The 115,343-nt window shown below is 51.7% G+C and carries 109 protein-coding genes and 1 pseudogene (2 of these 110 only partly in view); 54 read left to right on the plus strand and 56 right to left on the minus strand.

From position 1 onward, the window contains the following. From IB286_RS03205 to IB286_RS03220, 4 genes are all read left to right on the plus strand, one after another. On the plus strand, positions 1-439 hold the 3' end of the coding sequence (locus tag IB286_RS03205) for an acyl-CoA dehydrogenase C-terminal domain-containing protein (protein WP_190762346.1). It extends 1,349 nt beyond the left edge of the window; only the last 439 of its 1,788 coding nucleotides appear in the window; the start codon falls outside the window, past its left edge; the stop codon is at positions 437-439. 144 nt (positions 440-583) lie between these two features. After that, positions 584-772, plus strand: coding sequence for a DUF3094 family protein (locus tag IB286_RS03210; protein WP_190762348.1), 189 nt, complete (start codon positions 584-586; stop codon positions 770-772). 25 nt (positions 773-797) lie between these two features. Continuing rightward, a complete protein-coding gene (gene cobB, locus IB286_RS03215; protein ID WP_190762350.1) occupies positions 798-1,529 on the plus strand; it encodes a Sir2 family NAD+-dependent deacetylase in 732 nt (243 codons plus the stop codon). Beyond that, entirely contained in the window at positions 1,526-2,320 is a 795-nt protein-coding gene (locus IB286_RS03220) for a PhzF family phenazine biosynthesis protein (RefSeq protein WP_317889686.1), read from the plus strand. Before cobB ends, IB286_RS03220 begins: the two co-directional genes overlap by 4 nt. Before the next feature lie 4 nt (positions 2,321-2,324). Here IB286_RS03220 and IB286_RS03225 read toward each other — a convergent pair whose 3' ends face one another. Continuing rightward, positions 2,325-2,951 (minus strand): YbhB/YbcL family Raf kinase inhibitor-like protein, encoded by a 627-nt coding sequence (locus IB286_RS03225; protein ID WP_190762353.1) that lies wholly within the window; start codon positions 2,949-2,951, stop codon positions 2,325-2,327. 151 nt (positions 2,952-3,102) lie between these two features. Between IB286_RS03225 and IB286_RS03230 the strand changes: the two genes are divergently transcribed. The 6 genes from IB286_RS03230 (at position 3,103) to IB286_RS03255 (ending at position 10,074) form a co-directional block, all read left to right on the plus strand. After that, a complete protein-coding gene (locus tag IB286_RS03230; RefSeq protein WP_190762355.1) occupies positions 3,103-3,621 on the plus strand; it encodes a shikimate kinase in 519 nt (172 codons plus the stop codon). 42 nt (positions 3,622-3,663) lie between these two features. Continuing rightward, complete coding sequence (locus tag IB286_RS03235) at positions 3,664-4,164, plus strand: 6-pyruvoyl trahydropterin synthase family protein (RefSeq protein WP_190762358.1); 501 nt, start codon at positions 3,664-3,666, stop codon at positions 4,162-4,164. 6 nt (positions 4,165-4,170) lie between these two features. Then, entirely contained in the window at positions 4,171-4,887 is a 717-nt protein-coding gene (locus IB286_RS03240; RefSeq protein ID WP_190762360.1) for an SDR family NAD(P)-dependent oxidoreductase, read from the plus strand. A gap of 494 nt (positions 4,888-5,381) precedes the next feature. Beyond that, complete coding sequence (locus IB286_RS03245) at positions 5,382-7,304, plus strand: PrkA family serine protein kinase (protein WP_190762361.1); 1,923 nt, start codon at positions 5,382-5,384, stop codon at positions 7,302-7,304. Between the two features lie 11 nt (positions 7,305-7,315). Then, positions 7,316-8,539: a YeaH/YhbH family protein gene (locus IB286_RS03250; protein WP_190762363.1), complete on the plus strand. Its 1,224-nt coding sequence runs from the start codon at positions 7,316-7,318 to the stop codon at positions 8,537-8,539. Continuing rightward, complete coding sequence (locus IB286_RS03255; RefSeq protein WP_190762365.1) at positions 8,536-10,074, plus strand: SpoVR family protein; 1,539 nt, start codon at positions 8,536-8,538, stop codon at positions 10,072-10,074. Before IB286_RS03250 ends, IB286_RS03255 begins: the two co-directional genes overlap by 4 nt. Positions 10,075-10,127: 53 nt before the next feature. On the opposite strand, the gene IB286_RS03260 is transcribed toward IB286_RS03255, so the two are convergent. After that, the gene (locus IB286_RS03260; RefSeq protein ID WP_190762367.1) at positions 10,128-10,943 is read right to left on the minus strand and encodes an enoyl-CoA hydratase-related protein; all 816 of its coding nucleotides are present in this window, start codon (positions 10,941-10,943) and stop codon (positions 10,128-10,130) included. A 114-nt stretch (positions 10,944-11,057) separates the two neighbouring features. On the opposite strand from IB286_RS03260, the gene IB286_RS03265 reads away from it, so the two are divergent. After that, entirely contained in the window at positions 11,058-11,846 is a 789-nt protein-coding gene (locus tag IB286_RS03265; RefSeq protein WP_190762369.1) for a polyphosphate kinase 2 family protein, read from the plus strand. Here the strand turns inward: IB286_RS03265 and IB286_RS03270 are convergent. Continuing rightward, entirely contained in the window at positions 11,843-12,655 is an 813-nt protein-coding gene (locus IB286_RS03270) for a queuosine precursor transporter (RefSeq protein WP_190762371.1), read from the minus strand. The two genes, IB286_RS03265 and IB286_RS03270, sit on opposite strands and share 4 nt — an antisense overlap. Before the next feature lie 47 nt (positions 12,656-12,702). Between IB286_RS03270 and IB286_RS03275 the strand changes: the two genes are divergently transcribed. Then, positions 12,703-13,488, plus strand: coding sequence for an SDR family oxidoreductase (locus tag IB286_RS03275; protein WP_190762373.1), 786 nt, complete (start codon positions 12,703-12,705; stop codon positions 13,486-13,488). A gap of 20 nt (positions 13,489-13,508) precedes the next feature. Continuing rightward, the gene (gene pgi / locus IB286_RS03280) at positions 13,509-15,083 is read left to right on the plus strand and encodes a glucose-6-phosphate isomerase (protein WP_317889687.1); all 1,575 of its coding nucleotides are present in this window, start codon (positions 13,509-13,511) and stop codon (positions 15,081-15,083) included. A gap of 41 nt (positions 15,084-15,124) precedes the next feature. Here pgi and IB286_RS03285 read toward each other — a convergent pair whose 3' ends face one another. Next, positions 15,125-15,910 carry an amidohydrolase gene (locus IB286_RS03285; RefSeq protein WP_190762377.1) on the minus strand — a complete coding sequence of 262 codons (786 nt, stop codon included), beginning with the start codon at positions 15,908-15,910 and terminating at the stop codon, positions 15,125-15,127. 46 nt (positions 15,911-15,956) lie between these two features. Here IB286_RS03285 and IB286_RS03290 point away from each other — a divergent pair, with 46 nt between their 5' ends. The 7 genes from IB286_RS03290 (at position 15,957) to IB286_RS03320 (ending at position 23,788) form a co-directional block, all read left to right on the plus strand. Beyond that, positions 15,957-16,841, plus strand: a complete 885-nt coding sequence (locus tag IB286_RS03290) for an alpha/beta fold hydrolase (RefSeq protein WP_190762379.1) — start codon at positions 15,957-15,959, stop codon at positions 16,839-16,841. Between the two features lie 87 nt (positions 16,842-16,928). Further along, entirely contained in the window at positions 16,929-17,330 is a 402-nt protein-coding gene (locus IB286_RS03295) for a c-type cytochrome (RefSeq protein WP_223826054.1), read from the plus strand. A 25-nt stretch (positions 17,331-17,355) separates the two neighbouring features. Continuing rightward, positions 17,356-18,744 carry a D-arabinono-1,4-lactone oxidase gene (locus IB286_RS03300; RefSeq protein ID WP_190762381.1) on the plus strand — a complete coding sequence of 463 codons (1,389 nt, stop codon included), beginning with the start codon at positions 17,356-17,358 and terminating at the stop codon, positions 18,742-18,744. Beyond that, complete coding sequence (locus IB286_RS03305; protein WP_223826055.1) at positions 18,737-20,053, plus strand: DSD1 family PLP-dependent enzyme; 1,317 nt, start codon at positions 18,737-18,739, stop codon at positions 20,051-20,053. Before IB286_RS03300 ends, IB286_RS03305 begins: the two co-directional genes overlap by 8 nt. A 61-nt stretch (positions 20,054-20,114) precedes the next feature. Then, positions 20,115-21,308 carry a 1-acyl-sn-glycerol-3-phosphate acyltransferase gene (locus IB286_RS03310; RefSeq protein WP_317889688.1) on the plus strand — a complete coding sequence of 398 codons (1,194 nt, stop codon included), beginning with the start codon at positions 20,115-20,117 and terminating at the stop codon, positions 21,306-21,308. A 17-nt stretch (positions 21,309-21,325) separates the two neighbouring features. Continuing rightward, complete coding sequence (dinG, locus tag IB286_RS03315; protein ID WP_190762383.1) at positions 21,326-23,449, plus strand: ATP-dependent DNA helicase DinG; 2,124 nt, start codon at positions 21,326-21,328, stop codon at positions 23,447-23,449. A gap of 18 nt (positions 23,450-23,467) precedes the next feature. Beyond that, positions 23,468-23,788 (plus strand): YqcC family protein, encoded by a 321-nt coding sequence (locus IB286_RS03320; RefSeq protein ID WP_223826056.1) that lies wholly within the window; start codon positions 23,468-23,470, stop codon positions 23,786-23,788. A 39-nt stretch (positions 23,789-23,827) separates the two neighbouring features. On the opposite strand, the gene fixJ is transcribed toward IB286_RS03320, so the two are convergent. Further along, entirely contained in the window at positions 23,828-24,448 is a 621-nt protein-coding gene (gene fixJ, locus IB286_RS03325) for a response regulator FixJ (RefSeq protein WP_223826057.1), read from the minus strand. Between the two features lie 155 nt (positions 24,449-24,603). Between fixJ and IB286_RS03330 the strand changes: the two genes are divergently transcribed. Genes IB286_RS03330 through IB286_RS03340 form a run of 3 tightly spaced genes read left to right on the plus strand, consistent with a single transcriptional unit; the run spans position 24,604 to position 30,004 of the window. Continuing rightward, on the plus strand, positions 24,604-27,651 hold the full coding sequence (locus IB286_RS03330) for a cache domain-containing protein (protein WP_190762385.1): 3,048 nt from the start codon (positions 24,604-24,606) through the stop codon (positions 27,649-27,651). 9 nt (positions 27,652-27,660) lie between these two features. Then, complete coding sequence (locus IB286_RS03335) at positions 27,661-29,199, plus strand: ATP-binding response regulator (RefSeq protein WP_190762387.1); 1,539 nt, start codon at positions 27,661-27,663, stop codon at positions 29,197-29,199. Next, positions 29,192-30,004, plus strand: coding sequence for a M48 family metallopeptidase (locus IB286_RS03340; RefSeq protein WP_190762389.1), 813 nt, complete (start codon positions 29,192-29,194; stop codon positions 30,002-30,004). Before IB286_RS03335 ends, IB286_RS03340 begins: the two co-directional genes overlap by 8 nt. Here IB286_RS03340 and IB286_RS03345 read toward each other — a convergent pair. Next, positions 29,993-30,646, minus strand: a complete 654-nt coding sequence (locus IB286_RS03345; protein WP_190762391.1) for a TetR/AcrR family transcriptional regulator — start codon at positions 30,644-30,646, stop codon at positions 29,993-29,995. The genes IB286_RS03340 and IB286_RS03345 overlap by 12 nt on opposite strands. Before the next feature lie 235 nt (positions 30,647-30,881). On the opposite strand from IB286_RS03345, the gene IB286_RS03350 reads away from it, so the two are divergent. Beyond that, complete coding sequence (locus IB286_RS03350; protein ID WP_190762734.1) at positions 30,882-32,492, plus strand: GMC family oxidoreductase; 1,611 nt, start codon at positions 30,882-30,884, stop codon at positions 32,490-32,492. Here IB286_RS03350 and traF read toward each other — a convergent pair. Next, entirely contained in the window at positions 32,489-33,616 is a 1,128-nt protein-coding gene (traF, locus tag IB286_RS03355; protein ID WP_190762393.1) for a conjugal transfer protein TraF, read from the minus strand. The genes IB286_RS03350 and traF overlap by 4 nt on opposite strands. Before the next feature lie 243 nt (positions 33,617-33,859). On the opposite strand from traF, the gene IB286_RS03360 reads away from it, so the two are divergent. Continuing rightward, a complete protein-coding gene (locus tag IB286_RS03360; protein ID WP_190762395.1) occupies positions 33,860-34,510 on the plus strand; it encodes a lysophospholipid acyltransferase family protein in 651 nt (216 codons plus the stop codon). Here IB286_RS03360 and IB286_RS03365 read toward each other — a convergent pair. Next, entirely contained in the window at positions 34,507-34,794 is a 288-nt protein-coding gene (locus IB286_RS03365) for an anti-sigma factor family protein (protein WP_190762397.1), read from the minus strand. The genes IB286_RS03360 and IB286_RS03365 overlap by 4 nt on opposite strands. After that, positions 34,788-35,534 (minus strand): RNA polymerase sigma factor, encoded by a 747-nt coding sequence (locus IB286_RS03370; RefSeq protein ID WP_223826058.1) that lies wholly within the window; start codon positions 35,532-35,534, stop codon positions 34,788-34,790. The genes IB286_RS03365 and IB286_RS03370 overlap by 7 nt, the downstream gene beginning before the upstream one ends. Before the next feature lie 91 nt (positions 35,535-35,625). On the opposite strand from IB286_RS03370, the gene IB286_RS03375 reads away from it, so the two are divergent. After that, positions 35,626-36,483 (plus strand): DMT family transporter, encoded by an 858-nt coding sequence (locus IB286_RS03375; RefSeq protein ID WP_190762399.1) that lies wholly within the window; start codon positions 35,626-35,628, stop codon positions 36,481-36,483. 8 nt (positions 36,484-36,491) lie between these two features. Here the strand turns inward: IB286_RS03375 and IB286_RS03380 are convergent, their stop codons facing one another. The 11 genes from IB286_RS03380 to IB286_RS03430 form a co-directional block, all read right to left on the minus strand. Next, entirely contained in the window at positions 36,492-38,213 is a 1,722-nt protein-coding gene (locus IB286_RS03380) for a BatD family protein (protein WP_190762401.1), read from the minus strand. 20 nt (positions 38,214-38,233) lie between these two features. Continuing rightward, positions 38,234-40,138: a vWA domain-containing protein gene (locus tag IB286_RS03385; protein ID WP_190762404.1), complete on the minus strand. Its 1,905-nt coding sequence runs from the start codon at positions 40,136-40,138 to the stop codon at positions 38,234-38,236. Next, entirely contained in the window at positions 40,131-40,937 is an 807-nt protein-coding gene (locus tag IB286_RS03390) for a VWA domain-containing protein (protein ID WP_317889690.1), read from the minus strand. The genes IB286_RS03385 and IB286_RS03390 overlap by 8 nt, the downstream gene beginning before the upstream one ends. 277 nt (positions 40,938-41,214) lie before the next feature. Beyond that, on the minus strand, positions 41,215-41,748 hold the full coding sequence (locus IB286_RS03395; RefSeq protein ID WP_190762406.1) for a DUF4381 domain-containing protein: 534 nt from the start codon (positions 41,746-41,748) through the stop codon (positions 41,215-41,217). Then, complete coding sequence (locus IB286_RS03400) at positions 41,745-42,701, minus strand: DUF58 domain-containing protein (RefSeq protein WP_190762408.1); 957 nt, start codon at positions 42,699-42,701, stop codon at positions 41,745-41,747. Before IB286_RS03400 ends, IB286_RS03395 begins: the two co-directional genes overlap by 4 nt. 26 nt (positions 42,702-42,727) lie before the next feature. Then, on the minus strand, positions 42,728-43,705 hold the full coding sequence (locus tag IB286_RS03405; protein WP_223826059.1) for an AAA family ATPase: 978 nt from the start codon (positions 43,703-43,705) through the stop codon (positions 42,728-42,730). Positions 43,706-43,718: 13 nt separating this feature from the next. Beyond that, positions 43,719-44,573, minus strand: a complete 855-nt coding sequence (locus IB286_RS03410) for a putative RNA methyltransferase (RefSeq protein ID WP_190762410.1) — start codon at positions 44,571-44,573, stop codon at positions 43,719-43,721. A 55-nt stretch (positions 44,574-44,628) separates the two neighbouring features. Further along, a complete protein-coding gene (locus IB286_RS03415) occupies positions 44,629-46,047 on the minus strand; it encodes a wax ester/triacylglycerol synthase family O-acyltransferase (RefSeq protein ID WP_190762412.1) in 1,419 nt (472 codons plus the stop codon). An 83-nt stretch (positions 46,048-46,130) separates the two neighbouring features. Continuing rightward, positions 46,131-46,430, minus strand: a complete 300-nt coding sequence (locus tag IB286_RS03420; RefSeq protein WP_190762414.1) for a hypothetical protein — start codon at positions 46,428-46,430, stop codon at positions 46,131-46,133. Next, entirely contained in the window at positions 46,427-46,810 is a 384-nt protein-coding gene (locus tag IB286_RS03425; RefSeq protein WP_190762417.1) for a PH domain-containing protein, read from the minus strand. Before IB286_RS03425 ends, IB286_RS03420 begins: the two co-directional genes overlap by 4 nt. A gap of 54 nt (positions 46,811-46,864) precedes the next feature. Next, positions 46,865-47,320: an acyl-CoA thioesterase gene (locus tag IB286_RS03430; protein ID WP_190762419.1), complete on the minus strand. Its 456-nt coding sequence runs from the start codon at positions 47,318-47,320 to the stop codon at positions 46,865-46,867. Positions 47,321-47,734: 414 nt separating this feature from the next. Between IB286_RS03430 and IB286_RS03435 the strand changes: the two genes are divergently transcribed. The 3 genes from IB286_RS03435 (at position 47,735) to IB286_RS03445 (ending at position 51,164) form a co-directional block, all read left to right on the plus strand. Beyond that, complete coding sequence (locus IB286_RS03435; RefSeq protein WP_190762421.1) at positions 47,735-48,976, plus strand: hypothetical protein; 1,242 nt, start codon at positions 47,735-47,737, stop codon at positions 48,974-48,976. Between the two features lie 198 nt (positions 48,977-49,174). Beyond that, a complete protein-coding gene (locus IB286_RS03440) occupies positions 49,175-50,428 on the plus strand; it encodes a hypothetical protein (RefSeq protein ID WP_190762423.1) in 1,254 nt (417 codons plus the stop codon). 166 nt (positions 50,429-50,594) lie between these two features. Further along, positions 50,595-51,164 carry a PhnA domain-containing protein gene (locus IB286_RS03445; RefSeq protein ID WP_190762424.1) on the plus strand — a complete coding sequence of 190 codons (570 nt, stop codon included), beginning with the start codon at positions 50,595-50,597 and terminating at the stop codon, positions 51,162-51,164. Positions 51,165-51,195: 31 nt separating this feature from the next. Here IB286_RS03445 and IB286_RS03450 read toward each other — a convergent pair whose 3' ends face one another. After that, positions 51,196-52,056 carry a flagellar motor protein MotB gene (locus IB286_RS03450; RefSeq protein WP_190762426.1) on the minus strand — a complete coding sequence of 287 codons (861 nt, stop codon included), beginning with the start codon at positions 52,054-52,056 and terminating at the stop codon, positions 51,196-51,198. A gap of 6 nt (positions 52,057-52,062) precedes the next feature. Then, positions 52,063-52,839, minus strand: coding sequence for a flagellar motor protein PomA (gene pomA, locus IB286_RS03455; RefSeq protein WP_190762428.1), 777 nt, complete (start codon positions 52,837-52,839; stop codon positions 52,063-52,065). A 261-nt stretch (positions 52,840-53,100) separates the two neighbouring features. On the opposite strand from pomA, the gene IB286_RS03460 reads away from it, so the two are divergent. Beyond that, on the plus strand, positions 53,101-53,688 hold the full coding sequence (locus IB286_RS03460; protein ID WP_190762431.1) for a hypothetical protein: 588 nt from the start codon (positions 53,101-53,103) through the stop codon (positions 53,686-53,688). Between the two features lie 20 nt (positions 53,689-53,708). Here the strand turns inward: IB286_RS03460 and IB286_RS03465 are convergent, their stop codons facing one another. After that, the gene (locus IB286_RS03465) at positions 53,709-54,191 is read right to left on the minus strand and encodes an FKBP-type peptidyl-prolyl cis-trans isomerase (protein WP_190762433.1); all 483 of its coding nucleotides are present in this window, start codon (positions 54,189-54,191) and stop codon (positions 53,709-53,711) included. A gap of 119 nt (positions 54,192-54,310) precedes the next feature. Between IB286_RS03465 and IB286_RS03470 the strand changes: the two genes are divergently transcribed. Beyond that, positions 54,311-54,496: a hypothetical protein gene (locus IB286_RS03470; protein ID WP_190762435.1), complete on the plus strand. Its 186-nt coding sequence runs from the start codon at positions 54,311-54,313 to the stop codon at positions 54,494-54,496. Between the two features lie 61 nt (positions 54,497-54,557). Here IB286_RS03470 and IB286_RS03475 read toward each other — a convergent pair whose 3' ends face one another. Further along, entirely contained in the window at positions 54,558-54,809 is a 252-nt protein-coding gene (locus IB286_RS03475; RefSeq protein ID WP_190762437.1) for a hypothetical protein, read from the minus strand. Positions 54,810-54,972: 163 nt separating this feature from the next. Here IB286_RS03475 and parC point away from each other — a divergent pair, with 163 nt between their 5' ends. Next, positions 54,973-57,228: a DNA topoisomerase IV subunit A gene (gene parC, locus IB286_RS03480; protein WP_190762438.1), complete on the plus strand. Its 2,256-nt coding sequence runs from the start codon at positions 54,973-54,975 to the stop codon at positions 57,226-57,228. 53 nt (positions 57,229-57,281) lie between these two features. On the opposite strand, the gene IB286_RS03485 is transcribed toward parC, so the two are convergent. Next, positions 57,282-58,460: a hypothetical protein gene (locus IB286_RS03485; protein ID WP_190762440.1), complete on the minus strand. Its 1,179-nt coding sequence runs from the start codon at positions 58,458-58,460 to the stop codon at positions 57,282-57,284. Between the two features lie 145 nt (positions 58,461-58,605). On the opposite strand from IB286_RS03485, the gene serB reads away from it, so the two are divergent. Then, positions 58,606-59,850: a phosphoserine phosphatase SerB gene (serB, locus tag IB286_RS03490; protein WP_317889691.1), complete on the plus strand. Its 1,245-nt coding sequence runs from the start codon at positions 58,606-58,608 to the stop codon at positions 59,848-59,850. Positions 59,851-59,854: 4 nt separating this feature from the next. On the opposite strand, the gene IB286_RS03495 is transcribed toward serB, so the two are convergent. The 3 genes from IB286_RS03495 to epmB all read right to left on the minus strand — a co-directional run bounded on the left by IB286_RS03495 (position 59,855) and on the right by epmB (position 64,866). Further along, positions 59,855-61,855: an EAL domain-containing protein gene (locus IB286_RS03495; protein WP_190762442.1), complete on the minus strand. Its 2,001-nt coding sequence runs from the start codon at positions 61,853-61,855 to the stop codon at positions 59,855-59,857. Positions 61,856-61,958: 103 nt separating this feature from the next. Further along, positions 61,959-63,752: a hypothetical protein gene (locus tag IB286_RS03500; RefSeq protein WP_190762444.1), complete on the minus strand. Its 1,794-nt coding sequence runs from the start codon at positions 63,750-63,752 to the stop codon at positions 61,959-61,961. Positions 63,753-63,822: 70 nt separating this feature from the next. After that, entirely contained in the window at positions 63,823-64,866 is a 1,044-nt protein-coding gene (gene epmB / locus IB286_RS03505) for an EF-P beta-lysylation protein EpmB (protein WP_223826060.1), read from the minus strand. A gap of 47 nt (positions 64,867-64,913) precedes the next feature. Here epmB and efp point away from each other — a divergent pair, with 47 nt between their 5' ends. Next, a complete protein-coding gene (efp, locus tag IB286_RS03510; RefSeq protein WP_190762448.1) occupies positions 64,914-65,483 on the plus strand; it encodes an elongation factor P in 570 nt (189 codons plus the stop codon). An 11-nt stretch (positions 65,484-65,494) separates the two neighbouring features. Further along, complete coding sequence (gene epmA / locus IB286_RS03515; protein WP_190762450.1) at positions 65,495-66,457, plus strand: EF-P lysine aminoacylase EpmA; 963 nt, start codon at positions 65,495-65,497, stop codon at positions 66,455-66,457. Positions 66,458-66,466: 9 nt separating this feature from the next. Here epmA and IB286_RS03520 read toward each other — a convergent pair whose 3' ends face one another. Then, the gene (locus IB286_RS03520; protein ID WP_190762452.1) at positions 66,467-67,594 is read right to left on the minus strand and encodes a beta-ketoacyl-ACP synthase III; all 1,128 of its coding nucleotides are present in this window, start codon (positions 67,592-67,594) and stop codon (positions 66,467-66,469) included. 219 nt (positions 67,595-67,813) lie between these two features. On the opposite strand from IB286_RS03520, the gene IB286_RS03525 reads away from it, so the two are divergent. Continuing rightward, on the plus strand, positions 67,814-70,306 hold the full coding sequence (locus IB286_RS03525) for an acylase (RefSeq protein WP_190762454.1): 2,493 nt from the start codon (positions 67,814-67,816) through the stop codon (positions 70,304-70,306). On the opposite strand, the gene IB286_RS03530 is transcribed toward IB286_RS03525, so the two are convergent. Together IB286_RS03530 and IB286_RS03535 are read right to left on the minus strand one after the other, a co-directional pair. After that, entirely contained in the window at positions 70,303-71,559 is a 1,257-nt protein-coding gene (locus IB286_RS03530; RefSeq protein WP_190762456.1) for an NADH:flavin oxidoreductase, read from the minus strand. The genes IB286_RS03525 and IB286_RS03530 overlap by 4 nt on opposite strands. 86 nt (positions 71,560-71,645) lie before the next feature. Then, positions 71,646-72,545 (minus strand): LysR family transcriptional regulator, encoded by a 900-nt coding sequence (locus tag IB286_RS03535; protein ID WP_190762457.1) that lies wholly within the window; start codon positions 72,543-72,545, stop codon positions 71,646-71,648. Positions 72,546-72,650: 105 nt separating this feature from the next. Between IB286_RS03535 and IB286_RS03540 the strand changes: the two genes are divergently transcribed. Then, on the plus strand, positions 72,651-72,941 hold the full coding sequence (locus IB286_RS03540) for a DUF2218 domain-containing protein (protein WP_190762459.1): 291 nt from the start codon (positions 72,651-72,653) through the stop codon (positions 72,939-72,941). Between the two features lie 31 nt (positions 72,942-72,972). After that, positions 72,973-74,190 carry a multidrug effflux MFS transporter gene (locus IB286_RS03545; RefSeq protein ID WP_190762460.1) on the plus strand — a complete coding sequence of 406 codons (1,218 nt, stop codon included), beginning with the start codon at positions 72,973-72,975 and terminating at the stop codon, positions 74,188-74,190. A gap of 113 nt (positions 74,191-74,303) precedes the next feature. Here the strand turns inward: IB286_RS03545 and IB286_RS03550 are convergent, their stop codons facing one another. Further along, positions 74,304-74,807 carry a TIGR00645 family protein gene (locus IB286_RS03550; RefSeq protein ID WP_190762461.1) on the minus strand — a complete coding sequence of 168 codons (504 nt, stop codon included), beginning with the start codon at positions 74,805-74,807 and terminating at the stop codon, positions 74,304-74,306. Between the two features lie 139 nt (positions 74,808-74,946). Here IB286_RS03550 and IB286_RS03555 point away from each other — a divergent pair, with 139 nt between their 5' ends. Continuing rightward, the gene (locus tag IB286_RS03555; RefSeq protein WP_223826061.1) at positions 74,947-76,836 is read left to right on the plus strand and encodes a DUF3604 domain-containing protein; all 1,890 of its coding nucleotides are present in this window, start codon (positions 74,947-74,949) and stop codon (positions 76,834-76,836) included. A 1-nt stretch (position 76,837) separates the two neighbouring features. Here IB286_RS03555 and IB286_RS03560 read toward each other — a convergent pair whose 3' ends face one another. From IB286_RS03560 to IB286_RS03580, 5 genes are all read right to left on the minus strand, one after another. Beyond that, positions 76,838-77,167, minus strand: coding sequence for a type II toxin-antitoxin system RelE/ParE family toxin (locus IB286_RS03560; RefSeq protein WP_190762462.1), 330 nt, complete (start codon positions 77,165-77,167; stop codon positions 76,838-76,840). After that, positions 77,139-77,372, minus strand: coding sequence for a TA system antitoxin ParD family protein (locus IB286_RS03565; RefSeq protein WP_190762463.1), 234 nt, complete (start codon positions 77,370-77,372; stop codon positions 77,139-77,141). The genes IB286_RS03560 and IB286_RS03565 overlap by 29 nt, the downstream gene beginning before the upstream one ends. 128 nt (positions 77,373-77,500) lie before the next feature. Beyond that, positions 77,501-79,786: a TonB-dependent receptor gene (locus IB286_RS03570; RefSeq protein WP_190762464.1), complete on the minus strand. Its 2,286-nt coding sequence runs from the start codon at positions 79,784-79,786 to the stop codon at positions 77,501-77,503. A gap of 24 nt (positions 79,787-79,810) precedes the next feature. Then, positions 79,811-80,089 (minus strand): hypothetical protein, encoded by a 279-nt coding sequence (locus IB286_RS03575; protein ID WP_190762465.1) that lies wholly within the window; start codon positions 80,087-80,089, stop codon positions 79,811-79,813. A gap of 12 nt (positions 80,090-80,101) precedes the next feature. Beyond that, complete coding sequence (locus IB286_RS03580; protein WP_190762467.1) at positions 80,102-80,647, minus strand: hypothetical protein; 546 nt, start codon at positions 80,645-80,647, stop codon at positions 80,102-80,104. Between the two features lie 138 nt (positions 80,648-80,785). Here IB286_RS03580 and IB286_RS03585 point away from each other — a divergent pair, with 138 nt between their 5' ends. Continuing rightward, a complete protein-coding gene (locus tag IB286_RS03585) occupies positions 80,786-81,349 on the plus strand; it encodes a TetR/AcrR family transcriptional regulator (RefSeq protein WP_190762469.1) in 564 nt (187 codons plus the stop codon). 45 nt (positions 81,350-81,394) lie between these two features. Here IB286_RS03585 and IB286_RS03590 read toward each other — a convergent pair whose 3' ends face one another. Genes IB286_RS03590 through IB286_RS03625 form a run of 8 tightly spaced genes read right to left on the minus strand, consistent with a single transcriptional unit; the run spans position 81,395 to position 89,699 of the window. Continuing rightward, a complete protein-coding gene (locus IB286_RS03590) occupies positions 81,395-82,765 on the minus strand; it encodes a cytochrome P450 (RefSeq protein ID WP_223826062.1) in 1,371 nt (456 codons plus the stop codon). A 34-nt stretch (positions 82,766-82,799) separates the two neighbouring features. Then, complete coding sequence (locus IB286_RS03595; protein WP_190762473.1) at positions 82,800-83,168, minus strand: DoxX family protein; 369 nt, start codon at positions 83,166-83,168, stop codon at positions 82,800-82,802. A 2-nt stretch (positions 83,169-83,170) separates the two neighbouring features. Next, complete coding sequence (locus IB286_RS03600; RefSeq protein ID WP_190762475.1) at positions 83,171-84,721, minus strand: long-chain-fatty-acid--CoA ligase; 1,551 nt, start codon at positions 84,719-84,721, stop codon at positions 83,171-83,173. Positions 84,722-84,758: 37 nt separating this feature from the next. Further along, positions 84,759-85,859, minus strand: a complete 1,101-nt coding sequence (locus IB286_RS03605) for an acyl-CoA dehydrogenase family protein (protein WP_190762477.1) — start codon at positions 85,857-85,859, stop codon at positions 84,759-84,761. Between the two features lie 10 nt (positions 85,860-85,869). Further along, entirely contained in the window at positions 85,870-87,051 is a 1,182-nt protein-coding gene (locus IB286_RS03610; protein ID WP_190762479.1) for an acyl-CoA dehydrogenase family protein, read from the minus strand. A 31-nt stretch (positions 87,052-87,082) separates the two neighbouring features. Then, a complete protein-coding gene (locus tag IB286_RS03615) occupies positions 87,083-87,460 on the minus strand; it encodes a DUF6285 domain-containing protein (RefSeq protein ID WP_190762481.1) in 378 nt (125 codons plus the stop codon). Next, a complete protein-coding gene (locus tag IB286_RS03620; RefSeq protein ID WP_190762483.1) occupies positions 87,457-88,488 on the minus strand; it encodes a phosphotransferase family protein in 1,032 nt (343 codons plus the stop codon). The genes IB286_RS03615 and IB286_RS03620 overlap by 4 nt, the downstream gene beginning before the upstream one ends. Continuing rightward, positions 88,488-89,699: an acyl-CoA dehydrogenase family protein gene (locus IB286_RS03625; protein ID WP_190762485.1), complete on the minus strand. Its 1,212-nt coding sequence runs from the start codon at positions 89,697-89,699 to the stop codon at positions 88,488-88,490. The genes IB286_RS03620 and IB286_RS03625 overlap by 1 nt, the downstream gene beginning before the upstream one ends. Positions 89,700-89,840: 141 nt before the next feature. Here IB286_RS03625 and IB286_RS03630 point away from each other — a divergent pair, with 141 nt between their 5' ends. Next, the gene (locus IB286_RS03630) at positions 89,841-90,401 is read left to right on the plus strand and encodes a VOC family protein (RefSeq protein WP_190762488.1); all 561 of its coding nucleotides are present in this window, start codon (positions 89,841-89,843) and stop codon (positions 90,399-90,401) included. A 35-nt stretch (positions 90,402-90,436) separates the two neighbouring features. Here the strand turns inward: IB286_RS03630 and IB286_RS03635 are convergent, their stop codons facing one another. Continuing rightward, positions 90,437-90,886 carry a MarR family winged helix-turn-helix transcriptional regulator gene (locus IB286_RS03635; RefSeq protein WP_190762490.1) on the minus strand — a complete coding sequence of 150 codons (450 nt, stop codon included), beginning with the start codon at positions 90,884-90,886 and terminating at the stop codon, positions 90,437-90,439. Positions 90,887-91,046: 160 nt separating this feature from the next. Between IB286_RS03635 and IB286_RS03640 the strand changes: the two genes are divergently transcribed. Then, the gene (locus IB286_RS03640; protein WP_190762492.1) at positions 91,047-92,219 is read left to right on the plus strand and encodes an alpha/beta hydrolase; all 1,173 of its coding nucleotides are present in this window, start codon (positions 91,047-91,049) and stop codon (positions 92,217-92,219) included. Positions 92,220-92,273: 54 nt separating this feature from the next. Here the strand turns inward: IB286_RS03640 and IB286_RS03645 are convergent, their stop codons facing one another. From IB286_RS03645 to IB286_RS03655, 3 genes are read right to left on the minus strand one after another with little or no spacing between them, the layout of a single operon-like run. Beyond that, the gene (locus IB286_RS03645) at positions 92,274-92,798 is read right to left on the minus strand and encodes a VOC family protein (protein WP_190762493.1); all 525 of its coding nucleotides are present in this window, start codon (positions 92,796-92,798) and stop codon (positions 92,274-92,276) included. A gap of 15 nt (positions 92,799-92,813) precedes the next feature. Continuing rightward, positions 92,814-93,449, minus strand: coding sequence for a carboxymuconolactone decarboxylase family protein (locus IB286_RS03650; protein WP_190762495.1), 636 nt, complete (start codon positions 93,447-93,449; stop codon positions 92,814-92,816). Between the two features lie 53 nt (positions 93,450-93,502). Then, positions 93,503-95,914, minus strand: a complete 2,412-nt coding sequence (locus tag IB286_RS03655) for a TonB-dependent receptor (protein ID WP_190762497.1) — start codon at positions 95,912-95,914, stop codon at positions 93,503-93,505. Positions 95,915-96,105: 191 nt separating this feature from the next. On the opposite strand from IB286_RS03655, the gene IB286_RS03660 reads away from it, so the two are divergent. The 8 genes and pseudogenes from IB286_RS03660 to IB286_RS03695 all read left to right on the plus strand — a co-directional run bounded on the left by IB286_RS03660 (position 96,106) and on the right by IB286_RS03695 (position 102,250). Next, positions 96,106-96,834, plus strand: a complete 729-nt coding sequence (locus IB286_RS03660; protein ID WP_190762499.1) for a glutathione S-transferase family protein — start codon at positions 96,106-96,108, stop codon at positions 96,832-96,834. After that, positions 96,831-98,051 carry a CaiB/BaiF CoA transferase family protein gene (locus IB286_RS03665; protein WP_190762501.1) on the plus strand — a complete coding sequence of 407 codons (1,221 nt, stop codon included), beginning with the start codon at positions 96,831-96,833 and terminating at the stop codon, positions 98,049-98,051. Before IB286_RS03660 ends, IB286_RS03665 begins: the two co-directional genes overlap by 4 nt. Further along, the gene (locus IB286_RS03670) at positions 98,051-98,968 is read left to right on the plus strand and encodes a hydroxymethylglutaryl-CoA lyase (protein ID WP_190762503.1); all 918 of its coding nucleotides are present in this window, start codon (positions 98,051-98,053) and stop codon (positions 98,966-98,968) included. Before IB286_RS03665 ends, IB286_RS03670 begins: the two co-directional genes overlap by 1 nt. Before the next feature lie 54 nt (positions 98,969-99,022). After that, positions 99,023-99,316, plus strand: a complete 294-nt coding sequence (locus IB286_RS03675) for a BrnT family toxin (protein WP_190762505.1) — start codon at positions 99,023-99,025, stop codon at positions 99,314-99,316. Continuing rightward, positions 99,291-99,533, plus strand: a complete 243-nt coding sequence (locus tag IB286_RS03680; protein WP_190762507.1) for a BrnA antitoxin family protein — start codon at positions 99,291-99,293, stop codon at positions 99,531-99,533. The genes IB286_RS03675 and IB286_RS03680 overlap by 26 nt, the downstream gene beginning before the upstream one ends. Before the next feature lie 183 nt (positions 99,534-99,716). Then, entirely contained in the window at positions 99,717-101,102 is a 1,386-nt protein-coding gene (locus tag IB286_RS03685) for a WS/DGAT/MGAT family O-acyltransferase (protein ID WP_190762509.1), read from the plus strand. Between the two features lie 123 nt (positions 101,103-101,225). Next, positions 101,226-101,735 (plus strand): annotated as a pseudogene (locus tag IB286_RS15775) (hypothetical protein); the annotation flags it as partial. A gap of 155 nt (positions 101,736-101,890) precedes the next feature. Further along, on the plus strand, positions 101,891-102,250 hold the full coding sequence (locus tag IB286_RS03695; RefSeq protein WP_317889695.1) for a GGDEF domain-containing protein: 360 nt from the start codon (positions 101,891-101,893) through the stop codon (positions 102,248-102,250). Positions 102,251-102,315: 65 nt separating this feature from the next. Here the strand turns inward: IB286_RS03695 and IB286_RS03700 are convergent, their stop codons facing one another. After that, positions 102,316-102,960 (minus strand): TetR/AcrR family transcriptional regulator, encoded by a 645-nt coding sequence (locus IB286_RS03700; protein WP_190762516.1) that lies wholly within the window; start codon positions 102,958-102,960, stop codon positions 102,316-102,318. A gap of 81 nt (positions 102,961-103,041) precedes the next feature. Between IB286_RS03700 and IB286_RS03705 the strand changes: the two genes are divergently transcribed. The 3 genes from IB286_RS03705 to IB286_RS03715 are packed head-to-tail and all read left to right on the plus strand — an operon-like array spanning position 103,042 to position 107,697. Then, positions 103,042-103,632 carry a YtfJ family protein gene (locus IB286_RS03705; RefSeq protein ID WP_190762518.1) on the plus strand — a complete coding sequence of 197 codons (591 nt, stop codon included), beginning with the start codon at positions 103,042-103,044 and terminating at the stop codon, positions 103,630-103,632. Positions 103,633-103,671: 39 nt separating this feature from the next. Continuing rightward, positions 103,672-105,123 (plus strand): cytochrome P450, encoded by a 1,452-nt coding sequence (locus tag IB286_RS03710; RefSeq protein ID WP_190762520.1) that lies wholly within the window; start codon positions 103,672-103,674, stop codon positions 105,121-105,123. A 60-nt stretch (positions 105,124-105,183) separates the two neighbouring features. Next, positions 105,184-107,697: a TonB-dependent receptor gene (locus IB286_RS03715; protein WP_190762523.1), complete on the plus strand. Its 2,514-nt coding sequence runs from the start codon at positions 105,184-105,186 to the stop codon at positions 107,695-107,697. A gap of 32 nt (positions 107,698-107,729) precedes the next feature. Here the strand turns inward: IB286_RS03715 and IB286_RS03720 are convergent, their stop codons facing one another. The 4 genes from IB286_RS03720 to IB286_RS03735 all read right to left on the minus strand — a co-directional run bounded on the left by IB286_RS03720 (position 107,730) and on the right by IB286_RS03735 (position 113,644). Continuing rightward, a complete protein-coding gene (locus IB286_RS03720; RefSeq protein WP_190762525.1) occupies positions 107,730-108,713 on the minus strand; it encodes a response regulator in 984 nt (327 codons plus the stop codon). 4 nt (positions 108,714-108,717) lie between these two features. Beyond that, entirely contained in the window at positions 108,718-111,426 is a 2,709-nt protein-coding gene (locus tag IB286_RS03725) for an ATP-binding protein (protein WP_190762527.1), read from the minus strand. Between the two features lie 241 nt (positions 111,427-111,667). Next, positions 111,668-112,675, minus strand: coding sequence for a metal-dependent hydrolase (locus tag IB286_RS03730; RefSeq protein WP_190762529.1), 1,008 nt, complete (start codon positions 112,673-112,675; stop codon positions 111,668-111,670). A gap of 72 nt (positions 112,676-112,747) precedes the next feature. Continuing rightward, a complete protein-coding gene (locus tag IB286_RS03735; protein ID WP_190762531.1) occupies positions 112,748-113,644 on the minus strand; it encodes a sterol desaturase family protein in 897 nt (298 codons plus the stop codon). A gap of 257 nt (positions 113,645-113,901) precedes the next feature. Here IB286_RS03735 and IB286_RS03740 point away from each other — a divergent pair, with 257 nt between their 5' ends. Continuing rightward, positions 113,902-114,267, plus strand: a complete 366-nt coding sequence (locus IB286_RS03740) for a group I truncated hemoglobin (RefSeq protein ID WP_223826063.1) — start codon at positions 113,902-113,904, stop codon at positions 114,265-114,267. A gap of 25 nt (positions 114,268-114,292) precedes the next feature. On the opposite strand, the gene mtnC is transcribed toward IB286_RS03740, so the two are convergent. Together mtnC and IB286_RS03750 are read right to left on the minus strand one after the other, a co-directional pair. Then, positions 114,293-114,988, minus strand: a complete 696-nt coding sequence (gene mtnC / locus IB286_RS03745; protein ID WP_190762535.1) for an acireductone synthase — start codon at positions 114,986-114,988, stop codon at positions 114,293-114,295. 1 nt (position 114,989) lies between these two features. Then, positions 114,990-115,343, minus strand: the 3' portion of a protein-coding gene (locus IB286_RS03750; protein ID WP_190762537.1) for a 1,2-dihydroxy-3-keto-5-methylthiopentene dioxygenase. The gene runs 192 nt beyond the window's last position; the window shows 354 of its 546 coding nt (coding positions 193-546); its start codon lies beyond the right edge, outside the window; its stop codon occupies positions 114,990-114,992.

Below are 115,343 nucleotides of genomic sequence, written 5' to 3' on the forward strand. Positions count from 1 at the left end.
GATGGGCCGTAAAGTTGCGGCTAACGGCGGCAAAACTGCGATGCTGTTAATCGAAGAAATGCGCGAGTTTGCCAAGGCAGAAGCGGGTGTTGCGGGCGTTGAAGAATTTTTGTCTGCGCTGAGCCGTTCGGTCGATACACTCGAAGACGTGACGCGCTTTGTGCTTGAGCAAGCTGGTGGTGATGCCAATGTTATCGGCGCCTCTGCCAACGAATATCTGCACCTGATGGGCTTCACTCTGTACAGCTATATGTGGGCGAAAATGGTGGTGACGGTATTGAAGTCAGAGAGTGGTCAGGGCGAAGCCTTTGATACCGCTAAGCTGCAAACCGCACGCTTCTTTGTGCAGCGCCTGTTGCCACAGATTCAAGCATTGAGCGAATCCATTAAAAACGGCAGTGCTACTCTGATGGAAATCAGTGAAGAGGCGTTTATTTAAGATTCAGGCTTGAATCTCTATTTGAAAAACCGCAGCTTGCTGCGGTTTTTTTATGCCTATGAATCCTGCGCGATAATCATTGCATTGGCCTCTCAGCTTGCAATAATACGGCGATCAAGCCCACGGGCATTTTGTAGGTGAACAATGGAAAACGAACACAATAAACTGTTTCCTGAAGATCAGGCGCGAGTCGATGCCTATCTTAAGCGTGGTTATAACGAAACAGAGCGCAAGCCTTTCCGGCCACTGCGGCTGCTCTTTATTCTGTTCCTGATGGTGACGTTCTTTACCTTGTTCAGTCTCGGGCTGGCGCGCTGGTTTGGAGTGTATTAAGGCATTGAACGCGTAGAGGCTCGGCATGAGTTATCAATCCATTGTGGTGTTAACCGGGGCGGGTGTCTCTGCAGAGTCCGGTATTAAAACCTTTCGCGCCAGCGATGGGCTTTGGGAAGATCACCGGATTGAAGAGGTGGCGACACCAGAAGGCTTTGAAGCCAATCCCGAGCTGGTGCAGCGCTTTTATAATCAGCGTCGGCAACAGTTATTAAGTGGCGACGTTCAGCCAAATCCCGCCCATATTGCCTTGGCAAAACTGGAGGCGGAATTTACCGGCGAAGTTTTGCTGGTGACTCAGAATGTGGATGATCTCCACGAGCGGGCCGGCTCTAAAAACCTGATTCATATGCACGGCGAGTTACTGAAAATGCACTGCCGTTACAGTCAGCAGGTTTTTGATATTCACACTGATATTCAAACCCGCGATCGCTGCCCTTGCTGTGGTTTGCCGGGTGCATTGCGCCCACACATTGTCTGGTTTGGCGAAATGCCCTTGGAAATGGATCGAATCGCCAATGCGCTGGATAACTGCGATTTGTTTATTGCGGTGGGAACTTCAGGCCATGTCTATCCCGCTGCGGGGTTTGTGCAGCAGGCGCGAATGGCCGGGGCGGAAACACTAGAGCAGAATCTCGAGTCCTCCGTGGTCGGCTCTGCGTTTAGTTATGGTTTATACGGCCCGGCAGGGGAGACCTTGCCGGATTTTGTTGCGGGGCTTCTTGAGGGAAAAAGCCTAGTTGAGGTATTGAAGTGATTCCGTACTACATTGTTGATGCGTTTAGCGACAAGCCATTTGCCGGCAATCCGGCGGCGATCTGTCTACAGCCTGCAGAATTGAATGAGGCGGAGCTACAGCGTATCGCGGCGGAATTTAATCTCTCTGAAACGGCATTTCTAAGGCCCTTGGATGAGGTGGGCGAGCACTGGTCACTGCGCTGGTTTACTCCGGCAACAGAAGTGAAATTGTGTGGTCATGCAACCTTGGCGGCGGCCCATATTTTATGGACAGAATGCGAAATTGATGCGCAGCAATTACGCTTTGAAACCCTCAGCGGCCAGCTCTGCGTAAGGCGTTTGGGCGTGGGCTATCAACTTCAGTTTCCGCTGATTGAAACGGTGTCGGATCAGGGCGATTGGGCGCAGGGCTTGGCCGAGGAAATACGGGGCACGGCTGTTGCAGGTGAGGACTTACTTATTGAATTGCCCACTGCTGATCAAGTGAAATCGTTTAAAGCCGAGCTTTTGCGAATCGCCCAATTACCGTCCCGAGGTTTGATCGTAACCGCTGCTGGCGAGGCCGGCGTTGATTTTGTGTCGCGTTTTTTTGCGCCTCAGTTTGGCATTGATGAAGATCCGGTAACGGGGTCGGCGCACTGTGCCTTGGCGCATTACTGGTCTACAAAGTTAGGCAAATCTCAGTTTGTAGCGGTGCAGTGTTCTGCGCGGGGTGGTGAGCTGGCAGTGCAGATTGAGGGTAGTTTGGTATTGATTGCCGGCAATGCGGTAACGGTAATGGCGGGGCAGCTGTACTACCCCGCAGCGTGAAGTGTTATCTCAATTTAGGGTTTAGGCTGTACTGCACTGATATGCTGGCCGAGCCCAGAACATGACCTTCGATGGCGGCCATCACCTCCTCGCCCGTGAACTTGCCCTCTACGGCGCAGCGCGCAACGTCCAGCGCATACAGTTCAAAGTGATAGTTGTGCATACGGGCATCGTTCCACGGCGGGAATGGGCCGTCGTAACCGAAATATTCGCCGCCCATGTCCGGGTCGTCACCAAACCATTCGCGGTAATTATTAATGCCCTGACGGGTATTGAGTGGGCCTTCTGGTCCGGTCTTGCCGCCGGGAATAAAGCCGTCAGCGAACTGCGCTTGTTCCAGACTTGATAGCTCGGGTGACAGATCGACCATAATCCAGTGGTAGAAATTAACTCGGGGCAAATCGGCGGGCACTTCTCGGCCTTCCTGATTTACGTCATCGCCGACCGAGGGCACATCTTTATCCACGCAAATCAGTACCAGTGATTGGGTGCCTGTGGGCAGCTCTGACCACGACAGTGGTGGGCTGATATTGCGGCCCATGGTGGCGTGTTGTTCGGCATCGGGAATGCCGGCGCAGAATTCAGCGGGCATAAATTGGCCGTCGCTAAAGGCGGAACTGCTCAGTTTCATGGGTTTGGCTCCGAATGTGGTCAATGGAAATGGTAAAGCTGTATCTGAAACACAGCTTGGAGATTGATAGACTAGCAGCTTAACTGCTGTAGCTTGAGTGCTCAACAGATTGGATTTGTAGATTAACGGTGATGTGTTGAATAGGACGGGAATGAACAGCGACGACGCCATAATCTTGATTGGAATGCCGGCCTCGGGTAAGTCGACTCTTGGGCGCATGTTGGCAGCTCGGTTGCGGCGTAAATTTGTGGATACTGACACTCTGATTGAAACCGCCACCGGCGAGCCTTTGCAGCATACCCTGGATCGTGAGGGATATTTAAAACTTCGCGACTTGGAAGAGCAGGCGATCTTGGCGGAAGACTTTCATTCAGCAATTGTGGCCACGGGTGGTAGCGCAGTTTACAGCGAAGCGGCCATGGCGCATTTGCGACAATTCGGCCCGTTGGTGTTTTTGGATGTGCCGCTTACAGAATTGAATATTCGCCTGAGTAATTTTGGCAGTCGTGGCATTGCCAGTGCGCCGGGCTCGGGTTTGGCTGATATTTATGCTGATCGGCAGCCGCGCTATTTGCGTACAGCAGATTATCAAATCAATGTCACCGAAAGGTCGGAAACCGAAGCGGTGAATGCTATTCTTGAGATGCTCGGGCTGACACCATCGGTTTGAGAAGTAATCAACAATAGTGATTAAAGAAGGATTGCTGGCGCAATGCCGATCAAGCCCAATACCTGTATCGAAATCAGCAAGGAAGATATTAAATTTTCCGCCGCACACTTCACCATTTTCTCGGCCACCGAGCGTGAACGTCTGCATGGTCATAATTTTAAAGTCAGCCTGTGCCTGACCGCTGAGGTGGGTGAAAACGGCATGTGTTTCAGCTATGTAGAGATCAAGCGCCGCCTGCGAACCTTGGTCGATACGCTGGATGAATACACGCTGTTGCCGCAGTTATCTCCCTATCTGGAGATTGCGCAGGAGGGGGATCAGTACCGTGTGAATTTTAATGGTCGCTCACTGTTTTTCCCTGTCGAAGATACCCAGCTTTTACCGCTGCGTAATACCACGGTGGAAGAGTTTGCCCGCTATCTGCTCGAGCGTTTGTTGGGCGATGATTTTTTCTCGGCGGACAAGGGCATTACCGAGCTGGTCGTTAAGGTGTCTTCTGGGCCGGGGCAGTGTGGCTCCGCGTGTTGGACACGGGAGGCCTAAGCCGGCATGGCCAATACGAGCGGTAAATTATTAGTCATAACCGGTGCCAGTCAGGGCATTGGTTTTTACACGGCGCAGCGTTTTCTTGAGCAGGGTTATCGGGTGCTGAACCTTTCGCGCCGCCCCTGTGCGCTTGACGGTGTGCAAAATATTCCGGTCGATTTGCAAGATCCGAGTGGTCTGTCATCGTGTCAGCAAGAGCTAGTGACGCTCTGTACTGGCGCTGAAAAAATCGTTGTGATTCACAATGCCGCGAGCCAGCAATCGGATACCGTGGAAAGCCTAAGTGCGGCCGATTTTCAGCGCGTGTTGCAGGTCAATCTGATTGCGCCGCAACAGCTGAATCAACTGCTGATCCCGTTGATGGGCGCAGGGTCGGCGATCATCTATGTTGGCAGTACCTTGGCAGAAAAAGCCGTGGCGGGCTTCGCCTCTTACGTGGCTAGCAAACACGGCCTGATCGGTTTAATGCGGGCGACGGTGCAAGATTTAGTCGGGCGCGGTATTCACAGCGCCTGTGTATGCCCCGGTTTTACCGGAACGGATATGCTGCATTCACAGATTGCCGGTAACGCTGAAGTGATGGCGGCGATCACTGGAATGGTGTCCTTTGGGCGCTTGATTGAGCCGGGTGAAATTGCGGAGACCTTGTGGTTTTGCGCGCAAAATCCGGTGATCAACGGAGCGGTCATTCACGCTAATCTCGGTCAGATTGAGCGATAAATTATTTTAAAAAATATCGTCGTTTCTTATCGTATTCTCTATTTGTTTATCCTGTTTCTGCTAAGCTGAATCCAAGTGTTGGAATTTTGGCGATTTTGTTTGTCTAAGATTTTCCGCGCCATCGACTTGTCGTCGCAAAGTTATTACGCCTTGTTTGATTGTTTAATGTCTAGGTGGCTAGACGTAAACAACTAGGCGTAACTAGAAGGCAAGATAGGTAAATGCCTCGATGATACTGCTGCTTTGCTGAGCATAATATCGAGGTGAGCAAAATGGTGGCGCGTGTTTTGCAAGTTCTAAAATGTGCGGTTTGCAATGCATGATTTTTCCACGGAAGGTCAGATTTTTGTCAAACGTAATAATCCGATTGGCAGAGTCAACGAGTTGAGTGCCATCAACGTAAGGGAGTAAATTGGAGTAGCAAACACCGCGACTGTTTCGCAAATCGTGACGGCGTCATAGCCTACGCGGTCACACAGACAGGAGATTGCAGAATGGGCTTACTTGAGAACGTTCGTGAGCAATACCTCAAGGCACGTGATGAAGAGATGTCTTTAATGGACTATCTCGAAATGTGCCGAAATGATCCCCTTGCTTACGCCACCCCCGCCGAGCGTATGCTGGCCGCCATCGGCGAGCCGGAAATGATCGACACCCGCAACGACCCGCGCCTTTCGCGCATATTTTCTAACCGAACCATTCCACGCTACCCCGCTTTTGCCGAATTTTACGGCATGGAAGATGTCATCTCGCAAATCGTGGCCTACTTCAAGCACGCGGCGCAGGGCTTGGAAGAGCGCAAACAGGTACTCTACCTGTTGGGGCCGGTAGGTGGTGGTAAATCCTCTATCGCTGAACGCCTGAAAAAATTGATGGAGGCCTACCCCATCTATGCCTTAAAGGGCTCGCCGATTCACGAATCGCCTCTGGGGTTGTTTGATCCCCAGCGCGACGGTCGCCAGTTGGAAGAAGAGTTTGGTATAGCGTCTCGCTACCTGACTGGTCTAGCGTCGCCTTGGGCATTGAAGCGCCTTGAAGAATTTGAAGGCGATTTGACTCAGTTCCGTGTGGTGCGGGTACAGCCTTCGGTATTGCGGCAAATTGCGATCACTAAAACTGAGCCCGGTGATGAGAACAACCAGGATATTTCCAGCTTGGTGGGCAAGGTTGATATTCGCAAACTGGAGGCTTTCTCCCAAGACGACCCGGATGCCTACTCTTATTCGGGCGGCCTGTGTCAGGCCAACCAAGGCTTGCTTGAATTTGTAGAAATGTTCAAAGCGCCAATCAAAATGTTGCACCCCCTGCTGACCGCGACGCAGGAAGGCAACTACAAGGGCACTGAAGGTTTTTCCGCTATTCCTTTCCAAGGTGTGATTCTGGCTCACTCCAACGAATCTGAGTGGCAGAGCTTCCGCAACAACAAACACAATGAGGCCTTCCTAGACCGGGTTTATATCGTCAAGGTGCCCTACTGTTTACAGGTGTCGGAAGAGGTCAAAATTTATCAGAAGTTGCTGCGCCACAGTTCGCTGTCTGATGCGCCCTGCGCGCCCGGTACACTGGAAATGCTGGCCCAGTTCTCAGTGCTCAGTCGTTTGAAAGAACCGGAAAACTCCAGCATCTATTCCAAGATGCGGGTGTATGACGGTGAATCTTTGAAAGACACCGATCCGGCAGCCAAGTCCTTTCAAGAATACCGCGACTACGCCGGTATTGATGAGGGCATGAACGGTATGTCGACCCGCTTTGCCTTCAAAGTGTTGTCGGCGGTGTTTAACTACGACAATTCCGAAATTGCCGCCAACCCGGTACACCTGATGTATGTGCTGGAGCAGCGCATTATGCGTGAGCAGTTGCCGGAAGATGTGCAGCGCCATTATCTGGAGTTCATCAAAGGTTGGCTGGCTGTGCGCTACGCCGAGTATGTGGGCAAGGAAATTCAAACCGCCTATCTCGAGTCGTATACCGAGTACGGTCAGAATATTTTTGATCGCTATGTGACCTTTGCCGATTACTGGATTCAAGACGAGGATTATCGCGATCCCGAAACCGGGGCGATTTTTGACCGCGCGACCCTTAATAGTGAGCTGGAGAAAATCGAGAAGCCTGCGGGCATTGCCAACCCCAAAGACTTCCGCAACGAGATCGTCAACTTTGTACTGCGTTCACGGGCGCAGAACGAAGGTCGCAATCCCAAGTGGACCAGTTACGAAAAGCTGCGTGAAGTGATCGAGAAGAAAATGTTCTCGAGCACCGAGGAGTTGTTACCGGTTATCTCCTTTAATGCCAAAGCCTCAGTGGAAGACAAGCGCAAACACGAGAATTTCGTAACGCGTATGGTGGAAAAGGGCTACACCCCTAAACAGGTGCGGCTGCTTTCCGAATGGTATCTGAGGGTACGTAAGGCAGGTTAAGGAGACGGCCTATGTCAATGATCATTGACCGCCGTCTGAATGATCGCAATAAAAATGCGACCAATCGCCAGCGCTTTATCAGGCGGTATAAAAAGCAACTCAAGCGCGCGGTCTCCGATATGGTGGCCGAGCGCTCCATCACCGATATGTCCCGCGGTGGTGAAGTGGGTATTCCGGTTAAGGATATTTCTGAACCGCGCTTTCGCGTGGGGCAGGGCGGTGACCGAGAAATGGTTCACCCCGGCAACCGGGAATTCACCAAAGGCGATTTAATTCAGCGCCCCCAAGGTGGCGGTGGTGGCGGCAGTGGAGAAGGCGGTGGCGGCGAAGGTGGCGGCGGCCAAGATAGCTTTATGTTCACCCTGTCGAAAGACGAGTTTATGAGCTTGTTTTTTGATGACCTCGAACTGCCGCGTTTGGCTCGCACCGTGCTCGGCGATTCCAATCAATTCAAATACCGGCGCGCGGGTTACACGCCCAGTGGTGTGCCGGCCAATTTATCGATTCCCCGTTCACTGAAAAATGCCATGGCTCGGCGTATTGCTTTGCAAGCGCCACTGAAGCAACAGCTTCGTGAGCTTGAGCAAGGCGAGGGTAACGAAGATGATATCGAAGCCTTGCAAGAACGCATTGAGCGCGTTCCTTTTCTCGATGAATACGATCTGCGTTTCCGGCATCGGGTAAAAGAGCCTAAGCCAATTAGTCGGGCAGTGATGTTCTGCTTGATGGACGTGTCGGCATCAATGTCTGAGCAGAAAAAGGATTTGGCCAAACGCTTTTTCACCCTGCTCTATATGTTTCTCAGCCGTAAATATGAGCAAGTGGAGCTGGTGTTTATTCGCCATACTTCCAATGCCGAAGAGGTGGATGAAGAAGCCTTTTTCCACGACCCGCAAACCGGCGGCACTGTGGTTATGTCGGCCCTCAATATGATGGTGGATATTATTGAGGAGCGTTACAGCGGAAACGATTGGAATATCTATGGCGCTCAAGTGTCGGATGGCGATGCCTTCGGCAGCGATCCGCAACGCAGCTGTGCGCGTTTAAGCAAGGATATTCTGCCGCTGTGTCGTTACTTTGCCTATGTGGAAGTGCCCGACAGCCCCAATGCCATGACGCCGCTTGGCGGTGCTTACAGCCAGATCACCAATGCTAATTTCGCAATGAAAACCGTCATGCACCGCAGCGATGTGTATCCGGTATTGCGCGATTTATTCCAGAAGGAAGCTGCATGACGAAATCTTCGCCCAGCAGTGATAAAGCGCTGTCACATGGTGGTGACTGGAATTTTGAACTGCTTCAGGAATACGATCAGGAAATCGGTAAGATCGCCCGAGAGTTTGGGCTGGATACCTATCCCAATCAGATTGAAGTGATTTCCTCTGAGCAAATGCTCGATGCGTATGCTTCGGTGGGCCTGCCAATCAGCTATACCCACTGGAGCTACGGTAAAGAGTTTATTCGTAACGAAGAAGGCTATCGGCGCGGTATGCGTGGCCTAGCCTACGAGCTGGTAATCAACTCCGATCCCTGTATCGCGTATCTCATGGAAGATAACAGCATGCCCATGCAGGCGCTGGTTATTGCCCATGCTTGCTATGGACATAACTCTTTCTTTAAGGGGAATTATCTTTTCAAGCAATGGACTAGTGCGGATGCCATTGTTGACTATATGGTATTTGCGCGGAAATACATTTTTGAATGCGAACAAAAGTACGGCATCGATCGGGTGGAAGAAACCATTGATGCCTGCCATGCCTTGATGGATCACGGCGTGGATCGCTTTCATCGCCCCTCTCCATTGTCAGCTTTTGATGAGTTGCAGCGTCAGCATGAGCGCGCCGAACATGCGCGCAAACAATACGATGATATCTGGCGTACCTTGCCTAAAAAAGCAAAGCGCGAAGATGAGGCGGGCAAGGTTGATAAGGAGCGTTTTCCGCCAGAGCCACAGGAAAATCTGCTCTACTTTATCGAAAAATATTCGCCGACATTAGAAACGTGGCAGCGGGAAATTGTCCGCATAGTCAGAAAGTTAGCACAGTATTTTTATCCTCAAGGGATGACCAAGGTCATGAACGAGGGCTGGGCGACGTTCTGGCATTACACCCTGCTTAATACCATGTATGACCGTGGCTTGGTTGATGATGGCTTTATGTTTGAGGTGCTGCAATCACATACCAATGTGGTGATGCAGCCGGGTTTTGATTCTCGCTATTATTCCGGCATCAATCCCTATGCGCTGGGCTTTAGCATGATGCGCGATATTCGTCGTATCTGTGAAAATCCTGACGATGAAGATCGCCACTGGTTCCCAGATATTGCCGGCAGTGATTGGCGCGAGACGCTGGACTTTGCCATGCGCAACTACAAGGATGAATCCTTTATCGGCCAGTTTCTGTCGCCTAAACTGATCCGCGAGTTTCACCTGTTTGCGATTGCCGATATCCAAAAAGATGAACACCTGCGGGTGGCGGCGATACACGATGAAGAAGGCTACCGCGAAGTGCGGCGGCTCCTCTCGCGTCAGTACAACCGCGATATGTTGGTGCCCGATATTCAAGTCTATAAATACGACCATATGGGCGACCGCTCTCTTACATTGCGCTACAACCGTTTGCGCGAACGGCCCTTAACGGAAGATGCTGCCGAAGTTTTGAAACACCTCAGCCTGTTGTGGGGCTTTGAAGTCAAAATGGAAGTGTTTGACGATAAGGAAGGCGTGGTCGATGAAATGGTAGTGCAGTCTGCACGGCAGATGCGACATTAAACCGAGCCACTTCTAACCGCCGGCTTTTTTGTAAAGCCGGCGGCTTATCCGCATTAGTCGCCCTTAAATTCTGGCGTGGTTTTATTCAGAAATGCATCCAGCGCCCGCTGGTGATCTTGGGTGTGATGACACTGGCTCTGCACATCGGCGCAGACATCCAGAAAATCCTCTAACTCCTGACGCTGCGCCAGTTTCATTAAGCGTTTAGTGGCGCGCAAAGCCTGCGGTGGTTTGCTGGCGTAGAGTGCGGCGTAGGATTCGGCTTTCTCTAACAAGGTTTCGCTGCTAACAAGATCGAGCAGCAAGCCAATCTCTTTGGCTTCTTGAGCATCAATAATACGACCGCTGAAGCTCATTTCTGCTGCGCGCTGATAGCCGACTAAGCGCTGTAAAAACCACGCGCCACCATCGCCGGGGATTATGCCGAGATTGATAAAGGTCTCGCCAAAGCGGGTGTGTTCACAGCCGATGCGCAAATCACTCATGCTGCATAAATCAAAACCGGCGCCTACTGCCGCGCCATTGACGGCGGCAATAGTTACCACTTCCGAGCTGTGCATCAGCTTGGACATGCGCTGGATGCCACGGCGATAGTTCTGGGCGATTTCAGATGGGCTGCCGCCAAACATGCCGGTACGTTCCTGCATTTCTTTCACATTGCCGCCAGAGCTGAAGGCTTTGCCTGCGCCGGTAATAATCAGGCAGGAAATGCTGTTTTCGGCATTGGCCCATTCCAGCGTGGCACAGAGATCGTCCAGAATGCCGGTGCCGGTCAAGGCATTGCGAACGTCATCGCGCTCAAAACGCAAAATGGCATAGCCGGATTTCAGGGTCAGCGTGGCGTCAGTTAAGCTGGGAATGGCGGGCATGAATTTATCCTTATTGGCTTAAAGGTGTCTGCTTCGTGAAAAATGGATTCTATCAGTGACCGGTATAGGGTGCGATTTGTTATTCTCTGTTGAGGAATGACGAAGGATTGTGTGATGTCCAAAAATAAAACGGAAAGTCAGTTGGTGTCTGTGGCCAAGCTGGAGCATCCAAAGCTAGATGAGGCCAGCTATAAGGCCCAGTTGGCGAGTTTGCAGCTTGAGTTGATGCACTACCACTTTTGTCTGTTTCGGCAGCAAAAACGGGTGGTTGTGGTTTTTGAAGGCCCCGACGCGGCGGGCAAGGGCGGCGCGATTCGGCGCGCTGTGCGCCATCTCGATCCCCGTGGCTTGCGGGTACATTCTATTGGTCCGCCAAACAGTATTGAGCTTCAGCAACATTATCTACAGCGGTTTTGGTCGCGCTTGCCTAAAAACGGCCAGATGGCAGTATTCGATCGCTCTTGGTATGGGCGGGTTTTGGTCGAGCGGGTTGAGCTGGGTTTAAAAAACTGGAACCAGTATTACCGTGAGATCAGTGAGTTTGAGCGAATGTTGGTGGATGACGGTATCGTGGTCATCAAAATCCTGCTGTATATCGACAAAAAAGAGCAGCGCCAGCGTTTGCGAGCGCGCTTAGAAAATGTCGAAAAGGCGTGGAAGATTGGCCCCGCCGATTTGCAAAGCTATGGTTTTCACAAAGAGTACGAAGCGGCCTTCGATGAAATGCTCAACAAGACTTCCTTGACAGTGCCGTGGCAGGTGGTTGCTGCGAATGATAAACGCCATGCGCGAATCGCCGTGTTAAAGGCGATGATTAACTCATGGCGCGAAGCGCTGGGGGAGCCGCAGCTGGGTATTATGTCGCCGGAATTTGCGGAAAAAGCCTATCGGATTTTGAGCTAGCTCTCTGCGAGAGCGGCGGCTTTTAGTTCGCTGGCTTGCTCCTTACCAAGATAGGCTTCAATGGCCATGCGCGCCAGATAAAGGCAGGGCGTCAGCGCTATGGCCATCACAAATTTATAAATGTAATTGACCACGCCGATGGCCAATACCAGCGACAGCGACCAGTTGGCGCCAATATAAAAAGCGATAAACAACACCACAAAGCTATCGATAAACTGACTGATTAAAGTTGAGCCGGTGGCGCGCAGCCAGATAAACCGATCGCCGGTCATTCGCTTAATACGGTGGAAGACTTTAACGTCGATAATTTGGCCGATAAGAAAGGCGATCAGCGAGCCGATAATAATCCATAGTCCCTGACCAAATACCAAGCGGTACGCGTAGTCGTAGTCGCTGACTTTGCTCAGAATCGCCTGTTTGCCGGTTTCATCCAGCTCCGTTGGAATATGGGATTGCGGCCAAAAGTCGGCGGGCGTGAGATGAATGCCAAAGTAAAACATGACAAAGGCGTAGGCGATCAGTCCAGCGGCCAGCCATGAAAGTAGCCGTACCCCGCGCATTCCGTAGTATTCGTTGATAATATCGGTCATAACAAATACCACTGGCCACAACAGCACCCCGGCGGTGAGGTTGAAAGACAGATTATCGACGCCGAAAAACGAGAAATTCGCCGGTGTCAGGCCCAGAGTTTTTTCCAATGAAAAAATCTTAACGCCAATAAATTCAGCGATAAGCGCATTGGCAATAAAAAAGCCACCGAGCAAAATAAAGAGTTTAATTGGGCGGTTATTTACAATCGTCTGTATCATCGTTTTTCTTACACAATCATTCGTTACCATCCGACAAGACTAAGAACATGACAGGAAGCCAAGCGGAACTCAAGCCAGTCCGGGTACTGATTACCGGTGCCTCTCAGGGAATTGGCGCAGCAATTGCTAAAGTATTTTCTAAAGAGTTTTCTAAAGAGTTTTCTAGGGAGCTTTCTAAAGAGTTTTCTACTGCCCGGCCCGAGGTGGAGCTGGTGCTGGTGGCCCGGCAGCGAGAGAAGCTGTTACAGGTGGCTCAGGATTGCGCCCGACCAGAACAGGTGCATTGTTATGCCTGCGATGTGAGTGATGCTGAGCAGGTGGCGGCCTTAGGCAAGCGGGTGCAGGCTGAGCTTGGCACGGTGGATGTACTGATTAATAATGCCGGCGCTTGGTTGGGGATGCCGGTAGTGGATATGCCGGTCGCCGAGTTTGACCGGATTGTGGCGGCGAATTTGCGCAGCGTTTATCTGATGTGCCACCAGTTTTTGCCGGGCATGATTGCCCAATCGCGGGGCGATATTTTTAATATGGCCTCAACCGCCGCCTATGAGGGTTATGCCGGTGTTTCCGCCTACTGCGCGGCAAAACATGCGGTGCTTGGCTTTAGTAAGGCGCTGCGAGAAGAAGTGCGCGAACACAATATCCGTGTGAGTTGTGTATCGCCGGGCCCAACCTGGTCACCTTCTTGGGATGGCTCAGGAGTAGATAAAGCGCAATTGATGCCGGCAGAAGATGTGGCGCGGGCATTTTTAAATATTTATCAGATGTCGGCCAATGTAGTGACCGAAGACATCGTGCTGCGTCCCGTGGTGGGTCATATCAGCAGCAATTAATGGAATAAATGGAAGGGAATGTGAGTCAGTCAGGTTTTAATCCCAGCGCAACGGAAAGCTGGAAGACGCTGAAAAATGCGGCGGCAAAGATGTCCGCTTTTGGTATTGCAGACGCCATGACCGATGAGCGGGTCAGCCGCTATCAGGCGCAGTGTGCTGGTATTTACTTGGACTTTTCCAAAAACCGTATCGACGATGCGGCTCTAGCAGGCCTGTTTGGCTTGTTGAATGACTCCCCGTTTGCTTCATTGCGAGCCGCCATGTTTGATGGCGAGGCGATCAATAACACCGAACAACGTGCGGTATTGCATACCGCATTGCGGGCAAGCAACGCTGAGCTTGGGGCACGGGGTTTGGCCGCTGAGGCGCAACAGATCGCCGAACAAAAACAGCACATAAAAACCCTCAGTGAAAAAATTCGTGCCGGTCAGTGGCTTGGTGCAACGGGTAAACCGATCACCGATATTGTGAATATGGGAATTGGCGGTTCTGATCTCGGCCCTAAATTGGCCAGCGAAGCGCTGAAGGAATTTGCCCAGCCGGGATTGCGCTGCCATTTTGTGGCCAATGTGGATGGCGAGTTGATTCGCTCTACACTGACCGACTTGAACCCGGAAACCACCGTGGTGATTGTGGCCAGCAAAACCTTTACCACTCAGGAAACTTTGCTTAATGCCAATACCGCTGCCGCGTGGTTTACGGAGCGACTCGGTCTTGCGCAGCCGTTTAGCTCTCCGCATTTTATTGGTGTGACTGCTGCTCCAGATACGGCAATTGAATTAGGCTTTCTTCCTGAGCAACTTTTGCAGTTCTGGGATTGGGTCGGCGGCCGCTATTCCATGTGGTCGAGCATCGGCTTGAGTATTGCCATTAGTATTGGTTTTGAGCGGTTTGAGGCTATGCTCGACGGCGCGCGGGAAATGGATCAGCATTTTCTGACTGCGCCACTTGAGCAAAATATGCCGGTAATTTTGGCCCTGCTCGGTATTTGGTATCGCAATTTTCTCGGCGCGCCGAGCCTTGCGGTGATTCCATACTGCGAGCGCTTGGAGCAATTTCCTTTCTATCTGCAACAGTTGGATATGGAAAGTAATGGCAAGGGTGTTAACCGGGAAGGCGCTAAGCTGGATTACCAAACCGGGCCAGTGGTATGGGGATTAACCGGCACTAATGGTCAGCACAGTTTTTTCCAGTTATTGCACCAAGGTGATCATGTGGTGCCGGTAGATTTTATTGGCTTGATTCGCGATTCGCTGAGTTTGCCCGAGCATCACAAGGTATTGCAGGCCAATATGTTGGCTCAATCGGCGGCCTTAATGAGCGGTAAAAAGGCCAGCTCCGCAGAGCCGTATCGCAACTACCCCGGAAATCGCCCTTCAAATACATTGCTGCTGGACGAGCTCACGCCTAAGAGCTTTGGCGCTTTGGTGGCGCTGTATGAGCACAAGGTGTTTGTGCAGGGCGCGGTGTGGAATATTAATTCCTTTGACCAATGGGGCGTTGAATTGGGTAAGGGCATTGCTAAGGACTTACTTAGTGGAGACGCTAACTTGGATGCGTCTAGCCGAAGTTTGATTGGCAAAATGGGCTGGTAGCGCTCTGCTAGAAAATTCAGCCTAGTGTGCCGGCTGGTGGGCTAATGAATCTCGAAATGGTCGGCATCCAGCCCAACCGGAAATTGCTCCCGAAATTTTTCTAGGGCGCGAGGCGAGAGCGCCGCGCGAAGGGTTTTGCGCGGCTCTGTTTCGGCAAGGGCCAAGGGTTCACCTAAAAAATCGTGGATGGCGCTGTCGCCGGTAAAGGTATTGCCGCGGCTGTCTTCGCCACTGCGATTTACACCGATAACGTAGGCTTGATTCTCGATCGCGCGGGCGGGAAGTAATTGCTGCCAAGCGCGGCGGCGCAGATCAGGCCAGCAGGCAACATACAAAATAACATCGTAATCGCCGCATGGGTCGGTTTGAAAGTTGCGCGAAAACACCGGGAAGCGCAGGTCGTAACACACCTGCAGCAAAAAACGCAGACCACGCCAAGTGATGATTTTGCGCTTATCTCCAGCGGCGTAACGCTTGTGTTCGCCGGCCATACGAAATAAATGACGCTTGTCGTAATATTCAATACCGTCTGGGGTAACCCAGTACATGCGGTTAAAACAATCTTCGCCAATTTGAATAGCCAGCGAGCCGGTAATCGCGGCGTTATGCTGCTTTGCCATCGCTTGCATCCACTGCAAGCTGGGGCCGGATTCTGGCTCAGCGATGGATTTTCCGGAAAGTGCAAAGCCGGTGGCAAACATCTCGGGCAATACGAAGACATCAGCGCTTCCCGCTTCGGCTATTTGCTGGGCGAATTGAGCGCGATTTTGCTCGGGGCTGTCGCCGTCCAGCGGTGATTGCAGCGCACAAACGATGATGTCAGTCATGGAGAATTCTGCCTTTGTTCGAACGTAATACAGTAACATGTGCGCTATGAAGATAAGCAAACACATCGAAGATTTTGGTCGTGGCCTCGCCTGCTGGTATGAGCTTGGTGACAGCGATCAGGAATGTTTTTTTCTCGCGGCCAATGGTTTCCCTGTGGCGAGTTATCAGTTCATGCTCGCTGAATTTGGTGAGCAATACCGTATTACCGCCTTGGAAAATCGGGGTGCTTGGCCCGGCCAAGCCCTACCCAAAGGACGTGGCGGTTGGCGCCGCCACGCCGAGGACTTGCTGCGGTTTTTGGAGTATCGGCGGGACACCGGCAAGACCACTTTGCCAGTCACCACCATCGGTCATTCTATTGGTGCTGCGGTCAGTTTGCTGGCGGCATCCATGAAGCCAGAGTGGTTTAAGGGCGTTATTCTAATTGATCCCGCTACCTTGCCCGGCCGGCACTTGCATAAGCTGAATCGCATTACCCCACTGCTTATGGGGCGCTCGGGCTTGGTGAAAAGCACGGCGTCGCGGCAGCCGCAATGGGAAAGCAGTGAGGCTTTTGCCCGCTATCACGAAAACAAAAAAGTGTTCCGGCGCTTTAAGCCAGAGGCGATGCGCGATTATGCGGCGGCTGCGGTATTGGCTGATGAGGGCGGAAGGCTGCGCTATCAGCGTGAATGGGAAGCGTGGAATTTTCGGCACACGCCATCGCTGTGGCAGTTGTTGGAAAAGGTAAGCTGCCCGGTTCATCTCTTGCGCGCAGAATATTCCAATTTATTGCCTGCGCGAGTGTTTAATCACTATAAGAAAGACTTTGCCGCGAACGTAGTTCACCGAGATATTTTGGGTGTGGGCCATATGGCACCGCAGGAAGATCCGGCACAGGTGGCCAGCTTGGTACATCGGTCGCTCACTCAAATTTTGTCGGTGGCATAACTACCCGCTCAATACCCTTAATGGCGTTGGGCTTGCATTTCGGTGGCAAACCCGGTTGTATTCACCGAACACACTAAGGAGAGTTCTATGAATAACTGGATAAAAATGATGGCTCTCAGCGTGATCGCTTTCACAGTGGTCGGCTGTTCCAAGCCAGCGGATGAAGGGATGTCATCTGCGGTTGTTAACACGGCACAAGCCAACAACCTGCCCAGTACCAAGCAATTTCCCGCCGATCCTGATCTTAAAGCCCTGTACACCCAAAGCTGCTATAGCTGTCACGCTATGGGGACAGGTGGCGCACCGCGCACGGGTAGCGCTAAAGATTGGCAGCCGCGTTTTGAGCAGGGCATTAATACCTTGCTTGATCACACCATACAGGGTTTTAAAGGCATGCCGCCGCTCGGTATGTGCATGGATTGCGGCGAAGAAGAGTTTCTCGCGCTGATCGAATTTATGGGTGGATCTGCGGCCACTGCCGGAGAGTAGTGACTATTGCTGGAGAGTAGTGACTATGAAACGACGCAATTTTACTCGGGCGGCCCTGCTGGGTGCAGTGGCTGCCGGTCAGTTTGCTATCCGTCCAAGCGATGTGCTGGCGCTGACTGAACCGCAAAGCACCAGTCCCCGTCGAGCCATTCCCTGGCAAAATTGGTCGGGTTATCAAAAAGCGACCCCGGCCCAGCGTGTTACGCCCAAATCAGAGCAAGAGCTAGCCGACTATCTTAAACAGGCTACGTTACCTGTGCGGCCAGTGGGGGCCGGGCATTCTTTTACGGCCTTGGTGCCTACGGATGGCTGTGTATTATCAACGCGCCATTTTAATCAGATACAGGCAACGGCAGATTTAAAGGCGAGGGTGGGAGCCGGTGTTCGCTTGGGTAGTCTGGCTCAGCAGCTTCATGAGTTAGGGCAGGCCTTGCCGAATATGCCGGATATCAATCAGCAGACGGTGGCCGGTGCATTTTCAACTGGCACCCACGGCACCGGCGTGAATTACAGCGCCATGCACCACTATGTTGATGGCCTGCGCCTGGTTACTCCGCGCGGTGAAATACTCGATTGCAGCCGCGCTAAAAATCCTGAGTTGTTTGACGCTGCACGGGTTTCACTGGGAAGTCTCGGTGTTATCACGGAATATCAGTTGGCGAATGTGGCGCCGTACAAGCTCAAGCGGGTAACGCAAATGTTGCCCTTGGATGAGGTGTTGGAAAACTTCCATCAGCTTGCTGCCCAGCATCGCAATTTTGAAATGTACTACATCCCGCACTGCGATTCGGCACTGCTTATTACCACTGATTACACCGACGAAGCCATAAAGCCGCGCGGCGAAGATACCGACAATGATTCTGTGCGCGATTTGCAAAAACTGCGCGATTACACCGCGTGGTGGCCGGGACTGCGGCGTAAATTAATCAGCACCGTGGCTGCCGCCACGGAGAAAGAAGAGCACGTTGATTGGTGGTGGAGTATTTACCCCTCTGAGCGCGCCGTGCGCTTTAATGAAATGGAATACCACCTGCCGCAACAGGATATTGTTCCGGCCTTGCGTCAAGTTCGCGAGATTGTCGAACAGCGTCATCCCGATGTGTTTTTCCCAATAGAAGTGCGAGTGGTGCAGGAAGACGATGCCTGGTTGAGTCCTTTTTATAAACGCCCCACTGCCTCGCTTGCGGTGCACCGTTATTACGCCGAATCCTTCGAGGCTTACTTTGCCGAGATCGAGCCTGTTTATCAGGCCATGGCGGGGCGACCACACTGGGGTAAATTGCATACCCTCAATGCCGATGTCCTCTCTCAGCGCTATCCCAAGTGGAAGGAATTTAGCGAGCTGCGAGCGGAGCTCGATCCGAATGGTGTGATGTTAAATCCTCATTTGCGGGAGGTGTTTGGCCTTGCCTGAGCAAATTAATCGCGGCCGCCGCAAGCTGTTGTGGGCGGGCGGTGCACTTGGAGCGGGTTTACTCGCGGCTGGCGCACTTAGGCCAAGAGATATGGGAGGTGCCCACGGCGCCTATTTTCAACAGTTGCAGTTTGCGTTGGCCGAGGCGGGTTTATATCGCCCAACCCTTGTACTGGACAGGCAGCGACTCGATGAAAATACCGTGCGTCTGATTCAGCATCTCAACGGCAATTTTGACTACCGGATTGTGGGTAAATCTCTGCCCAGTTTGCCACTGATTGAACGGGTGCGAGCGGCTACTGCTAGTAATCGGGTGATGGTGTTTCACCAGCCGTTTTTGAATTTATTAGCCGCGAAAATGCCCGATGCCGACTTGTTAATGGGCAAGCCGATGCCGGTGCAAATGGCGCAACGCTTTTATCAATATCAAGTGGGGCAATCCGATTTCAGTCCTGAGCATCAATTGCAGTGGCTTATTGATTCTCCGCAGCGCCTAAAAGAATATCGGCAATTGGCCGAGGCGCGTCAGCAGCCAATGCAGCTTAATTTTGAGTTGGATGTGGGCCTGCATCGGGGCGGTTTTAAGAAAGCCTCGGAATTGGCGCGCTGTATTGCCGACGTTCAAGGACACCCGCTGCTGCAATTTTCAGGTTTTATGGGCTATGAAGCTCATGTCTCGAAAATGCCGGGCGTTGTCGGTGGCCCGGAAAAAGCCATGGCGCAGGCCATGGGCTTTTATCGCGAATGTGTTGCCGCCGCAAAAACGGTATTGAAGGATCAGTGGAATCCGGCGACGCTCACTTTGAATGCGGGTGGTAGCTCAACGTATCAGATGTATCAGCCACAAATGCAGGGCAGCGCCGCGCCCTGTAACGAGATTGCCACGGGTTCAGCGCTGGTGATGCCAACCGACTTTGATGTGCCCAGTTTGGCGGATCACCTGCCTGCTGCTTTTATCGCTACGCCGGTTTTAAAAGCTTTGGATAGCACCGAAGTGCCGGGGCTAGAGGGGGCGAGTGGTGCGATTGCGGCTTGGGATGTGAATACGGAGCGCACCTTTTTTACCTATGGTGGGTATTGGAAAGCGCGACCAGAGTCCCCTGCCGGTTTGCAGAATAATGGCTTGTATGGCCGCTCGACCAATCAGGAAATGCTAAATGGTTCGCGCAATGTGAAATTGGCGCAGGGCGATTTTGTGTTTCTGCGGCCATCCCAAAGTGAGTTTGTATTTCTGCAATTTGGCGATATTGCGGTGTTTGACGGCCGGCAGATCAGTGAAACATGGCCGGTGTTTCAGCAGGGCGCCTAGGGCGGCGAAAATTGCCGCCGATCTTATCCGGCTGTATCTCTCCCTGATCTGGCATTAGAATGTGCGCCTTAATTTAAAAGCGCGCTTCAGGCCAGTAAACCCCATGGATAAATTTGCCGATATTCGACCCTATGCCGACGACGAGGTAGCTGATGTGATCCAGCGCCTGCTCGATGAGCCGGAAATGCTCGGTGCGGTGGCGGCGCTGCGGATTCCGCGAATCTATAAATGGCTACCGAAACTGATTCGTCCGGCGCTGCGCTTTATGCTGCGTCGAGAATTTAAAGATGTGAGTAGCGTGCGCGGTTTCCAAGTGTTTGTTAAACACTATATGGACCAAATGATTGAGAGCAGTACCCGTGAATTTACCGTGTCGGGTTGCGATCAATTGAAGCCTCGGCAAGCCTACCTGTTTATCAGCAACCATCGGGATATCGCCCTTGATCCAGCCTTTGTGAATTACGCCCTGTATCACAATGGCGGCGACACGGTGCGCATCGCCATCGGCGATAATCTGCTCACCAAGCCGTGGGCTTCAGATTTAATGCGGCTAAATAAGAGCTTTATTGTACGGCGCAGTGCCAAAGCGCCGCGCCAAATGCTGGCGGCGTTTCGCCAGCTCTCGGAATACATTCGCTATTCATTGTTGGAAGATAATGAATCGGTCTGGATTGCCCAGCGCGAAGGTCGAGCCAAGAACGGCAATGATCGCACTGAGGCGGCAATGATCAAAATGATCGGCATGGCGCAGGACAAAGCGACTGAAAGCTTTGCCGACTACATTAATAAGCTGAATATTATTCCGGTATCCATTTCCTACGAATGGGACCCACTGGATGAGGCCAAGGCCCAAGAGTTGACCGCTATTGAGCGCGATGGCGCCTATCAAAAAGCCGAGCATGAAGACCTGAAAAGTATCGCCTCGGGGATTACCGGTAATAAGGGCCACGTGCATGTGCATTTTGCTGCGCCGCTGCAAGGCGACTTTGCCGATGCCAATGCGGTGGCGGCGGCATTGGATAATGCGATTATCAGCAATTACCGCCTGCACCCTAGCAACCTATTAGCCTATGCGGCACTCAATCAGGATGAGGGCTGGAAAAACCTAGCGGAGGCGAAGGTGATTAGCGAGGCGGATCAGCAGCAATTTAATCAACACTTTGAGGCGATGCCGGCGTCCTATCGCCAAAAAGCCATGGAAATTTACGCGCGCCCGGTTGCCAATAAACTGGCTCAGCTGGCGCAAGCGGCGTAGGTCGGGGTTGCTGTTGCGTGCTAAGTGACACGGTAAAGGATGAAATTCAGCAGGCTTACCGCCAATTTCTCGGGGCAAAAAAACTAAACCCCCGTTACGGTCAGCGCCTGATGATTGCCCATATTGCGCGCTGCCTTGGCGGCGTTAAGCGCAATCAGGACGGCCATCGCGTGGGTGGCGATCATCTCTGCGTGGTTGAGGCGGGCACCGGCACCGGTAAAACCTTGGCCTATGCCTTGGCCGCGATTCCCATTGCGCGCGAGCGCAATAAAACCCTCGTGATTTCCACCGCCACGGTGGCCTTGCAAGAACAAATTCTCTATCGCGATCTGCCCGATGTTTTGGCGCACAGCGGTCTGCATTTCTCGCTGGCGCTGTCCAAGGGCCGGCGGCGCTATCTCTGTTTGAATAAACTCGACCAGCTAATGTCTGGTGGCAGTGGTGCGTTTCCCTTGTTTACTGATGAGCAGGCAGGCAATCCCGATGATCACAGCCTGAATTTGTACCGCCAGTTTGTTGAGTCGTTGGGTACTGGCGAATGGGATGGCGATCGGGATAGCTGGGAAACGGTGATTCCCGAGAACCAATGGCTGCCGGTTACCACCGATCATGCGCAGTGCACCGGGCGGCGTTGCAGCCATGTGCGTCAATGCAGTTTTTTTCGCGCCCGCGAATCGCTGACGCAGGCTGAAGTGGTTGTGGCCAACCACGATCTGGTCTTGGCTGATTTAGCGCTGGGCGGAGGCGCTATTCTGCCGCCGCCGGAAGATTGCATTTATATTTTTGACGAAGCCCATCATCTGCCAGACAAGGTCATTAATCATTTCAGCGCGAATTTACGCTTGGGTGCTAGCGAGCGCTGGCTAGAACAAAGTGAGCGCGGTTTGGCTACGATGATTGGCATTCCCGATCTCGATTTGGATTTAAAGCTCAAGCTGGAAAGTCTGCACACCTGCATGGGTGTGCTGCGCAAAAACCTGCCCTTATTGCGGCCAGTGCTCGAGCGGTATTTGGAAGACTGCGAAGAAAAGCAGGGCCGAAAAACCTATCGTTTTTCCGAAGGGCAGGTGCCCGATGAACTTTCCCGTTTGGCGGCGGATTTGCGTATCGCCACGGCGGCAATGGTGGAGCAGGCTGAAAATGTGGTCGAGCTGTTTCAAGAGCGTATGGATAAAGAGCGCGTCAGCCTAAGCCGGGAAGATTTGGAGAACGGCCTGGCCAGTGCCTCGGCGGTAAGATTTCGGGGTGAGGCTATGTTGTCGCTTTGGCAGTCTTACTCTATTGCCGATCAGGCCGGTCGGCCACCGCTGGCGCGTTGGCTGATCTTGGCGGAATCGGGGCAGGGCTTATTTGATATTGAGCTTAATAGCAGCCCGATTCTCGCCTCAAATACCTTAAAGTCGGTGTTGTGGTCGCGCTGTCATGCGGCGGTAATGACCTCGGCGACACTGACCGCACTCGGTAAGTTTGACCGCTTTAGTATGCGCGCCGGACTTTACGAAGATGCCTCCTTTGAGGTGGTGCCCAGCCCCTTTAAACACGCCGAAGCTGGGGAATTGTATATTCCGGCCATGAGTTGCGATGCCGGCAATGCCGAAGCGCATACCGACGCGATTATTGAATTATTGCCGACATTATTAGATCGGAGCGCAGGTAGCTTGGTGCTGTTCTCCTCGCGCCGCCAGCTCAATAATGTGCTGGAAAACCTGCCTGCTGATTGGGCGTCGCTGATTCTGGCTCAAGACCTGCTGCCCAAGGCTGAAATTTTAAAAACCCATTGTGAGCGCATTGATAGCGGTGTGGGCAGTGTGATTTTTGGATTGGCGAGCTTTGCTGAAGGTGTGGATTTACCGGGTAAGTACTGCTCCCATGTGGTGATTGCCAAAATTCCTTTTGCGGTGCCGGAAGATCCGGTGGAAGAAGCGCTAGCCGAGTGGATAAGTCAAAATAACGGCAATCCCTTTATGGAAATTACCGTGCCCGATGCCGCCATTAAATTAGTGCAGGCCAGTGGCCGCTTGCTGCGCAATGAAGCGGATACGGGGCGTATCACTATTTTGGATCGGCGCATTGTCACTCGGCATTATGGCCGCAAAATGTTGGCCTCATTGCCGCCGTATAAACAAAGTATTGAAAACTAGAAGCGCAAAGAAGTGGATTTGAATATCAAATTAGCGGCCGCGCTAATCGACCTAAAGGCGGAAATGCGCCGCATTGGTCATTGGGATAGTGAGTCACCAAGCCCTGAAGCGCTGCGCAGCGAGCAGCCTTTTGCGGTAGATGCGTTGGAGTTTTATCAGTGGCTTCAGTTTATTTTTATTCCGCGGCTGCGTTTTCTGCTTGAGGGCAAGCACGCGTTGCCCGATCGTTGCGGCATTACGCCTATGGCGGAAGAATACTACCGCGCCAAACAGCTACCCGTAAGCGGATTGCTAAGCGCATTAAGTGAGATTGATCGGCTGTTGAATGGCCCGGCCTAAACCGGGCGAGAGCTGGGTTTGATACTTTGAATTGAAGGCTTAGCTGCCGGCGTTTTCATTCACGGCCATCACCATGCGAACCAAATGTGCCAGTGAGCGCACACCCATTTTTTCCATCACCCGAGCGCGGTGAATTTCTACAGTGCGCTGACTGATGTCCAGATCGTAGGCGATAACCTTGTTGGCTTTGCCTTCAATCATCAGATCCATAACCTGCTTTTCACGGGGTGTTAGCTCGGAAAGGCGTTCGGCAATTTTGTGTTTTTCATCCAGCGCGGCACGGTTTTCGGTGTCGGCAGTGATCGCTTGCTGAATTTTGCTAAGCAGCTCTTCTTCACGGTAGGGCTTTTGTACAAAGTCCACGGCACCGCGCTGCATTGCTTCAACCGCCATGGGAACATCGCCGTGGCCGGTTACAAAAATAATAGGAAGGATAGAGTTGCGGTTATTGAGCTGGCGTTGCAGCTCCATGCCGTTCATGCCGGGCATACGAATGTCCAACACCATACAGCCTGCCATATCAGTGCTGAAATCTTCCAAGAAGGCATCCGCTCGAGAATAGCTGGCGACTTTGTGACCTACAGACTCCAGCACCATTTGCAGTGAGTCGCGAACAGCATCGTCATCTTCAACCAGGTAAACTGTGGATTCAGTTGTCATTATTTATAGTTCCTGCAGTGTGGCCTATGCTGCTCTTAGGCTAACACGAAAAGCTAAGTGCTTGTATAGCGGCGTTTAATACTGGCTTAGGGCGGCATTTGCCGATAAGCTCGGTAGAAATAACACAGGGTTAGAATCTGGAGTCCTCCGCGCGCATGCGTTCTAAACGTAGCCTGGTCCAAATTTACATGCTCAGCCTGATTGCGCTGTCGGCTATGCCGGTGGCGGTATTGGGATATATCTGGATATCCACTGAGTATGATCGTTACAGTGAGCAAACTGAGGCCCGGCGTGAAAGCTATATAGAGTCTCGCCGTGAATTGCTGCGCCGCGAGGTTAATAAAGCCTCGGAATACCTAGAGTTTCGTTACAGCCAACTCAATGCACAACTCTATAACGATCTGCGTCGCCAGATCGCCAGCGCTATTTCCTTTATAGAAAATAACCGCAAGCAATATCCCGCCGAGGACGCTAGATCCCAGCTCACGCGTTTGAAATCCACACTGGAATCTTTTCGCTTCCTTAATAACAAAGGTTTTTTCTACCTATTCGATGGTAATGGTAAGCCGCTATTAGCGCCGCTGGGGCCGGGGTTGGAAAAGCGCTTGGTCGATCGCGACGCCTTGGCGGCTTTTGCTTCGCGTTTGAAAGGCCTCAAGGGTGAGAAGAACTTTGATTTTGCAGAGTTCAGAATCAATGATCCCGGCAGCGAGGCGGCCGGCGAGCGCAATTTGAGTTTTATTTATTACTACCAACCGCTGGATGTGTTTATCGGCTCGGGTGTGTATCTGCGCGATGAAGTGGCGCGGGTGCAGCAGGAAGTGATTAAGCGCATTGCTGCGGTGCCGGTTGATGCCGACAACTCGGTCTTGTTTATGGTAGATCAGCAGGGTCGCCAGTTGGTCAATGCCCTGCAGCAAGATCGGCTGGGTCAGGTTATGCCAGGTGTGCAAGAAGCCGCTCGCTTGGCCGAAGGGCCAGATAGCAGTCTGTTCCGTGAGCTGAGCTGGATCGACGATCAGGGCCGGGGCAAGCCGGTAGTCGCCTATTTGCGCCGTTTTGAGCCTTGGGGTTGGGTTGTTGGCAGCGGGGTTTTTCTCGATGAATTAAACCGCCAACTCTCAGAAGACCGCCAAGAATTACAGAACCGGGTTGGCGAGCATGTGCGTTCTATCGTCTTGCTTGCACTGGGTTTGATGAGCTTATCTGCGCTGGTGGCCAGTTGGTTGGCGCGGCGCAATGCGGCGGGTTTCCGAATTTTTCAGCAGTTCTTTAATGACGCCAGTCAGCGCTCCACGGTGATTGATGTTGAGCGCCTGCCCTTTGCCGAGTTTCAGCAGTTGGCTTCAGAAGCCAATTTTATGGTGGCCAAGCGCGGTGAAACGGAGCGTGCCTTAAAGCTCAGCGAGCGGCGCTTTCAGTTGGCCTTGGACGCAGCCCAGAACCACCTCTGGGATTTAGATCTTACCTCTGGGCTGGTTACCGTTAGCGATACCTTCTTCCGTACCTTGGGCTATCCCGCGCTTAACAAACCTTGTCCGGTCGGTATGTTTAAAGAAGTGGCCAATCCTGCGGATTTAGAAATTATCTCTTCGGCGGTGGATAGTTGGCTGGGTCTGGCGACAGGCAATAGCGTGGAATTTAGAGTGCGCGACAGCCACGGTCGTTACCGCTGGATTTACAGTCGGGGCGATGTGGTTGAAAGCGATGAGGCCGGTGAGCCGACTCGCGCCATGGGCATTATGATCGACATTACCGACCGCAAGGTGATGGAACAGGAACTGGTTGATGCGCGCATTGCTGCGGAAGATGCGCTGCACGCCAAGTCTCAATTTTTATCCAGCGTGAGTCACGAGCTGCGCACGCCGCTTAACGGTGTGCTGGGTTACGCTCAGTTATTACAGCGCGATCTGAACTCCAATGAGCCGGAAGGGCAGGAATATCTGCGCGGCATTGAGAGCTGCGGTAAACATCTGCTTAACCTGATTAATGATGTCTTGGATCTGGCCAAGATTGAAAGCGGCAATGTGAAGATTTTCAGCCGCCCCAATGTTCTCAAAGAAGTGTTGAGCAGTGTCAGTGATATCGTCGCGCACCGGGCAAAATCCAAGGGCTTGGAATTTACTGTTGATGTCGGAGCGAATATACCCGACAAGGTTCAGGTTGATGAAGTGAAGCTGCGGCAGGTGCTGGTCAACCTGCTGGATAATGCAGTGAAGTTTACCGAGCGTGGCTCTGTGCGTTTGGATGTGCGCGGCGACGTGGAAAAAATGGTGCTTAATTTTGCCGTTAGTGACACCGGCATGGGCATTCCGCCAAACAAATTGCGCGATGTGTTTGAGCCTTTCCGTCAGGTGAATCCGCAGGATGGTAAGGGCACTGGGCTTGGGCTGGCGATCTGCCGTCGCATTATCGATGCCATGGGTGGCCAGTTGCGGTTGCAAAGTATTGTGGGTGAAGGCAGCTGTTTCTATTTTGAAATTCCGCTGATTCCCGTTCGTGATGAAGAGTTTATCGACTTTGGTGCGGGTACCTCTGCTCCGCAAATTGCGGCGCAGCCAGTAATACCCGGAAATACCGGGCTATCGATTATTGTCGCCGATGATGTGGCGGTGAATCGCCAAGTGGTCATCGGTATGTTGTCTGATATCGTCACCGATATTCGTGAGGCGGCCGATGGTTTAGAAGTCATCGAATTGCTCAAGGAGCGGACTGCGGATCTGGTCATTATGGATTTGCGTATGCCGAATATGGACGGCATGGAATCCACCCGCATCATAAAACGCGAAATGAAACTGGATGACGTGGTGGTCATCATGGCCTCCGCAACTACCGACGAGCAGGTCATTACCGAAGCGCGAGAGGCGGGTTGTTCTGGTTTCCTGCCTAAGCCAATTGGCATGGATGAGTTGTTTAAAGCCGTTGCTGAAATTTCAGGCCTTGCTATGGAGCCTGTGGCCGAGCCTGGGGCTGCCCCTGCCGCCACGCCCAAAGTTGCTCCAGTGGCCGAACAAGTGTCAGAGGCGGTAAGCAATGCGATCGCCGGGGCAGTTGAGCTGGGAGATATTTCTAGCCTGCGGGATACCTTGCGTAAACTTCGCGATGATGGAACAGCGCCGGTGTTTTGCCAGCAGGCAGAAGCGATGCTGGCCCAGTTTGATTTTGACGGTTTGGCCGCATTACTAAAGAAGGTATCGGTATAGGCTATGGTGATGAGTACGGAAAGCGGCGGCGAACAAATTCTGCTGGTTGACGATAATCCCACCAATTTGCAGGTCTTGTTCAAAACCCTTGAGGGCAGCGGCTATCGTCTGTTGGCAGCTCGCGATGGTGAGGCGGCTTTGTATACCGCCAAGCGTGCCAAGCCCAGTCTGATTCTGCTCGATGTAATGATGCCCGGCATGGATGGTTTTGAGGTTTGTGAAAAGCTCAAAGCCGATCCGGAAACTGCCGACATCGTCGTAATTTTCCTTTCAGCTCTGACCGATAGTCAGTCTAAAGTTCACGGTCTTGCCATTGGTGGTGTGGACTATATCGCCAAGCCTTTTCAGTCTGATGAAGTGTTGGCGCGGGTGCGCACCCACATCAAATTACACCGCTTGGAAAAAGCCTTGGCCCGCCGCAATAGTGAGCTGGAGGATGAGAATCAGCGTATTCTCAACGCGGTAGAAGAAGCCATTTTCGGCCTGGATGTCGAGGGGCGAATTACCTCAATGAACCTGCGCGCCGCCCAGTTAACCGGCTGGCCCCAAGCCGATGTCTTGGGTGAAAGTTTATTTCAGCTTGAACTGTTTCCCGGTGACACGAATTTAAATGAAGCCTTATTAATGCTTTGCGAAGCGGGTGTTGGCCTCAGAAAAAATAATGTTGCCTTGAGTAATCGAGAAGGCCTGCATATTCCCGTTGATCTCAGTGGTGCCCCGCGCAGCGGTGGCGGCGCGGTATTGGTATTGCGCGATATCAGCGAGTGGTTAGCGAATCAGCGCGAGTTGGAGCTAGCGCGGGAAGCGATGGATCAGCAGCGCCAGCATATGGCGCATATTGAGCGCTTGAGTACCGGCGGTGAGATGGCGGCGGGTATTGCCCACGAGGTGAATCAACCGCTAACCGCGGTGAGTAATTACGCCAAAGTGGCAGAGCGCTTAATTAGCGATTTGCCCAGTGAGAAATCCGCCAAACTTAAGGATGTGCTGGAAAAAATTACCATACAGGCACAGCGCGCATCGGCGGTGATTCAGCGTATGCGCAGCTATGTGAAAAAGCCCAGCGGAGCGAAAACTGAAATCACCTTGCAAGAACTGCTTAAAGACGTGATTTCACTGGCCGAGGTGGATTCTCGTGTGAATGGTATTCGGGTGACATTGAAACCGAATGAGACGCCGTTGTGGGTATATGTTGATGAGGTGCAAATTCAGCAAGTGGCCCTCAATCTTATTCGCAATGCGATGGAGTCCACCGCCAAGGCCGATTCCATTATTCCGGTTGCAGTGACTTTGTTTGGTGAAGGAAATCTTTACGGATTCGAAGTTTCGGATCGCGGCGCAGGTCTCGATCCCAAAGTAGAAGAGCAATTGTTCAGCCCCTTTGTAAGCTCAAAAGAAGGGGGTATGGGCATAGGATTGTCTGTATCGCAATCCATTATGCAGGGGCACGGCGGTGATATTCGTTACCGACCCCACCCAGAGGGTGGCGCGATTTTTCGCTGTGAATTACCGGCTTTCAGTCCCACGGAGGGGGTAGAAAATGCCTAATGTGATAAACACCGGGCGGCGAAGGAAAAGCGCCAGTAATTTTTTTAAATCTAAGGGCTTGGGCCGGCCCAATAAAGAGCGCCGCGAACAGCGGGCAATTGAGCTGGCAGGGCGCAGCCTAAATTACACCTTGGTGCGCAGTCCGCGTCGCCACCGTAAGCTGTCTTTGCAGATTAATTTGACCGGGGCCGTGGAAGTGCGCGCGCCCTATGCCGCTAGCGAGATGGATATTGACGCCATGCTGCGCAAACACCGCGATTGGTTGTTTGAGCGCCAGCGTGAAGCGGCGCGGCGGCCGGGGCCAAGAGAATGGCGTTACTGCAACGGCGAACGCCACCCGTTTATGGGTGAGGAGCTGGCGCTGAAAATTCAGCGGCGGCAGGGGCGACCAAGATTAGAGCGCTGCGGTGGTGAATTGCTGGTACACAGTGCCAATACTGAAGCTGATGCGCTGAAGAGTCTGTTATCAAGTTGGTATACCCGCCAGGCACAAACGGTGTTTAGTGAACGTCTGCGCTATTGGAGTAGCCGTTTAGATTGGGTCGAGAGTGTGCCGCCTTTGCGTTTGCGGCGGATGCGCTCTCGCTGGGGTAGTTGTAGCCGTGAAGGGCGCTTGTGTCTTAATACCCGGCTTATTAAGGCCGATCCGGATTGTATCGACACGGTGATTGTTCACGAACTTTGCCATCTGCAAGAGTTCAATCACAGCAAAGCGTTTTATCAGCTCATGGATTCGGTATTGCCGGGATGGCGGGAGCATCAGCAGCGCTTGGATGAAATGGGCGTGACGCTTTTAAGAGACTGAGTTTAGCGGATGACTTAAGCGGCTGGTCGCGGTGAATAACAGCACCGCACTGCCGATTATTTGTTCCTGTGGCTCGCGATAGCCATTCAGCGCCCAGCGCCGGCCAATTTGAACGGCTGCGCCAATGAGTCCCGCGTGTACCATGGCTTCATCGCACTCATCTGGAAGAATGGTGATGCCTGCTTTTTCCGACAGATTGCGGCTCAACTCAGCAAAGCCGTCCATTGCCTCGTAGTACAGTTGGTTCATCGCCTCACTCACGCCAATGATTTCAAATAGGATCAGGCGCGCCATATCTGGCTTGCTTTTTAATGTGCTAAAAAAGGCGTGTAAGGTGGCTTGAATCAGTTGTTCCTGTCCGTCACCGGCTTCTTCCGCAGCGGCAATCATTTGCCATTGCAGGGCGTCGGTTTGTTCGCGGTAGACTTCCGCCAGCAATTGCTCGCGATTCTTGAATGATTCGTAAAAATAGCGCTCGGTTAGCTGCGCTTCTTGGCAAACCGCTTTGACCGTCGTCTTGGCATAGCCGTGTTCACCAATTAGGCGTAGGCCGGCCTTCATTAACTGGCGGCGCCGGTCGCTGCGGCGTTTGGTGATACTTTCGCCACGATAGGGGCGGGTTGCGGTCGTTGTTGGGCTCATATCCAAATGTTGACATAACATATTGTCAAAAACAATGACAAGAATCGTTGTCAAATATAAATTTCCATATCTGATTGATTATTATAGTAAATCTTGGTTTTTAAAATCTGCTCCCAGCATTTTAAGTTTTTCTGGGGGCGATGGCGCGCGCGAGATAATTATTGACAATAGCGCATGTCAGATATATTTTGACATGCGTTATTGTCTAATTTAAACAAGTATTGAATAGCACGTGATGAAGTACGATTTTGACTATCTAATTGTCGGCTCTGGTTTTGGCGGCTCAGTGTCTGCACTGCGCTTAGCAGAGAAGGGGTATTCGGTTGGCGTAATGGAAATGGGTTGCCGCTGGGAAACTGATACCCTGCCAAAAACCAGTTGGAATATTCGCCGCTGGATGTGGAAGCCCTGGGTGGGTCTGCGCGGTTTCTTTAACATTCGCCTGTTTCGTCATGTGATGGTGCTGCACGGCAATGCTGTTGGCGGTGGCTCAATCACCTATGCCAATACCTTGTTGGTGCCCAAGGATTCGGTCTGGCGAGACGGCAGCTGGTCGGGCTTGGAAGATTGGGAGTCAGTGATGCCCGGTCATTTTAATACCGCCAAACGAATGCTGGGCGTGACCGAAAACCGGATTATGGGGCCGGCGGATATTCTGCTGAAGGAAGCGGCTGAGGAATGCGGACGCGGCGATAGCTTTTATCGCACACAGGTCGGTGTGTTTTTTGGCGATGAAGGCGAGGTGCAGGGCAAACGCTATCCCGATCCTTACTTTGATGGTCAGGGGCCGGAGCGCAATAGCTGTATCGGCTGCGGCGGCTGCATGGTGGGTTGCCGTTACAATGCCAAAAACTCCTTGGACAAAAATTACCTCTATTTAGCGGAGCGTCGTGGAGCTCAGGTTTTTGAAGAAACCCGGGTGATCAATATCAAACCTCTAAACGGCGGAGAAGGTGAGCAGGGCTACGAGGTTACTACCCAAAGCAGTCGTCTATTTGGCGGTTTGTTGCGCAAGCGCCGTTGGCGGGTGCGCGGTGTGGTGGTGTCGGCATCGTCACTGGGTACTCAGGAGTTGCTGTTTAAATTGCGCGACAAAGGCTCATTGCCCAATATCAGTGATCAGCTCGGTCGCCGGGTGCGAACCAATGCCGAATCCCTGATTGGTGTGCGGCTGCCGGGTGATCCAGAAATGGATAAAGGCATCGCAATAGGCTCTGGTTTTTACTTGGATGAGCACACCCATATTGAAGCAACGCGCTATCCTCGGGGGTCGGATGCTATCGGTTTTTTGTTGACGGCCTTGGCGCGTGGCCAGCCCGGTTATCGCCGAATTTTTACTTGGCTGCGCACTTTATTAAAGCTGCTATTGACCAAGCCGCTGCTGGCGGCACCGCTGTTACTGCCGTTTAATATGGCCAGACAAACCCTGATCTTTCTGTGTATGCAGACGCTTGAGGGGCATATTGATCTGCGTTATCAGCGCCGCTGGTACTGGCCGTTCTCGAAAACCTTGCAGAGTTTTGGCCCTAAAATTCCTACCTTTATTCCGCAGGCTAATGAGTTTGCCTTTAATATGGCGCGGCGCATTGGCGGGCTGGCCGGCAGTGTGATTACCGAAGTGTTATTTGATATTCCGGTAACCGCCCACTGCATGGGCGGGGCGGCAATGGGTAAAACCGCCGAGGATGGTGTTATCGACAGCCGTGGCCGAGTGTTTGGCTATCAAAATCTCTATGTTTGCGATGGCGCAATGCTGGGGGCCAATCTTGGTGTGAACCCCTCGCTAACCATTACCGCTTTAAGCGAACACACCATGAGCCATATTCCGCCAAAGCAGGCGGCTTAAAGTGGAAGCTGCATGCCGAGCTGAAAGCCTAGCTCGCGGGCGCCTGCGGTATGGCCTTCTACCAGTAGGCGTAGATCGCGTAGTCGATAGCCCAGTCCCAGGCTGAAGCTGTCTTTTTCATCGTGACCGCTGACGCTATTGGCGCCAGCGGTTAGAGAAAATTTGCTGGACAAGTTAAGGCGGGTGCTGAGGCGGGTGTCTCGCCGCGCGGCAAGCTCGCCAAAGCCGGGTGCCGGTGTCAGATCAGACATTAATTTGATTTCGCCCCAGCTTGGACGGTAATCGAATCCGGCCTTGAACTGGCTGCGTTGCTGGTAGGTAGTGCCGAGCACCCCCTCCATTTTCTGATTATAAATATCTGTTACGACTAAGTGCATGCCCAGCGGGCCTAGCTGATGTCGCAATCCCAAATCCAAATTTAATTGGTAGTGTTCATCGAGGTCGCGGCTGAAGCGGAACACATCTTTTTCCTGATACTCCGCCTGATTGATATAGCGCTCAATCAAGTTGATAACTTGAAATTTTGGTGTGGCAGCGAGTTGGGTATTGGGCAGTGCCTCAAATTGAAAGCGGTAGTTATAGCCGATATTGAGTGCGTGAACCGCAGAGACCTGTACATGAGAGCCAAGCTCTAAGGGCATAAACAGGCCGGTAATAGAGGCAAAGCGCAGCCGGTTTTCATCGTCTTCGTCGTAATAAAAGCGCCCGCTCAAATCAAAACGACTGCTTAGCAGCCAACTTTGCTGGGGGCTCTCGGCGCTTTGAAAACCCAGGTGAATATTGGAGCGAAAATGGGTGCGCGCGCGGTCGGCGTCTTTCATTGCGTCTACTAAGTCTTGTTCGTCACCGGGAATTAAAATCAGGCCACGGCTGCGGGCTTCGAGTCGCTCCACCTCTTGGGTGAGCTCTAGCGCCTTGTCCAATAAAGATTGGCTGTCGTCAAAAAACAGGCCGCCGCCAGCATAAAGTAGATCGTTTTCGGCCTTGGCATCGAGCGCCATATCGGCGGGGTTCTCAAATAATTGCGCCAGTTCGACCTTTTCGGCTAAGGCGGCTGCTGGCAGCGCCAGAGCGGCCATCGCCAAACTAGAACTAAACCAGTGCCGCTGTGTAGATGTGATCAATGTATAAAGAGTCGAGAGGGGGCTGGATATGCGGACAAACCGGGGCACTGTGTAATCCTTAGTATCATTTATTGTGAGCAAGCTTAGCTTGCACCTGCGAGTCCGGCAAGTTGCTGAAAATTGGGGCTGAAGGAGAGAAATGTTTCAGAATTGTAACAGTGCCTGTGCTGGCGTAGTATCTCGCGATGGGCTGGCTTGGTCTGCTAGACCTTAAATAACAATATCAACAAGTTTGGTTTGGCTATGACAACAACTCCTCCGGCGCGTGTTGACTATATGCAGCGCAAAACGGTTTGTAATCACCCTCTGATTTTGAAGTTTCTGCAGCTGAGTATGCTTGGCGTATTCCGTTTGCGCGGTTGGCGTTTTGATACTGAGCTGCCAGAACAGAGGAAATACGTGATGATTGTGGCGCCTCATACCAGCAATTGGGATTTTTTCTTGCTGGTAGGTTTTGGTGCCTCATTAAAACGGCAGGTGCGCTTTATGATTAAGCACACCTTCTTCTGGGGGCCGGTGGGGGTTTTGTTTCGCTGGCTTGGCGGTATTGCGGTTGAGCGTAGTAGCTCGCATAACTTTGTTGATCACATGGCCGAGCAGTTCAAAAAAACCGATGATATGGTGCTAATCATTACGCCGGAAGGAACGCGGCGCAAAGTGGATTCTTGGAAGGGCGGTTTTTACCATATTGCTAACGGTGCCGGTGTGCCGATTATGCCGGTGTATTTGGACTACGGCCGTAAAACGGTTGGCTTTGGTGAGGCGTTTATCCCAAGCGGTAATTTTGAGCAGGATTTGCCCAAGATTCTTGAGACGTATTCAACTGTGAGAGCGTGCCATCCGGAAATGGATGGCAGTAAGTTTTTACTCGACCAGGCAAAGGTCGCGGTTTAAGAACGGTCTTCCGGCGGGGCTTGGCTTGGGCCTGGCTTGGATTCAGACGGTTTTTGTTGAGTTTGCAGGCTGTTTATTACCTGCGCTATCGCGTCCTCTTCGGCTACCCATAGTTTAGCTGCCAGTGCGCTGGCGACCTCTTGGCTTTGTTTGAATTGACGTTGAAAGCGGCGGCAGTGACTACAGATCATCAAGTGCATATGAATCTGTACCCGGCGCAGGGCGGAGAGTTCGCCATCGAGTCTGGCGCAGGCTAATTCGGTGACTTGTCGGCAATTTAACATTCGCCGGTCTCCTGGTAGTGATTCACAATATCCAGCAAGCGCAGTCGGGCGCGATGAAGTAATACGCGGATATTGCCGCTGCTGAGTGCCAGCATCGCAGCAATATTGTCCAAATCAAATTGCTCAATTTCCCTCAGCAGAAACACGGCTTTTTGCTGTTCTGGCAGGTTACTGAGGCAGTGCTCCAAGCAGCGGCGTAATTGATCTTCCTGCAACATCAGTTCGGGTGTTGCAATATCCCAGTGGGGCGGCGATTGCTGCCAGTGGCCACGCTCATCAAAGCGCGGATCGTTATCGGCGAGCTTTACCGTCTCAATTTCCTCTACGCTAATATGTCGTTTTTCGCGGCGCAGGCGAGATCGAGCCTCGTTGCTGACAATCTGAATCATCCAGGTGCTCAGGCTAGAGCGACCTTCAAAATTGCCAATCGCACGGTGAATCGATGCCCACGCTTCCTGTACCACATCTTCGGCAAAAACATCGCCAATAATGGAGCGGGCAATAATGAGAAACTTCTGGTGATAACGGGCGATGAGTGTGGCAAAGGCCTGATTGTCTCCGGCTTGCAGGCGGCTGATCAATTGGGCTTCGGTTTGATTCTGGCGCAAGGGTTTACTCGCTGTTTTCCGGTACTGGCTAAATCGGAATGGCTGCAGTGGAGAGCCAAAGCTAATGTCGATAGTGTCCATGATTAGCGGGCCTCTGGGCAAGGGTAACGCCTCGGTGGTTAGGGTAGTCATACGAGTGAAAAATTTTTCTGCCTCTACTGTAGATGCATCAGTAGCCAGCTTGTTACAGTGCCGCTGTTTGAAATGGCGTGGGTAGGCGTAGGTGGTTGATCAGGTTGGACGTCGTAATTTAGGTATCGGAATCGGCTTGTCGATCCTGACCGTGTTTCTATCGGCCACCGTCGCGGCGGTGGGCAAGCACGTTGGCCAGCAGGTGCATATCTCCGCTATTGTTATGGCCCAGTACAGCATCAGCCTGTTGTTTGCGCTGCCACCGATTGCGCGGGGTGGTTTGAATAGCCTTAAGACCCCGAGACCGCTATTGCATCTTATCCGCGGTGTCAGCGGTGTCGCCTGCTTTTATTGTTATTACCTTGCACTACAAGAAACGACCTTGGTCGAGGCTTCGCTGCTGCGCAATACTGCGCCGTTAATGGTGCCATTGGTCATTATGCTGCTTCTAGGTGAGCGCCTGAGCCCCTCAATTTGGCCGCCATTGCTGGTGGGATTTATTGGAATTTTGTTGGTGTTACGCCCCGGATTTCAAACCCTGTCGATGTGGCATGTATTTGGTGTGCTGTCGGGTTTGGGCTTGGCGATTTCCATGGTGACAACGCGTCTGTTGGTCTTGGAAGAGCCGCAAAGTCGGATTTTGTTTTATTACTTTTTGATCGCGGTGATGGCGACCCTGCCCTTTTTTATTTTCTCCGGGCATAAGGTTCCAGATACAAGTTGGCTTTGGCTTCTCTATATGGGCGTGGTCATGTATCTGACCTTTATTCTGTATACCCAAGCCTATCGCTACGTTCCCGCTGCGACCTTGGCGCCAATCAATTATTTCGGCGTGGTGTTTGGTGGAGTTTTGGATTGGCTAATCTGGGGAGTGACCCCCACAGGGCTCACCCTCTTGGGTGTGGCGCTGGTGATGTGTGGGGGCGTATTGGTTCTTCGGAACCAGTAACTATACGTTTACTGGCCGGGATACAGTTCGGCTAATCCTTGCGTGGTTTTCTTTTTGCTACCTTTTTGTTGTTCTCGCCATGTAGCGATTGCGCTATCCAAAGCTGAGGCTTGTGTCGTCGCATCAGCGGTGTTTTTACTATAAAGCGCACTTTCAATCGCATTAGCACTGGCTTTAGTGCCGGGAATTTTATCCGCCAGTTCAGTGAGATTTAATGGCCGGCCAAAGGTGGCTTGGGTCCATGCTATTAGCGCGGGTCGCCATTGTGCCGGGTCACCTTGCTTAAGCGCCTTGGATAAAGCCTTGTATTGTTTCGCTTCTGAGGGTGTTTCCTTCAGTTTTACAGCGGTGGCGGACGTTGTTGTACGCTTTGTGAGAAGCCGAGCAGCGAGCAGGATATTAAGCAGTACAGATATCGCCAGTGCCGCTAATACATATGGCTGTTGGCCGGCTGATAGCCTTACTGGGCTATTTGCATCTGTTTGCGCTGAGTTGTTTAAGGGCTGCACGGGACTTGCAATCGTATTCTCAAGTGTCGGCTTGCCGATATTGGCATCTGGCGAGGCGAGGACTTGGATTTTTCTCTCTGGCAGTACCGCCACTTCTTGCTTTTGGGTTTGCGTATTCCACCATGGCAAGCGAATTTCTGGCAAGACAAGCTCGCCAGCCTGAGTAGGAATAATTGCTAGCGACTCTGTGCGTGTGCCCTGAAGTTGACCGTTGATCACGGCCTTGTCAATTTTGGCCTGGTCGGGATAAAGCTTGGTGCCGGGCAGTGATATTTCTGGCAGCGCTGGGAGTTGCGAACCGAGCAGACCGGTGGCGCGAAGCGTTATGTTGCGCGTTAAGGAGTCGCCGACATACACCGTTTCAGGCGATTGGCTCCATTGCTCCTGTAGCTTTAGTTGTTTGGCCGGTAGCCATACTTGGCCGGAAAACGCTGGCGCGGGAGGATCGATTCTAACGCGGTGATTCTGACTTCGCCGATAAATTTGGCGGCCGGGGTCGAACATGCTTCGACGATAACCTTCTACGCGAGCTTGTAAGGTCAGGGCTGGGATTTGTAGCTCGCCACTACTCTGCGGAAAAATAGCATAGCGGCGTTCGATAACTTGATAATCCTGACCGGAGATCTGAGTGCTGTAGCGGCTTTCGCCGAGGCTTTCCACAACGGCATTTTCCACTTCCAGTGGGTCGAGTGCCGCGTCTAAAAAATTCACCGAGGTAAAAATTTTAACCGTGTAATCAAGCTGTGCCTGTACCGGGCCGCTGCGAGGCGTAATGTCAGATTCTAGAAATACCTGCTCATTGCTGCGTTGAGTGGCGCGCAGATCGGGGCGCACACTCACGGTTAGCGGACGGGTTTGGTATTTGCCCATGGTGAGAGCGGGAATAGTCAGGTCACCTTCGCGTTTAGGGGCGAGGGTATAGGTCCATTTTCGGCTGCTGCTTAATTCGCCGTTGATAATCGACGTGCTACTGCTCTCTTGCTGATTGAGTACATGGAAGTCTTGATTAAGCGGGCTGATATCTGGGACATCGCTAAAGCGAATACTATTGGCTTGTAAAATCAGTGTGAAGGTTTCATCCATGCTGAGCTGCTGGCGATCAACGCTGGCCCGCACTTCCATTTCAGCTTGAGCGCCAAGCGAAAAAATCAACGCTAAAAATCCGGAGATAAATAGGCGAGCGAGGGCACTGTGGCCCGATCGGCGGAGTTTGTCTTGCATGGCTAAAATACGTCTCATGATTAATATGGCGCGATATCTTCGGCTTGCGGAAGCTCACCTTGGCGCGAGCGTTGTTCAGCCTGGTAATGAAATTTGCGCCTTAGAAATGCATCATCGTTTTCCGGTATGCGGCGCAGAAACTGCTCCTGTGCCTGCTGCTCTTCGTCCAATGTCTGAGCGCGTTCGCTCATACCGAGCGCTTGATCTTGGCTTGTTCCATCTTCAGAAGTTTCTTCCCTTGAGGGCGTGGCAGGATTGGCACTGTGCTCGCTTTCTGTGGCTTGTTGACGAGCGTAGTCATCGGCCTGTTGTTGATTTGCTTGCTGCTCAGGATTTTGGTCGTTGTTTGATGCGTTTTCTGACGCGCTGTCTTGCGATTCCTGTTGCTCGCCATCTTGGGCCGAATCAGATTCAGAATTGTTTTGCTGACCCTGCTCTTGTTGGTTCTGTTGGCCTTGCTGGTTCTCTGGTCCCTGCTGGTCCTTGGTGTCAGCCTTATCGCCGTCTTTGCTATTCGGGTCTTGCGAATCTTGTGAATTTTGTTGCTGCTGTTCAAGTTGTTCGATTTTCTCAAGATTGGATTGGGCGTCAGTCAATTCAGGGTCGAGTTTTAATGCTTCTTTATAGGCGGCTTTGGCCTCATCAAATTTGCCTTGTTTGGCTAGGGCGTTGCCGAGGTTGTAATGACCGTTGGCACTGGGATCTTTGGCAAAATCTTGGGCGGCTTTATTAAATTCGCCGGCGCGATAATGGGCGGCACCACGCCACGCGGGATCTTGAAAATGCTGTGCGGCTTGAGCGGGATCGCTGTTAAATAATTTGGCGCCTTGCTGATCGGGAGTTTGCCAAAGGTTTTCCCAATTTAGCCCCGCTGATGTTTGCGCTTCGGCATGGTGGCTGCTCAGGGTAAACGGAATGAGCAAAACAAGTGGAATGAACTGCCGACGAAAGCCCAGTAGGCACAGTGGCAAGGTCAGCAAGATTAACCACGGGGCGCCATCCTGCCACTGTTCGAGTTGGCGCTGACTGTCGGTTTGTTCGTCGCCTAGCGCAGTGGATTGGCTTAATGGGAGGATGTCGCTATTGTCTAAACTGAGTTGTCGATAAAGGCCGCCGCTGCTTGTTGCTAGTTTTGCAAAGGCCTCATTATCGAGCCGAGGCACAATAATATTGCCTTGGGAATCTTTTAGGAATCCGCCCTTTGCAAGGGGGATAGGGGCGCCCTCGGACGTGCCGATGGCGAGCACCGATATTGAGTAAGCACTGGTTTGGGCAAAACGTTTTAGAGTGGGCCACTGTGAGTCGGCAAAGCCATCGCCAATAAACAAAATTCTCCCCTGACTTGCGCCACCCTGTTCCAATAATGTCTGCGCTTGTTGCAAGCCTGCGAGTAAGTTGCTGCCGGGAACCGGCATCATGTCAGGGTTCAGTCCTTGTAATTGATGATTCAGGGTGTTGCTGTCGTCGGTGAGAGGCGCAACCACAAAGGCATCGCCGGCGCTGGCAATCAGGCCGGTTTGTCCGTCTTCGCGTAAGTCGAGCAGGTCGCGAATTTTGTATTTTGCCTGCTGTAAGCGAGAGGGTTTTATGTCTTCGGCAAACATTGATGGCGAGAGATCTAACACAATGACCAAGGCGTCGGCATTGCGCTGGAGTTTGCCGGGTAATTGATGCCATGCGGGGCCGAGTAAGGCCAGCCAAACTAAAAGACAGGCCAAGCTTGGTATGAGCATTGCGGTGGGTGAGGGCTTGCCGCTGTCTTTATCAAGCAGCCAAGGCAGAAGTTCAGGCGAAATGACTTTATGCCAATGACTGCGCGATATTTGTTGGCGGCTGAGTAAAAGGAGTAGCGCGCATAAGGGTAGCGCCGTCCACCACAACTCGGGCCTAAGCCAGTGCCAAGGCAAATTGCTCCACTCAAGCATCTTGATTTTCCCCGCTTGCGGTAAAGCGAGTGCGAATAATGTCACTGCGCTGTATCACAAAGATCGCGAAGCTGATCAAGGCCAGCAAAAGTGGCCAGTGTGTCAGTGAGTGTTGCGGGCGAAACATTTCCTGTTCTTGCTCAACTGGCTCCAGTGCGCTGATGGCTTGATAGGCCGACTGCAATTCTTGTGGGTTGTGCGCGCGGTAATATTCGCCACCGGTTTGGTGGGCAATTTCGCGTAGGGTTTTTTCATCCAAATCGGCGGAGGGGTTTATCTTCCTTGCGCCAAAGCGGGAACCGAATAATCCGGAGACCTCCATTTCGCTAGCGCCAATACCGATGGTGTAAATTTTAATTTTTTCACGCGCGGCCATATTCGCCGCTTGAAGAGGTGGCAATGTGCTTGCGGTATCGGCTCCGTCAGTGAGCAGAATCAGAACGCGGTCATTTTCCGGGCGCTGCCGGAGGCGTTTTATCGCAAAACCAATGGCATCGCCGATAGCTGTTTGCTTTCCGGCAAATCCAACCTGAGCTTCTCTCATTAAGGTATTGAGGGTGTCGGTGTCGAATGACAGGGGCGACTGAATATAAGCTTGTGAACCAAACAAAATAAGACCGAGCTTGTCGCCTTTGCGCTGTTCTACAAAGGCATTTACTACCGCTTTAACAACCGTAATACGCGGCATGGCTTGGCCTTGTATTAGCATGTCTTCTTGGCCCATAGAGCCGGAGATGTCTACGGCCAGCATGAGGTCGCGGCCACTCGCACTTATGGGTTGAGCTTCACCTATGCTCACTGGGCGCGCAGCGGCCGCAATTAGGCAGAGCCAGATTAAAGTAAAGGCGAGCAATCCTCGGCTAGAGCGTATCTGTTGCTCTGCCTGACCGCTAAAGCTTTGTAGTTCTGCATAAAATGGGACGCGCAAGGCATCACTAATTTGGTTTTGATTCTCTTTTGCCTTGGACAAGAGTCTGAGCGCGAGGGGCAAAGGCAGCAGAATAAATAGCCAAGGCCAGTGAAATTCTAGGCCATACAATTGGCTGATCACTGAATTCATGAAGGTTTGAAATGAATCAAACATCGGCGGGCCTATGGGACATTGATCTGCCCTGTTGAGCGATTATCCATTTCCGGCAAAATTGAAAGAGTTGGGTTTTGTCTTCGATTGTTTGTGTGGCGGAATAGCTGGTGAACACAAGATGAGAGAAAATCTGCTGAGCTTGCGCTTTGTCTTTACTGTTGGAAACTAAGAAATTGATCCACTTTTCGCCGCTGAGTCCGGCTGTTTCTTTTGGGTGCTGATGTATGGCAACGCGGCGCAAGAGTTGATTTAGTTGCTTGGCCAACTGTGCGTCGCAATCCGGTTTAAAGGTATCAATCTGCTGTAATTCGGCCAATGCTATGCGTAGCCATGCGCGATTTTGATGGCGCTTGATTAACCAGTAGGTAAGCGTGGCCGTGAGGGTTATGGCTAGCACCAATAATAACCACCAACCGGGTGCCCACGGGAAGCTGGCAACTTCAGCGGGTAGGTGGATGTCGGCCAATTGCGCGAGTGGATCGAGGCTGGAGTTGGCTGTGGTTGGCATGGCTGTCGACGGGTTCATGACAATTGCATGCCCTGCTTGAAGCTCTGTTGCAAAATCCTTAGCGGTTCTTGCTCGGTAGAAAGCTGAGACAGCGAAATTCGGCAACGTTGGAGACTGCCTTGTAAGTCTTGCGTTCGCGCTTGAAAGTGATTGGAAAATTGCGTTTGTATTTCTCGGGTAACGCGCAATTGCAAACGCTGCTTGCCATTGCTTATAGGGTAGTTGCCGGTCTGAGGGAGTGCCGCTTCTAGCTCGTCAAAAACCTGTATTGCGGTTACTGAATTATGGCGAGCAAGTAAGGTCAGTTGGCGCTCTGCGGCCTGATCAAAACCGTGAAAATCACTGATAATAAAGACGCTTGAACCGGGGCGCGTGATGCGCCGCAATGCTTCAAAGTGCTGAGCAAGGGCGAGTGTTTCGTCGCTTTGTTGCTCGGTCAATAAGGCTTGATTGGCCTCGCAGGCCTGATGCAGAAAATGAAGGACATTTTTCTGGCTGCGCCGTGGGCGTATCTCTCTGTGTTGATGATCTTGAAAAATAATGCCGCCTATCCGGTCGCTGCTTTCTAGTCCCGCCCAAGCGAGCAGTGCTGCCGCATGACAGGCGGACACAGACTTAAAGCGGGTGCGGCTGCCAAAGGCCATCGTGCGCCGTTGATCTAAGCAAATAATCACCGGGCGTTCGCGTTCTTCTTCAAAAATTTTAGTATGAGCTTTGGTGGTGCGGGCGGTAACGCGCCAGTCGATATGGCGAATTTCATCGCCACCTTGATATTCACGGACATGGTGAAAACTGAGGCCGCGCCCCTTATGTGGCGACATATGTTGGCCTTGCAGTGCGCCCATTTGCTTGCTGTTAGGGCGCTTTAGCTGTCCAGCTTGAAAGCGACAGCGAATCAATTGCGCCTGCTCGACACTGGCACCGCGAATATCCGAGAGCATCGAGCGTGATGTAAATTGCGAATGTGGCAAAGAAATATTCCCGAGTGGTTTACGGTTTAGGCTACGGGAACCCGGCTGATCAGGGTGTCGATCAGTTGGTCTTTGTTGATGCCATCGGCCTCGGCTTCAAAGCTGAGAATTAGACGATGACGGAGAACATCATGGGCGACCGCCTGGACATCGTCCGGGCTGACAAAATCTTTGCCTTGCAGCCAAGCGTGAGCGCGGGCGCAGCGATCTAGGGCAATAGTGGCGCGTGGACTGGCGCCGACATAGAGCCAGTTGGCAAGTTGCTCGTCATACTGGGCTGGGTTTCGAGTTGCGACAATAAGTTGCACCATATATTGCTCAACAGGCTCGGCCATATGCAGCTCAAGTAGTTCTCGGCGAGCTTGCATAATCAGTTCTTGAGACAGGGGCGTGGGTGGGTTGATATTGCCCTGATCCTCGCTGCGCACTCGGCGCAAAATTTCCAGCTCGGCGGCGGCGCTGGGGTAATCGACATTCACGTGCATTAGAAACCGGTCGAGCTGGGCCTCGGGAAGCGGGTAGGTTCCCTCCTGTTCCAAAGGGTTTTGGGTCGCCATAACCAGAAACAGATTTGGCAGCGTAAAGGTGTTGTTGCCGATACTGACTTGGCGCTCGGCCATGGCTTCCAGTAAGGCGGACTGAACCTTGGCCGGGGCGCGGTTGATCTCGTCCGCCAACACTAGGTTGTGGAAAATGGGGCCGCGTTGGAATTCAAAACTGCCGGTTTCCGGGCGATAAATTTCACTGCCGGTGACATCGCCCGGCAAAAGGTCGGGGGTAAATTGCACGCGTTGGAAGCTGCCCTCAATGGCGTCGGCCAAGCTGCGGATGGCCTTGGTTTTTGCCAATCCGGGAGCGCCCTCTACTAATAAATGGCCGTCGGCAATTAGCGCGATCAGCAGCCGTTCCACCAGTTTTTGTTGTCCAATAATTTGGCTTTCAAGCCATTCGCGCAAATTGAGCATGGCTTGTTGGTGGCTGTGCATGGTGGTGAATTCCGACATGCGGGTTCCTTATTTATGGGCTTTTTCTAAAAATACGGATAGTGGCATCCACACTGACCGACAAACCGTCTTTTTGTTCCAAGCGTTGACGAGCGGTGGGGCTGGCTCGGTGAAAATGGGGAGTCATTAAAAGCAGCTGGCGGCGTTGATCGGCATTGAGCGGGGCAGACTGAAACTGCAAGGCCTGTTGGAAAACCAGAGGGCCCAGCTTTTGCTGTGCTTCTTCACTGCTAGGGGCTTCGTGCTTTTTAACCTCAGCGTAAATTTCGCGGCGCAGTTCAATTAAGTGATCCGGGCCGGGATCAACTTGGATAAGCAGGCCGCCGGGACGCAGAACGCGCTGAAACTCAGCATAGACGGGAAAGCCAAACAGGCACAGCACAAGATCCTGGCTGTTTTCCTGAAGTGGAATCTTGCGATTGCTGGCGACGATGGCGGTGAATTGCTTGTAGCGACTAGCACAGGCTCGCGCGGCCCATTTGGAAATATCTAAACCCGTAACGCAAAGCTCTCGATTGGATTGTTCAAGTCGCGCGGTAATTTCATTGAGATAATAGCCATCGCCGCACCCTGCATCGAGAACATCAAGTCTCGATTGCCCCTGTATCGCGTTGTCGGTTATTTCCGCAAGTCGCTGTGCCAGCGGCGCATAGCAGCCGCTTTGCAGGAAGAATCGTCGGGCATCTACCATCTCACGGCTGTCGCCTGGGTCGCGGGACTTTTTATCCTGTACCGGCAATAGATTGATATGCCCCTGTTTGGCAATGTCAAAGCAGTGGCCTAGAGCGCAACGCAGGCTGCCATTTTCTCGGTGTAACTCGGTCTGATCGAGTGGGCATATCAGCGAGCTGTCAGAGATAAATGGCATAGTCGTTTAGCAGTTAAGTGCTGAAGGCAAAGTCCAGCGAGTACAGGGTCAATAATTATTTCAGCGTTGCCGCTTTTAGCTCATCAAAACTGCGCTGCAAACACTGCGCATAAAATGCAGGGTCCGGCATCATTTGTCGGCAGGCAGTAAAAGAAACCGAGATGCTTCCTTTCTTGTCTAGCACTGAACTATAAACAATATGAAACAGACCGACATTAGGCAGTAGCGGACCAAGCGCCATGAAATCTACCAGTTTAGCCCCGCAAAAATAAAGCTGTTCTTGAGGGCCTGGCACATTGGTGACGATGGTGTTAAAAATAACCGCCGACTCCGCAAGTCCGGTTGAGGTTGCCGCGCGCAAGGCCAGTGACAGCATTCCCCCCGGCAAAACATCGGTCACTTTCATTGTTACTCTGGGGCCGAGGGCGTTGGCGAAAGATTTACTTTCCATTGAGGCTTGGTGGATGGCTTCCAAACGGTCCTTGGGGTCTTGGATAGCGGAATGCAGGGAAACCGTCATAAAGCCCACCATATTTCCGCCGGCGTCCGCTTCTTGGTCGTTGCGTACATCAATGGGGCAGCCGGCAACCAAGTTTTCTTTGGGCATGGCTTGGCGACTTTCAAGATAATGCCGCATGGCCCCGGAAATAATGGTCAACATAACATCGTTAATCGTGGCGCCTTCGCAGGTGTTTTTAATGGCGCGAATATCGGCAAAATCAAAGGGCAGCGCATCGCAGACCCGGTGCGGAGAAATTTTGCCTTGGAATAGCGTTTCTTGCTTGTCTTCCAATTTTTGAAAGTCGCCGTCTTTGCGGCCTTGGTAAAGACGCAGCGCAGAGGGGATCATCTCCTTACCAAAATTCCATAGTTGCGCAGGCTTGCGCAGGTTGTTGAGCAGCGCGGCACCGAGTAGCTTGCGGTTGGAAATATGCTCTTTGGCTGGAGTGGGGCCAGCGGGCAATTGGTTTATCTCAGCGCTTAAATCATGCAATAAAGGAATAAATTGAGCGCCGGTGGCGCCGTCCATCGCGGCGTGATGCACCTTAATAAGTAGTGCAAAACAGCCCTTGGGTAGATTTTTAACCTTGTCTAATCCCTCAATAACGTAGATTTCCCACAGTGGAAGATTCATATCCATGGGGCGCGCATGTAGGCGCGAGGCAAGAATACAGAGCTGTCGCCAATCGCCCGGCTTGGGCAGCGCAAGGTGGTGTACATGGCGTTCAATGTCGATCTCGCCAGCGCTTTCCCACCAGGGCTGATCCAGATTCATTGGAACTTTACGCAGGCGCTGGGTGAAGATCGGTGAGAGGTGTAGCCGCTGCTGTAATAGTTGCAGGATTTGCTTAAAGCGAACCAGTCCACCCTGAGCGGTGGCTTGGTCGTAGATTGCCATAATGCCGAAATGTTGGGGCAAGCCCTGTAATTCGGCGTGAATAAACATGGCGTCCTGGCCGGTGAGCTGTCGCATAGTTGCTGTCCTTGATTCTTATTGTTGTGCGATAAGTTGTTGTGGCAATAGTTGTTGTGGCAATGATTGCTCTGAGCTCAGTCTTAGAAAATCCAAGCGAGCATGAGCCAGATAACGATAAAAAAGCCGAGAAAGCCGCCAAGCATATATTGCAGCTCACCAAGCAAGCCATCGCCTGCGGCGAGTGCGAAAACCACTAGGGTGATGGTGGTGACGAAAAATGAAATTACGGCGGCATTTTTTAGGCCCAATCCGGGGCTGAACGTGGTGGCAATAAACTCATTGACTAAGGGCAGCATCAGCCACCCAGACAATACCACCAAGCCTAAAAGGACTGCTGCAATGAGCAGGATGCGGGTGGGCGAAGTTTGGCGCTCGCTCATTGGGCCGCGCTCGCCTGATTGGCTTTAATCAAGTCGCGAAAGACCTCGGGCTCGGGCAGGCCAGCCGCTTGGATTTCTGGGGTGTCGCCAGCGGTGAAGATCGAAACCGTGCCGACCCCAAAAATACGATTAAAGAAGGACTGAGTGATTTTTACGGTGCGAATGCTGCTGACACTGAGTTCGGTGCGCTCCTTGCTGAGCAGGCCTTGCTCTAGCACCACTTCGCTGCCGTTGATTTCCAGCTTGGTGGATTTACATTTTAAATACCAGTACAGCAAGATAATGATGCCGACCCCTACAGGCACGAGCAGGCAAGCCAGCAAGAAGCCAAAAAAATTATTGCGCCACATGGACGGGTGTTGGGAATAGGGGGTGCTCATATTTCACTCTCTCCAAAAAATCTGCCAATTATTCTACACAAATCACGAGCTTTGTTATTGCTCGCTTTCTATTGTGATGACCGCCGCACCGTACTGTTCAATAAATTCTGGGGGCATGCGGCGGGGCTTGCCATTACTCATTCGAATACAGATCAACTGCCATTTTGCCCGGAATAGGGTGTGGCCGTCCTCGTGTACCAATTGAAATCGCCGCTCCATACTCAGGCGGTTGTCATTGCCGGTAAGCCATGTGGCGAGTTTGCAGCGCTGGCCGAGATAGGCCGCCTGAGTATAATCGTATTCCGCATGCCGAATTGCCATAGCGGCATCTAATTGTTTGTAGCTTGCTAAATCCAAGTCCAGCGCTACCGAATGCGCCCAGCCCGCCTCCTGACACCAAGAAACGTAGACCGCATTGTTGACGTGCCCGAGTCCGTCGATATGTTCAGCCTGAATTTCGATATCACGAAGAAAAGGATTTGGGTAATCAAATGGGGCATCTACTTTCACAATCTGGTCCGTTCGAAATAGGTTTTTGTTGTTTCGGCTCTGAATGATGGGCCCATTATCCTTGATAAGACACGCTGCTGCGAATTGTACCTAGCGGTATAAGTATTAGCGCGTATCTGTTAGCTCTGCTGTTTTACAGCATTTGCGCTAAGTGCCGTACTTGGCGCTGTTTTTGTGACATTTATCAATATCTTCGAAATAAAGAAACGACTTTGCTTAGCTGCGCTATACGCAAAAGTCCCTAGTTCTTCCTCGGGCTGCAACTGATTCAATCTCCCACGTGGATAAATCTGTGTCGAAATTAAGCATTAAAGAAAGAGCTAAATGCACGGATTGTGATCTTTGAGTGTTGGGAACGCGTTCAGGTGTTGGTTTTCCTGTGGGCTTGGCAGCTGTGAATTTGGAGATAAAAGCATGTTAAAGGAATTTGTAAATAAGGGATTGGCGGCATCGGTATTAGGCGCCAGTGTTTTTCTAACGGCCTGTGGTGGGGGCGGTGGCTCCAGCTCAGGTGGTTCACCTTCTACTTATAGCGGTGTGTCTGGCCCACTAGATGCAGTTCAGGAACCCCTGTCTACTCAGGTGCTTTCTCCTTTAGGTGATGCCCTTTCAGGTACGCCGCTTGAGGGTACGGTTTCGTGCTTGGATCAAGTTGTGGTTCAAGATGTGGTCGATGTACTGGACGCGGTACTCGGTGCCAGCACCGATGGCATTCAGTTGGCGGCGACGGAGCTGACTAGCGATCTACCAAACCTATTGGCGTCTTTAGTCGGTGCGAGTGATTGTTCAGGTAGCGGCTCAGCAAGTGGTAACCCATTAGCGGGAACGCCACTGGCAGACCTTGGTTCGGCTTTTGACAGCATTCTGGGTAATTACGGCGGTAGCGCAGATAGCCCGCTGGACTTGGCTCAATTGGCTGACCTTCTGGAAATGCTAAGCGCGGCGATTGCCGACAATGTGCCTGCCGAGGTCGCAGAGGCACCTGTTCTTGGCGGTGCGCTGAGCACACTGGAAACGGCGCTGGCTGATCTGGCGGTAACGCTGGATGAAGTGCTGCTGCAAGATGGTTACGGCACCTCGGAAGCGGTAACTACGACCCTTGAAAACCTGCTGAACAATGTCTTTATCAATATTTTGCCGGTGGCCTTTATTGAAGAGCAGTCCGGTCAGCAAGGATTGTTCAGTGCGCCGATTCAGTCTGGTGTAGCCGATCTGACGACTCAGCTCGACAGCGCTTTGTCTACTGTTGTGCCGCCTTTGTTTGAAGCGCTGGGTACGCTGGTTGATACGCTTAATGGTGCATTGTCTGGCAATTTGGGTGGAGGAACTGCAGATCCAAATTTTGGTGATCTGAGTGCAATCATGACTCCTCTGACTCAATTAGGTGATCTGCTGGCGGCTGGCGGTTCAGGCTCAGGTTCTACTGGTGGCCTGACTGGTACACCGCTGGATCTGCTGCTGGCCCCACTTGCAGATGCTATCGAAACTGGCGGCGTGGGCTCTTGTCCGCTGTCATCTACTCCGCTGAACCCTGTATGTGGAGTGGTGGATAGCCTGCTGAGCACCTTGAGCTTGAATCCCGGTACCGACCCTGTTTCTGCCCTGCTTGGTTTGGTAAACAACCTGCTTAGCAGCTTGGGACTGGGTCAATCCTAATTTCGCTGAGGCAGCTCAATAGTATGTTTTAAAGGTATGGGTCAACAGATGTTGGCCCATTTGCGTAGAAAGTTCGGGAAACCCCGTACTTTCGTCGATTCAAAACTCTGTTCAGATAGTGGGCTTATCTGGCTGCTTGTAAGTCGCCAGATTACCGCCTAGCTCAGGCAAAAAGTCTTTGTTCGAGGGAACGTTTTCATGACAGATAAATTCGCAAGCAAATTATTACCCGCGCTAATCTTGGGCTGTAGCATTATGGTTACGGCCTGTGGTGGTGGCGGTTCATCTAAATCATCACCGACTACTACCGGTGACAATACCGACACGGGTTCAGAGACTCCTGTGCAATATGCCGGAGTAGAAGGCCCGCTGGATGCGCTGCAAGATCCGTTATCCACGCAAGTTTTTGGTGGCTTGTCTAGCGCAGCCGCAGGGACTCCATTGGAAGCGGCCCTTACTTGTTTAGGGCAGGTTGTTGCAGAAGATGTCATTGATATTCTGGATGCCTTTGCGGCGATTGATCCCGCTACTGGTGATCCGCAGGCGGCATTTGAATCCGCTACAGCGAATGCCCAGCTGGCGGCTACTGAGCTGACCGTGGATTTGCCCAATACCTTGGCATCCTTGGTAGGGCAGGGTGACTGCACAACAAGCTCTACGGATTCATCGGGTTCAGATAATCCGCTTGCGGGTACACCGCTAGAAGCGCTTGGAACTGCACTGGCGGCGGCGTTGGCCAATGGCGGTGATCCATCCAGCATGAGTCCAGCGCAATTGGCGGTATTGTTCCAAGAGTTGGCGGCCGCGTTTTCTGAAGGAACCAGCAGCCTGCCCCCAGAAGTGACTAGCGCGCCGATTTTGAGTGGTGCTCTGGACACCATCGGTACTGCTCTAACCGATTTAGGTAATGTGGCGTTGGCGGCGGCCAGCAGCGATGGTGTGGCGGTATCTGGCACTACAACGCAAACCGTAGACAATCTGCTGAAGAATGTGCTGATAAATGTTTTACCGGTTGCTTTCCTTGAAGAGCAGGCGGATCAAGACGGTGTCGTCAGCGACCAGATTGACGCTGGCGTTAGCGCGCTAAGTGCGCAACTGTTTACCGGACTATCTACCGTAATGGTGCCGCTGTTTGACGGTATTGGTACTTTAATGGATGCCATTACCGGCAGCATGGCAGGTGGCGATGATGGTCAGAGCACCGGCCCAACCTATACGCCGCTGGATGAGATATTAGGGCCTTTGGCCGATGCGGCCGCTGGTTTTAGTAGCGACGGTGAAAGTGGTACTGGCCCAACCGGCACACCGTTGGATGTTCTGCTAGCGCCAATCGCAAGTGCGATTGAAGGTGGTGGTGCGGCGGCGTGTCCATTGGCCGATACCCCGCTGTCGACAGTTTGCGATGCGGTGGATGGCATTTTGGCCCAACTATTGGGTGCGCTAAGCGTCTAATTCTCGCTCGCTAAAACGTAAAAGAAGTGACCCTTTGTGGTCACTTTTTTTATGCCTAAATTTTAATCAGCGATGGCGCTGAGATATTCTTATCCATTTATTTGTTCTTACAACACACGTTGCGCGGCAAAGGCAGTATAATAACCACTTTTGGAAAATGGTTATTATGAGTCTCGAGCAAATCCTAAACGAACGTAGCGGCAATGTGTGTGAACTGTGTGGTAGCGCTGAGTCTCTATCGCCGTTGGCGGTGCCGCCAAGACTTGCAGACAATGCGACTGATTGCGTGAATGCCTGTGAGGTTTGTCGCAAGCAGTTGGCCGAAGGCGGTGAGCTCGATGTAAATCACTGGCACTGCCTGAATCAGAGTATGTGGAGCGAAGTGCCTGCGGTGCAGGTGATGGCTTTCCAGATTCTTAAGCGCTTGAGTGCAGAACCTTGGGCGCAAGACTTGCTGGATATGTTGTATCTGGACGATGAGTTAACTACTTGGGCAAAGCAGGGTTTAGAGTCGGCCAATGCTGAAAAAACCCTTGATTCTAATGGCGCAGTTCTACAGGCCGGCGATACCGTAACGCTGATCAAGGATCTGGATGTTAAGGGCGCGAATTTTACCGCCAAGCGCGGTACGGCGGTGCGCGGTATTAGCCTGACCAGTAATCCCGAACATATTGAAGGCCGGGTTAACGGTCAGCGTATTGTGATTATTAGTAAGTTTGTTAAACGCTCAAACTAATAAACCCTGACTAGGGAATACCATCTATTCCTTAGTCAGAAGTTTCTGGAGTATCGCTTGGCGGGGCGGCTGCCTCGTCAGTCGTGGTTTCAATGTCCTTGCCGCGAACAATAAAATTGCCATCGGCATCAATGGTGTCATCTCGCAGCAGTACAACTTCTACCCGACGATTTTGTGCTCGCCCTTCCTCGGTATTATTGTCTCCCAGCGGGCGTGTGTCGGCATAACCGGCGAGACGGAAGCGCTGGTTGGGTAATTCGCCTACTGCGGTAATTTGATGCAGTACTGTGGCGGCCCTTGCTGAGGCCAAGTCCCAGTTTGAACGGAATTTACTGTTGTGGATCGGCACCGGGTCGGTATGTCCAGCCACCACCACATGGCCGCCAATCTCATGTAAAACGTCGCTGATTTTCTTAATGACCGGGTAAAAGCTTTTGGACAGCTCGGCGCTGCCAATGGGGAATGAATTCATCTCTCGAATGCGGATGGTAATAACTTGCTCGCCATCGTTGGCGACTTCAACCAGGCCGCTTTCCATTTCCTTGCTGAGGTGGTCTTCCACTTTTTCAACGTCGATTGCCAGCGCATAACGCTTCAGTTCGTTCATGGATTCCTGACGAACCTGATTGCGAATAGTCGGGTTGGTGCGGCCGGGGCTGAATTCACGCTGGATAAAGCTGGTGCCCAAGGGCGTTTCTTTGGCTTTGACTTCGCGCTGTACGCCAAAGGCATCTTTCAGGGAGCCGGAAAGCTCCTTGAATTTTTGTTTGTCCAATTCGGAGAAGGAAAATAGCAACACGAAAAACGCCAGCAGCAGCGACATGAGGTCGGCAAAGGTCAGTATCCACGCAGGAGCGCCGGGGGCGACCTTTTTCTGAGGAGCGTCTTCCATGATTTCTTACGCCGCTTTAGTTTTGTTTTCAGCTTCGGCGTCTTTCGCGCCATCGGGTAAATAAGTCGCCAGCAGGGATTCCAATACGCGGGGGTTAAGCCCTTCTTGAATACCATCCACCGCTTCGAGAATAAGGCTGCGGTTGCGGCGCTCTTCTGCAGTGCGGAAGGCGAGTTTGTCGGCAATGGGCAGGGCAACCGTATTGGCTAAAACCGCACCGTAAAGGGTGGTTAACAGCGCAACTGCCATAGCTGGGCCGATGGCTTTGGGGTCCGACATATTGGACATCATCTGCACTAGGCCGACCAGCGTACCGATCATGCCCATGGCGGGAAAGGAATCGCCCAAGCCTTTAAAAATCGCCTCGCCGGTTTCGTTGTGTTCAATAGTCAGGTTGATCTCTTTATTGAGCACGCGTTTAACAAAGGCGGGGTCGTGACCGTCGATGGCCATTTGTACGCCCTTGTCGAGAAATTCATTGCTGATTTCAGCGGATTCCAAGCCCAGCAATCCTTCGCGACGGGCGATGGTGGCCAGTTCAATACACTCTTGAATCAGGGATTGTGAGCTGGTGGGCTTGTGAACAAAGGCGCGGGACGCAACCTTAAAGGCACCAAGGGTTTGTGACAGCGGAAATTTAACGAGGTTAGCCAGTGCTCCGCCACCCAAAACGATAAGCAGACTGGGGGTATCAACAAAACTGGAGGCGCTGCCACCGACAAAGATGGCGGCGATAATGACGCCTAGTGCGCCGAACATACCTAGCAGGGTTGCGATATCCACGACAAAACTCCGTTAATGCTAGCCTCTAAAAATGGGGCAGGCTGCCTAATTTAGTACCAGTTGGAAGTGACTGTACCGGAGTTTTTGGGAATTAGTTATAAGTAATATCCGCTGGAAAAATGGCCTAAAGTTCCCGGATCATGGGCGTTTAGGGCATTTTTTGGGGTGGTAAAAAAACCATAAAATATCGCTGATGGCTTAAGCCACGGTTCATTTTCACGGGCGTAATCTGAGCTCGATTCTAACGCGGAGGAGATGCAAATGAATCGTGAAAACTACGCAACTGAAACCACAGTTAAAAGAACACGCCGCCGCTGGATGGGCTTATTAAGTCTGGGGCTGTTGGCACCATTGGCGATGACCGTTTCAAAGCCTGCTGAAGCCGGTGAAGTTGAAGCCGCTGCGGCGGTATTACTGGGCGCAGCGATTATTGTTGCCGCTCAAGATGATCATCGCGATCGTCGTGTTACCCATGTGCATACCGATAATCACCATCGCTGGTCGCATCGAAATGGTCGCCGCTTTTGCGATACTCACAGCAGCTTCCATATTGAAGTGAACCGGCCGGCCTACTCGCACAGTCACGGCTATACTTATTACAGTTATGGCGCGGGCAGAGATTATCGAGATAGACACTCCTACCACGACAGACACTCATACAACGACCGGCACTCGAACCATGGTAAGCATGGCTACTCAGATAGACATGCTTATGGGGATAAACACAAGCATCACGGTGATAAAGGGGGTCGTGCCGGCAGCCATCACGCGAGTAATGGCAAGGGCTGGAAAAACGACCGCCATCATCACGCTGAAGCGAAGTGGAATACCCGCGTTAAAGCGTATTGATGCAAGTCTGACCTGGCGGCCTAGTGTTGATGGCCGCCTTCGCCGTGGGCGTGGCCGTGGCTGATTTCGTCGGCTGTTGCCTCACGGACATTGTCAATTTTGATTTTGAAAGTCAGTGTTTTTCCCGCCAGTGGGTGGTTGCTGTCCACATCCACTGAAAATTTCCCTACTTTTATTACCGTGGCGGTGCGTGTGCCTTGATCGGTATTAAAGCGCACAATTTGGCCTGCCTTGATTTTGCCTTCGTGCTTTAAATATTTGGCCGGAATCCGCTGCTGCTGGTTCTCTTTGCGCAGGCCGTAGGCCTCGGCGGGCGGCAGGGTCACTTCAAACTCATCGCCTGCGGTTTTACCCAGCATGGCTTTTTCCAAACCGGGAATAATATTGTTGGCGCCGTGCAGGTAGAGTGTGGCGGTCTCGCCAAAATTGGATTCCAGCTCGGTGCCGTGTTCGTCTTGCAGCGAGTAAAAAAAACTGGTGACACTATTTTTGGCAATTTCCATTGTTCGCAATTCCACTGAGCGCCGATATTGGCGTTAAAAAAGACCGGCTATGGTAATTCTGTAAGGGCTGGGATGGTAGTATCTACTCGCTTTTTTGAATTGATTTTGAGGTGATTGGAATGGGCGACGTACTGCCCTTTGCTAAGCGTAAGCCGGCCGCTAACAAGCAGGCAGGTACCCTTTGTCGCGAGGGGCATCATAAATGGAAAGTAGATAAAGCTAAGCAGTTTGATGTGAAGCAGGGGAAATTGGTAACGGTGTACCGTTGTGAGCGCTGTGGAAAGCTAAAAACGACAGCCCACTAAGTGGATTAGGGGCTGCCTGTATCGAGACCTGGGTGGAATCTCTAAAAAGGGGTATTCTCGATCAGAAGGCCGCGCTGTTTAGCTCGGCACTGATATTGGCCAGCCAGTTTTGCGCTTCGTCCAGACCTTCAACGGCTTTTACCACGCTGGCAATACCGGTGAGGTGCTCCAGCAATAGTTTGCGCATTGAGAGATTGTGTTCTTGCGCCTGCTCCTGTAAAAACAGGAACGCCTGAGCGCTGATATCATCAATCTGCATCTGTTCGTTGTCTTCGCGGAAGTCCGCTAAGTTGATGATGTTTGAGTTAGCCATCTTGCAACTCCTCTGTAATATGGTGAGAAGTATAGGAGTCGCCTTTGAGAATGACTCTTCGTAATTACCACTAGCTATCATGCGTACAGTGCCTATGTAACGATATGGCTTAGTTTGGGTAGTTGCTGTCCTGAATTGTGTTTTAAGTAGATAACTATTTGATATGTCAGAAAATATTGTGATCGGCGACGATGGCGTCGAGCAAATTCCCCTAAAAACCTATACCGAGAAGGCGTATCTGGATTATTCCATGTACGTCATTCTTGACCGTGCCTTACCCAGCATTGCCGATGGCTTAAAGCCCGTGCAGCGCCGTATTGTTTACGCCATGAGTGAGCTGGGGCTTAAGGCCACGGCGAAATACAAGAAGTCGGCGCGTACCGTAGGTGATGTTATTGGTAAGTTTCACCCCCACGGTGATAGTGCGGTATACGAAGCCATGGTGCTGATGTCGCAAGACTTCTCCTACCGCTATCCCTTGATTGATGGTCAGGGCAACTGGGGTTCGCCAGACGATCCTAAATCTTTCGCCGCGATGCGTTATACCGAATCGCGTCTGACCAAATATTCAGAAGTGCTGCTGAGTGAATTGGGGCAGGGCACCGTTGATTGGGTGCCAAATTTTGATGGCGCGATTGATGAACCCGCGACGTTGCCAGCGCGGGTGCCGAATATTCTCTTAAACGGTACCACCGGTATTGCGGTAGGTATGGCCACAGATATTCCGCCGCACAATCTGCGCGAGGTGGTGAGTGCCTGTATCCACCTGCTTGATGAGCCCAAGGCCAGCGTTGCTGATTTGTGTATGCACATCAAGGGGCCGGATTTTCCCACCGATGCCGAAATTATTACCCCTCAAGACGAACTGCATAAAATTTATGAGCAGGGCCGTGGCTCGCTGAAAATGCGCGCAATTTGGCACTCAGAGGGCGATGATATTGTGATCAGCGCGCTGCCCCACCAGACTTCAGGTTCTAAAGTGTTGGAGCAAATTGCCCAGCAAATGCAGGCCAAAAAGTTGCCGATGGTCATCGACCTGCGCGACGAGTCAGATCACGAAAATCCCACCCGCTTGGTGATTGTGCCGCGCTCTAACCGCATTGATAAAGAAGCGGTAATGAATCATTTGTTTGCCACAACAGATTTGGAAAAGAGCTACCGCGTTAACATGAATATGATCGGCATTGATGGCCGACCTCAGGTGAAAAGCCTGGATAAAATTTTGGGCGAGTGGCTGACCTTCCGTGAAAGTACGACCCGTCGGCGTTTGGAATACCGCCTTGATAAGGTGTTGGCGCGTTTGCATATTTTGGATGGCTTGCTGATTGCCTTCCTTAATATCGATGAAGTTATCGCCATCATCCGCGAAGAGGACAAGCCCAAGCCGGTGCTGATGGAGCGCTTTGGGCTGAGCGATACTCAGGCCGAAGCGGTACTGGAATTGAAGTTACGCCATTTGGCGCGACTGGAAGAAATGAAAATTCGCGGTGAGCAAGAAGAGCTAGCCGCCGAGCGCGACAATCTTGAGCAGACCTTGGGTTCTCCACGACGGATGAAAAGCCTGCTGCGCAAAGAATTATTGGCTGCTGCAGAGGAATTTGGTGATGAGCGCCGCTCGCCGCTGGTTGCCCGCACCGAGGCCCGCGCATTTGCCGAAGATGAGCTAGTCTCAGCCGAACCTGTGACCGTTGTGCTTTCTGAAATGGGTTGGATTCGTGCCGCTAAAGGCCACGATATTGCCCCCACCTCATTGAGCTATAAATCGGGTGACCGTTTTATGCTGGCGGCCAAGGGTCGCAGTAATCAATTAGTGACTATTCTGGACAGCACCGGTCGCAGTTATAGCGTTACGGCGCATACTCTGCCGTCAGCGCGGGGGCAGGGCGAGCCGCTAACGGGGCGGATTAACCCGCCGTCTGGGGTTGGCTTCCGCGGCATGATGATGGGCGCAGGAGACACGCTGTATCTTTTGGCTTCGAATGCAGGTTATGGTTTCTTTGCCAAACTCGATGACCTGAATAGCAAAAACCGTGCGGGTAAAACTGCGCTGACCTTGCCGAAAGGGGCCTCGGTTATGCAGCCGGTGCCCGCCGGTGATCTGCAAGATTGTTTTGTTGCGGCCGTGACGAATGAAGGACGAATGCTGGTGTTTCCGGCCGAAGACCTGCCGGTAATGGCGCGGGGTAAGGGCAATAAGATGATCGGCATTCCCGGCGCTCGTGCGGCCAGTGGCGAAGAAACCATGGTCGGTATGGCGCTAATGCGCGAAGGCGATACGCTAAAAGTGCTTTCTGGTAAGCGCCATCTGTCGATGAAGATGTCTGAGCTGGATCACTACAAGGGCGAGCGTGGCCGGCGTGGTCACAAATTGCCGAGAGGTTTCCAGAAGGTGGATGGTCTGGAAATAAAGGCCGATTAAATCTGCCCAATTGTAGTAGTTAAATAAATGAGCCCGGCAAATGCCGGGCTTTTTCAATCTTGGTCCTGTGATTGGAGCTGTTGTAGCTGAATTAGTTGTCGCGCTAGTAGCTCGTCATAGGGCGGCGACATCTGAGTCACTTCCTGACCCTCCCGGTCGACCCAATTACTCAAGGCCTCGTGCTCAAGCAGGCTTTCTTCAAGCCATATACCGTTGCCGCTATTCGTGGTGCGGTGCAGGTTTTCAACAATTTCGGCTTCGATGAGTTTTCCGCGCCACGGCTCGGCGAGGAAATTTGCTGGCGCGATTGCGCATCGTGCTTTCAGCAGACTGTCCAGTTTGGTAAATAACTCCGCACAACACAGCGCGCGAAACAGGGGCGCATCGGCATCGCGGCGCTCATAAAAGCGCAGACTCAAACCGTTGTGGTAGTTGAAAAACAACTCACCTTGGTAGAGTCGGGCGATGGTTTCTGCGCGAGCGATAGCGGCTTTAATTTGCTCTTCCAACATTTCGTTGGTCATCTGCTTGCGCAGCTTCGCCAGTTGTTGCCATTGGCAGTGCAGAATGACATAGCGGCGCTGCTGCTGACTTTGTTCTGGCAGCAGGTGAATTTGCGGCTGGTGAATTTCTTGCAATAAGTCACCGAGGCTATCTTCGCCTGTGTAGGGGCTGCGATCGTCTCGCAAAGGTTGTGAGAGCCTAGCGCGGGCGAGTTGTAGTAGATCTTCTAGCTTGTTGATGGGCACGGCAATTAGGGAATAGGCCAGTGCGCAGAGAATGGCACTGAGTAGTAATAAGGTGCTGCCCAGATCAGAAATTTCTTGGGTGATGCGGCTGCCGTCCAGATCGAGAGAGACTTGGCCCAAGGTGCCAATATCGGCAGCAATATCCGCTTGATAGCGCAGCGCTTCCTCATTGGGACTGCCGGTTTCAGCCAGGCTTTCCCCTTCGGCATCATCGATCCGGATATGCTTAACCAAACGGCTGCTGGCGTAATCTTGCAAAATGGCTTGCAGACTTATTTGGTCATTACGCAATAAGGCTTGTTGCGATTGCGAGGCCAGTTGTACGACCCACTGCTTGCCAATGAGGTCGGTGGTTTCAACTAAGATTTGGCGGCTGGCGGTAACGCTGCTAATAAGTAGTGTCAGCCCGGTGACAGCACAGAGCAGGGCGGCGGCGAGGCCACATTTAACCGAAAGCGGCAGGCGAAGAAGCAGGCCAAGCATTGTGATTTCCTATCTTTTTACTGCGGCCAAGTATAAAGGAAGCCTTGATTAATTACTGCGCTTGAAAACTTAGGGCTGGCGGTACTTGGGTGCAGCCCTCACAGTGAGTAGAATACGGCGCTTAGCCATTGTGGGTGTGTTGCACGTGAACGAAATTATCATGATCAATATCTCTGGGGATGATCGCCCCGGAGTAACCAGCTCTATTACCGGCATACTGGCCGACCACGATGCAACGGTGCTGGATATCGGTCAGGCGGTGATTCATAACACCTTGTCGCTGGGCTTGTTAGTGGATGTGCCAGCGGGGATTGAATCGGCGACGATTCTGAAAGACGTGCTGTTCCGCTGCCATGCTATGGGTTTGCAAGTGCGCTTTTTGCCCGTGACCGCTCAAAGTTATGAGCAGTGGGTTTCTGGGCGAGGCAAGCAACGCCATATTGTGACCTTGCTGGCGCGGCAGATTTCGGCGCTTCATATCGCGCAAGTTACGGAAATTGTGGCTCGCTACGGGCTGAATATTGATCGCATTGAACGCCTTTCGGGCCGGGTGTCACTGCTGGAAAATGGCACCGTAGATCAGCGGCAAAAGGCGCGCTCATCAGTTGAGTTGTCGGTGCGCGGCTTTTTGGAAGATCCAACGGATTTTCGACGCGAGTTGCTGCAACTGGCCAATGAGGCCGATATCGATATCGCCTATCAAGAAGACAGCATGTTCCGCCGTACCCGCCGTTTGGTCGCCTTTGATATGGATTCAACCTTGATTGAAGCCGAGGTGATTGACGAGCTGGCTAAAGCTGCGGGTGTGGGCGATCAGGTGGCGGAAATTACCGAGCGCGCCATGCGTGGAGAGCTGGATTTTACCGAGAGTTTTCAAGCGCGTGTGGCCTTGCTGGAAGGTCTGGAAGAGTCTGTTTTACAGGGTATTGCTGAGCGCCTGCCGATTACCGAGGGTGCAGAGCGTCTTATTTCTACCCTGAAAAAATTGGGCTATAAAACGGCGATACTCTCCGGCGGCTTCACTTATTTTGGCCATTATCTACAGCGTAAGCTCGGCATCGACTATGTGTACGCCAATGAATTGCCAGTTGAAGAGGGTCGGGTGACCGGCAAGGTTGTTGGCCGTGTTGTTGATGGTCAGCGCAAGGCTGAGCTATTGCAGGAAATTGCGCAGCGCGAAGGCATAGATATGGAGCAGGTCATTGCGGTGGGTGATGGTGCCAACGATTTGCCAATGCTGAGCGCGGCCGGTTTGGGCATTGCATTCCATGCCAAGCCAATTGTGCGCCAGAGTGCCAAGCAATCGATCTCGACTCTTGGCTTGGACAGTATTCTTTACCTGCTCGGCATCAGTGATAATTTGGCGCCGGGCCAAGCGAACGTGTTGTAGGCGGTTAAAAGCTGGAAAACTCGTAACTCATGCTCGGCTGAGGTTCGTTGATATAACTGCCCTGAATAAAATCGGGGCCAATTTGCCAGAGGTTAGCTAAGGCGGCGGCGCTGGTCACATTGGGTATAGTAATTCTCGCCTGCAGCTCTTTGGCGAGCTGCACAAAGCGGCGAACGTCTTCGTTACTAATTGTCTCTTCTTTGCGAATGCCCGGTTTGACCATGCTGGGCTGTAAGTGGCTAAGGAATTTATTCCCCTCTTCATTGCGACAGAAATTCCGCACAGCTAATCTCATGCCCAGGCTACTGAGTTGACGATTAAAGTCCAAAGCCAGCTTTAAATTGCTGGCAATGCTCTGCTCGCTAAATTGTAGAATCACGGCCTCCGTCGGCAGCCCGGAGGCGCGAATTGCCACTGTAAGCCAAGGGCAAAACTCGGTGTCGTGGAAGACGTTGCTGCTCAGGTTGATAACCAGTACGGTTTCTTCTCCAGCTTGACGCTTATGAGAAAGTTGCTTGGTTGCCTCCATCACAATCCAGCGGTCTAATTTATTGTCGTGGGGCTCGCGCTCAATGGTACGCAACAGCTCGCCGCCACTGACTTCGTCTTCTTCCCGGTCCTTAATGTCTAGCTGAACCTCGTAGTAATCGCCGTGGGCGTCACCCAAATTGACCATGGGCTGGTAAAGCAATTGTAGGCGCTTGTCGGCAATGGCTTCGGCAACCACTTCCGATACCGAGTTTTTCTGAGTGAGTTGCTGGCGATCTTTTGCGAAAATTTGAGACCGGTTGCCACCTTCAATCTGTAACTTTTTCAGAAGTCCGAAACTGCTTTTTATGGCCAATTCCGAGCTGGGTGGTGTCAGATGATTAATGGGATAGATCACCCCGGTGATGGTGCATTGCTGGGACTTGTTATGGGTTTCAAACATTTGCCCTTCAATGGTATGCCCAAGTTTCTGAACCATATCTAGCGTGTTATTGCTTGGCAGCTTACTGAGCGCGCAAAAAATATCGTCGGCCAGCCGCCCCCAGAGTTGAACGTCCAATTTGTTTTGCAGGGTTTGGCTTAAATTGCTGACCAGCTGCTCCATGTCGAGCACGCCAAACTGGCTGCGTATCTCACTGTAATCATCCAAGCCAATCATAATCATGGCGTGATTATTATTGCGCTCGCCGTCTAAAAACGCCTGTAACAATGACAGGAAGTGTTGGCGTGAGGCAAAGCCAGTACTGATGTCAGTGAGCCCGCCGCCGGTCTGCAAGTCCTGCTCCTGTAGCGTGAGCTGAATGCAGCTCTCACCCTCATAACTGGCTAAAGAGCCCAGACACTTCAGCCGCAGAGATTCTTCTTCCTTGATAAACCGCACTTCAATCGGTGGGCTTTCTTCTTCCTGTTCGACTTTTTTTAGCAGGCCTTTTAGAACTTCTTGGTCTTGGGTTTGAACCAGGTCAATGATGGGGAAGCCGTCCAACTCTTCGGTGCCCAGCAGGGACCAAAAGCGGGGGTTGGCGTGAATAATCATGCCGTCGATAACATAGCAAATGGCATCGTTATGTTCGCTAAGAAGTAACTGATTACGATGGCTGGAGGCTTCCAGCTCTTTGCGTAGCGCTCCCAGCTCTCTTTGTAGGGCAAGGCTGCGCAATTCTCTTTGGCAGGCTTGAACAAGTCTGGGCATTTCATCGCGACTAAATACGCCGGCCAGTGCAGGATCGAGCTGCTGTTCCTGCGCGCCATCTGAAATCATTAATATAGGTAAATGACTTTTGTGCAGGCGGGTCAATATGTCCTGAATTTGCTTGGGCGAAATCTCGTTTTGATGTTCGTCCAGAAAAATCAAATCCCAGTCTTTATCTTCTAGCAGCTTGGGTAATTGCTCGGTAGTGTGAGCATTGTGTTCACGGACAATATTGCCAGCTTGGCGGAAGCGACTAATGAGCTGGCTGATGTCGTCGTCGCCGAGCTGGATAAATAACGCGTTTATTATGGGGTTTATGGTCATCAAGGAAACTGGGTAACGTCTAAAGGGTTTACTTTACAGAGAAATGTAAAAAAATCTTCGGCACCAGTCACAGGCTGTGGAGAAACTCCCACCCTTGTAGGGGCTAGAGAATATCCCAAAGCTTGTGAAACTGATCCTCGTCCTCTGTCTTACCTTCCTTGGGCGCTTCTTTGCCAGCATACACCTGTGCAGGTTGCAGGTCGCGGTAACTGAACAGCTTATAGGCAATCTGATTTTCAAGCGATTCAATCAGGCGAATGCGGCTGGTAAAGCCATTTTGCTGAATTTCTAGGGTGCGGCCTTCTTCAAAGCCGGCAATGCCGGTGAGCAGAATACGCTGCGGCGTGCCGTCGCTGGCCGCTGGCAGTAAAAAGGCGCGCTGGTAATCGCGGTTGGACAGGCCCGATTGAACTAGGCAGGCGCTACACGGCTCGCAATCACTGGAAAAAATCTGCACACCAAATTGATGGCTGGCGTCGCTTCTCAGCCAGCGCACGGTGCCCAGTCGCCAGTTGTCATACTGTTCGCTTTTAACGGCAATCACTTCGCCAGTTCGAATATTTTGGCTGCCGTCATCTGGCCACTCTAGGCGGAATCCTGTTGGGCTGTAATCTAAAGCTTTTAACGATAGGGTTTGATAGCTGGTATCAGACTTTGTGGCAGACTTAGGACTGTGGTCATTGGCAACGGGCAGGCTGTAATCGATCTCTTCAATTAAGTGCTCGCGATTGCCTTTAGCAAAAGGGTCTGCATCAGGGTCGCGTGTATCAACGGAGTTATTTGACCCCCACACATCAACCGGAATATCGCGTTCTTCGCCCCAAACAATGTCTTGTTTTTCGCCGGGCTCATACTGAAAACTTGTGAAATCACTGCCGTGGGCAATGAAATAATGGCTGGCATTGATGCCCAGTGCGAATTGCACGGTTTCGTTGCAGGCAATGCGGTCTGAGGCCCGCTCGGTAGATGAGCGCCAAGCGGTGCAGAGCTGCATCAATATCGCTTCGGGCATATGGTATTGCTTGCCGGTGATATTGATCTTATTGCTTAGTGCTTTCGGTGTTAGCTCCATGCGGCTGGTGTCTAGCCCAAGCCAGCCGGGGGCGGGTGCCCGTTGAGAAAGCTCTCGGTAAATAGGTGGTGTATCGGCGCTGGGGTCAATCAGAAAGGTGCATTGCTCAAGGCTGCGGTGGCGTATCAGTGCATCAGCACTCCAATAACGCAGGCCGAAAAATACCTGATCGATATAGCGTTGTGGAATTTGGTGGGTGCGGCTGCAAGAGAGAAGCAGTGCACGGGCGTACATTAATTCAATAGTGCCGTTTTCATTGCCCTGCTCGGGAATCTTAACGCCTTCCAATTTGTTTGCTGCGGCAGCGAGATAAACGCTGTGCAGATTGCGCCAGAAGCTAGCGGAGGCCGGGCGGTAGAGTTTGTAATTGCGCAGCAGGGTACAGCAGTATTCGTTGATGGCTTGATAGAGCGCGCGCGCCATTAAGTCTTTGGGTTTGATAAAGCGGCTGCTGTGTTCAAGGTCAACAAAGACTTGGCAGTAACCCGTGGCCATCAAGCGATTTAAGGTGCTTGAAAGTTGGGCAATTTGCGCGGCCTTCTCGGGTAGGGCAATGGGCTGATTGGTGTAAAACCGAGACAGGCTTTTGGTGGTTTGATGGATGATGGGAGAGAGACTCTCCAAGACTTCAATCCGGGTTTTACCATCGATCTTAACGTGGCTGAGTTCAGCGAGCGCCTTATAAAGCTGACGGCTGGTTTCACCAAGATTGGTGACCGGCAGTTGGTTTTTCCACTCGCGTACTGACTTGGCATCCAGTTCGAACAGGCTCAGTTTCTGCCGATCTTGTTCGGGGAGTGGGATGTGTAAGCTCGACTTGGACATAATGCGCTTTTGCCGGAGTTTATAAATTAATCAAAAAGTATAACTTATTGTTTTATTGACAATAATTCAATCACGGCGTAACGGGAGTTTTGCTCTGCTCGCCGGCGATTTCTCTGACCAGTTTGGGTACCAGATAGCCGGGTAGCAGATTGCGCAGCTCATTTAGCAGTGTCATCGCTTGCTCCTCGCGAACTTCAAAGTGCCCTGCTCCGTTCACACGATCAAGAAGGTGCAGGTAATAGGGTAGTACACCTGCTTGAAATAACGTGTGACTCAATTGGCACTGAATGACAGCCGTGTCATTGACGCCCCTTAGTATAACGCTTTGGTTTAGTAATGCGACCCCAGCGTGTTTGAGTTGGCTTAGGGCTTGAGTGGTGTCTTCGTCTATTTCATTGGCGTGATTGCAGTGAATCACCATGACCACGTTCAAGCGGGTGCGCTGAAAGAGGCTGATCAATTCCTTTTCAATTCTGGCGGGCAATACCAGCGGGAAGCGGGTATGGATGCGCAGGGTGCGGATATGGGGAATATCGGCAATTCGCGTGATCAGTTTTTCAAGATAGCTATTGCTGAGCGCCAGTGGATCGCCACCGCTGAGAATTACTTCGTGAATATCGGGCCGGTCGGCAATGTAATCCAGCGCCTGCTGCCATTCGGTTTGGCTGGGGGCGTTTTCGCTGTAGGGAAAGCTGCGCCGGAAACAGTAGCGGCAATGTACCGCGCAGGCGGAGGTGGCAATTAACAATACCCGGCCGTGGTATTTGTGGATCAGGCCGGGCACCGGGTTGGCCTCGGCTTCGCCAAGCGGGTCATTGCTGTAGCCCGGAGTGATCAGTTGTTCTTCCCCGCGCGGCAGAATTTGTAATAGCAGCGGGTCACGCCAGTTTCCGGCTTCCATTTTGGCAACAAATGCTTCCGTTACCCTGAAGGGAAATTGCTCAAGGGCTTGGCTGAAGTCGGCTTGGTCGGCAGGGTTTAATCCCAGGCGCTCAAATAGCACGGCTGGGTCGCGAATCATACCGCTTAACTGGGTTTGCCAGTCTTGCGCACGCCAGTTGGGGCGATTCAATTGGCCATCGGCCTGCCATCTTGTCGTGTTAGCGGGTATCATTACGGCCTTTTGAAAATACTGATAGTGAAAAAGCATAGAGGATAATCATGGCCGTCTATTCTACCAATGAATTTCGTTCCGGGCTGAAGGTAATGCTCGACGGCGAGCCCTGCTCCATTCTGGACAATGAATTTGTTAAGCCCGGCAAAGGTCAGGCATTTAACCGCGTAAAAATGCGCAATCTGAACACCGGTCGTGTTTGGGAGCGGACCTTTAAGTCTGGCGAGCAATTGGAAGGCGCCGACGTAATGGACCACGAGATGGAGTATCTCTACAACGACGGTGAGTTCTACCACTTTATGGATCCTAAAAGCTTTGAGCAGGTGCAGGCTGATTTGAAAGCGGTTGGTGACGCATCACAATGGCTGAAAGAACAGGATTTGTGCACGGTAACGCTGTATAACGGCGCACCACTTTCGGTAACGCCGCCAAACTTCGTTGAGCTGGAAATCGTGGAAACCGATCCCGGCCTGAAAGGTGATACCGCGCAAGGTGGCACCAAGCCCGCTCGCCTGAGCACCGGCGCCACGGTAAAAGTCCCTCTGTTTATTACTGAAGGCGAAGTGATTCGCTGCGATACCCGCAGTGGTGAGTACGTTAGCCGCGTTAAGAGCTAACGCCTTTCTCTATGAGCGACTGGCAGCCCACAGCATCTATTGATGCGCTTAAACAACGGGCTGCCTTGCTCAATGCCATTCGCGGCTATTTTGCCGAGCGTGGGGTGATGGAGGTGGAAACGCCTTTGCTCGCTTCCGCTCCGGTGACTGATCCCAATATTGAAGCCATCGCTACCGAGAACCCACTTGGCGGTGAACATCCGCTATGGCTACAAACCTCCCCTGAATTTGCCATGAAGCGCTTGCTGGTGGCTGGCTCCGGGGCGATTTATCAAATCTGCAAAGCCTTTAGGCGTGGCGAAAGTGGGGCGCGCCACAATCCTGAATTCACCATGCTGGAATGGTACCGGCCTGAACTCTCGTTAAATGAACTTATGGACGAGGTGGCCGGTGTAATTGCGCTGGCGCTAGGTGATTTCCCAGCGGTGAACAAACTCAGTTATCGCCAAGTCTTTAAACAATATCTGAATATTGATCCGCACACTGCTTCTGCGGCTGAGCTTGCCGGGCTTGCGCGGCAACATCTGGATGTGGGCTTTGACAGCGATGATCCCGACTTGTGGCTGCAATTATTAATGTCCTCGGTTATCGAGCCGGCATTGCCTGCCCAAAACATTTCCATGATCTATGAGTTTCCGGCGACTCAGGCGGCCTTGGCTAAGATCGAAGACGATGATACCGGCCAGCCGGTGGCAAGGCGTTTTGAGGCGTTTTATCGGGGTATGGAATTGGCCAATGGCTACGATGAGCTGCAAGATGCCAGTGAGCTGATTCGGCGTATTAGCCGCGATCATGCCCAGCGCCAAGCTGCTGGGCAGAGTCGGCCACCGATTGATCGCTATTTGCTGAAAGCGATGCAGTCGGGCTTGCCGAATTGTGTGGGCGTGGCAATGGGGTTTGATCGCTTGGCAATGCTGGCCTGCCAGGCAGGCCGCATTGACGAGGTGATCGCTTTCCCTGTTTCGAGGGTTTAAGCGAAAGGTTTAGCGCTTGCGGATAACCAGGCTGCCGATCGAATAACCTGCGCCGAAGGAGCAAATTAAGCCGTGATCGCCGGATTTCAGGTCTTCATGGTACAGATTAAAAGCGATAATCGAACCGGCTGACGCGGTATTCGCAAAGCGATCAAGAATGATGGGGGCTTCACTTGGCTCGGGGTCGCGGCCCAGCAATTTACGGGCAATCAGCACATTCATATTGATATTGGCCTGGTGCAGCCACCAGCGCGTAATATCTTCAACTTGAATCCCACAAGACTGCACGTGGGTGGCAATATGCTCGGCGGCCATTGGGCACACTTCCTTAAATACCTTGCGGCCCTGCTGGTGGAAGTAATTGTGCGGCTGGGCGACAGAATCATCGTTGGCGGTAGCTAAATAGCCAAAGTTTGAACGGATATTGTTCGAAAAACTGGTTACGGCCTTGGTGCCGAGAATGTCGTAGCTGTGCTCTGACTTACAGGTGTCCGCCCGTTCAACAATCACCGCCGTGGCGACATCACCAAAAATAAAGTGGCTGTCACGGTCGCGGAAATTCAATTGTGGGCTGGTCAGCTCAGGGTTGATAACCAGTACCGCTTTGGCAGTGCCAGCGGTGACCATTTCCCAAGCGCGTTGCAGTGCGAAAGTTGCTGCGGAACAGGCCACCAGCATATCGAAGCCAAAGCCTTCAATGCCCAGCTCATTTTGTACTTCAATCGCAATAGCGGGGTAGGCGCGCTGGGTGTAGGCACACGACACAATCACCGCATCGATATCTGCGGGCGATTTATTGGCGGCGGCCAGTGCTTTGCGGGCGGCGGCAACGGCCATCTCGGCTTGGTCGCTGATCTGCTCTTCGGGGCGCACCGGAATGCGTGGCGTCATGCGATCGATATCGAGAATACCGTCTTTCACATAGACGTAGCGCGACTTAATGCCCGAGGCTTTTTCGATAAATTCAGCAGTAGACAGGGGTTTTTCTTCCACCTCGCCTAGCTGGATGGCGGCGGCGTTTTGGGTGTTGAATTGGGTGGCGTAAGCATTGTAGGCCTCAACCAATTCTTCATTGCTGATGGTGTTTTCGGGCGTCCATAAGCCGGTTCCGCTTATGACCACTTGGGTATTGGACATCGTTCTCTCCCCGTTCTAATGTTATAGCCGTCAATTTTGAAGCAAAAACACAGTTAGGGCCAGTTGGATTGTGTTTTCGGGCGTAATCTCTCGGTCTAACGATGCGAATTTGTCACATTGTGTCGTAACGCTGGCTTTGAAATAATGCGGCTCCTTAGGGTTGTACAACAATAACAGTGATGCACCCACCTGATTGGGTGTCGTTCGTGGTAGCAAAAAATGAAAAATACATTATCTCGCAAGCCATCATTACGCATGGCGGTACTGCCTTTGTTCGCTATCTCTCTCGGACTGACCGCCTGTGGCGGTAGTGGCGGCGGTGGCGTGTCGGGATCAACGCCGGACGTAGAGCAGGGTGATCAACTCGCTGCCAAAATTCGTCGCAGTGACTACGGTATTGTTCATATTGAAGCGCAAGACAATATCAGCCTCGGGTTTGGTTACGCCTACGCCTTTGCGCAGGATAACCTCTGCGCGATTGCCGATAGTTATGTCACGGTGAATGGCGAGCGCAGCAAGTATTTTGGCCCGGAAAATAGCTGGGAATTTACCGGCAACGGCACGGTAAACAACAATCTCAATTCAGATTTTTTCTTCAAGTTACTGATCGCCGAACAGCGGGTTGAAAATCTGTTGGCGTTGGCGCCGCCGGCGGGGCCACGGCCAGAAGTTCGGGAATTAATCAGCGGTTACGTCAAAGGCTATAACCGGTATCTGCAAGACACCGGGGTGGATAATCTCCCTGATCCCACCTGTCGAGGCGCGGAGTGGGTGCGTGAAATCTCCGAGATGGACGTTTACCGGCGTTTCTATCAGCTGGCCCTGCTGGGGTCGTCGGCAGTCGCGATTGATGGCATTGGTAGCGCGCAACCGCCGGGGCCAGATTCACTCGGGACACTGCCGCTCAGCCCCGAGGATATTGCCTCGCAATTGGGAGCCAGCTGGAAGGGCGTACAGATCGGCAGTAATGCCATTGCCTTGGGAAGTGAGGCGACCCAGAACGGTCGCGGCATGTTGCTTGGCAACCCACACTTTCCTTGGAATGGTACTGAGCGTTTTTATCAGGCGCATTTAACCATTCCGGGAGAATTGGATGTTACCGGCGGCAGCTTATTCGGGGTGCCTTTGGTTCTCATCGGCTATAACAAGGACTTGGCGTGGAGCCATACCGTTTCCAGTGCGTGGCGATTTACCCCTTATCGCCTGCAATTGGTGCCCGGTCAGGCAACGTCCTATTTAGTTGATGGTCAGCCTGAAGACATGACGGCTTGGCCATTGACCGTAGAAGCACAAGTTCCGGATGGCGGTCTGCAAACCGTGGAGCGCACGCTATATACCAGCCGCTGGGGGCCGGTATTTACCAGCTTGTTGGGCTTGCCCTTATTTCCGTGGTTGCCAACGGAAGCCTATGCCATGGCGGATGCCAATGCGACTAACTTCCGCTATGTGAATCATTTTTGGGAAACCAATCGCGCCAGTTCAAGCCGTGAATTATTAGCGGTGCTTGAACGCAATCAGGGCATTCCTTGGGTCAATACCATTGCTGCAGATAGTGCGGGTGAAGCGCTCTACGCGGATATTTCGGTCACTCCCAATGTCAGCGACGATATGATGATTAGCTGTGGCGCACCTTTGGGGTTGGTTACCGGGCCGGTATTAGGTTTGCCGGTGTTGGATGGTTCGCGCAGCACATGCGCTTGGCTGAATGACGATGATGCGATCCAGGCGGGAACCATTGGGCCGGCGAAAATGCCACACCTGTTTCGGCGGGATTATGTTACCAACTCCAATGATAGTTACTGGCTGTCGAACCCTAATGAGCCCTTGGAAGGTTTTGCTCGAATTATCGGTGATGAAGGCACTGAGCGAACCATGCGCACTCGATTGGGCTTGGTGATGGTCGAGGAGCGCTTGAGTGGTTCAGATGGCTTGCCCGGTAATCGCTTTACTCGCCAGCAACTGCAAGATTTGCTGTTTAACGATCGTCAGCACGCGGCGGAATTATGGCTGGATGATTTGCTTACTGGCTGCGTGGCGATGCCCTTAGTGGTCGGCACAGGCGGGCCGGTGCAATCCGCAGAGGCCTGCGCTGCGCTCTCTGGCTGGGACCGCACCGACAAATTGGATAGCCCCGGCGCGCTGCTGTTCCGGCGCTTTGCCCAGAATCTGTTTATTACCACCGTGCCCTCGGGAACCTCGGCGTCACAGCTCAATTTTGTCGATGTTTGGACAACGCCTTTTGACGTCAATAATCCGGTTTACACCCCCTCTGGGCTGAACGTGCTCAATCCTCATGTAAATTACGCACTGGGCAGTGCGATCAGTGATTTGCAGGGTGCGGGAAAAGCCATGGATGAAAGTTTACGCACCAGCGCCACTGAATCGCGCGGTGCAGAGATTATTCCGATTCATGGCGGCCCCGGCAGCTTGGGTGTCTTTAATGCCATCAGTAATAAATGGGATGCGGCGGCGGGTTACACCGACGTGGTGCATGGCGCCAGCTATGTGCAAGTGGTGAGCTTTGATGGCGATGCCTGTCCGGATGCGCGCACGATTCTCACCTATTCTCAGAGCACCAATCCGGACTCGCCGCATTTTGCCGATCAGACGCGGCTCTATTCGCAGAGCGGCTGGGTGCGGCCTCAATTTTGTGAATCGGAATTGCAGGGAAAAATCACCGAGACACTGGAGCTGAGTCAGCCCCTCGATTAATGCTGCGTACGGGCCTCAATTTTTTCTGAGGCCCGTATTTCATTCAGTGCAGCATCATTGGGTTCATTTAAAATGCAGTAGGTACCGGCACGGTTGTAAATCTGCGCGACGCAGCCATTGCAATTGGTACAGCCGGATTGCTTGAGTTGACCGCTGGCAAATTTATTTGGCAGCGCCGGGTCGTGAAGTAAGACGCGGGCCATGGCGACAGCGTCAAAGCCTTCTTCCAAACTTTGCTCAATATTGGCGAGGCTTTTTACACCGCCCAAATAGGCCAGTGGTATTGATACCGCTTCTCTGACCTTCAATGAATACTCTCTGAAATACCGCTCCTTAAATTTCAATCCCTTGGGTGTGCCCAGTGCGGCGACTTTCATCAATAAGCGTTGTAGCGGCTGGTGCTTAAACACTTTGGCAAACTCCTCCTGATTGAGAGGACTGCCAAACATAAACCAGGTGGATTCGACATTGCGACCGCCAGATAACACCAACATATCGGCGCCGGCTTTCTCGAGGACTTGCGCGGTAATGGCGGCGTCTTCCGCCGTCGCGCCACCGCGAACCCCATCGGCAACATTGATCTTGGCGATCACGGCCATCTCTTGCCCAACCGCCTGCTTAACGGCGCTCAATACGCGTGCGGGAAATCGCGCTCGGTTTTCGGCGCTGCCGCCGTATTCATCATTGCGCGTATTGCTCAGTGGCGAAATAAATTGATTGAGCAGATAGCCGTGGCCCATATGGATTTCCACCGCATCAAAGCCGGCGCGCTGGGCCAGTTTTGCGCCGTCGACAAATTCCTGAATAACCTGAGCCATGTCTCGCTCATTCATGGCGCGCTGCAAAATATTGCCGTGAAACAGGCCGGCGACATTGATTCCGCTTGAAGCGCTAATCGTTCGGTGCGGCACAAAAATACTGGTCACGAATGAGCCGCCATGAGTGATTTGCAGGGCGGCTTTGCCACCTTCTTGATGTACCGCCTCGGTAATCGCTTGCAGGTCTGGCAGCACTTCTTCACGCAGCCAGAGTTGATCTGGCAGGGTGCGGCCAACCTTGGCGACGGCAGCGTAGGCGAGTGTGGTGAGGGCCACGCCGCCAGCGGCTAAATCGCGATGATGCTTTAGCAGAGCTTGGGTGGGGAATCCCGCGCGGTACATATTTTCATTGGCGCCGGACTTGATAAAGCGGTTGCGCAGGGTGATCGGGCCGACGTGCAGAGGGCTAAAAGCAGCGTGCTCGGTTGTGCTCATAGTGGGTCATTATTATTGTGAGTTTGAAACGCCGATTGTCGGTAATAAACCGCCGTTAGGCATCCTTCATATTGAGGGGGATGTGGTTAAAGTATCTCCGCCATTAATTCCAGCATTCGCTGGCGCAGCCACTGGTTGGCGGGGTCGAGATGATCGCGGCGATGCCATGTCATATACATTGTTAGTGGCGGGCTTTTAAAGGGCAGCGGCGCAAAATCAAAATCCTGCATATTCACCCGCGACATCAGGCTGGGTAGGGTGGCAATGCGATCACTGCCTTTTAAAAATGCCGCAACGGCTGAAAAATTAGGAACAGAAGTGCGTGCCTGTTGTAGGGCTTTGCCGAGATGGTCGCGCACGGTTTTCATCGCGGTGTGCTCGTCAGAAAACCGCACTTCTATGTAATCTGCTTCCAGAAATTCCGCCCGACTTTTGGGTGGCTGGCGTTTTGTCGCGTCATAAAAGCACACCACTTTGTCGTCAAACAGACGGGTCTGAAAAATATTCGGCCCTTCTGGTGGGTAGGGAGTGACCACCAATTGGCAGCGGGCTTCTTGTAATAGCTCCAGCGATTGATTGCCGCTGGCGGTAAACCGAAAGCGCACGTCGATGCCTTCATCGAGCAAGCGGCGATTCAACTCGGGAAAAATTAATTCCCGCTGAAAATCATTGGCGGCAATGGTGAATTCCAGTGCGCTGACTCTGGGGTCAAACACCCGCTCATCCGTCAGCGATTTCAAACTATCTAATACCGCCCGCACCGGCTCCTGCAGTGCAGTGGCGCGCTCGGTGGGCACAATGCCGCGTCCTGCGCGAACAAAAAGTGGATCGCCCAGTGTGAGGCGCAGCTTGTCTAAAAGGTGGCTGACGGCAGATTGGGTTACGCCAAGACGGGCGGCGGCTTTGGAGATGGAGCGCTCCTCCAGCACCATTAAAAAGGTTCGCAGGCTGCGGCCATCTAAAGATAAGAAATCGATTTTATTCATATCTAATATGAGTTGATCACTGTTTTTTCGAATTGTAGATTGGCACAAAATGAAACTCATCTGAAGTCGAACGGCTTTATATTTTGAAACTTTGAGGTTTTTTTCATGCACACAGAAGCCATTGTTAAAGCTGAAAACAGTGAAATTTACTTAAAAAAACTCTGTAAACACTTTGCCCACAAAGTGCCCGCAACACTGAATGGCACACAGGGTATTATCGATTTTCCGTTTGGCCGCTGCCTGCTGAACGCGGAGGAAGGCCATTTAAAAATGAATATTGAACTGTCGGATAAGGCCCAGGTGGCCCAGGCCGAAGAAGTGATGGCAGTGCATTTGAAACGCATGGCAAGCAAAGAGGCGCTGCTGGTTAATTGGAATCGCGTGGCGGCGAGCTGAAGGCGTTTTCTACGATTTTTGAGTATTTGTTATGAATGCACCGTTGCAAGTAAAACCACCGGTTTTGGGAATGGCTGAATTTGTCGGTTTTCTCGCGGCCTGTATGGCGATCAATGCGCTGGCGATTGATGTGATGTTGCCGGCCCTGCCGGGAATTACCGAAGCTTACGGTTTAGTCGATGCTAATCAGGCGCAATCGGTGGTGGCGGTTTATCTGTTAGGTATGGGCGTTTCCCAACTGTTTTATGGCCCGCTATCGGATAGTTACGGGCGGCGGCCGGTATTGATCTTTGGCCTATTGGTTTTTTCTGTCGCGGGCTTATTGGCTACCTTGTCGAATAGTTTTGTCATGCTGTTGGTATGCCGGTTTATCCAAGGCTTTGGCGGCGGTGCGCCAAGAGTGATTGGTATTTCCTTGGCCCGCGACCGTTTCTCTGGCGTGATTTTGGGTAAGGTCATGTCGCTGAGCATGATGACCTTTATGGCGGTGCCAATTCTGGCGCCTTCGTTGGGGCAGTTGGTATTAATGATTGCTTCTTGGCGCTGGACCTTTGGCGTATTGGTGATTGGCGGTGGTTCGGTTCTGTTGTGGTTGCTACTGCGGCTGCCTGAGTCGCTGCCGGTAGAGAAGCGGCGTCCGCTATCCATTAAGTCAGTTATGGATGGGTTTTGGAGCACGGTTTCCCACCGGCAGACCATGTCGTTTGTGGTGGCGGTCGGTTTGGTTTTTGGTGCGCAAATGGGTTTTATCATCTCCGCGCAGCGCATCTTTGCCGATATTTTTAATGCGGGCGATCACTTCGGCTTGCTGTTTGCCTGCATCGCTTCGGCAATGGCGGTGGCGTCTTTCACCAATTCCCGCCTGGTAGTGCGTTTAGGTATGCAACGTATGGCGGGTATGGCATTGGTGGTGCTGGTGTTGGTCAGCACGACCCACCTTGCGGTGGCACTGCGCGGCGGTGAATCCCTGTGGCTGTTTATTGCTTTGCAGATGGCGACGATGGCGATGTACGGCTTTTTAACCGCGAATCTCAATGCTCTTGCCATTGAACCACTGGGGCATATTGCTGGTACCGCATCTTCCGTGATTGGCCTTTGCACAACCTTGATTGGCGCCGGTGTCGGCTATGTGATTGGCCAAGCCTTTGATGGTAGTTTGGTGCCGTTAACCACCGCAGGACTCATTATTGGAGTGGCCGCAGCGATGCTGATGTTATTTGCCCGCACCGGGGAAGAGCGGGGCTTTTGATCGCGCTGAACTTTTGGCAACCTAGTTCAGCGCATCCAAACGCACCCGCTTAGGTACTCATGCTCTTAGCTACTCACGCTCTTAGCTACTCACGCTCTTAGCTACTCACGCTCTTAATCTACGCCGTGGGATTTGCGGGTGATTTTATCCAGATACCCCATCGCAAACGCCGAGACCACAAAAGTGAGGTGGATAATCACATACCACTTTAGGTATTCGGTATCGACCTTCTCGGTGTTCACAAACACCTTCAAAAGGTGAATGGATGAAATGGCCACAATCGAGGCGGCAACCTTGTTTTTCAGCGTGCCGGAATCCACTTTGCCCAGCCAGCTCAGCTTTTCGCGGCCTTCGTTAATGTCCAGTTGTGAGATGAAGTTTTCATAGCCGCTGAACATCACCATGACCAACAGGCCGCCGACCAGCGCCATATCCACCAGCGACAATACCAGCAGCACCAGATCTGATTCTTTCATTTCAATGATCAGTGGCAGGTAGTGAAAAATCTCCTGAAAGAACTTTATACCCAGCATTAATAACGCCAAGCTGAGGCCAAAATAAATCGGCGCCAAAATCCAGCGGGCACCGTACATCAAATTTTCGATAAAGCGTTCCAAGGTATTCCCCTGTTAAAAAGACAAAACGCTATTTTATAAGATAAAAATATTTCAATGGAGAGGGCGCGGCTTGTTTTTACTATAAGTGTCAATATACTTGACGAATAGAAACGCAATAAAACAATAAAAGAGTGTGTTTATGACTATATCAAAGCGCTTGCTGCGCAAAACGCCTATGGCTATCGCCCTGTCTCTTGGTTTGATGCAGCTAGCTTGTAGTCCGGTTGATGATCCAAGTGTACAGCCGCCATTTAATCCGGCAACTGCGCAGGCGCCGATAAAAAAGGACGTTGTGGCTGCAAACTCTGAGCGCAATCTGCTGTGGGGTGATTTGCATATTCACACCAGCCTGTCGACCGATGGTTTTAAGACTGGAACCCGCGCCTTACCCGAACAGGCGTATATTTTTGCCAAGGGCGGAGAGATCGAACACGCCATGGGCTATGGCATAAAAATTCATCGGCCACTCGACTTTGCCGCAGTGACGGATCACGCCGAGTATTTGGGTGTGCTTCGTCATCAAAATCCCGACTCGCCAATTAAAAAGAAAAGCCTGCGTCAGCGAATGCTGGAAGATGGGCCCTTACAAAATACCCTGATGTTTATCAAAACCATGCGCGGCTACACGGTTAATGTGGAGGGCGGCGGTGATATTGATAAGGTCAGCAGCAAGGCTTGGCAACAGGTGATTGATACCGCCGAGCGGCACAATGACCCCGGCCGATTTACGACCTTTATCGGCTATGAATGGACCTCGATGCCCGACAGTAAAAACCTGCATCGCAATATTATTTTTCGCAACAGTCAGGTTCCCCAAGCTCCGTTTAGCGCCCTGGATTCAGAAGACCCACGCGAGCTGTGGCAGTGGTTGGATGGCATGCGTGAGCAAGGCATAGACTCCCTAGCGATTCCCCATAATGGCAATGCCAGTGGTGGTCGGATGTATGACAGCGTGGCTTTTGATGGCGACAAACTTGACGCCGCGTACGCTGATTTGCGCAATCGCAATGAGCCTGTCAGTGAGATCTTTCAAGGCAAGGGCGCTTCGGAAACCCATCCCGAGCTTTCGCCGGATGATGAGTTTGCCGGCTTTGAACTTTACGATCAGCTATTAGCTACTAGAACCATTAAGTCTGAACCCAAGGGTAGCTATAGCCGCTGGGCGCTGAGAACGGGTCTGAGTTTTCAGCACAATGAAGGATTTAACCCTTTTGAATTTGGCGTGATCGGCAGTAGCGATAGCCATACTGCATCCACGCCCCACGAGGAATTCAATTACAACGGCAAGCTGCCGGTCGTGGATGGTACCGCCGGTTTGCGGCTTGGCAAAAGCGTGCTGCTACCCGATGAATTTTTAGTGGGTAAAAAGTGGAGTTCGGCGGGGTTAGCGGCGGTTTGGGCAGAGGAAAATACCCGCGAGTCGATTTTTAATGCCATTCGCCGCCGGGAAACTTATGCCACCTCTGGGCCGCGTATTTTGCTGCGCTTCTTTGGCGGCTGGGCGTATCCGTCTGATCTATTAGAGCGTGAAGACAGAGTCAGCATTGCCGATAAAAGCGGCGTGCCAATGGGCGGCGTGTTGCCAGCAGTACAGGGCAAGGGCGCTCCTCAGTTTGCGGTCTGGGCAATGAAGGACAGCCTCAGCGGTAATTTGGATCGTATTCAGATCATTAAGGCGTGGGTGGATGCCGGCGGCGAGCCTCACGAGGCGATTTACAATGTGGCCTTATCTGATGGACGTCAGCCCGATGCCGTTACGGGTAAAGTGCCGGCGGTGGGTAATACCGTTGATATTGAAAAAGCCACTTATACCAATACGATTGGCGATACCCAGCTTGCCGCGCTGTGGCAGGACCCGGATTTTGATTCCACATTAAATGCGGTGTATTACGCTCGCGTTATTGAGATTCCAACGCCGCGCTGGTCTACCTATGATGCCGCTCTGCTTCAGGTTGAGGCGCCTGAACCCGCTACGATTCAAGAGCGGGCGGTGAGTTCGGCGATTTGGTATCAGCCAGCGCAACAATAAGCTATTCGCTGATAAATTTAAGATCGGATTTACGTCGACTCTCGGCGTCGCGGTAATAATTTTCGTGGGGGCCAACTTGCAGAAGATGAATTGTTAGCCTCCCTTCATCCCAGTTATAGCCAAGTAGATATTCGGTGGGGCCGCTTTTTGTTTTGTGAACGCGTAAATACTTTAGTGCGCCCTTCTTTTGTTCGCCTATGAGTGGATTGGCAATGATCTCCTCAATAGCATCTTCAATATCTGCTTGAGTCTTTTTATCCAGTTTATTTAATGCCTTAGTAAAGCGAGATGTCTCGTAGACTTCACTTGCGCTTGGCTGTTCTCCGCTCATACCGTGTCACCGCTCCATGGTCTACTTCTGCTTTTGCTAACAAAGCTTCTTCAATGAATGCGAAGCTTAGCTCTGGATTGTCGATTGCGATTTGTCCAACCATAGCCGTGTACTCAATTTGCTTGGGTAGACTGCGATGCGCTGCCGCAGCGCGAATTTTATTCTCTGCAACGAACTCATCGTCGAGGCGTACGCTGGTGGCCATGCTTATACCTCCATTAGTTTTTGGGTGTGTCAATATGACGCATTATGCGACAATTTGTCGCGCACGATCAAGGGCCAAAAAAATGGGAGCGACTAAGGCTCCCATAGGTAAGCGATGTAGCGTTCAGCTTAGAAGCTGACGCTCAGGTCAGCACTGACCATACGCGGTGGCATCAGGAAGCCCATGTGTGAACCTGAGAAGATGGGTAGGTCAGCGGCAAAGCGGCGTACCTTTTTATTCTCAAGGTTCTTCACGTGAACCACAAACTTCCAGCGCTGGTCGGGATCAACAATGCCGGTATGCAGGTTGATCAGACCGTAGTCGCCCTGGGTGTCGATGGGGTCGAGGTCGAGGTCAAAGTACACATCACTGCGCCAAGCGTAATCGGCACCTAAAAACAGTGCGGCGCGATTATCAAAGATCGGATAAGCGACATTACCACCAATGTTCAGGCTGTATTTTGACGAGCGTGGCAGGCGTTCGCCGCTGAGGTCGCAAGTTTCTTCACTCGAGCTGGCGGGGCAGGGGCCTTCTTCAAATTTATCAAACGTGGCATCGGCAATACCTGCGCCGATAAACAGCGAGGTGCCGGCAAAGGGCTGGTAGTTCATGTCGATTTCCAAACCTTGGGTGGTGGTTTGGGCGGCGTTGCTCACCAAGAAACCGTTGCCGATAAAGGCCTGAATTTGCATATCTTTGAACTGGGTGCGATACAGCGCGGTATTCACCACCAGTGCACCTTCCAGTGCGGTTAGCTTATAGCCAAGTTCAAAGGCTTCGGCATATTCTTGACTAAATTCAGCTTCGGAAGCTTCGCGTGCCAGTGGGTTGAAGCCACCTGCTTTAAAGCCCTCGGTGTAAGAGGCGTAGAGCATACCGTCTTCGCCAATAGAGTATTTAACCGACAGCTTGGGCGCCACGTTAGACTCGTCGCGTTTAGCATCCAAGGTGTACTCGGTTACGCCAAATGCCGCTTGCAATAATAAGCCCGTAGAGGAGTAATCCTGATTCAGGTAAACCTCTTTGGTTTCTTGAGACATGCGCAAACCGGCGATAACACTCAGGCGATCAGAGATATGCCAAGTAAACTGCGAAAAGGCAGCCAGTGTAGCGGTAGATAGATCGTACTCCTGTAGTAGCGCATCTGTAGTGAGCGAGAACAGCAGTCCATCAACCGGGCTCAATAGGGGGTTGGAAAGCAGGCCTTCCAGTCCGAGCAAGGGGCCAATTAAGCCCGATAGCGGCCCTTCAGGCAGCATTCGCAGGTCGCCTTGTTGTCCTTTCTCAGACCAAAAGCCAAACAGACCGATCAGGTATTCAAAATCGCCGGGGCCAGAGGTTAAGCGCAGCTCAACCATTTGTTGTTCGTAGTCAAAATCGCGCTTCCAGTCGGCGATAGGGGCCGAGGCAGTATCCGCATCCAGATACAGGTATTCCTGACTTTCGGCCTGGCTGGCAATCAGGGTGATGGTGCTCTCGCCGATATCCCAGTTAACTTCGAGGTTCGTTACCTCGGTGTCGTTGTCATTATAGTTATCGGAGTTGGTGTGGCTCTGATAGTTGAATTCCGCTTCCAGAGTCGGGTCAAAACGGCCGTGTACCAGAGCGGCGGTATCGTCGAGAACAAAGGGTTCCCAGCCTTGGCCTTTATCGGCGGAGCGGCCTTGGTAGTAAGTAAAAACGGCGTTTAGGCTGTCGGTAATATCGACTAGCAGCTTGGCCCGAATCCCCTCTTTATCAACGGATTTTTCATCCTCATCTCGGCGGCTATTGTAAACAAAGCCATCTTGTTCGGAGCGAGTGGCGGCAATACGCAGGGCCATGCGTTCATTCAACAGCGGAATGTTGACCATCGCATCGTATTTTTTGGCGTTGTATTCACCGCCGGAAACCGTGGCTGAAATTTCAAATTCATTACTGGGTTTGGCGGTAGTGACGCTGATGGCGCCGGCAACCGTGTTCTTACCAAACAGAGTCCCTTGCGGGCCTTTAAGTAATTCAACGCGATCCAAGTCGAGGAAGGCATCTTGCAGGAAGGCGGTTTTGCCGTAGTAAATGCCATCTACATAGAAACCGACTGATTGCTCCATGCCGTCGTTAATCGGTGAGTTTAATCCGCGCATACCCACCTGCACGTAGCCGGGGGTCATATTAATGTCGGTATTTGGTGCGGTTGCTGCCACATCTTCAAAGTTTTCAATGGCGGAATTTTTCATCTGCTCACCGCCTAATACTTGTACTGAGAGCGGAACATCCTGAATCGACTCAGCACGTTTTTGCGCGGTAACAATCACTTCTTCAATGTAAGCGCGTTTGGCTTTTTTCTGCGGTGCTTGCTCGTTATTGGCCTCTTGAGCATGAACACTAGCGATTGCGCTTGCTAGAAAAATACTGGGGAGAATTATTTTTTTCATGATCCCTGTTTCCCTTGTGAATTATTATTTTTTGAAATTAACGAGACGTTTCATTTGCCATTGAGCATAAACAGCAAAAAAGACCGCAATACCTACAGCAGTTAGCATTCTTTCAATGCTGAAGGCGTTTGGGTCGCCGGCATAGTTAGCGCGTACCAAGGCAATCGCTGGAGTGATAACGAACAGAAAATACAGCGACATTAGAATGGATATAGTCCGAAGTCGTTTGACTGTCACGTTTAGCTCGCGGTTTATCTGCGCATTTGACTGATCGTTTTTCGAGGGCGAGGCGGAAGCGTTCATCTAAAAGTCCTCTTAAGCGGGTTTGGCGGTGGCAAGGTAAAGAACGGTGATGCCCGCCATTGAAATAACGGGGGTGGTCACGGTTAAAAACCAAATATGCATCTGGGTCAGCTTTTCATAGCGTGGAGAATCCAGTGCATCTACCCCTTCTTTTAAGCGCGCTTTGCGCTTGTTACCGCCAAAGTGAGATAGCCAGTAATCGAAAATCTCGATCGGAATAAACACCAGAATAACCAGTGCCAGTTTGATCACCAACCAATCGTTGTGCACGCCCCAACCGCCGATCATAAGCAGCAGCACACCGGTGACTAACACAAAGGGAAAGGCAACGTGCTCAATCACCACGCCTTCGTCAAAGCGCTCTAGCGCTTCGTTGCGTTTGCGCAAAAGTTCTGGGCTGTTCGGGTCTAAAAACCACTGGCGCAGTACGGGAACGACATAGTTGATATAGGCGACAGAGGTACTCCACAGCCACATAGTGGCAAAGAGTAAATGTATAAATTTGACCTGTGCGTAATAGGGGCCGAGGTGTTCGGCCACAAAATTCACGATAGACATGGTGAATCGACTCTCTGAGTTGCTAAACATTATTGTTGTGATTAAGCTAAACAAACCATACCGTTTGGTATGGTTTGTTGTCAACTAGGTTTACATTAATTCACTATGCCAAAAACAAGCGAAAAAGCGGCGGGCCGATTGTCCGATCGTGACTTTATTAACGAAGCCTTTGAAATCATTGCTGAATCAGGCAGTTACGATGGCCTGACGATTGATAATCTGTGTACCCGCTTAAATGTCTCTAAGGGAAGTTTTTACTGGCATTTCAAAGGCCGGGCAGGGTTGATTGAGGCGGTGGTGGGCGCGTGGTCTGGCCGTCTCCACGAAAATATCTACAGCGATATAGACGCGCAAACCGGGGGCGAACCCGAGCTGGGCATTGCGCAGGTTATTGAGGTGTGGAGCAACAGTAATATTTCTCGCATCGACCGGGTGATGCGGAATCTTGCGTGTAAGGATGAGAATGTCCAGCAGGCGGTGGCGCAGGCAGACCAGCTCTTGCTGGGCTTCCTGAAATCCAAATTGATTGGCATCGGTTTGGCGAGTGACGAGGCCCAACGCTGGGCGCGTTTATTAATTGCTATTGGTATTGCTCAGCCCCAGCTTGCGCATTTGCCAATGCCGGGAACCGAGCTGGAAGAGCGACTATGGATGTTTGAAACACTGATGCCAAAGTCGCTCAGAGATGCGCTGATTCGTTAACGCTTTTTTGCTAAAAAAATCGGATTAACGTTACGAACGCAGTAGTTAATCTCTTTTCTTTAGAACGATGGGCAGGCCATCGGTGGGGAAGGAGATGGGCACGGCGTTGTACTTCATGTTGTAGCCGGGTTTGACCTCAATACGGTAATCGCGCAGCAGGGCAAACAGGAACAGTTTCACCTGAATCTCGGCAAAGTTTAGTCCCAAACACTTATGACTACCGCCACCAAAGGGCAGCCACTGGTAGAAGTGTTTTTTATGCTCGGCGCGTTCGGGCGAGAAGCGATCGGGATCAAACTTGGTCGGTTCGGTCCAGTACTCTTCCATATAGTGGGTGTACAGCGGTGAAATACCAATTGCGGTATTGCGCGGGATTTTAAAACCGCCCATTTCAATGTCTTTGGTCACCCGGCGCGGAATCACCGGCACCGGTGGATACATGCGCAGCGCTTCTTGGAACGCCAGTGAGGTCTTGTCGAAGGTGTTCAGGTCGTTAAAGTCGGGGGCGTCTTTGCTCAGCGCTTTATATTCTTCGTGCAGAATATCCTGCCATTCTGGATTTTTCGCCAGCGCATAAACCATCGAGCACAGGGTGCTGGTGGTGGTGTCGTGGGCGGCAAACAGCAAGAAAATAATGTGGTCGCGCACATCTTCGTCGCTGAGGTAATTGCCGTCTTCGTCGCGGGCGTGACAGAACTGCGAGAAGAAGTCGGCGCTTTCCACTTTGCGCTTTTCAGCGATCTGGCTTTCGGCAAATTCCACCAGTGTTTTACGACCCTGTAAGCCGCGATACCACATGGTGCCGGGGATGGGCAGTTTTACTACCGCAAGCGAAGCTTCCATGCAGTGTAAAAAGCCTTTGTTGATCTTGTCGGCGTCGGCGCCCATTTCAACGCCCATAAAGACCTGTGCCGCCACATCTAGCAGTAGCGATTTAATCTCGTCTTTAAAGCCGAATACCTTGTCTTTAGGGAAGTCAGCGACACCCTGTTGCAGGCGTGGCAGCATTACATCGATATAGCCAATCAGGCTTTCTTTTTTAAATGCGGCCTGCAGTATTTTGCGGTGGAATTTATGCTCGTCAAAATCTCGCAGCATCAAACCGTTGGGGAATAGGTGATCCAGCAGCGGATCCCAAGCCAGTTTATTGGAAAAGGCTTTGTCAGAATTTTTGAGAACGATCTCGTTATATTCAGGGCCAAGAGCCGCCAGTGTAGTTTGAAGTAGCGCATTGCTGCGAAACAGCTTGCCGTGTTGCTTGGCTTTTTTCTGCACTAGCGTCAGGTAGTCTTTTAGAAACGGAACCGTATCCCCAAGAATAGGGAGCTGGCCGGTGTCGCCGGGAATATGTTCTAGCGAGGCTTTGCCAACGGGTGCCTTGGGTAAGCCCAAATGCAGTGATTGTTCGGCGGTCATTTTAGTCTCCATCTGCTCGCAAGTCGGGCAGGGTTTAAGCAATAAGGGCGTTGAGTGAATCCAGTTGCGAGCTGGCCAGCCACAGGCACAGCGCAGCAATAATCAGTACCCCAATGCCATAACTGGCGGGGCGCTTTATAAAATTAATTGCGGCTGCACCGAGCATGGTGCAGAACAATACCAGCGCGCCGAGTGCGGTGGCCGCCGGATAAAAAAATCCGGCGATCAACAGGCTGATGGCAATGATTTCTGCGCTGGCAGCAACATAAGCCAGCCAGTAGGGGTATTCGAATTTTTCAAATTCTTCCACCATATGGGGATGGCGGATGAATTTAAAAATCGCCGCAATGCCAAACAGCACAATAAACAGCAGTTGCAGTATTAGCATTCCCATCGTGGCCATGCTCAGATCGCGTATTTATCAGCAAACAGCGCGCGCAGATCTTTTTTCAGAATCTTGCCGCTGGGGTTGCGTGGCAGACCGGGTACATATTCCAGTTTGCGTGGAATTTTAAAGCCGGCCAGTTTTGTACGGCAGAAGGCTTCCAATTCCTCAGCGGTGATTTGCGCGTGTTCGCCAGAAACCAGAACCGCCAGTGGCACTTCGCCCCATTTTTCATCGGGAATGCCTATAACCGCGACGTCTTGAATCTGCGGGTGCGACATCAGGTGATTTTCAATTTCAATCGGGTAGATGTTCTCGCCGCCGGAGATAATCATGTCTTTAACGCGGTCTTTGATGAATACATAACCTTCTTCATTCATCAGGCCGGCATCACCGGTATACAGCCAGCCATCAACAATGGTTTTGGCGGTGGCTTCGGGATTGTTCCAATAGCCCTGCATGATTTGTGGGCCGTGCGCGATAATTTCGCCAATTTCGCCGCGCGGAACTTCATTGCCTTCATCGTCGACAATTTTAATTTGAGTACCGGCAACGGCGCGGCCGCAGGAGCGCAGCAATTCAGGTTGTGTGTTTAACGCTTTAAGGTGATCGGCGGCGGTTAAGAAGCACAGCGCCATGGTCGCTTCGGTTTGGCCATAGCCCTGTACGAAGTCGCAGCCAAAGGCGTCCATGCAATCGCGCAACAGGCTCTCGGGAATGGGTGATGCGCCGTAGTTAATGGTGTGCAGATCAGAGAAATCATATTCCTTGATATTGGGGACCATCATCATCGAGAACTGCAGCATAACGGGAATCACCGCTACGGTATTGATCTTCTCCTTTGACAGAGTTTCGATCATGCCGACCGGGTCGTAGTCGCGGTGAATAATCAGCGATGAACCGTAGATAACGCCCATTAATGAGCCCACCAAACCCACGGCATGGAAATTGGGGGCAATGATCAGTGAGCGTTCACCGGCGCGGGTCCAAACGCCGCTGCTTAGTGGTGCTTGGTAAGTATTGATCATCACATTGCCGTGGCTGATCAGAACCCCTTTGGGGCGGCCGGTGGTGCCGCTGGTATACATATGGAACAGAATATCTTCTGGCATCACTGAGACGGGCTTCAGTTCACCGGCGCTGCTCAACCAGCTCTCGAAGGATTTGGCGTTGGCGGCGTCACCGTCTAAACAGACATTGGGTGTAGACAGCAGATGGGGGCCGCGCAGCTCGGCAAATTCGTTGTCAAAGCACAACAGTTTGACTTGGGCGTCTGAGGCAATGAATTCAATTTCGTCGAGGCTAAGGCGGTAGTTCAGGCCCACTGCCACCGCGCCGATACGGGCGCTAGCCAAGAAGAAGCAAAAATTATCGACAGAGTTTTTGGCCAGAATACCGACGCGGTCGCCTTTGCTAATACCTTCAGCTTGTAAGCCCGCCGCAATCTTGTCGACAAAGGCTTGGGCCTCTGCATAGTTCACGGTTTTTTTACTGTCGCTGGCAAGCATCAAATCGCCGCGCATTCCCGCATGGTAGTCCAGATATTCACACAGGTTGTTAAACAGGTTCATAGTCCACTCCGGTCAGTAATTATTGCTATTTTTGAATTTATGCGACGCTATCATAGCGTAACTGGCAGTAGCGACGACGCTGAATATCGGCATTGCCGAAGCTGGCGTCGATCATCATGATACGGCGTAAATAACGGCCGATCGGCATCTCTTCACTAACACCCATGCCGCCGTGAAGTTGTACGGCTTCCTCGGCCAGTTGTCGCGATTTTTTACCTACCAGCGCTTTGAGTGCGGCAACGATCATTGGCAGATTGGCGTCTTTATCCAGTACGGCGCACTGGGCGCGTAAAATCATGGCGCGGGTCATTTCAGCGTGGGTAAACATATCCACCATGCGATGTTGCAAGGCTTGGAATGAACCAATGGCAACGCCAAATTGCTTGCGGCCACGGGTGTATTCCACAGTGGTTTTCAGCAGGGCATCCATGGCGCCCTGCGCTTCTGCGGCTAGGGCAATAATGCTTTCATTCATCACCATTTGCAGCGCGTTTGCCGCGCCGCCTTCTGGAAATAGGCAAGCTGAGGCAGGCAGTTTCACTTCATTAAACGCCAGATTCTGAACTTGGGTCTCGTCCATTAGCGCCAGAATTTGTTTTTGCAAATCGGTGTGGTCCGCACTGACTACAAAGGCGTTGAGCGAATCCGCGTTAGTGCCGGTTTGAGCAATTACGATGATGCTGTTGGCGGCGGGGTTGTCGACCAATACTTTGCGACCGCTCAGTGTCCAGCCTTCACTGGTTTTTTCCGCTTTGCAGTTCAGGTTTTCAAGAGTGTCGGCGTAGCTGTTTTCAAACAGTGCCACGCTGCATTGCTGTTCGCCGGCGAGCAGGGCGCTTAGCAGTGATTCGCGAATATCGCTGGCGGGGGCGGATTCAAGAAGTTTGCCGGCCAATAACGTGCTGCTTAAAAACGGGCTGTTAATATTGTTGCGGCCCATGGCTTCGGTAAGCATGCAGGATTCAATAATACTGCTGCCGTAGCCGCCAACGTCTTCGCTGAATGGCATGGCCAGCCAGCCCAGTTCGGCAAACTCGGCCCACATTTCGGCAGGGTTTTTGTCTTCAGGGCAATCGGCAAAGTAGCGATCGACACTGGTCTTTAGCATTTCCTGATCTTGGTTCAATGTAAAATCCATGGTCTTCCCCTTACAGTCCCAAGCCGACTTTGGCGATGATATTTTTTTGTACTTCGTTGCTGCCGCCATAGATGGTTGCTGCACGGCCAAACATGTATTCGCGGCGAATCTGGTGCGATTGAGTTAGGTACTCACTAGGTGCAATGCCCGTTGTGCCCGGCTCGGTTACACCGGCAAAGCCGCCAGTCACATCCCAGCGCAGTTTTTGCAGGGCCTGTTGCAACTCGGTGCCGACCAGTTTCAACAGTGAGGATTCCATGCCGGGCGCCTTGCCCTTGTCCAGCTTGTTGAGCACCGACAGTTCTAGGTATTCCAGCGCCATCAGGTCTATTTCAATATCAGCCAGTCGCGCCTTAATGTCGTCTGAGCTGCTCAGACCAAAACCGCTGTGGCTGCCTTGCATCAGTTGTTCAATATCTCGCACCATGCGCTTGCAGTAGGCCACGCCAGAGAGCGCTGTGCGCTCGTAATTGAGCAGGGCTTTGGCATACTCCCAGCCTTTGTTCTCGTCGCCAATGCGGTTTTCAACAGGCACGCGAACATTGTCGAGATGCACTTCGTTGAGGTGGTGGTCGCCATCAATAGAGATAATCGGGCTGACGCTAATGCCGGCTGATTTCATATCAATCAGCAGGAAGCTGATGCTCTGTTGCGCGCGGCCTTCGGTGGCAGTTTTAACAAGACAGAACATCCAGTCGGCGTACTGGGCGTAGGTTGTCCAGATTTTGCTGCCGCTCACGACATAGTGATCGCCGTCGAGTACCGCGCGGGTTTTTAATGCCGCTAAATCGGAGCCTGCGCCGGGTTCGGAATAACCCTGACACCACCAAATGTCGGAGCGTTTGGTGATTGGCAGGAAGCGGGCTTTTTGTTCATCGCTGCCGTAGCTATAAAGCACCGGTGCCACCATTTTGATGCCCATTGGCATAACATCTGGTGCGCCTGCTGCCGCTAATTCGCTGCTGTAAATATACTTTTGAGTGGCGGTCCAAGGGCAGCCGCCGTGTTCAACGGGCCAGCCGTTTGCCGCCCAGCCTTGATTGTCGAGCAGCTTTTGCCATTCGATGGTGGCTTCTTTAAATGTGCTGGGCTCGTGAATGCGCGCGGCAAGTTCAGGGGTAAAGTGAGTGCTGAGAAAGTTGCGCACTTCAGCCTGAAAGGCGAGTTCCTCTGGGGAAAATTTTGCGTGCATGGCGTAGTCCTGTCTGTCAGTTGTTATTGGTTTAGCTGTCTGAGCCAGTGAGTGCGCGATACGTTGAGTAGCGCGGATTATCAATGGCCATTTTCTTTAAGCTGATTTGTTTTAGTGCGCTGATAAGTTGTGGATTAAGCGCATCTATTTGCTGTTCCTGAATCGCTTTGGAAACGGCGGCATTGGCATCGCCTTTATGATCCTCAACAAAACCGGAAAGCAGGTCTTGTTCCAGCGCGTTGAGTTCGCTGGCCTGTTCGCATTCGCGGCTCAGAATGCCAAGCGCATTAATGGCGACTTTCATGCGGTAAGCTACGGCCTTATCTGAAATTAAGGGGCTGACTTCGTCTTTGAGAAACTCGCTAATCGCTTCAATTAATTGGGTGTTGCTGGGGTAGAACTGGCTCATTGCGGCTCTCCCTGATGTTGGCTGGCCTGTTCGAGCAGGGCGATAATATCCAACTCGCATTCAGAAACACGGCGACCAATCGCCGCGCGTTCAACAGAGCGCTGGGCACCGCTGAGATGGACTTCGCATTGATAGAGGCACAATACGCCCCATTTCAATACGCCGAATAATTCCCAGTAGTTCACTCGCGCGGGGTCAACTTTCAGGCCTGACGCTTGCTCATAGGCGCTAAATAATTGCTCGCGAGTACCAAAGCCGCCTACCGGTTTGTCACGCTGGCCAAAGCGCCAAGAGTTTACGCACAGCCAGCCGAGATCTTCCATTGGGTCGCCGATATGAGACAGCTCCCAATCCAGTACGCCGCTCAGGCCGTTTTCATCAACAAGGATATTGCCGTTGCGAAAATCGCCGTGAACCAAGGTCAGTTCAGCCTCAAATTGATGCTGACTTAAATATTGAAAAGCGGCATCAAAGACCGGCAGCGGCATGCCAAAGCGCTGGTAGCTCTGCTGGTAAAAATCGAGTTGCGCTTTGGCGTCTTGCACCGGTAAGTGGCTCAACTCTGAACGCGGTACGGCGTGTATTTGGGCTAGCGCCTCGCCGCATTGTGCAGCCAGTTTTTCTCTAGCAGCACTGAGGGTTGGGTCGCGCAGAATTTTCGGCGGCAGCGATTCGCCGTCGATGCACTCCATCACAAAGCCTTCGCCCAATCCGTGGCCGGGTTGCAGAATGCCTAGAATACGTGGGGCAATGACACCTACAGCCACGGCAGCATTAATAACGATGGCTTCATCGGCTTTCTTTAGTGCGCCAGCAAACTGATCCGCATCGATGCCGCTGCGCAAAATCAGGGTTTGCGATTGGCCACCATAGCTGGCTTGAAAACGCCATGTTTGGGCAGCGGCGCCAGCGGTCAGTTGTTGCAGCTGACTGATCTCTACCGCTTCGCCGACAAATTCAGCAATGGTGGTGCTCAGTTTATTCTGCAAGGCACTAAGCGCGATTTCGGCGTCGTGTAATTCGGCCATTAGGCGCCCCACTCGGAGTCGCGTTCGCCAAAGTCCCAGCCGCGTCCGTCGCTGTCTTTAAAGCGTTTCAATACCTGTTTGGCAACGGATTGAATATGCACCTCATCTGGGCCGTCATAAATACGGGCTTCGCGAGCGTGGCGATACATACGGCTCAGCGGCGTGTCATCGGTCAGGCCGGCGGCGCCGTGAACTTGAATGGCACGATCAATAACATTGTGCAGCATACGGGCGCCAACCACTTTGATCAGGCCAATTTCTACTCGACCCGGATCGCCACTGTCGATGCAGCGCGCCGCGTGCAGGGTGAGCTGACGGCAGGCCTGAATTTCTGACAGGCTGTCGAAGACATGTTGTTGCATCAATTGCTTGTCGGCCAGTGAGCCACCAAAAGCGCTGCGTTTATGCAGGCGTTCACACATCAGATCGAAGGCCCGTTGTGCCTGTCCCAGCCAGCGCATCGCGTGGAAGATACGGCCGGGGCCGAGGCGGCGTTGGGCAATTAGAAAGCCTTCGCCACGGGCGCCGAGCAGGTTTTCTTCGGGAACCGTAATATTGTCGTACAGCACTTCAAAGTGGCCAGTGTGCAGGCCGAGCACCGGGGTGTCGCGCTGAATTTGATAGCCGGGGTGGTCGGTGGGTACCAGAATCATGCTGAACGCCGAGTGATCCGGTGCATCGGGTTCGGTGCGGCACATAATGGTGGTATAGGCGGCAACGTCTGCGCCGGTGGTAAACCATTTACGGCCATTGATATGCCACTGGCCATCTTTAAGCGCCGCACTGGTTTGCAGCTGGGTGGGGTCAGAGCTGGCAATATCCGGTTCGGTCATGGCAAAGCTGGGGGCAATTTCACCGGCTACCAGTGGCTTCAGATATTTTTCACGCTGGGCCGGAGAGGCATTTTGATTCAGCATGATTGAGTCTTGCAGGGTGTAAGTACCAAACACCAGTTGCCCGAATTCAGAGCGGCCAATCACCTCGTTGATGTAAACATAGTCGAGGAAGGGCATACCCTGACCGCCGATTTCTACCGGATGGCCTACCGCCCACAAGCCGGCATCTTTGGCTTCGCGTACTAATGATTTTAATTTTTCGCGGGCTTTGACTTTATCGTCGCCCTGCAGGATCGGCTCAGCGGGGTAGATTCGCTGTTCCAGAAATTCTTTCATTTCGCGTCTTACGGACTGCCAGTCGCGTATATCGGCCATTGTTATTCTCCCCGTTTTTTTAAGGTGTATTCCGACCCACCAATCAAACCAAGCTGGCGCATTATTGTCAAGATTGTTGACTTGTTTTGCGATGAGGATTAGCGTTTATTAACAATAAATAATTTCAATTAAGGACTCCCTATGAATGCATCGCTTAAATCCCTCACTAATATTCACCATGCTGCCTATCGCTGCCGCGATGCGGAGCAGACCCGCTGGTTTTACGAGGATATTCTCGGTTTGAAACTTGCTGCCGCGTTCGAAGAAAATCACGACTTTGGCGAAGGTTTTAAGCGCCATTTCCTGCATATTTTCTTTGAAATGGGCGACGGTAATTACATTGCCTTCTTCGACGAGCCGGGGGTATCCAAGCCTGAAGACTTCAAACGCAAAGACAGCTTTGATATGCACCTCGCCTTTGAGGTGGAGAATCTTGAGGCGGTGTTGGCGTGGCAGAAACACATAAATGATCAGGGCAAAACCTGTTTGGGCCCGATTGATCACGGCTTTGTAAAGTCAGTGTATATGTACGATCCCAACGGTATTCAGATTGAAATTACCTGCCGCGCAGAAAACAGTGACCAAGTGATGGCCGAGATGGGGGTTGGTGCGCGCGGCGCTTTGGCCAAGTGGACGGAAAGCAGCCGGGCGAAGAAAGAAGAAGTCTTTGGTGTGGCGGCAATAGATAAGCGGGCGGGGTAAGCCCGCTTTCTTTTGAAAGGCTAAGGAGTTGGCGATTAAGGCTTAACGGTCACAATTTTACCCCAGTCCATGCCGAGGGTTTTCTTCAAAATTTTGAATTCGGTGGCGCCAATACGCTTGCTCAATTCTTTTTCGATGCCGGCTACGATTTTGGCGGCGTCGGTACGCAGTTGATCTGCCTTGGGGGAAAACTGAACCGTTTTGGCGCGGCGGTCGTTGGGGTCGGCGGCCAGTTCAACAATCCCTTCTTCTTTCATGCCTTGAATCAACTGGTGAATCGCCTGACGGCTAACGCCAATGCTACGGGCCAAATCGGCTGGGCGATTAACCCCGGCGCTGATGAGAACCATCAGCATGGAGCGGGTGCGGGTGACCCGATCCCAGCCCGCAGCTTCTAGGCTGGCTTGTAGTGATTCATCAACCCAGTACAGGGCGTAGGCCAAGGTGCCGATCAGGGCGTTTTTATCGTCGTTAACTTTCTTCATTGCTTCTTTTATCGGTTTTTCAGGCGTTTCTTTTTCGGCGCCTATTTTCGTTTACATGGGCACTTTTTGGAAGTGTAATATATTGTAAAGAATATTGACAATTTTAAAGTGTGTTGTACCGTTGTAATCCTAGTACTAAAAATAAAAAAGGCGAAAACTGATGGGCGATGGCAGCAAATCCTACGAACGCATTCCGTATTTAATTTTTTATCAGGATAAAAGTCCTTTTAAAGAAACCTATGCCGGGCCGCTGGATTACGGCGCCTTAAAAGCGCATCACCTCAAGCCCGCACAGCCCAAAAGCAATAATGTCATTTTATTTATGCACCCCATTGGCGGTGGTGAATATTTGCCGATGGTGGTGGCTTTGGCGAAGGCGGGATTCCCGGTGATTTATTGTCAGAGCCGCTACGCCGGTAATGACAGCGCCTTGATTATGGAGAAGGTAGCCATCGACATGGCTAACTGTATTCGCCATGCCAAGGCTGAGTTTGGCTACGAGAATGTGATTCTTGCGGCGTGGAGTGGGGGCGGTTCACTGTCCTTGTTTTATCAAAGCCAGGCGGAAAACCCGACTATTACCGAAACCCCTGCGGGAGACTCGGTGGATTTAACCATTCAGGGCTTGATTCCCGCCGATGGCATTATGGTGTTGGCGGCCCATGTGAGCCGTGCTCATACCTTAACCGAGTGGTTGGATGCGTCGATCCTCGATGAGTCTAATCCGGATAACAAAGATCCGGAATTGGATTTATACAATCCCAACAACCCGAATCAGCCGCCGTATAGTGAGGAGTTTTTGCAGCGTTATCGCGCCGCGCAGATTGCTCGAAATCGCAAGATTAGCGCTTGGGCAAAAGCAAAGCTGGAAGGCCTCAAGGCCAAAGGTCGCCCTAATGATGAATTTGGTTTTGTGGTGCATGGCACGATGGCTGATCCGCGCTGGCTTGATCCCAGCGTTGATCCCAACGACCGCCGCGAAAACTGGTGTTTTCTGGGTGACCCGCAAGTGGTGAATAACGGCCCGGTGGGTTTGGCGCGGTTTTCTACCCTGCGCAGCTGGTTGTCGCAGTGGAGTTATGACGATTCCAATGCCGACGGAGTCGCCGCTGCGGCTAAAGTGTCAGTGCCGGTGATGGTAGTTGGCAATAGTGCGGATGATGCTTGTACGCCCAGCCACACCCATCGCCTGTTCAATGCGGTACGCCATGAGGATAAGGAGTTGCACGAAATTAAAGGCGCGACCCACTACTACTTTGGCCAGCCTGAACAGCTTAAAGAGGCGGTGGCCTTATGTGCGGATTGGTTGGGCCGGAAAGGTTTTGTGGATTGAGATTATTTATTGAAAATAAAAAAGGCTCCGCAGGGAGCCTTTTTTGAATCCGGATTAATTACTTGGCGCGTGAAACTTCACTTTGCCCGGTGAATCCGAGATTGGCACATCGTTGCTAGACAGCGCCTTCAGCGCAAACTCGCGATCTTCCTGAGTGAAGGCGCCAGTGGTTAGGCAGAATTCAACCAAGTTGTCGTTGGGGTCTTTGGTGTAGATGGAGTAGCACCAGTCGTGATCCACTTCCATTACGGCCAGGCCCGCATCCAGCCACTGCTGACGGCGCTTGTCGATACCTTCCATTGAGTCAATATCGAAGGAAATGTGGTTAATCATATCCGGCACGCCAGCGGCGCGAGAGATATTGGTTTCCACGGTGTCGCCGCCGGGAACGTCGTGCATTTCCCAGAAGGCAATAAATTTTGAATCGTCTTCCATGCGGTAGAAGAAGTGTTTGGCCCAGCCGCCATCGGGGACTTTGGCGATCTCTACTTTGACCAGCTCAAACTGCATGACGCCTTCGTAAAACTCATGGATGGCCTTCATATCCTTGGCGGCCAGTGCTAAGTGATGGTATCCCATTTCAATCTCTCCAGTTTATTGCTTGTCGACCATGCTCATAACGTCATTGCTGGCGCCTTCTGGGGCCGCAATTTCCACCACGCGCTCATCCACATCGTCGTATTCGAGGCGCAGGGCGCGGCTCATTACGGCGTGCATCATGTAGGTACAGGTAATGTAAGTCAGCTCGAGTATTTCTTCGTCTGACAGGTGTTTTTTCAGGGTTTCAAATACGCCGTCTGAAACGCGGCCGCGTTGCAGTACCAGCTCATCGGTGTAGGCCAAAACAGCGCGCTGAATTTCAGTCCAGCAGTCGGCAACCTGCCAGTGAGGAATCGCCTCGATCTGCTCTTCGGTCATGCCGACATCGCGACAGGCCTTGCAGTGCTGTGAAAATACAAACTGAGAACCGACGGTGAAGCCGGCGCGAATCTGACCGAGTTCGCGCAGAATCGGACAAATTTTGCGATTGGGTGAGCGGTAAAAAACAAAGCCGTCGGTGGTGTGCTGAAACGCATCGGGCACAATGTTAAACACGGTCCACCAGTTGCCGGGGGTGCCGGTGGCGGTGCCGGGTTCTTTGATGGGGTCGCGGTCGCCAAACAGCATATTAAAAATAGCATCAGCGTAGGGGTTTTTGGCTTCGCGGCCAGCTTCTTTCAATCTGGGCATCGTATTAATCCTTTATCTAAAATGTATGTTCGGCTTATTTAGTCTGTTAGTGATTACCAGTTGTACATCAGCGAGGCGAACACTTTGCGCTGTGATTTCTGGCGAGAGTTATAGCTGCCGGGGAAGAACACGGTATCAATAGTCTGGCCGGAGATTTTCTCGTCGGTCAGGTTGCTGCCGCCGACGCTGATTACCCAACCTTGTTCCAGTGACGCCAAGCTAAACCGCGCAGAAATCGTGGTATAGCCGGGCAGGAACGTGGCGGGGTCGAGATCGCCATCGGTGTACTGGTCACCTTGATACAGGAAGTCGACACTGGTTGAGGCCGCCAGACCAAACAGCGGGAATTGCAGATTAGGTGTCAGGCTCGCCGTCTGTTTTGGCGCCAGTGAGATGCGACGGTTGCTCAAATCCTGCTTGGCGGTATTACCTTGGGCAATGGGCGCTGGTGCATCGGGGTAATCTTCATAGCGTGCATCCAGCAGGCCGACAGAGCCGGATACTTGCAGAATAGGCAGTGGCGTCAACCAAGTGAAATCCAGCTCGACACCATCGGAGATCGCCGAGGCGGCATTGGTCACATCAAAGAACGCGCCGTTAAAGGCCAGTACCTGCAGATCGTCGAAATAGGTGCGATAAGCTACCGCATTCAGACGCAGGGTGTTGTTGAAGAATTCGCCTTTCAAGCCGCCTTCAATCGTGGTGGCATTTTCGGGTTCGAAATTCAGGTCTTCACCACCAAACGAAGAGGCGTTGAAACCACCGCTTTTAAAACCGCGTGAATAGGTAACAAACAGGTTGGTGTCATTATTGATGTAGTACTGCACGGAAAGTTTAGGTGACAGGTCGGTTTCGGTGCGCTCAAGATTGGGTTCGTTGTAGTTCTCGGCGCTGAGTGCAGTACCCATGATACAGGGCAGGCTAAGTGCGGCTTGGGCGCAGCTAGCTTGGCCAGAGGCGACACCGTTTTTCTTCTCTTTGCTGTAGCGCAGGCCGGGGGTGATCACCCAGTGCTCATCCAGATACCAGCTAAATTGACCAAACAGCGCGCCGGCTTCAACGTCTAGCAGGTAGTCCAGCACATAGCGGTCGTCGCCAATGACGGCAGAGGTCAAGGTGGCAATAGGCAGGCCAGCCAAGTTCAGCGCGCCGAGCAGGCCGCCGGTGTTCAGTGAAGAATTACCGCTGGCCAATTGCAGTACGTCGTCGGTGGTCAGATAAGCCCCAAGGTCGTCGCCGGCAATAATCTGGGTTTGTTGTGCGAAATTAGATTGGAACAAAAACGCACCGGCAACAAAGTCCAGGCGTTCGCCAAGGCCGAACAAGCCTTCCGAGCTACCGCTAAAACGCCATTCAAACGATTGCTGCTCGTATTGCGAGGCAACGGTCAGGCGGCCTAAATCGGCTGGAGACGTGTCGAGGTCAACCAAGCTGTCGAGATTCAATTCGGTGTCGGCAACAACGATAGTCGAGGTCAACTCATCCACGGCGCCCACTTTGCCGATATACCAGTCCATTTTGGCAGACAGGGTTTGTGAATCTTTCGTGATAAAACCCGGTTGGTCGTAAGACGTGCGATGATTGTACGGATCATCCTCAATATTGGGGTCGTAGTTCTGCAGGAAGGCGCGAGTGCCGTCATCCAGATTCTGTAGTTGCAGGCCCCAGTAATTAGCACTGGTTTCACCAACAACACCGAGCAGCTCCACCGAAATATTCTCGGTTGGTGTGAGATCAATTTTCAGGCGCTGGGCGTCTTGCTCATGTTTGTCGTCGTAGCGATCCAGAAACTGGTTGTAGAGCTGACCTTCTTTGTCGATATCCATGGCGGAAAAACGCACCGCCATCCAGTCGGTAATCGCGCCACCGACGGCACCCTCAAGGCGAATTTCGTCTGGGTCAGATTGGGTAGCTTGAACAAAACCGGAAAATTCTTCGGTTGGGCTTTGGGTGGTAACGTTAAATACCCCGGCTACTGTGTTCTTGCCGAACAGGGTGCCCTGTGGGCCGCGCAGAACTTCCACCCGGGCAACGTCAAAAATCGCCTCGTTGTAATAAGAGGGGCGAGCAAAAAACACTTCGTCTTGCACAAAACCCACCGAGCTTTCAAAGGCGGCGTTCAGCGGGTTGGAACCGAAACCCCGAATATTGATCTGTGCCAGTGCCGGGTCAGTGTCTGAGGAAAAGCGCACATTGGGAATGTAGGGGGCAATGTCTTGCAAGCCTGCGCCGCCAAGATCGCGCATCATGTCGCCGCTTACGGCGGTTAGCGAGATGGGGACGTCTTGCGATGATTGCTCTACTTTTTGGGCGCTAACAATGACTTCTTCCAGCGCGCGGGTTGCCTGCTTTGGTTCAACTTGTTCTTCGCTGAGTTTCTCGGTCTGGGAGTAGGCGATATTGCTGCCCAGTGCTACGGCTAAAACCAATGGGCGCAGATGCCAACGGGGTGTCGAGCGGGTCATGGAAGGCTCCAAAATATTATTATGGGTGGAAAAATTTATAATTAGTAAACTTACTTTACAATTTTTGGGGATTTGGTCAAGTTAAATTTGGTCGATTTTGTCGCCGGTCGTGGTTTTGCAAAATGCATCTCAGGCTGGACAAGCAGAAAATTATTATGTCAATATTGTTGACATTATTGAGGAGGCCAAAAATGATAAAACTCCATACCGTACCCACCCCCAACGGTCACAAGATCTCTATCGCGCTGGAAGAACTGGGCGAAGAGTACGAGGTGATTCCCTACGACATCAGCATTGGCGACCAATTCAAGCCGGAGCTGTTGGCGTTAAACCCAAACAACAAGCTGCCGGTCATGGTGGACGAGTCTCCTGTTGATGGCGGCGAGCCTGTGGTGATCTTTGAGACCGGCGCGATTCTGGTCTATCTTGCTGAAAAACACGGCAAGCTGATTTCATCGGATTTGCGCCAGCGCTTTCGGCAGATGCAGTGGCTGATGTTTCAAGTCGCCAGTGTGGGCCCCCTGCAAGGTCAAGCCCACCACTATGTGCGCTACTCCAAAGTGAAGCAGGACTACGCCCAAGAGCGCTACCTGAATGAAACTCGCCGCCAGTGTCAGGTGATGGAGTCCCAATTATCCCAGCACGATTATCTTGCCGGTGATGACTATTCCATCGCCGATATCGCCTGCTGGCCGTGGATGCGAGCCTTGCCGCTGATCGATGTGCATCTGCAAAAAGATTACCCGGCCACGTTTGCGTGGTTTGAGCGGGTGGCGGCGCGCCCTGCGGTGGAGCGCGGCAAAGATGTGATCAATGGCTGGGTGTACAAACTGCCCCCCAATTTCTATATGGAGCTGGACGAGAAAACCTGGTCATACTCCTTTGGTGAAGAACAATACAAACAACGGCAAAGAACATGATTTCAGTTTCTACATCGACGAATAAGCCGCTGGCGGGTATCCGCGTTCTAGATTTAACCCATATGCTGTCTGGGCCTTACTGCACCATGACGCTGGCAGATTTGGGCGCGGATATGATCAAGATCGAGCCGCTCAAAGGTGAGGGTACGCGGGCGCTGTTGGCCAAAGATCCCAAGCATTCCATTGAGGGGATGGGCGCCTACTTTCTAACGCTTAACCGCAATAAGCGCACGATGTGTGTGGATTTGAAGTCGGAAGCCGGGCTGGCCGTATTTTACGATATGGTCCGCAACGCCGATGTGGTGATCAATAATTTTGCCGCTGGTGTGCCTGCCAAACTCAAAATTGATTACGCCCACCTCAGCGAAATTAATCCGCAAATTATTACCTGCTCAATTACCGGCTTTGGCGAAAGTGGCCCCGGTTCATCTCGCCCGGCTTTTGATCAAGTCGCGCAGGCCTACGGCGGCGGTATGTCGATTACCGGTTCTGATAAAGCTAATCCGACCCGCGCCGGTATTCCTATTGGTGACTTGGGTGGCGGTATGTTCGGTATTATTGGCGTGCTCACCGCCATTATCGAACGCCAGCGCTCAGGTAAGGGGCAGCATGTCGATATCTCCATGTTGGATGTGCAAATTTCCCTGCTGAACTATATGGCGACTATGCACTTTCTCTCGGGTGAAGATCCCGAGCCGATTGGCAATAGCCACTTTGTGCATGTGCCCTATAACAGCTATCCCACCAGTGATGGCCATATTGTTATTGCCGTTATAACGGATAATTTTTGGGGCAATATTAAAACCATGCTCAACTGCCCGGAGCTGGACAAGCCTGAATTTGATTATCAGCCGGGCCGACTTGCCAGCAAGGCGATGATCGATGAAACCATCGGCAATATTCTAAAAACCGATACCACCGAAGCGTGGATGGCAAAGCTTAATGAGTTGCGAATTCCCGCCGCGCCGGTCAATAGCTTTAGTCGCGCATTGAACGATCCGCAAGTGAATCACCGCAATATGGTGGTAGAGCTGACTCATCCCAATGGGCAAACCACCAAAGGGCCGGGTTGTCCGGTAAAACTCTCGCGCAGCAATGAAGAGAGTTTCACACCGGCGCCGTTGCTTGGGCAGGACACTAACGCATTGTTGACCGAGGTATTGGGTTACTCCGAGCAGCGCATTGCCGAGCTGAAAAATGAAGGGGCGGTAGGCTGATGGCCGAGCGCGTAATTATCAATGATGTTGGCCCGCGTGATGGCCTGCAAAATCAGGCGGTCATTCTCGATCTTGAGCAGCGCCGCGCACTGATTAACGCACTGGTTGACGCAGGGTTAACCCATATTGAAATAGGCTCCTTTGTCTCGCCTAAAGCGGTGCCTGCCATGGCGGGCACTGGCGAGCTGGCGGCGCACTTGCCCAAGCAGTCAAAAAGCGGCGAGCCATTTCAGTTCTCCGCTTTGATTCCTAATCAGAAAGGTTATGAGTTGGCGATGGCTGCCGGCGTGCGCGATGTCAGCATGGTGGTGGCGGCCAGCAATACCATGAATCAGCGCAACATTAACTTGAGCACCGATCAGGCCATGACGGTGAGCAAGGCCGTGTTTGAGCAGGGCCGGGAGCAGGGCGCCAATACCCTCGCCTATATTGCCACCGCGTGGGAATGTCCCTATGAAGGCTTGGTAGATGAATCGGTAGTGATTCGGCTGGCGGGTGAATTATTCGAGGCCGGCGCCAGCGAAATTATTCTGGCTGACACCATTGGTGCGGCTTGTCCGGGGCAGGTCAGTTCACTGCTGAAAAAGCTCGCGGCCGAATATGATTTATCCAAATTCTCCTGCCATTTTCACGATACTCGCGGCATGGGCGTGGCCGATGTTTTCGCAGCCTTGGAAATGGGTATTCGCAAATTCGACGCCTCCATCGGCGGGCTAGGCGGCTGTCCTTTCGCGCCGGGTGCAACCGGCAATGTCGCCACCGAAGACGTGGTGTTGATGCTGCACCAAATGGGTTTTGACACCGGCATTGATATGCGCGGTTTGCTCGCGGCGGTGGATTTAGCCTCGAGCTATGTGGGCCGAGAGCTAGGCGGTAACAGCATTAACTGGATTCGCCGTAATATCGATAAGCTCTAACGGCAGAGCGGTCGAAATATGGCTATTTAGCCATATGCTTGCTACGCTATACGAATGCCAAATAGCACCTTTGAGTGGGATGAAGTCAAAAGTCTCCTAAATATCGAGAAGCATGGTGTTTCCTTTTATGAAGCCCAGCATGCGTTTTTCGATGATAAGCGTGTTATCGCTGAGGATGTGGCTCATAGCCAAGATGAGCAGCGTTACTATTGCTTTGGGCTGAATGAGGAGAAAACAGGAATTCTCACCGTGCGGTTTACGTATAGAAATGGCCGAATCCGAATTTTCGGTGCGGGCTATTGGAGAAGGGGTAAGAAAATTTATGAGCAAGCAAATCCAATACACTGATGAGCCAATCGGCGAAATCAAGGTTGTCGCTGATTTTCTGCCTTCACCGAGTGAACTCAAGTTAAAAAGTGAAAATACTAAAATTACAATTTCACTGAGTGCTGAAAGTGTCGAATATTTCAAAGCTGCGGCGGCGAAACATCATATGCAGTATCAGAAAATGATTCGACAGTTACTTGATGAATATGTCGCCCACCAAAAGAGTACCAACAAGTAAGGCTGGCCTGAAAACCCGCTTAGCACTTCGCGCTGTTTGGTTTGTTCCCCGGCCATAAGCTGTCTTCCTGAGACGATACGCCTCAACTCTTCCCGCATAAAATACAAGGCATTCTGATGGGGTGCCTTGCTCGCCACCCGTTGTCATCGCAGTGTTCTCAGTAATCAAATCCGGGAGTGACCCATGGCGAAACGTAAACTATCTATGCTCGACAGCAGCTTTCTGCAATTAGAGGCGGCGGCGATGCCAATGCATATTGCGGGCTTGTCGATTTTCACTATTCCTGAGGGCAAGGGGCAGGAGTTTGTCGGTGAACTGGTAGAAAAGTTTCGCGCCTGTAAGGTGTTTCGCAACCCTTGGAATTACTACCTCAAGCGCCCCAGTCGTTTTCAGTTTCAGCCTGAGCTGAAAGAAACCTTCGATGTGGATATGGAATACCATGTTCGCCACTTGGCGCTGCCTCGTCCCGGCGGTGAGCGTGAGCTGGGTCAGATCGTGGCGCGGGTGCACAGCCAGCCTCTGGATTTTCGCCGTCCGCTGTGGGAAGTGCATTTTATTGAAGGGCTGGAAAATAACCGCTTTGCGGTTTACATGAAAATGCACCACTGTCTGGTTGATGGTGTATCGGGTATGCGCCTGTTAGTTGGCTCATTATCAGATCGCGCAGATGATCCGATGCAACTGCCGTTCTGGGCGGCCGGCAGCGACAACAAAAAAATCACACCGCCACAAAATAAAAAATTACAGCTGCCTACAGTGCGCGATACCGTAAACTTTGCCAAAGAGATCAGCCGAGTTTGGCTGGGTCGTGGAGAAGATTTGGTAACGCCGCGTTCGGCGCCCAAAACGGTATTAAACGGTCGCATTTACAATCAGCGCCGTTTTGCCACCCACGTAGAAGAGTTGCCGCGTATCAAAGCCATTGCCGAAGCGGCGGGGTGTTCGCTTAATGATTTGGTTTTGGCCTTGTCGGGTACGGTACTGCGTGAGTACTTGCTATCGCATGATGCTCTGCCGCGCGAGAGCCTTACGGTGAGCATTCCGGTGTCCTTGCACCAGCCCGGCGATACCGAGCTGAAAAACAATATCGCCCAGATTCTGGCCTCACTGGGCACCAATATTGCCGATGATAAAACCCGCCTTGAGGCGATTTCGCGCTCTACTCAAAGCGCAAAAGATCAGCTCCAAAAACTGCCTCACAGCCTGCGCGGCGTGTTCGGTAGCTTGGTGATGGCGCCGTATTTCGCCACCGTGTTCTCTGGTTTGGCAGGGCGGGTAAAACCCAGCTTCAATATCATTGTGTCTAATGTGCCGGGGCCGCAAAAGCCGCTGTACCTGTTTGGCGCAAAGATGGAGCACTTCTATCCGGTGAGTATTCCTACTCACGGTTCTGCCATGAACCTGACCTGCTTCAGCTACGACAATAAGTTGCACTTTGGCCTAACGGCTTGCCGCGACAGCCTGCCACAAATGCAGCGTATGGCCGTGGCCTTGGGTGAGGCGGTGGATCGCTATGAGGAATTGTTTGTCGGCAAAACTAAGCCGCGTCTCGTTAGCGAAGCAAGTTAATTCCCCTATGACACAGCGCAGGGCAGATGCCTTGCGTTGTGGTCTGCTTAATGGCCGGGCTTTAGCTCGTAATCCCGGCCTGTTCGTGGTCTAATTTAAGCTCTAATAAACGACCAATTTCACATGCAAGAAATTCAGCTTCAAACGGATCTTAAATACCGCCGCAACCTGCTAACGGTCATGGCATTTGCTGGATTTTTTGGTGGGGTTGCGTTGGCGTCTATCAATATTGCCCGCGAAATGTGGGTGATAGTGACTTACGAGCTGATCTACGCGGCTTACAGCCTGATCATGGCTCGCTTCACCCGCACAGCAACTAACCTGACGGCTGTTGCCCTGCTGCTGGTGATTCCGTTTTTCAGCATTGTGTTGTTCGCTATTTCCATACAGCAAACGGCGCTGACAATTTGCATGTGGATACTCACGATTCCTATCGTCTCCTATCTGTTTTTGGGCAGTCGCTTGGGCTTGGCCGTTTCGGTCATCTATGTCAGTGCCGGGATGTATCTGTATTTTATGCGGCTGAAAAATACGCCTGAAGTGTCCACCATGACTATTGATTTAAATGTGGTGGTCAGTACCTTGGCGGTAATGGCCTGCGCCCATTTTTACGAGGCGGGGCGGGAGCGCGCCCAAGCTAAATTGATCGCCCTTGCCGGCACCGATCCATTAACAGGCCTGGCCAACCGCATGCGACTAGAGCAGGAGTTCAAACGCCTGCGCTATTCCTCTAAGCGTTATCAAATGCCGCTTAGCTTGGCGGTGATTGATTTAGATTTTTCAAAAAAATTAACGACACTTACGGCCATAGCGGTGGCGATCACGCCCTCGTTGCGTTCTCTACTCTTCTCAGAGAAGGCGTGCGACAAACGGATATTGTGGCGCGTACCGGCGGTGAAGAATTTGTGGTGGTGATGCAGCATTCTAATCAAGCGGAATGTGCCAAGCGGATAGATGCACTGCGACAGCAGTTTAATGAAACCCCAATTCTGCTCGACGGTGAAACGGTAACGGTAAGCTTTAGTGCCGGTGTAGCAGGGCTTGATGAAAGTGATGAAAACTTGGATAGCCTTCTCAATGTGGCCGATCGGCGACTTTATAAAGCCAAGGATCAAGGCCGCAATCAGGTGGTTAGCAGTTCTGATTAATTACGGCGTTTGCAATCTTAGTCGTCGGCGGTGCTCGAAAGCTCTCGCTACATTAAACAAATAGTTCAATGGTTTTTAGTTGGTGTGGCATTCTCTGCCGTCGCCAGATCGCCAAGATAAGAAAACACCAGCTCCGCCAGCTCTGCAATAGTGTCTTCAAGCACTTCATTTGGATTTTGATCGCGTAATACTCGCTGAATAATAAAACCAACCAGCACCGAAATAATCAGTTTCAGTTTGGGTTGCAGATTGGGATTGGGTTCTTGGCCGAGGTATTCGGTGGCGAGTTGCATAATGGTTTCAGCGGTTTTTTCATCCACGGTGTTGATGATGTGGGAAAGCAACACCTGGGGTAGATCCATCACCAGTTTGCGTAAACTCTCGTGATACAAATCAATGGTGTGTAACGCGCCACGCAGCATCAATACAATAAATTCTTCTAGGTCGGCAGCTTTTTCTTCGCGCCCTACTTCCAGCAATTGCTCCAGTACTTGATCCAGCGTGCGCTCATACCAAGCAAAGTAAATAGCCTCTTTACTGGGGAAGTATTGGTAGATGGTGGGCACCGCCACACCGCTAACTAAAGACAGCTCCAAAACAGTGGCTTTTTCAAAGCCAAACTCCGCTAAAACCTGAGTGCAGGCGTCCAGTACCGCTTCATATTTTTCAATGGAGCGCTGTTGCTTAGGTTTACGTCGTTGAATTTCCACAGTTTTTTATCCATTTCATTATTATTTTTTGATCGCAGAAACCTGATCGATCTGGCGATATGCTCAGGTTAGAGTATGCCCATGAAAAAAATAACGATGCAATACCTCATCACGCTATGGCTGCTTTCAGTGGCCATGAGCCCGTCAGCGGAGTCCATTATGATCGGGAAAAATCTGCCGATAATTAGCCTGCCCAGTAATGCGGGACAGCTAGTGTTTAATGACGGCAAGTTGCGCTATCTCGGCTGGAATACCGAGAGCCTCCAAGGTCGAACCCATTTGCTCTATATCGTGGCGGCGCGTATGGGAGTAGACAAAATCAATGAGCCTTTGCTGGATGCCTTATTAGCGGCGGGTGGTGTTGAGGCTTTTCCCGATGAGAGGGTACGGGTGGTGAGTATTCTCAATATTGACGATGTGATGCCCTTTGGTGGCGGATTTGCCAAAGCGGCTTTTGAGCACGCTCGCAAGCAAAAAGAAAATCAGCATGCGGTATTTGTTTTAGATGATCGCAGTGCGACACAACAAGCGTGGGGTTTTAGCCGCAAAGGTTCAGCCGTAATTATTGTTGATGAGCAAGGCGTGGTGCTGCGCTACAAAGACGGCGCGCTGAGTGGCGACGAAATAGAAGATTACGTCGCGCTATTAAGTATGAAAGCACAAGGCGAGTAGCCTTTTGAAACGAGCAAACAAAATAATAAAGGTAAACCCATGACCGATGTAATAGATCGTGATGCAGTGCAAGCAGCGTGCCCGATGCATCAACAATCTGAATCTACAAAAGTAAGTGACGATGCGGTTGCTCCGCATAATCTTGATGCCTTGCCATTACCGCCCCTAGTTGAAGGTGGTTTGCCGTTTATTGGTCGTGGCCTTGAGGTGATGAAGCATCCGCTTAAATTTATGCTCAAATACGAAAAAGAACTGGGCGATTGCTACCGTTTTAAAGTGGCAAATCGCGAGTATTTTGTGCTGAGCAATGTGGATGCTTCCGAGTTTGCCGCTAAAAATGGCCGCGAATATTTAAAGTCTGGTGCGCTCTGGGCAGACTTTGCCAAAGAGTGGGATATGCCCAATCAAATGTTGGGATTAGACGGCGAAAAACATGCTAAATCTCGGCGTTTGTTTAAGTCGAAAATGTCGAAAAATCTAGCGGTTGAATGCCATCAAAAATTCGAGGAAGTTACTAAAAAAGTAGTGGGCGAGTTGCAAGCGGGGCAAGTAGAGTCGGTGCGAGATCTGACGCGTTACTTGGTCAATAGTCTGGTTTCTACTGCATTTAATGGCAGCAGCGAATTAATCGACAAGCAATTTGCGATTGATGCCATTGATTGGCAAACCCAAACCTTCAATATTTTTGTTTTGAAAAAATGGCCGCGCTTAATGAAATGGCGGCCTAGTTTTAAGCGCAAAGGTAAGGCAGTTTGGGACTACGTTGAAAAAACCATAGCAGAGAAAACCCAAAATCCGGGCGATGATTTTGCCAGCTATGTGTTGGAGTTGGCGCGCAATAACCCCGACCTTTTTGAAACCGAAGGCGATCTTAAATTTAATATTGTCGCGCCGCTATTTGCCGGTGCTGACACCGTGGGTACCACCTCTACATTTATGCTGCACGAGCTGTGCTTTAACCCGAGCCTGCGCGAGCGAGTCACTGCTGCGGTGGATAAAGCCGTGGCCGAAAACGGCGGTGCCATTCCCAGCCCTGAATTTTTAAAAGACCATGTGCCAGAGTTATACGGACTTTGTATGGAAACGTTGCGTTTGTATCCCACGGCGTTTTCTATCAGCCGTACCGCCACACAGAGTTTTGCCTTTAAGGGGTATCGCATTCCCAAAGACAGCGAAGTGTTGGTAGTAACTACCGCCGCCCACTTTGATGAGCGCTTTTATAAATACCCAAGAAAATTTGATATCGACCGCTACAGTGCACCAAGAGAAGAGCACAAAGCCCGCTACGCTTTTCAGCCCTACGGGGTTGGTACCCATGTCTGCTTGGGCGCGGGGTTTGCCGAGCTGTTATTTCTGACCTTGGCTGCGACGATTATTTATCACTTCGATTTTGAAGTGGCCGATCCCCATCGAGAATACCAGCAGATTTTTGATCCCTCCTTGGGGATTGAAACCGGGTTCAAAATTCGCATGAAAGGCTGGCGGCATTAATACGTCGGTTAGTTTTCTAGCAAAACCAATAATAAATTTAAGATCGGTGAAATAAATATTATGAAAAAAACTACTCTCGCAGTTTTAATTCCTGTGCTGATGGCGAATCTGTCTTATGCCGAGGAAGCACAGAAGAAAAAAGCCGTACTTGAAGAAATCATCGTCACCGCACAAAAGCGGGAAGAGTCGATTCAAGACACGCCTATTTCAATCAAAGCCTTTAATGCTGAGGCGCTTGAAGTTCAGGGTATAGAAGGTATTGGTGATCTCGGTGCCAAGGTGCCGGGCATGACGGTGGAACCGTTTCCAATCAATAACGCCACCCTGCGAATTTATATTCGCGGCATGGGTATCTTCGATGTGCAGGTGACTCAAGACGCCCCCATCGGTGTCTATGCTGACGGCGTTTATATTGCCCGCTCTACGGGCACGGCTTTGGATATTGCTGACCTTGAGCGTATCGAGGTGCTAAGAGGCCCACAGGGGACGCTGTATGGTCGTAATACCAGCGGCGGTGCGGTCAACCTGATTACCCGCCGGCCGACCACCGAGAGCGTTGAATTTAAGCAGAAGTTTACGGTGGGTAATCGCAATTTCTTCAGTAGTAAGACCTCGCTCAACTTACCGGTTACCGACAAGCTGGCCGCCAAATTTGCGGTGATGTATACCGAGAAAGATGGCTTTATTGAAAATACTGGGCCGGGTGGGGATTTTGGCGATAAGGAAACCACAGGCTATCGGGCTGATATTCGCTGGCAACCCACCGATGCATTCACTCTGGATTACACCTATGATCGCTCAGACTACGCCTATTACAACTATATGTATCAGGGGATTAACCCGCCAAGAGTCAGCAAGGGTGTGACCGATCCGGTGAAATACAATGGTGAAGAGTCCACGGTATTTGCCAGTAAGCGAGTAAAGTCATTGGCTTCTGGCCCTAGCTATGAAGAGTCTGCTACCGATATTGAAGGTCACGCCCTGACCTTGGATTTTCAACAAGAAGCTTATCGCATTAAATACATTGGAGCATACCGCGAGTTGCGCGATGCTTCTTATGCGGACTTGGGCGGCGGCAAAGGTTCTACTGATTTTCGGATTGATACCAATGTGTATGATGGCGTAACTACCGATCAGGTTTTGGGCGGGCCATCGCCCTTGGTTATTCCGGTGATTAGTCAGCAACAGGTTAGTCACGAATTACAGTTCTCTCAAGACGGACTGTTTGATGGACGCTTGGACTATATTGTTGGGGGTTATTACTTCAAAGAAGAAGCGACCGAAGATAATTCGCCGCTTCACCACCAGTTTAGTGCATTTATTGATGAAGAAATCTCGCCCTATCTGGATCAAGTTTTTTCACCGGTGCTGGGTGCGGTATTCAGCCTTGGCAATGTCAAACTGGTGAACTTGGTTAGTCAGTATTACGAGGTGGAAAACACCGCCAGTGCAATATTTGGTCAAACCACGTTTACCCCCAAGTTTTTAGATGAGCGTTTGCATATCACCTTGGGTGGACGCTATTCAGAAGACAGCCGTTACGCACTCAAAAATCAAACCGACAAGTTCTATCTCGAAGGTCAGCAGATGGGGCAGGGCCTTGCCTTCGACCTGTCATCGCCAGTCTTTAATAATCCCGCAACCGAGGCCGTATTAGCTCAGGTCGGTTTTATTATTCCGCAAAATCGACAGTTCGATAATGTGGTGGGCGAGAGTGATTACGATGATTTGTCCTTGGCGATGGTGGTGCAGTACGACATCTCTGATGATGTGAATGTATACCTCAAACGTGTAGAAGGTTATCGCTCCGGCGGTTACAACACTCGCGATCCACAGGTCGATGGTAACCAAGGCCCCGCCGATGATGGCGTGGATTACGGCTATGGTTATGTGGACGGCTTTGCGCCAGAGCAAGTGGTGTCTTACGAGCTGGGCGTGAAGAGTGAGTTAATGGATCGCCGTTTGCGCCTAAATATGGATGTTTTTGAATCAACCTTTACCGATATTCAAGCGCCAGTCTTGGTGAATGGAACGGTGGCTGATACCAAAACATCAAATATTGGTTATGCCCGTATGCAAGGTTTAGAAACCGAACTAATGTTTGCCCTAACAGGGGATTTGTTCTTCCTGTTTAACTATACCTATCTAACGACCAAGGTAGATATGGAAGGCGATCCTAGCTTCTCTTCCACCTTTGCTGATGACCTGGACTTTCCCTCCGCGCCGGAACACTCCTTTACCTTTGGTATGGATTGGTCAGTGGCCTCGTGGTCGTTTGGTAATCTCAGTTTGAATATGGACTACAACTACGTGGGTAAGCGTAAAGGACTCATGATCAAAGGTCGTGAGGGCTTTAGTGAGCTGGGTGACTTAGGGTTGTTGAATGGCCGGATTTCTTTGCGCGATGTTAACTTGAGCAAATCCGGTACGATGCTGAATGTGGCCTTCTGGGGTAAGAATATTCTGGACGAAGAATATGAAATTCATGCGCTCGATAATCTGCCTCAAGCCGACCGTGCCGTGTTGTGGGGTGAGCCTAGAAGCTACGGTCTGGATCTGACGATTGAGTTTTAAGGCTGTTTAAACCCACTTTCTTCGAGGAGGATTTAGTCCTCCTCTTTTTTCCATCTTTCCATAATAGCTTCAACTTCAAGCCGGCTTTCTACAAAGGCATCAACTAGACGCGGCTCAAACTTGGTGCCCGATTGCTCTTTTAAGTAATTCATTGCTTGATCTGTGGTCCACGGTTTTTTATAGGGCCGTTGCATGGTCAGGGCATCAAAAACATCGGCAACGCTAACAATCCTTGCGCTTTCTGGAATTGCATTGCCAATTAAGCCCAAGGGGTAACCCGAACCGTCCCAATTTTCGTGGTGGCTCAGTGCAATTTCGGCGGACATTTTCATCAGCGGTGTACTGCCTTCGCGCAAAATTTCAAAACCAATGGTGGTGTGCTGCTCCATGATCTTGAACTCGTCATCATTCAATTTTCTTGGGGCTTTCAATATCTCGTCAGGAATGCCGATTTTTCCAGTGTCGTGCATGGGTGCGGCAAGGGCTAGGCACTCGGCAAGCTCTTCATCCCAGCCTGACTTGAGTGCCAATAATTTACTGTACTCAGCCATACGCCAGATATGTACGCCGGTATCGGTGTCGTTGTAGTGGCCGGCTTTGCCAAGCATAAATACGGTTTCACGATTTTGCGCTTCTAGCACTGATTTTTGGGTGAGCGACAGGTGTGTCTTTACGCGGCGTAATAGTAGCGGGGCGGATACTGGTTTGGTGATGTAATCAACCGCGCCAACATCAAAGCCCTTGCTTTCGTCATTGGTATGACTCATGGCGGTGACGAAAATCACCGGGATATTTTTGGTGAGTTCGTGTGCTTTTAGTGCGGTACAAACTTCATAACCATCCGTTTCCGGCATCATAATATCGAGCAATATCAGGTCAGGCTGTTGTTGAATGGCGGCTTCCATTGCGGTGCGTGCATTTTTAGCGAAAGCCAATTTATAGTGGTCTTTTAGTATTTGGCGAATCAGCTCAAGGTTTTGAGACTCGTCATCCACAACAAGAATTTTTTGACGCATAATTTTAACTTCCTGCAGATGACTGATGGTTGGTGCTGGCCTGCAAAGAATGCAGCGCTTGGCTTGCTCGTTCGAAGTCAAAGTCTTCTATGGCGGCGTAAATCGGTTCTAATTCAGACTTGGAGTAGAAGGTAAGTAATGGTTTTAATGCCGGTATTGCCTCATCGGGGTCTAATTGTCCGAGGGCCCTTTTTAGTTCATCAATTAGAGGGATTAATGAAGCGTGGTCAACCGTCGTAGGTTCTTTTATTACTGTGTCTGGGGTGTTTTTAAGTCCACGTTCTGGTGAAACAGTTTCTTCCATAGATTGCACTATGTGCTGAATATTGAGGGACTTAGTTTCAATGCAATTAAGGTGGGCGTTACTTGCTGCTTGTAAGGGCAGGCTAAAGCTGAACACTGAGCCTTTTCCAACTTCGCTCTCTACCCAGATTTGGCCGCCCATCAATTCGACTAATTCTTTACTAATCGTGGTGCCCAGACCTGATCCACCAAAGCGCCGGGTGGTAGAAATATCTGCCTGCGAAAAACGATCAAACACATTGGGAATTTGGGCTGGGCTTATACCGATGCCAGTGTCAGATATATCAAACTGAACGACGTTATGGCTCTGCTTGATGCTAAGGCTGATACTGCCTTTCTCAGTAAATTTAATGGCATTACTCAGTAAGTTAAGCAGTACTTGGCGAATGCGCGTAGGGTCGCCTAAAACAAATTCTGGTATTTTTGGATCAATGCTAACGTTAAATTCGAGTTGTTTGATGGCGGCGGAATGGCTGAGTAGTGTCGTGCTTTCTTGTATCAGTTTTGGTAAATCAAACGCCAAGGTTTCGATATTAATTTTTCCCGACTCGAGTTTCGACATGTCGAGAATGTCATTGATGATTGCCATTAATGAGCTAGCGGCGGTATGAATGGTTTTGGCTTGGCCGTGATGCTTTTCTGAAAGCTGAGGGTCTTCAATAAGCAGTTCTGAAAATCCCAGCATAGCGTTCATGGGTGTACGAATTTCGTGGCTGATATTCGCCAGAAAGGCGGTTTTGGCTGCGTTAGCTAGCTCAGCGTCTTGCTTGGCCTTGTGCAGCTCATCCTCCGCTTGTTTTTGCTTGGTGACATCGCGGCATACCCCAATGAACCGCGTTTCTGTATCGGCGCTGCTGCCAGTTTTGATCGCGCTAACGCTGATAGATAGTGAGAAAATAGTACCGTTTTTATGTCGGGCGGGCACAGTGCGGTTTAGTACAAAATCATTTTCAGGATGATGGCGAGTAAAGTTTCTGAAATGGGCGCTATGTTGTGGACGTGCCACATCGGGCATCAATGTTGTGACTGACACGCCAAGTAATTCTTCGGCGCTATAACCAAAAATACGCTCTGCAGAGGCGTTAAAGCTAAGGAGATTGCCGACGCTGTCGGTAGTGAGAATGCCATCGCCAGCTCCGTTAAGTACCGCATTTAGACTAGCTGTTTTCTCCTGAACCCGGTTTTCAAGCTCATTGCGGTAACCTTCCAGTTCTTGGTTTAATTTAGAGAGTGCTTGGGTGCGCTGCGCCACGCGTTGCTCAAGCCAATTTTTTTGATTTTCGACTACGGCGGCCATTTCATTAAAGGCCTTGGCAAGTTCTCCCAGCTCATCATTGCTATCAATATGGACCCGAGCAAAGTAGTTGCCTTTTTGAATATTAAGACTGCTTTTAGCTAACTTGGAGATAGGGTCAAGCAATTGCCGAATGAGGAAATTGGCGAGTGGCAGGGTTAATAAAAGCGCTAGTCCGAATCCGCTCAGCCAGGCTAGGGTCACTTGGTTCTGCTGATTAAACAGCTTCTGACTGGAAAAATGATTCACCAATACGGCGTCAATTGTAGGAATGGGTCGAAACAGAATCAGTTCATCGTCTGCTTGGTAGACTTCCTCGTAGTCTAGCTGCTGTAAATTTTTCCCGGCCTGTAAAAGTAATTTGCTAATAGAGTCCTCGGCATCTATGTCATGCAAATGTGGATCTCTGCGATTTGGATCTGTGTAAAGTTTCTTTACTTGCTTGTCTTGCGAGGTAAGTAAATAGGATTCGAGCAGAGCTTCATCATCAGATTCCGTATTGATGATCGAGACAATCGCGTCGATATTGAATTGAACCGCAATCACGCCGCTAATGGCACCAGATAAAGTAACGGGTGCTGCCATAAAAAAGGCGGGGCGTTTTGATGGCTGATATTCCTCAATGGAACTGAAATCGGTGGTGCCTTTCAGGGCGGTGAGAAAAACCTTGGCTAGGCCGGTGTGTTGGTAGGGGCCGGAAAATAAATTAGTGCTGCGGTCATTTTCGTTTTTTACGCTGAAGAAAATGCCACCTTCGGTATTGATAAAAAACAGGTCATATAATTTTTGGTCGCGAATATGGTTGAGCAAGTCCCGATCAATCTGGTTTTGTATCTCACCAAAAGCGTCATGCTGGCGGTTTTCTAGGTAATGAGCAAAAGCTTCTCTGGTAGAGGCGTCGCTAGCTAATAAATTGAGTGAAATCCGGAGTTGCTCTAGGTGGTCTTGTAGGAAGCTATTTTTGGCATTAACCAGTGTGTTGACCTCGTCCACGGCGTTGTTGAGCAGCAGGCGGTTGACAAATGACCAGCTCCAGCCCGCCATAATGGTGAGTGGCACCAGAGCGCAAGCGAGGGTAATGACATAGATCTTTTTACGAAAAGCTAACTTTTTCATAGTAGAGATAGCAGGAATCCCTAAACGATATTGGCGTAGCGAAAAACCTTTTAATTATTGCGGGTATTTTTTTATGTTGCCGCTCGTATTTATACCCATGTGGGTATTAAGGCGGGAAACATGGGGGCGGTGTGAGGGCTTAGCGTTTGGGGCGAAGGGCCTAGAGCGAAGGGCTTAGAGCGAAGGGCTAAGTCTCTAAGCTTTGGAGCTAGGACAGAAGATATTAATTTAGCTAATGTTTTTACGGGGTAGTGTGTTTGCCCATTAGCATGGCTTTGAAAACCGGCAGTTTACTGTCTGGGTTGCCGCGATGGTTCTGAAAGTAAACATGTCCCTCTGGGGCGAGTGGGTTGAGCTGTATGCTCCACAATGCATCTATCTCGTTTGGAAGCAGCGAATAACGCAGGTCGATTACCCGGTTGGGGTGTTCGGGATCAAGCGCCAGATAGTGGTTTGAGAAGTGCATAAAGCGCTGTAAATCCCCGGCTTGTTTGCTGTCTGCGGGTAGCCACGGCAAATCGCGGTCAATATTTAACGCGGGAATGGTGTCGCCGGGGTAATAAAGGGCTTCTTGTCCTACGCGTACACCGTCAACGTAGTAGGTGTCTTGATGGCGGTAAATGGTTTTCCACACCAGCAGGTTGCCGAAGGAGGGCTTGGCGTCGATATTAACGGCGCCGTCTCCGCGCTGTTCCGCTAATACTAATCCCGCTTGTTCGGCACGGTGGTGTTGCCACAAACCTAATAGCGGGTAGGCCAGTGCCCAGAAAAGTGCGACTCGAGCTGGCCAGCGGCGCGACCCGAGGGCCAATAAGAATAAAACTAGAATTGGCAGGGTATAGAGCGGGTCGATAATCGAAATAATATTCCAGGCGATGCGGGCATCGCTGAACGGCCACAATAATTGGGTGCCGTAGGTGGTGCAGGCGTCGAGCAAGGCGTGGGTGGCGTAGCCGGCAATCGAGTAGCCAATGCTTTCTTTGAGGCTAAGTTGGCGCTTGGCAAACAGGTAATACAGCACCACACCACAGAGCAGGCCGCCAAAAGGAATAAAGGCTAATGAGTGGGTGAAGTGGCGGTGGTATTCCAAAAATAACAGTGGATCGCTATTGCTGCGAATTAACACATCAAGATCGGCGGCCATGCCGGATAAAAAGCCCAGTGCGGCAATCGCGACTTTACTGCGGGTTTTTCCGGGTAAATTCTGTGCTGCGGTAGCGCCCAGCAGGCCTTGAGTTAACGGATCCATAGCTTGTCTTGTGGTCTGTTTATTTCCAGCTGTACGTTAGCACCGACGATATGGATGTACCACTGTTACCGCTCACTCACTGGATGGGCGTTGCCACTCTGGTGGCCCCCACAAATGCTTTAGCCGCTGACTTAGCGGGCCGGGTTTGAGTACATCCCGCCACATGGCGTTAAATTCCTGAAAGTTCAGCGTGAGAATGTTGTGGCCTTCGGGTTGACGGTAGGCCAAGCCGTAATCCACGGCTTCGTTTTCTTCCACATAGGTGCCAAATAGGCGGTCAAAAATAATGAGTACGCCGCCGTAGTTTTTGTCTACATACTGCGGATTACGGCCGTGGTGGGCGCGGTGCGCGGCCGGGGTATCAAAAATATATTCCACCCAGCGGGGCAGCTTGCCGACACTCTCGGTGTGGATGAAATATTGATACGCCAGGTTGCAGCCGTACAGCGCAAACACCACTGCCGGTGGCACGCCCAGCCAAACCATGGGCATAAAAAACAGCCACCAGCCGGTAATGGAATAGAGCAGACTCTGGCGCATGGCGGTGGTCATATTCATATGTTCGCCGCTGTGATGAACCACGTGGGCGCTCCAGAACCAGCGCACCCGATGGCTGCTGCGGTGGAACCAGTAATAGAGGAATTCTTCCAGTAAAAACAGGGGCAGAATTGTCCAGCCGTTGATGGGCATATCGTAAATGCGATACTGATAAATCCAGTTGGCGGCGACTGCGGTAATCAGCGCGTAGGCGGCAATTTCAAATACTTGGTAGCTCGCACCCAAGCCCAAATTCGCCAGAATATCCGGGCCGGAAAACTGCTTGGCCTTGTCGGTATTTCTAAGTTTGGCCCACTCGATAACAAAAGCGATGAGAAATACCGGGGTCATGCCGGTAAGAATAACGTGCTTCCAGTCTACATTGCCGGCGCTGAGATAGGCGTGCAGGGTGTCGATAAGTGGGTCTAACATGGTGAATCTGATCCTTTCTTATATGCCGCTATTATGCCTTTTGCTGCGCGAGTGATATTGACCCTAGGTGTCACAGCTTGGCGTAAATGGACCATTGCCCGGAGATCGGTTTGGTTTTTTTAAGCGGGGTTTGTGCGCCGCTTCACGCACTATACGTAGATCGCCTTAGCCGCTGTCGTTTTGCGCTATTCCCCACCATTTTCAGCCGTGCCTATATTGGCTGCATCTGCAATGGCTGCTGAAAAATGGAGAGATCAATGGCCAGCTCCCTGTACGACCGATTGGGTGGTGAAGCCTTCGTCGATGTGGCGGTGGATCGGCTTTACCAGAAGTTACTCGATGACCCCCGTGTGAATTATCTATTTAAGGGCTTTAGCCTTGATCGACTGCTGGCTAAGCAGAAGGCCTTTTTATCGGTGATGTTTGACGGGCCACGACAGTACAACGGCCGCGATATGCGACTTGCTCACGCGCATCTGCATTTGCACGAGGTGCATTTTGATGCGCTGTTGGAGCAACTTGCCGAGACTTTGTTTGAGCTTGGGGTGGGTGTGCAGGAGATTGCAGAGGTAACCGGGATTGCGTCCAGCTTTAAGGACGATGTGCTGCATCGTCCCGGCTAGTGGTGTTTAATTCAGTGCGTTTAATTTAACGCGTTTTATTCAACGAAAGCTCAGAAAAATCACGCACGCATTGGTGAGGCGTTTTTTCGATCAATGCTTGGCTGCCATCGCGTTGTAGCCACGCGGTTTGCATGCCGGCGGCACTGGCGGCATCCAATTCTTCGACAATATCTGATAAAAACAAAATTTCGCTGGCGGGAATGCCAATGGCTTGCTGTATTGCTGAATAAGATTGCTGCTCCCGCTTGGGGCCGGTGGTGGTATCAAAATAGCCGCTGAAAATTGGCGTTAGGTCGCCGGCTTCGCTGTAGCCAAAAAACAGTTTTTGTGCGGCGATGGAGCCTGAGGAATACACATACAGCGCCAGCCCATGTTGGTGCCACTGTTGTAGCAAGCGGGTAGCATCCGGATAAACATGGGCTTTGAATGCGCCGGTTTCGTAACCGGTTTTCCAGATCATGCCCTGCAGGGTTTTCAGTGGTGTGATCTTTTTATCTTCGGCAATCCAGTTAAGCAGGGTGGCGATTAAGGCCTCGATATCGTCCCGTGAAACATGGCCTAATTCGGCAACCTGATCCAAGCAAACCGCAACGGCGCTGTCGCTGGTGTGTGCGCGAACGAAGTACGGCAGTTTTTTTGCCGCATAGGGAAACAGCACATTGTGAACAAAATGGATGTCGCTGGTGGTGCCTTCAATATCGGTGAGAATGACGCGAATCACCTCAGTTCTCCAGTCGAGAGTATTGCTTGGCAATATCACTGCCACTGTAATGGGCAACCCAGCCGTCGGGATTGTTAAAGAAGCGAATCGCCGCCAGCTCTGGGTTTGGCCCTAGATCAAACCAGTGCAGAGTATTGGCGGGTACGCTCAGTAGATCACCACGTTCGCAGCTCACTTCAAATACTTTGTCGCCAATGTGCAGGGCAAACAGACCTTGGCCGTCAACAAAGAAGCGCACCTCATCTTCGCTGTGAGTGTGTTCAGAGAGGAATTTTTCGCGCAGCTCGGCTTTGTTGGGATTGTCTGAGCGCAGGCTGATAACGTCGACGGTTTGATAGCCTTCTTCGTTAATTAA

Origin of the sequence: Spongiibacter pelagi (assembly GCF_014705705.1) — a bacterium.
Taxonomy (GTDB): Bacteria; Pseudomonadota; Gammaproteobacteria; order Pseudomonadales; family Spongiibacteraceae; genus Spongiibacter; species Spongiibacter pelagi.

Coding starts and splice junctions, on each gene's coding strand:
- IB286_RS03210 (WP_190762348.1), top strand. CDS start 584: ATGGAAAACGAACACAATAAACTGTTTCCTGAAGATCAGGCGCGAGTC.
- cobB (WP_190762350.1), top strand. CDS start 798: ATGAGTTATCAATCCATTGTGGTGTTAACCGGGGCGGGTGTCTCTGCA.
- IB286_RS03225 (WP_190762353.1), bottom strand. CDS start 2,951: ATGAAACTGAGCAGTTCCGCCTTTAGCGACGGCCAATTTATGCCCGCT.
- IB286_RS03230 (WP_190762355.1), top strand. CDS start 3,103: ATGAACAGCGACGACGCCATAATCTTGATTGGAATGCCGGCCTCGGGT.
- IB286_RS03235 (WP_190762358.1), top strand. CDS start 3,664: ATGCCGATCAAGCCCAATACCTGTATCGAAATCAGCAAGGAAGATATT.
- IB286_RS03240 (WP_190762360.1), top strand. CDS start 4,171: ATGGCCAATACGAGCGGTAAATTATTAGTCATAACCGGTGCCAGTCAG.
- IB286_RS03245 (WP_190762361.1), top strand. CDS start 5,382: ATGGGCTTACTTGAGAACGTTCGTGAGCAATACCTCAAGGCACGTGAT.
- IB286_RS03250 (WP_190762363.1), top strand. CDS start 7,316: ATGTCAATGATCATTGACCGCCGTCTGAATGATCGCAATAAAAATGCG.
- IB286_RS03255 (WP_190762365.1), top strand. CDS start 8,536: ATGACGAAATCTTCGCCCAGCAGTGATAAAGCGCTGTCACATGGTGGT.
- IB286_RS03260 (WP_190762367.1), bottom strand. CDS start 10,943: ATGCCCGCCATTCCCAGCTTAACTGACGCCACGCTGACCCTGAAATCC.
- IB286_RS03265 (WP_190762369.1), top strand. CDS start 11,058: ATGTCCAAAAATAAAACGGAAAGTCAGTTGGTGTCTGTGGCCAAGCTG.
- IB286_RS03270 (WP_190762371.1), bottom strand. CDS start 12,655: ATGATACAGACGATTGTAAATAACCGCCCAATTAAACTCTTTATTTTG.
- IB286_RS03275 (WP_190762373.1), top strand. CDS start 12,703: ATGACAGGAAGCCAAGCGGAACTCAAGCCAGTCCGGGTACTGATTACC.
- IB286_RS03285 (WP_190762377.1), bottom strand. CDS start 15,910: ATGACTGACATCATCGTTTGTGCGCTGCAATCACCGCTGGACGGCGAC.
- IB286_RS03290 (WP_190762379.1), top strand. CDS start 15,957: ATGAAGATAAGCAAACACATCGAAGATTTTGGTCGTGGCCTCGCCTGC.
- IB286_RS03295 (WP_223826054.1), top strand. CDS start 16,929: ATGAATAACTGGATAAAAATGATGGCTCTCAGCGTGATCGCTTTCACA.
- IB286_RS03300 (WP_190762381.1), top strand. CDS start 17,356: ATGAAACGACGCAATTTTACTCGGGCGGCCCTGCTGGGTGCAGTGGCT.
- fixJ (WP_223826057.1), bottom strand. CDS start 24,448: ATGACAACTGAATCCACAGTTTACCTGGTTGAAGATGACGATGCTGTT.
- IB286_RS03330 (WP_190762385.1), top strand. CDS start 24,604: ATGCGTTCTAAACGTAGCCTGGTCCAAATTTACATGCTCAGCCTGATT.
- IB286_RS03335 (WP_190762387.1), top strand. CDS start 27,661: ATGAGTACGGAAAGCGGCGGCGAACAAATTCTGCTGGTTGACGATAAT.
- IB286_RS03340 (WP_190762389.1), top strand. CDS start 29,192: ATGCCTAATGTGATAAACACCGGGCGGCGAAGGAAAAGCGCCAGTAAT.
- IB286_RS03345 (WP_190762391.1), bottom strand. CDS start 30,646: ATGAGCCCAACAACGACCGCAACCCGCCCCTATCGTGGCGAAAGTATC.
- IB286_RS03350 (WP_190762734.1), top strand. CDS start 30,882: ATGAAGTACGATTTTGACTATCTAATTGTCGGCTCTGGTTTTGGCGGC.
- IB286_RS03360 (WP_190762395.1), top strand. CDS start 33,860: ATGACAACAACTCCTCCGGCGCGTGTTGACTATATGCAGCGCAAAACG.
- IB286_RS03365 (WP_190762397.1), bottom strand. CDS start 34,794: ATGTTAAATTGCCGACAAGTCACCGAATTAGCCTGCGCCAGACTCGAT.
- IB286_RS03370 (WP_223826058.1), bottom strand. CDS start 35,534: ATGACTACCCTAACCACCGAGGCGTTACCCTTGCCCAGAGGCCCGCTA.
- IB286_RS03380 (WP_190762401.1), bottom strand. CDS start 38,213: ATGCAAGACAAACTCCGCCGATCGGGCCACAGTGCCCTCGCTCGCCTA.
- IB286_RS03385 (WP_190762404.1), bottom strand. CDS start 40,138: ATGCTTGAGTGGAGCAATTTGCCTTGGCACTGGCTTAGGCCCGAGTTG.
- IB286_RS03395 (WP_190762406.1), bottom strand. CDS start 41,748: ATGAACCCGTCGACAGCCATGCCAACCACAGCCAACTCCAGCCTCGAT.
- IB286_RS03405 (WP_223826059.1), bottom strand. CDS start 43,705: ATGTCGGAATTCACCACCATGCACAGCCACCAACAAGCCATGCTCAAT.
- IB286_RS03410 (WP_190762410.1), bottom strand. CDS start 44,573: ATGCCATTTATCTCTGACAGCTCGCTGATATGCCCACTCGATCAGACC.
- IB286_RS03415 (WP_190762412.1), bottom strand. CDS start 46,047: ATGCGACAGCTCACCGGCCAGGACGCCATGTTTATTCACGCCGAATTA.
- IB286_RS03420 (WP_190762414.1), bottom strand. CDS start 46,430: ATGAGCGAGCGCCAAACTTCGCCCACCCGCATCCTGCTCATTGCAGCA.
- IB286_RS03425 (WP_190762417.1), bottom strand. CDS start 46,810: ATGAGCACCCCCTATTCCCAACACCCGTCCATGTGGCGCAATAATTTT.
- IB286_RS03435 (WP_190762421.1), top strand. CDS start 47,735: ATGTTAAAGGAATTTGTAAATAAGGGATTGGCGGCATCGGTATTAGGC.
- IB286_RS03440 (WP_190762423.1), top strand. CDS start 49,175: ATGACAGATAAATTCGCAAGCAAATTATTACCCGCGCTAATCTTGGGC.
- IB286_RS03445 (WP_190762424.1), top strand. CDS start 50,595: ATGAGTCTCGAGCAAATCCTAAACGAACGTAGCGGCAATGTGTGTGAA.
- IB286_RS03450 (WP_190762426.1), bottom strand. CDS start 52,056: ATGGAAGACGCTCCTCAGAAAAAGGTCGCCCCCGGCGCTCCTGCGTGG.
- IB286_RS03460 (WP_190762431.1), top strand. CDS start 53,101: ATGAATCGTGAAAACTACGCAACTGAAACCACAGTTAAAAGAACACGC.
- IB286_RS03465 (WP_190762433.1), bottom strand. CDS start 54,191: ATGGAAATTGCCAAAAATAGTGTCACCAGTTTTTTTTACTCGCTGCAA.
- IB286_RS03470 (WP_190762435.1), top strand. CDS start 54,311: ATGGGCGACGTACTGCCCTTTGCTAAGCGTAAGCCGGCCGCTAACAAG.
- IB286_RS03475 (WP_190762437.1), bottom strand. CDS start 54,809: ATGGCTAACTCAAACATCATCAACTTAGCGGACTTCCGCGAAGACAAC.
- parC (WP_190762438.1), top strand. CDS start 54,973: ATGTCAGAAAATATTGTGATCGGCGACGATGGCGTCGAGCAAATTCCC.
- IB286_RS03485 (WP_190762440.1), bottom strand. CDS start 58,460: ATGCTTGGCCTGCTTCTTCGCCTGCCGCTTTCGGTTAAATGTGGCCTC.
- IB286_RS03495 (WP_190762442.1), bottom strand. CDS start 61,855: ATGACCATAAACCCCATAATAAACGCGTTATTTATCCAGCTCGGCGAC.
- IB286_RS03500 (WP_190762444.1), bottom strand. CDS start 63,752: ATGTCCAAGTCGAGCTTACACATCCCACTCCCCGAACAAGATCGGCAG.
- epmB (WP_223826060.1), bottom strand. CDS start 64,866: ATGATACCCGCTAACACGACAAGATGGCAGGCCGATGGCCAATTGAAT.
- efp (WP_190762448.1), top strand. CDS start 64,914: ATGGCCGTCTATTCTACCAATGAATTTCGTTCCGGGCTGAAGGTAATG.
- epmA (WP_190762450.1), top strand. CDS start 65,495: ATGAGCGACTGGCAGCCCACAGCATCTATTGATGCGCTTAAACAACGG.
- IB286_RS03520 (WP_190762452.1), bottom strand. CDS start 67,594: ATGTCCAATACCCAAGTGGTCATAAGCGGAACCGGCTTATGGACGCCC.
- IB286_RS03525 (WP_190762454.1), top strand. CDS start 67,814: ATGAAAAATACATTATCTCGCAAGCCATCATTACGCATGGCGGTACTG.
- IB286_RS03530 (WP_190762456.1), bottom strand. CDS start 71,559: ATGAGCACAACCGAGCACGCTGCTTTTAGCCCTCTGCACGTCGGCCCG.
- IB286_RS03535 (WP_190762457.1), bottom strand. CDS start 72,545: ATGAATAAAATCGATTTCTTATCTTTAGATGGCCGCAGCCTGCGAACC.
- IB286_RS03540 (WP_190762459.1), top strand. CDS start 72,651: ATGCACACAGAAGCCATTGTTAAAGCTGAAAACAGTGAAATTTACTTA.
- IB286_RS03545 (WP_190762460.1), top strand. CDS start 72,973: ATGAATGCACCGTTGCAAGTAAAACCACCGGTTTTGGGAATGGCTGAA.
- IB286_RS03555 (WP_223826061.1), top strand. CDS start 74,947: ATGACTATATCAAAGCGCTTGCTGCGCAAAACGCCTATGGCTATCGCC.
- IB286_RS03560 (WP_190762462.1), bottom strand. CDS start 77,167: ATGAGCGGAGAACAGCCAAGCGCAAGTGAAGTCTACGAGACATCTCGC.
- IB286_RS03565 (WP_190762463.1), bottom strand. CDS start 77,372: ATGGCCACCAGCGTACGCCTCGACGATGAGTTCGTTGCAGAGAATAAA.
- IB286_RS03570 (WP_190762464.1), bottom strand. CDS start 79,786: ATGAAAAAAATAATTCTCCCCAGTATTTTTCTAGCAAGCGCAATCGCT.
- IB286_RS03575 (WP_190762465.1), bottom strand. CDS start 80,089: ATGAACGCTTCCGCCTCGCCCTCGAAAAACGATCAGTCAAATGCGCAG.
- IB286_RS03580 (WP_190762467.1), bottom strand. CDS start 80,647: ATGTCTATCGTGAATTTTGTGGCCGAACACCTCGGCCCCTATTACGCA.
- IB286_RS03590 (WP_223826062.1), bottom strand. CDS start 82,765: ATGACCGCCGAACAATCACTGCATTTGGGCTTACCCAAGGCACCCGTT.
- IB286_RS03595 (WP_190762473.1), bottom strand. CDS start 83,168: ATGGCCACGATGGGAATGCTAATACTGCAACTGCTGTTTATTGTGCTG.
- IB286_RS03600 (WP_190762475.1), bottom strand. CDS start 84,721: ATGAACCTGTTTAACAACCTGTGTGAATATCTGGACTACCATGCGGGA.
- IB286_RS03605 (WP_190762477.1), bottom strand. CDS start 85,859: ATGGATTTTACATTGAACCAAGATCAGGAAATGCTAAAGACCAGTGTC.
- IB286_RS03610 (WP_190762479.1), bottom strand. CDS start 87,051: ATGCACGCAAAATTTTCCCCAGAGGAACTCGCCTTTCAGGCTGAAGTG.
- IB286_RS03615 (WP_190762481.1), bottom strand. CDS start 87,460: ATGAGCCAGTTCTACCCCAGCAACACCCAATTAATTGAAGCGATTAGC.
- IB286_RS03620 (WP_190762483.1), bottom strand. CDS start 88,488: ATGGCCGAATTACACGACGCCGAAATCGCGCTTAGTGCCTTGCAGAAT.
- IB286_RS03625 (WP_190762485.1), bottom strand. CDS start 89,699: ATGGCCGATATACGCGACTGGCAGTCCGTAAGACGCGAAATGAAAGAA.
- IB286_RS03630 (WP_190762488.1), top strand. CDS start 89,841: ATGAATGCATCGCTTAAATCCCTCACTAATATTCACCATGCTGCCTAT.
- IB286_RS03635 (WP_190762490.1), bottom strand. CDS start 90,886: ATGAAGAAAGTTAACGACGATAAAAACGCCCTGATCGGCACCTTGGCC.
- IB286_RS03640 (WP_190762492.1), top strand. CDS start 91,047: ATGGGCGATGGCAGCAAATCCTACGAACGCATTCCGTATTTAATTTTT.
- IB286_RS03645 (WP_190762493.1), bottom strand. CDS start 92,798: ATGGGATACCATCACTTAGCACTGGCCGCCAAGGATATGAAGGCCATC.
- IB286_RS03650 (WP_190762495.1), bottom strand. CDS start 93,449: ATGCCCAGATTGAAAGAAGCTGGCCGCGAAGCCAAAAACCCCTACGCT.
- IB286_RS03655 (WP_190762497.1), bottom strand. CDS start 95,914: ATGACCCGCTCGACACCCCGTTGGCATCTGCGCCCATTGGTTTTAGCC.
- IB286_RS03660 (WP_190762499.1), top strand. CDS start 96,106: ATGATAAAACTCCATACCGTACCCACCCCCAACGGTCACAAGATCTCT.
- IB286_RS03665 (WP_190762501.1), top strand. CDS start 96,831: ATGATTTCAGTTTCTACATCGACGAATAAGCCGCTGGCGGGTATCCGC.
- IB286_RS03670 (WP_190762503.1), top strand. CDS start 98,051: ATGGCCGAGCGCGTAATTATCAATGATGTTGGCCCGCGTGATGGCCTG.
- IB286_RS03675 (WP_190762505.1), top strand. CDS start 99,023: ATGCCAAATAGCACCTTTGAGTGGGATGAAGTCAAAAGTCTCCTAAAT.
- IB286_RS03680 (WP_190762507.1), top strand. CDS start 99,291: ATGAGCAAGCAAATCCAATACACTGATGAGCCAATCGGCGAAATCAAG.
- IB286_RS03685 (WP_190762509.1), top strand. CDS start 99,717: ATGGCGAAACGTAAACTATCTATGCTCGACAGCAGCTTTCTGCAATTA.
- IB286_RS03705 (WP_190762518.1), top strand. CDS start 103,042: ATGAAAAAAATAACGATGCAATACCTCATCACGCTATGGCTGCTTTCA.
- IB286_RS03710 (WP_190762520.1), top strand. CDS start 103,672: ATGACCGATGTAATAGATCGTGATGCAGTGCAAGCAGCGTGCCCGATG.
- IB286_RS03715 (WP_190762523.1), top strand. CDS start 105,184: ATGAAAAAAACTACTCTCGCAGTTTTAATTCCTGTGCTGATGGCGAAT.
- IB286_RS03720 (WP_190762525.1), bottom strand. CDS start 108,713: ATGCGTCAAAAAATTCTTGTTGTGGATGACGAGTCTCAAAACCTTGAG.
- IB286_RS03725 (WP_190762527.1), bottom strand. CDS start 111,426: ATGAAAAAGTTAGCTTTTCGTAAAAAGATCTATGTCATTACCCTCGCT.
- IB286_RS03730 (WP_190762529.1), bottom strand. CDS start 112,675: ATGGATCCGTTAACTCAAGGCCTGCTGGGCGCTACCGCAGCACAGAAT.
- IB286_RS03735 (WP_190762531.1), bottom strand. CDS start 113,644: ATGTTAGACCCACTTATCGACACCCTGCACGCCTATCTCAGCGCCGGC.
- IB286_RS03740 (WP_223826063.1), top strand. CDS start 113,902: ATGGCCAGCTCCCTGTACGACCGATTGGGTGGTGAAGCCTTCGTCGAT.